Annotated in this window: 71 protein-coding genes, 1 tRNA gene, 2 rRNA genes and 3 pseudogenes (1 of these 77 cut by a window edge); 19 read left to right on the forward strand and 58 right to left on the reverse strand. The window is 62.8% G+C overall.

From position 1 onward, the window contains the following. Positions 1 to 53 precede the first annotated feature (53 nt). Together C2U37_RS05730 and C2U37_RS05735 are read left to right on the forward strand one after the other, a co-directional pair. Positions 54 to 776, forward strand: a complete 723-nt coding sequence (locus C2U37_RS05730) for a MarC family NAAT transporter (protein ID WP_104451997.1) — start codon at positions 54 to 56, stop codon at positions 774 to 776. 159 nt (positions 777 to 935) lie between these two features. Then, positions 936 to 1,139 carry a hypothetical protein gene (locus tag C2U37_RS05735; RefSeq protein ID WP_041212219.1) on the forward strand — a complete coding sequence of 68 codons (204 nt, stop codon included), beginning with the start codon at positions 936 to 938 and terminating at the stop codon, positions 1,137 to 1,139. 103 nt (positions 1,140 to 1,242) lie between these two features. Here the strand turns inward: C2U37_RS05735 and tldD are convergent, their stop codons facing one another. The 26 genes and pseudogenes from tldD to C2U37_RS05865 all read right to left on the reverse strand — a co-directional run bounded on the left by tldD (position 1,243) and on the right by C2U37_RS05865 (position 30,639). Further along, on the reverse strand, positions 1,243 to 2,691 hold the full coding sequence (tldD, locus tag C2U37_RS05740) for a metalloprotease TldD (RefSeq protein ID WP_199770513.1): 1,449 nt from the start codon (positions 2,689 to 2,691) through the stop codon (positions 1,243 to 1,245). A 57-nt stretch (positions 2,692 to 2,748) separates the two neighbouring features. Beyond that, positions 2,749 to 3,555, reverse strand: a complete 807-nt coding sequence (locus C2U37_RS05745) for a carbon-nitrogen hydrolase family protein (protein WP_104451999.1) — start codon at positions 3,553 to 3,555, stop codon at positions 2,749 to 2,751. Positions 3,556 to 3,807: 252 nt separating this feature from the next. Then, positions 3,808 to 7,707, reverse strand: coding sequence for a YhdP family protein (locus tag C2U37_RS05750; protein ID WP_199770514.1), 3,900 nt, complete (start codon positions 7,705 to 7,707; stop codon positions 3,808 to 3,810). Next, entirely contained in the window at positions 7,708 to 9,177 is a 1,470-nt protein-coding gene (gene rng, locus C2U37_RS05755; RefSeq protein WP_010672637.1) for a ribonuclease G, read from the reverse strand. Between the two features lie 79 nt (positions 9,178 to 9,256). After that, on the reverse strand, positions 9,257 to 9,844 hold the full coding sequence (locus tag C2U37_RS05760) for a Maf family protein (RefSeq protein WP_104452000.1): 588 nt from the start codon (positions 9,842 to 9,844) through the stop codon (positions 9,257 to 9,259). A 52-nt stretch (positions 9,845 to 9,896) separates the two neighbouring features. Further along, positions 9,897 to 10,382: a rod shape-determining protein MreD gene (mreD, locus tag C2U37_RS05765; RefSeq protein ID WP_010672635.1), complete on the reverse strand. Its 486-nt coding sequence runs from the start codon at positions 10,380 to 10,382 to the stop codon at positions 9,897 to 9,899. Then, a complete protein-coding gene (mreC, locus tag C2U37_RS05770; protein ID WP_029313545.1) occupies positions 10,382 to 11,290 on the reverse strand; it encodes a rod shape-determining protein MreC in 909 nt (302 codons plus the stop codon). Before mreC ends, mreD begins: the two co-directional genes overlap by 1 nt. A 41-nt stretch (positions 11,291 to 11,331) precedes the next feature. Next, positions 11,332 to 12,372: a rod shape-determining protein gene (locus tag C2U37_RS05775; protein ID WP_005308111.1), complete on the reverse strand. Its 1,041-nt coding sequence runs from the start codon at positions 12,370 to 12,372 to the stop codon at positions 11,332 to 11,334. Positions 12,373 to 12,588: 216 nt separating this feature from the next. Beyond that, positions 12,589 to 16,926, reverse strand: a complete 4,338-nt coding sequence (locus C2U37_RS05780; protein WP_104452001.1) for a DUF6701 domain-containing protein — start codon at positions 16,924 to 16,926, stop codon at positions 12,589 to 12,591. Between the two features lie 25 nt (positions 16,927 to 16,951). Beyond that, a complete protein-coding gene (locus tag C2U37_RS05785) occupies positions 16,952 to 17,419 on the reverse strand; it encodes an MSHA biogenesis protein MshP (protein WP_233768457.1) in 468 nt (155 codons plus the stop codon). Continuing rightward, positions 17,409 to 18,266, reverse strand: coding sequence for a PilW family protein (locus tag C2U37_RS05790; RefSeq protein WP_158656232.1), 858 nt, complete (start codon positions 18,264 to 18,266; stop codon positions 17,409 to 17,411). The genes C2U37_RS05785 and C2U37_RS05790 overlap by 11 nt, the downstream gene beginning before the upstream one ends. Continuing rightward, positions 18,266 to 18,838 carry a prepilin-type N-terminal cleavage/methylation domain-containing protein gene (locus C2U37_RS05795; RefSeq protein WP_104452002.1) on the reverse strand — a complete coding sequence of 191 codons (573 nt, stop codon included), beginning with the start codon at positions 18,836 to 18,838 and terminating at the stop codon, positions 18,266 to 18,268. The genes C2U37_RS05790 and C2U37_RS05795 overlap by 1 nt, the downstream gene beginning before the upstream one ends. Then, the gene (locus C2U37_RS05800; RefSeq protein ID WP_104452003.1) at positions 18,825 to 19,295 is read right to left on the reverse strand and encodes a pilus assembly FimT family protein; all 471 of its coding nucleotides are present in this window, start codon (positions 19,293 to 19,295) and stop codon (positions 18,825 to 18,827) included. The genes C2U37_RS05795 and C2U37_RS05800 overlap by 14 nt, the downstream gene beginning before the upstream one ends. 60 nt (positions 19,296 to 19,355) lie before the next feature. Further along, positions 19,356 to 19,823 (reverse strand): prepilin-type N-terminal cleavage/methylation domain-containing protein, encoded by a 468-nt coding sequence (locus tag C2U37_RS25235; RefSeq protein WP_104452004.1) that lies wholly within the window; start codon positions 19,821 to 19,823, stop codon positions 19,356 to 19,358. A gap of 18 nt (positions 19,824 to 19,841) precedes the next feature. Then, positions 19,842 to 20,501: a type II secretion system protein gene (locus C2U37_RS05810; protein WP_104452005.1), complete on the reverse strand. Its 660-nt coding sequence runs from the start codon at positions 20,499 to 20,501 to the stop codon at positions 19,842 to 19,844. Between the two features lie 76 nt (positions 20,502 to 20,577). Further along, positions 20,578 to 21,036, reverse strand: a complete 459-nt coding sequence (locus tag C2U37_RS05815) for a hypothetical protein (protein WP_104452006.1) — start codon at positions 21,034 to 21,036, stop codon at positions 20,578 to 20,580. A gap of 65 nt (positions 21,037 to 21,101) precedes the next feature. Continuing rightward, positions 21,102 to 22,322 carry a type II secretion system F family protein gene (locus C2U37_RS05820; RefSeq protein ID WP_104452007.1) on the reverse strand — a complete coding sequence of 407 codons (1,221 nt, stop codon included), beginning with the start codon at positions 22,320 to 22,322 and terminating at the stop codon, positions 21,102 to 21,104. Positions 22,323 to 22,369: 47 nt separating this feature from the next. After that, a complete protein-coding gene (gene mshE / locus C2U37_RS05825; RefSeq protein WP_104452008.1) occupies positions 22,370 to 24,082 on the reverse strand; it encodes an MSHA fimbrial ATPase MshE in 1,713 nt (570 codons plus the stop codon). A gap of 74 nt (positions 24,083 to 24,156) precedes the next feature. After that, positions 24,157 to 25,293: a tetratricopeptide repeat protein gene (locus C2U37_RS05830; protein ID WP_103858945.1), complete on the reverse strand. Its 1,137-nt coding sequence runs from the start codon at positions 25,291 to 25,293 to the stop codon at positions 24,157 to 24,159. Next, a pseudogene (locus C2U37_RS05835) lies at positions 25,290 to 26,179 on the reverse strand (ExeA family protein). The gene C2U37_RS05830 and the pseudogene C2U37_RS05835 overlap by 4 nt, the downstream one beginning before the upstream one ends. Further along, the gene (locus C2U37_RS24550; protein ID WP_158656104.1) at positions 26,170 to 26,352 is read right to left on the reverse strand and encodes a hypothetical protein; all 183 of its coding nucleotides are present in this window, start codon (positions 26,350 to 26,352) and stop codon (positions 26,170 to 26,172) included. Before C2U37_RS24550 ends, C2U37_RS05835 begins: the two are co-directional and overlap by 10 nt. Continuing rightward, positions 26,331 to 28,007 (reverse strand): pilus (MSHA type) biogenesis protein MshL, encoded by a 1,677-nt coding sequence (gene mshL, locus C2U37_RS05840; protein WP_042880373.1) that lies wholly within the window; start codon positions 28,005 to 28,007, stop codon positions 26,331 to 26,333. Before mshL ends, C2U37_RS24550 begins: the two co-directional genes overlap by 22 nt. 69 nt (positions 28,008 to 28,076) lie before the next feature. Next, positions 28,077 to 28,406, reverse strand: coding sequence for a SctD/MshK family protein (locus C2U37_RS05845; RefSeq protein ID WP_183149941.1), 330 nt, complete (start codon positions 28,404 to 28,406; stop codon positions 28,077 to 28,079). Between the two features lie 28 nt (positions 28,407 to 28,434). Next, complete coding sequence (locus C2U37_RS05850; RefSeq protein WP_104452009.1) at positions 28,435 to 29,082, reverse strand: MSHA biogenesis protein MshJ; 648 nt, start codon at positions 29,080 to 29,082, stop codon at positions 28,435 to 28,437. Further along, positions 29,082 to 29,675 (reverse strand): PilN domain-containing protein, encoded by a 594-nt coding sequence (locus C2U37_RS05855; protein WP_104452010.1) that lies wholly within the window; start codon positions 29,673 to 29,675, stop codon positions 29,082 to 29,084. Before C2U37_RS05855 ends, C2U37_RS05850 begins: the two co-directional genes overlap by 1 nt. Positions 29,676 to 29,775: 100 nt before the next feature. Continuing rightward, on the reverse strand, positions 29,776 to 30,639 hold the full coding sequence (locus C2U37_RS05865) for an MSHA biogenesis protein MshI (RefSeq protein ID WP_104452011.1): 864 nt from the start codon (positions 30,637 to 30,639) through the stop codon (positions 29,776 to 29,778). A gap of 120 nt (positions 30,640 to 30,759) precedes the next feature. Between C2U37_RS05865 and C2U37_RS05870 the strand changes: the two genes are divergently transcribed. After that, positions 30,760 to 31,674: a 1-aminocyclopropane-1-carboxylate deaminase/D-cysteine desulfhydrase gene (locus C2U37_RS05870; protein WP_050498262.1), complete on the forward strand. Its 915-nt coding sequence runs from the start codon at positions 30,760 to 30,762 to the stop codon at positions 31,672 to 31,674. Here the strand turns inward: C2U37_RS05870 and C2U37_RS05875 are convergent. Beyond that, complete coding sequence (locus C2U37_RS05875; RefSeq protein ID WP_104452013.1) at positions 31,671 to 33,590, reverse strand: EAL domain-containing protein; 1,920 nt, start codon at positions 33,588 to 33,590, stop codon at positions 31,671 to 31,673. The two genes, C2U37_RS05870 and C2U37_RS05875, sit on opposite strands and share 4 nt — an antisense overlap. Before the next feature lie 517 nt (positions 33,591 to 34,107). Between C2U37_RS05875 and C2U37_RS05880 the strand changes: the two are divergent. Both C2U37_RS05880 and C2U37_RS05885 read left to right on the forward strand, forming a co-directional pair. Further along, positions 34,108 to 35,643: pseudogene (locus tag C2U37_RS05880) on the forward strand (EAL domain-containing protein). A gap of 151 nt (positions 35,644 to 35,794) precedes the next feature. After that, positions 35,795 to 36,892, forward strand: a complete 1,098-nt coding sequence (locus C2U37_RS05885) for a calcium:proton antiporter (RefSeq protein ID WP_010672612.1) — start codon at positions 35,795 to 35,797, stop codon at positions 36,890 to 36,892. 193 nt (positions 36,893 to 37,085) lie between these two features. Here the strand turns inward: C2U37_RS05885 and hutH are convergent, their stop codons facing one another. The 10 genes from hutH to ftsY form a co-directional block, all read right to left on the reverse strand. Beyond that, positions 37,086 to 38,618: a histidine ammonia-lyase gene (gene hutH, locus C2U37_RS05890; protein ID WP_104452014.1), complete on the reverse strand. Its 1,533-nt coding sequence runs from the start codon at positions 38,616 to 38,618 to the stop codon at positions 37,086 to 37,088. Between the two features lies 1 nt (position 38,619). Continuing rightward, on the reverse strand, positions 38,620 to 40,323 hold the full coding sequence (gene hutU / locus C2U37_RS05895; RefSeq protein WP_049637316.1) for a urocanate hydratase: 1,704 nt from the start codon (positions 40,321 to 40,323) through the stop codon (positions 38,620 to 38,622). Between the two features lie 45 nt (positions 40,324 to 40,368). Next, positions 40,369 to 41,307, reverse strand: coding sequence for a formimidoylglutamase (hutG, locus tag C2U37_RS05900; RefSeq protein ID WP_104452015.1), 939 nt, complete (start codon positions 41,305 to 41,307; stop codon positions 40,369 to 40,371). Further along, complete coding sequence (gene hutI, locus C2U37_RS05905; RefSeq protein ID WP_164882615.1) at positions 41,300 to 42,535, reverse strand: imidazolonepropionase; 1,236 nt, start codon at positions 42,533 to 42,535, stop codon at positions 41,300 to 41,302. The genes hutG and hutI overlap by 8 nt, the downstream gene beginning before the upstream one ends. A gap of 156 nt (positions 42,536 to 42,691) precedes the next feature. Beyond that, positions 42,692 to 43,396, reverse strand: a complete 705-nt coding sequence (gene hutC, locus C2U37_RS05910; protein ID WP_041212197.1) for a histidine utilization repressor — start codon at positions 43,394 to 43,396, stop codon at positions 42,692 to 42,694. Positions 43,397 to 43,406: 10 nt separating this feature from the next. Next, positions 43,407 to 44,066, reverse strand: coding sequence for a carbonate dehydratase (gene can / locus C2U37_RS05915; RefSeq protein WP_010672606.1), 660 nt, complete (start codon positions 44,064 to 44,066; stop codon positions 43,407 to 43,409). 127 nt (positions 44,067 to 44,193) lie between these two features. Further along, positions 44,194 to 45,048 carry an RNA polymerase sigma factor RpoH gene (gene rpoH / locus C2U37_RS05920; RefSeq protein ID WP_029313526.1) on the reverse strand — a complete coding sequence of 285 codons (855 nt, stop codon included), beginning with the start codon at positions 45,046 to 45,048 and terminating at the stop codon, positions 44,194 to 44,196. 452 nt (positions 45,049 to 45,500) lie between these two features. After that, on the reverse strand, positions 45,501 to 46,454 hold the full coding sequence (ftsX, locus tag C2U37_RS05925; protein WP_029313524.1) for a permease-like cell division protein FtsX: 954 nt from the start codon (positions 46,452 to 46,454) through the stop codon (positions 45,501 to 45,503). Next, complete coding sequence (gene ftsE, locus C2U37_RS05930; RefSeq protein WP_010672603.1) at positions 46,454 to 47,122, reverse strand: cell division ATP-binding protein FtsE; 669 nt, start codon at positions 47,120 to 47,122, stop codon at positions 46,454 to 46,456. Before ftsE ends, ftsX begins: the two co-directional genes overlap by 1 nt. 222 nt (positions 47,123 to 47,344) lie before the next feature. Next, on the reverse strand, positions 47,345 to 49,159 hold the full coding sequence (gene ftsY, locus C2U37_RS05935; protein WP_104452016.1) for a signal recognition particle-docking protein FtsY: 1,815 nt from the start codon (positions 49,157 to 49,159) through the stop codon (positions 47,345 to 47,347). Between the two features lie 110 nt (positions 49,160 to 49,269). Here ftsY and rsmD point away from each other — a divergent pair, with 110 nt between their 5' ends. Beyond that, a complete protein-coding gene (gene rsmD / locus C2U37_RS05940; protein WP_104452017.1) occupies positions 49,270 to 49,899 on the forward strand; it encodes a 16S rRNA (guanine(966)-N(2))-methyltransferase RsmD in 630 nt (209 codons plus the stop codon). Between the two features lie 108 nt (positions 49,900 to 50,007). Then, on the forward strand, positions 50,008 to 50,322 hold the full coding sequence (locus tag C2U37_RS05945; RefSeq protein WP_010672600.1) for a DUF1145 domain-containing protein: 315 nt from the start codon (positions 50,008 to 50,010) through the stop codon (positions 50,320 to 50,322). A gap of 33 nt (positions 50,323 to 50,355) precedes the next feature. Here C2U37_RS05945 and C2U37_RS05950 read toward each other — a convergent pair whose 3' ends face one another. Together C2U37_RS05950 and fabR are read right to left on the reverse strand one after the other, a co-directional pair. Further along, positions 50,356 to 50,721 (reverse strand): YijD family membrane protein, encoded by a 366-nt coding sequence (locus C2U37_RS05950; protein WP_010672599.1) that lies wholly within the window; start codon positions 50,719 to 50,721, stop codon positions 50,356 to 50,358. Positions 50,722 to 50,740: 19 nt separating this feature from the next. Beyond that, complete coding sequence (gene fabR / locus C2U37_RS05955) at positions 50,741 to 51,361, reverse strand: HTH-type transcriptional repressor FabR (protein WP_010672598.1); 621 nt, start codon at positions 51,359 to 51,361, stop codon at positions 50,741 to 50,743. Positions 51,362 to 51,510: 149 nt separating this feature from the next. Between fabR and C2U37_RS05960 the strand changes: the two genes are divergently transcribed. Next, positions 51,511 to 52,629: a fatty acid desaturase gene (locus C2U37_RS05960; protein WP_043154420.1), complete on the forward strand. Its 1,119-nt coding sequence runs from the start codon at positions 51,511 to 51,513 to the stop codon at positions 52,627 to 52,629. A gap of 469 nt (positions 52,630 to 53,098) precedes the next feature. Here the strand turns inward: C2U37_RS05960 and C2U37_RS05965 are convergent, their stop codons facing one another. Then, on the reverse strand, positions 53,099 to 54,352 hold the full coding sequence (locus C2U37_RS05965) for a phospholipase D-like domain-containing protein (RefSeq protein ID WP_104452018.1): 1,254 nt from the start codon (positions 54,350 to 54,352) through the stop codon (positions 53,099 to 53,101). Positions 54,353 to 54,424: 72 nt separating this feature from the next. Here C2U37_RS05965 and C2U37_RS24555 point away from each other — a divergent pair, with 72 nt between their 5' ends. Continuing rightward, on the forward strand, positions 54,425 to 54,589 hold the full coding sequence (locus C2U37_RS24555) for a hypothetical protein (RefSeq protein ID WP_158656233.1): 165 nt from the start codon (positions 54,425 to 54,427) through the stop codon (positions 54,587 to 54,589). 5 nt (positions 54,590 to 54,594) lie between these two features. Here the strand turns inward: C2U37_RS24555 and C2U37_RS05970 are convergent, their stop codons facing one another. From C2U37_RS05970 to tatA, 3 genes are all read right to left on the reverse strand, one after another. Continuing rightward, entirely contained in the window at positions 54,595 to 56,016 is a 1,422-nt protein-coding gene (locus C2U37_RS05970; protein ID WP_104452019.1) for a lytic transglycosylase F, read from the reverse strand. Between the two features lie 216 nt (positions 56,017 to 56,232). After that, positions 56,233 to 56,535, reverse strand: coding sequence for a YfcZ/YiiS family protein (locus C2U37_RS05975; protein ID WP_010672593.1), 303 nt, complete (start codon positions 56,533 to 56,535; stop codon positions 56,233 to 56,235). 10 nt (positions 56,536 to 56,545) lie between these two features. Next, on the reverse strand, positions 56,546 to 56,710 hold the full coding sequence (gene tatA, locus C2U37_RS05980) for a twin-arginine translocase TatA/TatE family subunit (protein ID WP_010672592.1): 165 nt from the start codon (positions 56,708 to 56,710) through the stop codon (positions 56,546 to 56,548). A gap of 292 nt (positions 56,711 to 57,002) precedes the next feature. Here tatA and C2U37_RS05985 point away from each other — a divergent pair, with 292 nt between their 5' ends. Next, positions 57,003 to 57,980, forward strand: a complete 978-nt coding sequence (locus C2U37_RS05985; RefSeq protein WP_103244096.1) for a LysR substrate-binding domain-containing protein — start codon at positions 57,003 to 57,005, stop codon at positions 57,978 to 57,980. 60 nt (positions 57,981 to 58,040) lie between these two features. Here C2U37_RS05985 and C2U37_RS05990 read toward each other — a convergent pair whose 3' ends face one another. Then, positions 58,041 to 58,640 (reverse strand): YhgN family NAAT transporter, encoded by a 600-nt coding sequence (locus C2U37_RS05990; protein WP_010672590.1) that lies wholly within the window; start codon positions 58,638 to 58,640, stop codon positions 58,041 to 58,043. A 101-nt stretch (positions 58,641 to 58,741) separates the two neighbouring features. Continuing rightward, positions 58,742 to 58,987 (reverse strand): YecH family metal-binding protein, encoded by a 246-nt coding sequence (locus C2U37_RS05995; protein ID WP_039040405.1) that lies wholly within the window; start codon positions 58,985 to 58,987, stop codon positions 58,742 to 58,744. A gap of 208 nt (positions 58,988 to 59,195) precedes the next feature. Between C2U37_RS05995 and C2U37_RS06000 the strand changes: the two genes are divergently transcribed. Beyond that, positions 59,196 to 60,479: a dicarboxylate/amino acid:cation symporter gene (locus C2U37_RS06000; RefSeq protein WP_039040404.1), complete on the forward strand. Its 1,284-nt coding sequence runs from the start codon at positions 59,196 to 59,198 to the stop codon at positions 60,477 to 60,479. Between the two features lie 15 nt (positions 60,480 to 60,494). On the opposite strand, the gene C2U37_RS06005 is transcribed toward C2U37_RS06000, so the two are convergent. From C2U37_RS06005 to C2U37_RS06010, 3 genes are read right to left on the reverse strand one after another with little or no spacing between them, the layout of a single operon-like run. Further along, positions 60,495 to 60,809, reverse strand: a complete 315-nt coding sequence (locus tag C2U37_RS06005) for a putative signal transducing protein (protein ID WP_010672587.1) — start codon at positions 60,807 to 60,809, stop codon at positions 60,495 to 60,497. Further along, positions 60,793 to 61,359, reverse strand: coding sequence for a hypothetical protein (locus C2U37_RS24560; RefSeq protein ID WP_158656234.1), 567 nt, complete (start codon positions 61,357 to 61,359; stop codon positions 60,793 to 60,795). Before C2U37_RS24560 ends, C2U37_RS06005 begins: the two co-directional genes overlap by 17 nt. A gap of 26 nt (positions 61,360 to 61,385) precedes the next feature. Continuing rightward, the gene (locus C2U37_RS06010; protein ID WP_010672586.1) at positions 61,386 to 62,288 is read right to left on the reverse strand and encodes a LysR family transcriptional regulator; all 903 of its coding nucleotides are present in this window, start codon (positions 62,286 to 62,288) and stop codon (positions 61,386 to 61,388) included. Between the two features lie 97 nt (positions 62,289 to 62,385). Here C2U37_RS06010 and C2U37_RS06015 point away from each other — a divergent pair, with 97 nt between their 5' ends. Together C2U37_RS06015 and C2U37_RS06020 are read left to right on the forward strand one after the other, a co-directional pair. Continuing rightward, entirely contained in the window at positions 62,386 to 63,438 is a 1,053-nt protein-coding gene (locus tag C2U37_RS06015) for an HlyD family secretion protein (protein WP_010672585.1), read from the forward strand. Further along, the gene (locus C2U37_RS06020; protein WP_010672584.1) at positions 63,438 to 64,991 is read left to right on the forward strand and encodes a DHA2 family efflux MFS transporter permease subunit; all 1,554 of its coding nucleotides are present in this window, start codon (positions 63,438 to 63,440) and stop codon (positions 64,989 to 64,991) included. The genes C2U37_RS06015 and C2U37_RS06020 overlap by 1 nt, the downstream gene beginning before the upstream one ends. A 60-nt stretch (positions 64,992 to 65,051) precedes the next feature. On the opposite strand, the gene C2U37_RS06025 is transcribed toward C2U37_RS06020, so the two are convergent. Continuing rightward, positions 65,052 to 65,678, reverse strand: a complete 627-nt coding sequence (locus C2U37_RS06025; protein ID WP_039040401.1) for a lysoplasmalogenase — start codon at positions 65,676 to 65,678, stop codon at positions 65,052 to 65,054. Positions 65,679 to 65,850: 172 nt separating this feature from the next. Between C2U37_RS06025 and C2U37_RS06030 the strand changes: the two genes are divergently transcribed. Further along, on the forward strand, positions 65,851 to 66,009 hold the full coding sequence (locus C2U37_RS06030) for a hypothetical protein (RefSeq protein WP_005332188.1): 159 nt from the start codon (positions 65,851 to 65,853) through the stop codon (positions 66,007 to 66,009). Positions 66,010 to 66,097: 88 nt separating this feature from the next. Here the strand turns inward: C2U37_RS06030 and C2U37_RS06035 are convergent, their stop codons facing one another. The 6 genes from C2U37_RS06035 to C2U37_RS06060 form a co-directional block, all read right to left on the reverse strand. After that, the gene (locus C2U37_RS06035) at positions 66,098 to 68,662 is read right to left on the reverse strand and encodes a TRAP transporter permease (protein WP_103244095.1); all 2,565 of its coding nucleotides are present in this window, start codon (positions 68,660 to 68,662) and stop codon (positions 66,098 to 66,100) included. Positions 68,663 to 68,749: 87 nt separating this feature from the next. Continuing rightward, positions 68,750 to 69,721: a TAXI family TRAP transporter solute-binding subunit gene (locus C2U37_RS06040; protein ID WP_029313514.1), complete on the reverse strand. Its 972-nt coding sequence runs from the start codon at positions 69,719 to 69,721 to the stop codon at positions 68,750 to 68,752. Between the two features lie 547 nt (positions 69,722 to 70,268). Further along, a complete protein-coding gene (locus C2U37_RS06045; protein ID WP_104452020.1) occupies positions 70,269 to 72,434 on the reverse strand; it encodes a S9 family peptidase in 2,166 nt (721 codons plus the stop codon). A 288-nt stretch (positions 72,435 to 72,722) separates the two neighbouring features. Continuing rightward, entirely contained in the window at positions 72,723 to 73,154 is a 432-nt protein-coding gene (locus C2U37_RS06050) for a DUF411 domain-containing protein (protein ID WP_010672577.1), read from the reverse strand. A 45-nt stretch (positions 73,155 to 73,199) separates the two neighbouring features. Then, entirely contained in the window at positions 73,200 to 73,523 is a 324-nt protein-coding gene (locus C2U37_RS06055; protein WP_010672576.1) for a hypothetical protein, read from the reverse strand. 76 nt (positions 73,524 to 73,599) lie between these two features. Next, positions 73,600 to 74,322 carry an SDR family oxidoreductase gene (locus C2U37_RS06060; RefSeq protein ID WP_104452021.1) on the reverse strand — a complete coding sequence of 241 codons (723 nt, stop codon included), beginning with the start codon at positions 74,320 to 74,322 and terminating at the stop codon, positions 73,600 to 73,602. A 140-nt stretch (positions 74,323 to 74,462) separates the two neighbouring features. Between C2U37_RS06060 and C2U37_RS25290 the strand changes: the two are divergent. From C2U37_RS25290 to C2U37_RS06085, 5 genes and pseudogenes are all read left to right on the forward strand, one after another. Further along, a pseudogene (locus C2U37_RS25290) lies at positions 74,463 to 75,315 on the forward strand (LysR family transcriptional regulator). A gap of 59 nt (positions 75,316 to 75,374) precedes the next feature. After that, a complete protein-coding gene (locus C2U37_RS06070) occupies positions 75,375 to 75,974 on the forward strand; it encodes an NAD(P)H-dependent oxidoreductase (protein WP_042015286.1) in 600 nt (199 codons plus the stop codon). 70 nt (positions 75,975 to 76,044) lie between these two features. Beyond that, complete coding sequence (locus C2U37_RS06075; protein WP_043154446.1) at positions 76,045 to 77,901, forward strand: monovalent cation:proton antiporter-2 (CPA2) family protein; 1,857 nt, start codon at positions 76,045 to 76,047, stop codon at positions 77,899 to 77,901. Next, the gene (locus C2U37_RS06080; protein WP_104452022.1) at positions 77,898 to 78,284 is read left to right on the forward strand and encodes a SirB2 family protein; all 387 of its coding nucleotides are present in this window, start codon (positions 77,898 to 77,900) and stop codon (positions 78,282 to 78,284) included. Before C2U37_RS06075 ends, C2U37_RS06080 begins: the two co-directional genes overlap by 4 nt. Before the next feature lie 286 nt (positions 78,285 to 78,570). Further along, positions 78,571 to 79,557, forward strand: coding sequence for a helix-turn-helix transcriptional regulator (locus C2U37_RS06085; RefSeq protein ID WP_199770515.1), 987 nt, complete (start codon positions 78,571 to 78,573; stop codon positions 79,555 to 79,557). A 1,303-nt stretch (positions 79,558 to 80,860) separates the two neighbouring features. On the opposite strand, the gene C2U37_RS06095 is transcribed toward C2U37_RS06085, so the two are convergent. From C2U37_RS06095 to C2U37_RS06105, 3 genes are all read right to left on the reverse strand, one after another. Beyond that, a tRNA-Asp gene (locus C2U37_RS06095) sits at positions 80,861 to 80,937 on the reverse strand. A gap of 97 nt (positions 80,938 to 81,034) precedes the next feature. After that, a 5S ribosomal RNA gene (gene rrf, locus C2U37_RS06100) occupies positions 81,035 to 81,149 on the reverse strand. A gap of 83 nt (positions 81,150 to 81,232) precedes the next feature. Further along, a 23S ribosomal RNA gene (locus C2U37_RS06105) occupies positions 81,233 to 81,772 on the reverse strand; it runs 2,349 nt beyond the window's last position.

The following is an 81,772-nucleotide window of genomic DNA, read 5'->3' on the forward strand; positions in this document are numbered from 1 at the left end:
CCGCTGCGGACCTGCCAGCTCACCCCAATCCGTCCATCTGCCCGAGGTCCACTATGTTCTTCCAGGTCGTCTTTCTCGCCTTGCTGGCCCTGCTGCCCATGGTCAACCCGCCCACCACGGCCACCCTGCTGCTGGGATTGAGCAAGGGCATGTCCCGCGAGCACATTCGCCGCCAGATCAACATGGCCGCCCTCTATCTGTTCGCCACCCTGTGCGTCAGCTTCTTCATCGGATCCTCCATCCTGGATCTGTTCGGGATCTCCATTCCCGGCCTGCGCCTGGCCGGTGGCCTCATCATCGCCTTCATCGGCTTTCGCATGCTGTTCCCCTCGCCAAACCAGTCTGCCGGGGTCGAGGCCAACCAGAATATCGCCTTCGTGCCCCTGACCATGCCCAGCATGTGCGGACCCGGCACCATGGCGCTGGTGATCAGCGGCGCGGCCCAGATCGCCGAGCTGCCGGCCGAGGCCGATCGCGTCGTCATCTATGCCGCCATGGTCACCGCCTTCGCCCTGATGAGCCTGATCAGCTGGGGTGTGCTCAAGCTGGCAGATCCCGTGTGCAAGATCCTGGGAGCCACCGGCATCGACGCCATGACCCGCATCATGGGTTTCCTGCTGGTGTGCATGGGTATGCAGTTCTGCATCAACGGCGTCAAGGAGGTGGCGCAGGATCCCGTCTTCCATGGTCAGGTGATGGAACAACCCGCTGCCGCCTTGCCGTCCCATGCCGGACCTACCACCCTCGATCATCTCGCCGTGCCGCGCCAGCCCTGATTGAAAACGGTATCATTTTTCGTGCAAATCCCTCCTGATCTTGCGCCTGATCATATTGCCTTCATCTTGATGGGGTAGTCTGGTTTTTGTACAGGCAGGGTTCAGAAGGTTGCCGCTAGCGTGGCATGTGCTGACCCCATCACTTGAGGAGATATGCAAATGGAAAAGATGCTGACCGAGATTGGAAGCTACAGCCTGTTTCATGAGTATCTGAACGTGGTCGGTGCCGCCAGCCCCGCGCTGACCCGGATCAAGACAGGATGGGAGTTCAAGCGAAAGGATCGCCTGCTCGCCCAGATAAGGGTGGATGACCACGGCCACGCCCGCTTCTTCATCGACGCCCGCGCCATTTCGGTCAACTGACCCGACCCCTTTCCCAGCCCCGGCGCCTGCCGGGGCTTTTTATTGCTTGCGCGTTCCAATAAAAACCCCGGCGCCGGGCCGGGGTTTACAAAGGTGTGTGACCTTACTGGGTGCCGCCCACGGTGAGCTGATCCAGCTTGAGGGTGGGCTGGCCGACGCCGACCGGCACGCTCTGCCCCTCCTTGCCGCAGACCCCGACCCCGCGATCCAGCGCGAGGTCACGGCCCACCATGGAAACCTGGCTCATCGCCTCGGGGCCGTTGCCGATCAGGGTCGCCCCCTTGATGGGCGCGGTGATCCTGCCATCCTCGATGAGGTAGGCCTCGGAGGCGGAGAAGACGAACTTGCCGGAGGTGATGTCCACCTGGCCGCCACCGAAGTTGGGGGCATAAATGCCCTTCTTCACCGAGGCGATGATCTCCGCTGGATCGTACTGACCCGCCAGCATGTAGGTGTTGGTCATGCGCGGCATCGGCAGGGCGGCGTAGGATTCGCGGCGGCCGTTGCCGGTGAGCGACACCCCCATCAGACGGGCGTTCTGCTTGTCCTGCAGGTAACCCTTGAGAATGCCGTTCTCGATCAGCACGTTGTAGCCCCCCGGCGTCCCCTCGTCGTCGATGGAGACGGAGCCGCGCCGACCCGGCAGGGTGCCGTCATCGACGATGGTGCAGTGTTTGGAAGCCACCTGCTCGCCGATGCGCCCGGCAAAGGCGGAGGAGCCCTTGCGGTTGAAGTCCCCCTCCAGACCGTGACCCACCGCCTCGTGCAGCAGCACGCCGGGCCAGCCGGCACCGAGCACCACCGGCATGGTGCCGGCCGGGGCGTCGATGGCCTCCAGGTTGACCAGGGCCTGGCGCACCGCTTCACGCACATAGCCAAACGCCCGGCTCTCGAGCCCGTCCAGCTCGAGGAAATGGTCGTAACCGAAGCGGCCACCGCCACCGGCGCTGCCGCGTTCACGGCGATCCCCCTTCTCGGCGATGACGGTCACCGAGAGGCGCACCAGCGGACGCACGTCGGCGGCCAGGGTGCCATCGGTGGCGGCCACCAGGATCTCTTCATAGACCCCGCTGATGGAGGCCATCACCTGATTGATGGCGGGATCCAGACTTCTGGCGAACTTGTCCATCTGCTCCAGCAGGGCAATTTTCTGCTGCTTGTCGAGGGTCTGCAGGGGATCCAGCGCCGGGTAGAGCAGGTTTGCTTCGGTGCGAGCCCATGCTTTTACCTTGCCCTGCGCACCGGCGGCGGCGATGCCGCGAGCGGCAGTCACCGACTGTTGCAGCGCCAGCAGGCTCAGCTCGTCCGAGTAGGCGAAACCGGTCTTCTCGCCGCTGACGGCGCGCACCCCCACCCCCTGATCGATGTTGTAGCTGCCATCCTTGACGATGCCGTCCTCCAGCATCCAGGACTCGTGCCAGCTGCGCTGGAAATAGAGGTCGCCGAACTCCACCTGATGGCTCATCAGGCTGCCGAGCAGCTGTTGCAGCCGCCCTTCGTCGAGATCGTTCGGGGCCAACAGGGAGGCACTAACCTGGCTCAATAGACTCAAATCTTTCTCTCCACTCTCATGCGAGATGTCGTAACGGTTAAATCCACGGCCGCGGGCTCACAGCAGGCGGGCGTGTTGCAGCACCGGCATGGTGCGTTTCAATTCATCGATCAAGGCCCCATCCAGCGGCGCCAGCACAGTGCCCTGCCCCGACGCCCGACAGGCCAGCACCCGGCCCCAGGGGTCGATCACCATGCTGTGGCCCCAGGTCTTGCGCCCCGTCTCGTGGGTGCCCCCCTGGTTGGCGGCCACCACGTAGCACTGGTTCTCGATGGCACGGGCCCGCAACAGGGGCTCCCAGTGCGCCTCGCCGGTGACGGCGGTGAAGGCGGCAGGCACCAGCAGCACCCGGGCACCGGCCCGGGCCAACTGGCGGTACAGCTCGGGAAAGCGCAGATCATAACAGATAGAAAGGCCGAGGGGACCAAAGGGGGAGTCCACCAGCACAGGCTGATCACCCGGGCTGAAGGTCTCCGACTCCCGGTAGCGGCCGTGATTGTCCGCCACGTCCACGTCAAACAGGTGGATCTTGTGGTAGTGCCCCTTGAGCTCGCCGTCGGGATCGAACACCAGGGTGCTGGTGTGGATGTGGTCGGCACCGGCGATGGCGGTGGGCATGGCCCCGGCCACCAGCCAGATGCCGTGGGATTTGGCCCAATCAGAGAGTTGCTGCTGGATTGGGCCATTTCCCAATGGCTCTGCCCCGTCCAGATACCCCTGCCGCTCGCCAAAGAGGGCGAAGTTTTCCGGCAGCAGCACCAGCAAGGGGCGCTCCCTGGGCAGACTCGCCAGCTCGGCGGCGATCCGCTCCCGGTTATCCTGCCAGGTACGACCCGATATCAACTGCATGGCGGCTAGCCACATGACGCGCTCCTTCTGTTGGGCGAGCCGATGGCACAAGGCCTCCTCGGCTCGCAGGGCAATATCCGCACTCTTCTGTTGGGCGAGCCGGTGACCGGTGACAGAAGGCCTTCTCGGCTCGCAGGGCAATATCCGCACTCTTCTGTTGGGCGAGCCGGTGACCGGTGACAGGAGGCCTCCTCGGCTCGCGGGGCAATATCTGCACTATGAGGGGTTTGGCGGCCGGGGGAAAGTCCCCCAGCCCGGTGCATGCCCTCAGCTCTGACCCGAGCCCTGGTGCTTGGGATTGAGCAGGAAGGGGGTGACCTCCTTGGCGGGCAAGCCGGGCGCCACCGCATCCACCGCCTCCTTCTGCTGCTGGTTGAGCTTGATGCGGGCGCGATCCCGCCCCGCCTCCACCAGCCTGGGGGCGTCCAGCGGGCCGGAGACCCGAAAATCGATGCGGGTCACCACGTCCACCACGGGCTCCAACAGCTTGGAGAGGGCCAGCACATAGAGCCCGGTGATGGGGGTCAGAGAGAAGGCCGCCACCACGGGCAGGGTGCCCCCCAGGTTCGGGGAGAAGCTCAGATCAAAGTCGAGCCGCCAGCGCACCAGATCCGCGATGCCCTTGCCCCGCAGGTTGCCCGCCGCCCCCTTCATGTAGAAGTCGTTGTTCTCCACCACCCCCTGATTGACCTTGGCGGAGGCGGACATGGACTCAAAATAGAAGCCCTTGTCGAAGACGTCGCGAAAATCGAGGCGCAGCTTGCGCATCAGGGAGTCGAGGCTCAGCAGGGAGAGCAGTCGGGCCCCCTTGTCGTTGACCTCCCGCAGGGTGCCTCCCTCCAGTTGGTAGTCGGCGCTGCCCGCCAGAGTCGGCAGGCTCAGGCGGTAGGGCACGTCACGCCAGTTCAGATCCAGAGCCAGCTTGCCCGGGGCATCCCCGATGGGCGAGGTGTAGCCAAGCCGCTTGAGCAGCAGCTCGCTGTTGCGGGTCTCGAGGTTCACCCTGGCACGGGTCTGCATCTGGCTGCCACGGGCCAGCCACTCGGCGCTGCCGCGCAGGGTGCTGCCCGCCAGGCGCATCTCCAGTCCCTTGAGATCCAGCCGGTTGGCCCCGGGCAGCAGCTCCCCCTTCACCTCCCCCAGGGGCAGCTCGCCGAAGCGGCAATCCACGCAACTGAAGGTGAGCCAGGGAATGGCGTCCATGATGGCCCTGTCCTGGTGCTCATCGGGATCCGGGCTGAGATCGGTCCCCTTGCCGGACCAGTAGATGCGGGCAAACTTGGCATCGATGGGGCGCCCATCGGCCACCGGCACCCGCACCACCCCCATCACGTCGGGGCTGTCGATCATCACCTCGGTGGCCTGGTTCACCGGCCCCAGGGTGAAGTGCACCGCCTTGAGGCTGGCACTGCCGATGTCGGCACGGGCCAGCTGGCCATCTACCCACCACTCCTGGGGCAAGAAAGAGGGGCCCACCACCGCATTGTCACTCGGCGCCGAACCGGCCGGCAGCCACTGCTTGAGACGAGCCAGCCAGCCGGCCACGTCCGCCTGCTGCTGGTTGATGGCGAGCAGCATGGGCTTGTCCTGCATCACCCGCGCCCCGGGCTGGCCGATGTTGACCCGCACCCGGCTGAGGTAGGGGACGCCGTCGCCGTACACCAGGCGGCTCTGCATGTCGATGTCCGCCCCCAGCACGGCGCGGATGTCGGCGCTGCCATCCCGCCCACGGGCCGTCACCTTGAGGGGCAGCCGGGTACCCGCCGCCTTGGTCAGGGGCACAGGCAGATCCAGCCCCATGCCCTGCAGGTTGGAGTCCAGCGCCAGCTGGAAGCTGAACGCCTTGTTCTCGGGCAGGGTCAGCCCCAGGGTACCCGACCAGTTGCTGCGCCCCTGGAGCATCTCGAGGGCCGGTATGTCCCGGCGCTGGCGGCGGCTGTCCCACTGCCCCTGGAACTTGAGATCGGCCTGATAGCCGTGGGGCAGTTGCCGCCCCTGATAATCCAGGGTCAGCGGCTGGTTCCACAGGCTGGCCTTGAGGTTGTGAATGCGCGTCTGCTCGTTGTCATACTCGAGCGTCCCTGCGACCCCGTCGAGGGGCAGATCCAGGGAGGCGATCCTCACCTTGTTGTCCTTGAAGCTGGCTTCCCCGCTGGCCTTGACCTCCCCCTCGCCATCCAGCGGTATGTCGAGCTTCACCGTACCCTTCATGGGGCCGCGGATCTCCACCTCCCGCAGCGCCTGACCGACGGATCCCCCCAGCGGCGAGTCCTGCAAATAGTCGCTGATGGCCTTGCCCTCACCCTCAACCTTGGCATCCACGTAGAGGTGAGCCCCCGGATAGAGGTCCGGGATCCAGGCGTGCACCGAGTCGGAGCTGGCCTTGCCGAGCTGGGTGGCGCGGCTGTTCATGTCGAGGCTGGCGTTCTGGAACAGCAGATCGATCTGCAGGTCGGTCAGCGGCTGCCAGCCCGGGAAAAACTCGTAGGTGGCCTGTTGCAGCGGCACCGCCACCTGGAAGACGCCCTTGCCGTTGTCGTAGGGGAAGTCACGGAATTCGCCGTACCAGAGCAGGTCGGCCCCCTTGGCCTTACCCCCCTTGATGGCGCCGCTCAGGTAGCTCACCAGCCCCTCATCCATCACCGCCAGGGGGTAGTAGCGATCCGCATGGGCCGCGTTCTTGACGTCGATCCGCCCGGTCAGGGCGAGGAAGGGGTGCTCGAACAGCTCGAGGCGAAACCGGCTGGCGAGGCGCAGATCCGGGTTGTCCAGGGCAATGTCCTGACCATAGAGCACCCAGCCTTGCGGCGCCCGCCACCAGTCGAGGGCCGCACTCAGGCTGTCCACCGAGATGGGTTCCTTGAAGTGGCGGGCCGGATCCACCTTGCCCTTGCCCAGGGTCAGGCGGGCACGCCCCCCGTTCGGGGTCAGCCAGAAGTCGCCGTCCAGCTTTTGCAGACCGGGCACATCGTGCCAGGCCCGGGTCCCGAAGCCGCGCAGTTGCCCCTGCAAAGAGAGCCCCTGCCAGTCCCCGTCGGCCTGCAGGACCAGCTCCTGCAACTGGCCCCTTGGCCGGGTGCGCTTGAGGGTCTCGGTCAGCTCGGGATAGAGGCCGGAGACCAGCTGGCTCAAGTTGGCAATCTGGTCGAGATCGATGGCGGGCACATAGCCCTGGATGCGCGAGCCGATGCGCTCGAGCTGCAGGCGGCTGTGCAGCCAGGTGGCGCCATCGAGCTTGAAGATGACGTCGTGGCTGGCGAGCTGCCACGCCTCGCCGTCCCGGCGCAGCTGGATCTTGCCCCCCTGCAAGTCGAGGCGGTGCGGCTCTCCCTTGATCTCGTCCTTCCAGATCAGGTGGTTGTTGCCAAAGGCCAGCAGGGAGTTGCCGAGCCTGCCCTTCTCGAACTCGCTCCAGAGCTGGAAGTCGAGCTGGCCGCTCACCGGCGGCGCGCCGGCGTGGATCCGGGCCAGCATGGGGCTGATGTCCAGCTCGCTGGCCCCCAGATAGAGCTGGCCCTTGAGGCGGTCGAGCCGCACCTCGGGGGCATCCACATCGATGATGAGGTCCAGGGTGCTCTCCCCCACCCCGTTGATGAGATAGGCCTTGCCGACCCCCTGATGCCGCTTGCCGCGGTTCTGCCAGCGCAGCTGGGCGATGTCGAGGGCGCGCACCTCCCCCAGTGCCGTGGTGAGGCTCAGGCGAGTGTCGTGAATGTCGAAGGTGGAGAGCTGGGTCAGCAGGAAGCGCAGCAGGGCCTCCTGCTGGTTCGCGCTCTTCCCGCTGACAGGGGTGGCGGGCTGGGTCATGTCCAGCGCGATGTTGCCGTCGCTCAGGATCAACTGGCCAAACACCGGTCTGAGTTCGTTGAGGGAGCGCCAGAAGTCGAGGTGGGCCCACACCTTGCCAAGGCACAGGGAGAAACGCCCCGAATCGGGGGCGATGGCCAGTCCTTCCAGCCCGATGGCCGGGCCGCGGGGAGTCCACTCCAGCCCGACGTGATCCACGCTCACCTCGAGCTGACTCTCCCCGAGCAGGGTCCCTATCACGGCCGCCCGGTGCTGGTTGAGCAAAGGGCCGCCCAGTCGTACCACGCTGACCAGAACGGCCAGCAGCACGAAGAAGACTCCGAGGGCCAACCAGCCCCGACTCAGCCAGCGATAGACCAATTACATCATCACCACATCGAACTGTTCCTGCCCACAGAGCGGCTCGGAGACCACCCTGACCTGCTTGCCGATGAAGACTTCCAGCTCCGCCAGACTGTGGGACTCCTCCCCCCGCAGGTAATCGGCCACCGAGGGGGCCGCATAGACGGTGAACTGATCCGCGTCGTAGGCGCGGTTGACCCGGATGATCTCCCGCAGGATCTCGAAGCAGACCGACTCCACCGTCTTGACCCGGCCGCGCCCCTTGCACTCGGGGCACTCGGCGCAGAGCACGTGCTCAAGGCTCTCCCGGGTGCGCTTGCGGGTCATCTCCACCAGCCCGAGCTGGGAGAAACCGTTGACGTTGGTCTTGGCCCTGTCCTTGGCCAGCGCCAGCTCCAGGCTGTGCAGCACCCGGCGACGGTGATCCTCGGACTGCATGTCGATGAAGTCGATGATGATGATGCCGCCGAGGTTGCGCAGGCGCAGGTGACGGGCGATAGCGGCGGTGGCCTCGACGTTGGTGTTGAAGATGGTCTCTTCCAGATTGCGATGGCCGACGAAGGCCCCGGTGTTGATGTCCACCGTGGTCATGGCTTCGGTCTGGTCGATGATGAGGTAGCCGCCGGATTTGAGCTCCACCTTGCGCTCCAGGGCCCGCTGGATCTCGTTCTCCACGTCGTAGAGATCGAAGATCGGCGACTCGCCGGTGTAGTACTCCAGCTTGTTGGCAAGCTCGGGCACGTACTCCTCGGTGAAGCGCTTGAGCTGATCGAAGCTCTGGCGCGAGTCGACCCGGATCTTGTCGAGCTCGGCACCGACGAAGTCACGCACCACCCTAAACGCCAGGCTGGGATCCTCATAGAGGATCTTGCAGGGGGGGTACTTCTGCTTGCGCTCGAGGATCTTGCGCCACAGGCGCTTCAAGAAGGCGGCGTCCTGTTCCAGCTCCTGCTCCCCCACCCCTTCGGCGGCGGTGCGGATGATGTAGCCGCCCAGTTCGTCCACATAACCGGCCACGGTGCGCTTGAGGCGCTCGCGCTCCGCCTCGGATTCGATGCGCTGGGAGACCCCCACGTGGGCACTGCCCGGCATGAAGACCAGATAACGGGATGGCAGGGTGATGTCGGTGGTGAGGCGGGCTCCCTTGGTACCGAGCGGGTCTTTGACCACCTGTACCATGATGTCCTGCCCCTGGCGCACCAGTTCGGCGATGTTGCCGGCCTGGAACTGCTCCTTCTCCTTGATCGCCACGCACTCGGTATGGGGGACGATGTCGGAGGCGTGCAGAAAGGCGGCCTTGTCCATGCCGATGTCGACGAAGGCGGCCTGCATGCCGGGCAGCACGCGGCTGATCTTGCCCTTGTAGATGTTGCCCACGATGCCGCGCTTGGCCTGACGCTCCACATGCACTTCCTGCAGCAGACCGTTCTCGACCAGGGCGACCCGGGTTTCGGAGGGGGTGACGTTTACCAGCAGTTCTACCGACATAAGTTACCTTGCCTTTCTAGTTTTGAATTCTGGCACGACGAACAACGGGTAACTCAGCAGCGCACTGCTGACGAGAGGATTACCGGGTCTGCTCGAGGTGCTGCTTGATCAACAGGTCCGTCTCCAGCAGGGGCAGGCCGACCACGGCACTGTAGCTCCCCTCGAGGCGACTGACGAATTTGCCGGCAATGCCCTGGATAGCATAGGCGCCCGCCTTGTCGCACGGCTCGCCGGTGCGCCAGTAGGCTTCGATCTCGGCCTCGTCCAGTTTGCGAAACGCCACGTTGGTGGTGACCAGCCGCACATCGCACCGCTCCGGGGTGGCCAGGGCCACCGCCGTCATCACCTGGTGTACCCGCCCGGAGAGGGCTTCCAGCATGTCCTTGGCGTCCAGCAGGTCGGAGGGTTTCTCCAGCACCCGCTCCCCCAGCACCACTATGGTGTCGGCCCCCAGCACAGGCAGCGCCGTGGGCGCCGCGGCCACACCGGCCATGGCCTTGTCGCGGGCCAGCCGGCAGACGTAATCCTGGGGCTTCTCACCGTCGTAGCGCAGCTCCGGCACATCCAGCTTGAGGACCTCGAAACGGTAGCCCAGGCGGGTCAGAAGCTCGTGCCGGCGGGGGGAGCCCGAGGCGAGATAGAGTTGCAGTTCGTTGTGCTTGTTCATACTTCACTCAATGAGACGATGCGCAGTTACAATGCGTTGTTTTTATTCACATTCACTTGATATTGAAGCGACGCCGCACCTTGCGCAAGACCATAAAAATCCAGGGCCATATTAACATCGTCGTCAACGTCGACCAAAAGTAGGCGAAGTTGAGGCTGGCCCGGCTGAACAGATGCTCCGCCCAGAACACGGTGATCTTCCCCACCAGGGAGAGCAGACCGATGATCAGCGCCTGCTGCCAGAGGGAGAAGTTGCGGATCTTCTGGAACTGGAATGCCGCCAGGTAGGTGGTGATGGCCATGGCCATGGCCCGCACGCCGAGGGTGCTGCCGAGCAGCACGTCCAGCAGCAGGCCCGCCACCCAGGCGGTGCCGACGTTGGTCCGGTGCGGCAGCGCCAGCGCCCAGTAGATGAGCACCATGGCGAGCCAGTCCGGACGGAAGGGTTCGAATTGAAAGGGAAGCGGCAGGATGGAGAGGCACAGGGCCAGCAGGATCGAACACCAGATCCAGATCCTGCCGCTGGCGGGTTGCAGCATCAGCGCGTCGCCCCCGCCGCCGAGGTTGCCGTGGCCGCCGAGGCGCTCGCCGCAGGCTCAAGGGCATCCTTGTCGTGTACTTCCGGTTTCTTGTCGGTCCACAGCAGCAGCAGGTAGCGCAGACGATCCAGCGCCACCAGCGGCTTGGCCTCGATCTGGGCGAAGGGCTTGCCCTCCACGTAGTCGGAGCGGGTCACGGTCGCCACCGGATAACCTTCCGGGAAGCGGCCGCCCAGGCCCGAGGTGACCAGCAGATCGCCGACCTGGACGTCGGTGTTGCGGGGCAGGTTGCGCAGCTCCAGCTTGTCCAGCTCGCCGCTGCCGGAGGCGATGGCGCGCAAGTCGTTGCGCAGCACCCGCACCGGGATGCCGTGGCTGGAGTCGGTGATGAGCAGGACGCGACTGGTGGTGGAGCCCACGTGGAGCACCTGACCGACCACCCCCTGATCGTTGATCACCGGCTGGCCGTTGTAGACGCCATCCAGCGCCCCCTTGTTGATCAGCACCTGATGGCTGAAGGGGTCGGAATCCACCGACAGCAGCTCGGCCACCATCTTGCGGGACTCCTTGTGTACCGGCGACCCCAGCAGCTCGCGCAGACGCTGGTTCTCGTGCTCCAGCTGATCCATCTTGAGCAGGCGCGAGCGCAGGGTGAACAGTTGCTGCTCCTGCTGCTTGGTCTGCTCGATGAGATCGGCGCGGGTCTGCACCTGGGTCGACATGGTGTCGAGCAGGGTGCCGGGGGCGTTGGCGATGTATTGCAGCGGGCTCACCAGGGAGCTCAGATAAACGCGGACATGGCTGAACACACCGAAGCGGGAATCCGCGACGATGGCAGCGACGGAGATGATGACGGCGAGAAACAACCGTAACTGAAGCGAAGGGCCTCTACCGAAGATGGGTTTCATGAGTCGTCAAAAAAGAGCCGGCGCTCGGCCGGCTTTGGGTCTTATTCGTAGTGGAACAGATCGCCACCGTGCATATCGATCAGCTCCAGCGCCTTGCCACCGCCACGGGCGACACAGGTGAGGGGATCTTCAGCCACGACGACCGGGATGCCGGTCTCTTCCATCAGCAGACGGTCGATGTCCTTGAGCAGGGCACCACCACCGGTCAGCACCATGCCGCGCTCGGAGATGTCGGACGCCAGCTCGGGCGGGGATTGCTCCAGGGCCACCATGACGGCGGAGACGATGCCGGAGAGCGGCTCTTGCAGCGCTTCCAGGATCTCGTTGGAGTTCAGGGTGAAGCTGCGGGGCACACCCTCGGCCAGGTTGCGACCGCGCACTTCGATCTCGCGCACCTCTTCGCCCGGATAGGCGGAGCCGATCTCGTGCTTGATGCGCTCGGCGGTGGCTTCCCCGATCAGACTGCCGTAGTTGCGACGGACGTAGCTGATGATGGCTTCGTCGAACTTGTCGCCACCGATACGGACGGACTGGGAGTAGACCACGCCGTTCAGGGAGATGATGGCCACTTCGGTGGTACCGCCACCGATGTCCACCACCATGGAACCGGTCGCTTCGGAGACCGGCAGGCCGGCACCGATGGCGGCAGCCATGGGTTCATCTATCAGGTAAACCTCGCGGGCGCCGGCGCCCAGAGCGGATTCCTTGATGGCGCGACGTTCCACCTGGGTGGAGCCGCAGGGCACGCACACCAGCACGCGCGGGCTGGGGCGGAAATAGTTGTTGTCGTGAACCTGTTTGATGAAGTGCTGCAGCATCTTCTCGGTCACGTAGAAATCGGCTATCACGCCGTCTTTCATCGGGCGAATGGCGGAGATGTTACCCGGGGTACGACCCAGCATCTGCTTGGCGGCATGACCGACAGCAGCGACCGATTTGGCGTTCCCGCGCTCTTGGCGAATGGCGACAACTGAGGGTTCGTTAAGGACGATCCCTTGATCTTTTACATAGATCAGGGTGTTGGCAGTTCCCAAGTCGATCGACAGATCGTTGGAAAAGACGCCTCTGAGCTTTTTGAACATGGCTACGGGAAATCCTAAGAATTTTGAGGTGCAGAAAACCGGCTAACTTTACCAATGCCCACCCCAATGGGCAAGCGCTCAAACTGTCGCCAATCAATCAGGCGCGACAAAAATGCGAGTCATCACTCACCCGCTCAGGCCGACAAACACTACGAAACAAGGAGATAAGACGCCACTGTACAGCAATGCGTCTATCTCCCCGTGTCGGCCCGGGTGTCAGGGCATCACTTCGCGGCGATAAATAATTCTGTCATTACCCCGATCCCGGCCAAAAATGGCCTCTCCCAACAGGTGATCCGCCGTGGCGGGATCCGCCAACCAGACGGGTTGGGATGGCTGTTGCTCCAGCACGATCCGATAGGGAATGCGCACCGCCTGATTGGGTGGCGCGAAGTGGAACCAGGTCTCGCCTGCATCGAAACCGACCTGAGTACCGCCCGGAGCCACATTGCCGAGACCAAGGCGAATGCGGGTACCGTCTTTGAGGATCAGATCCCCCGTCGCGGAGTCATAGCGTTGCTCCGCATCGGTAAAGACGATACCACCTCCCGCCAGGGAGATCTGGGTACAGATATCTTGCGAATTGGCTCGCCACAGGCCCCCTTCGAAATATTGCACCTGCAGGGGCAGCGCCAGCGGGGCGCTATCGACCCCCTGACGGGTGCTGGCGAGCAGCCGGCCGTAGTAGGCGATCATGGTATCGTCCGATCCCTTCGGAATGGAGAGCTGTTTGGCGGTGCAGTTCACCCCGCTCTGGCAAGTGCCGCTGACGGACGGATTCATGTTCCGTCCGCTGAGGAAGCTGGTCTCAGGAGTCTCACCGTCCGTTACTCTGAGCCCTAGTCGCAGGAGCGGCAAGGGCTCTTCCGGTGCGGTCAGGCTAGGGGTCAGTTCGCGCAGCCGCATAAAGCGGGTTTGACCTGACTGCTTGCCTGTTCCTTCGGTCCAGCTGGCGGCCAGCGGCGCCAGCCGATTGGATCTGTCCACCCCGTCCTGATTGTTGGCGGCCACCAGGGTGAGGGCCCCCCTGGCAAAGGCATCACGGTAGTTCCTCGTGACACTCCCTTCCTTGTTGCGCGCCTCCACCACCGTCTGTACCCCGAATGGCTGGCTCATATAGCTGAAACCGCCGCAGGCCGGGGTGACGATGCCGCTCGTCATGTTGAAGTCCCAGGGTACGAAGCGCCCCAGCGGCACGCTGGTGGCGGGAGGGATGGTGTAACCGAAATAGCCCGTTGATACTGTGCTTCCCTCTGGCGACGTTGCCACCGGTGGCGTCGCCTTGATCCTGAAGACCCCGACCTCGTTGAGACTGAGGGCGGGGGTATTGAGGCCGGCACTGGCTGCAACGTGGCTGTACTTGGTCGGAGTGACCTGGGCGGCCACGCCCCCCTGAGGGGCCACCAGCTCGCTGGTCAGGGCGATGTCGGACAACACGAAGTTGGGGGTGGTGCCATTGCCGGTGCAGATATCCCTATCGCTGTCGCTCTGCCACGCCATGGCCTGGATATTGAGCGAGAAGCTGTCTCCCGTCCTCTTGAACACAGGGCAGGTGATATCACCTGCCGCGCAGGCCCCCTGGGTGGGCGTGATGCAGAGCCCCACCGGGCGGCTGACGAAGAGATCCGACCCTGTCATCACCAGTCCTGCGGTATCACCGCTGCCATCGTGGCGGGCATTAAGCCGCATCTGACCCGCATCCGGATAGCGAACACTCTTCAACGTCGCCTTGCCTTGACCATCGAAGGTCAAATTGAGGGTTGTCGCCGCTGGCGAGACTACATTGGCGGCATAAGTCGAAATCGTCTTGCCATCTATCGCCATCTGACTCCCGGCCGAATTGTCATTCGGGGTGACATACGTTCCCCAGAAGCCGACCGAACGCTCACCGGTAAAACCGGGGACACACTGCTGGGTCGCATTGTCCTTTTTGACGGCACTGATCACTACATCTTGGGGCCTGTTGGCCAGGGTATCCAGCACATCGAACACGAAGCCGCTGTCGGCGAAGCTCAAGGTACAGGCGGCGGCGCTCAGGGCACCACTGCCGGCGCGGCACAGGGTGGTGCTCAGGGGTTTGGTGGACGGCGTCGAGCCGCTCACTCCCACTGTGATGGCCGTCGCCAGATTGTTGCGTATCTGCAAGGTGGTCGTGCCGCCGCTGAAATTGACGGTGGCGGTGTTGCCGTTGTAGCTCACCTGGCTGCCGGCTATCCAGCCGTTGCTGCCATTCTTCAGGGGGGTCAGGATGGCGCTCACCGGGTCCGTGAACAGCTGGCTGCAACTGGCGTTGGCGCAGGCCCGAATGGTCAGAGTCTCGGGGTTGCAGGTCAGGGCCTGACCGGAGTGATCGAACTCGAAGTGATCGATCTGGGTCCCCACCGGATTGGATTTGAGGGCGCAGATCCGGACGTTGTCGAGCTCGTGGTAGTTCGTCACAGAACCGGTGGAGCCGGTGAGCGACAGCAGGAAGTTGGCGGGCACCGCCGCCTGCCCCGTCTGGTTCACCATATTGATGGGCCCCACCAGCATGGTGTAACCCGAACCCGTGTTCCGCTCAACCGACGCAAGTGAACTGCCGGCAGTGCGCGAGTCAATGGTGATGCGGTAACGATGGGGGCGGTTGCCATTGGTTCCGCTGTCCACTGCCGGGCTCAGGTTGCTCGCCGTTCCCGCCAGATAGCGATAGCCCGAGGTCCCCGAACTGGCACCGGAGCCACGAATGGAAACGGCCTGAGGACGAGACCCGGGATTATAGGAGCCCCCCTCGTTGGCATAGTTGCCGTATTCGTCGATACCGACCCCCATCCAGCCACCGGCAAAACCGCTGATCCCGGTCTTGAAGCCATAACCCAGCGGGCCACCGAAGGCGCCGGGCTGGGGCGTGATCGTCGCATCGGAGAGCACCACCGCCATCCCGTCCGCCCCGCTCGAGCCGGAGGTCTTGTAGGCATACTGATCGAACTCGATAGTCACCAGATTGCTGGCCCCCGGGAAGAGGCGCTGGAAGGTCGCAGAGGTGGCCTGGTTGGTCGTATTCTGGGTCAGCCGCAGGCGACCGTTTTGCAAAGAGGGCAAGGTGCTGCCATTGCGTTGAGCCACCACCCAGTCGCTGCCAAGGGTGCTGGCGGAGAAGTCGTCGCTGAAACAGGTCAGTGGGTCTTCACACATGCCCGGCCAGTCGCCGTTGAAGGGCTCGTGGATCACCTTGCTGTTGTTGGTCATGGAGACGTTCACCGCCGACACGGCGCCGGTCAGCACGGCCTGGCCACTCATGGCCAGATCCCCGGCGTTCACATAGATAATGGCGTTGAGCTTGGTATTGCCGCTCATGGTGACCTTGCCGAAGTGATACATCATCAGGTCGTTGGCCTTGCCCCCGGCATTGACCTCCATCTGGTCGCTCAGGGCCAGATCGCTCTTGATGTACAACCTCGCGGCACTGCCGCTGTCAAAGATCAGCTTGTCGTTCTGGCCGAGCTCCATCTTGTCTATCCAGTGGTTGCCGCCACGGAAGTAGAAATTGATGTTGGAGGTGCTCTGGTGTTTGAACGTCTTGAGGTAGCTGGCCTGCAGATACCCGTTGAGGGTGCCGTTGCCACTCACCTCCAGGGTCTGGTGAAGCAGGAGCGTCAGGTCGCTGCGACTCCCTGCGGCGGAGATCCGGCTCTCGTTTTCCATCTTGAGCCCATAGACGGCCAGAGAGCTCTGCCCCTGGAAGGTCATGGCACTGTTGCTCTTCATCCCCAGGCTTTTGATGAACCAGTCCCCTGCCCCCATGAGCACGCTCTGGCCACTGGCTGAGACCTCCATGGTGACCTTGTCCAGGTAGTGCGGCTGGAAGACGGCAGTCCCGGTATTGCCATTGCCCGAGACCTCAAGGGTGCTGTAGACGGTGACCCTGGCGTCATTGAGCTTGCCCTGACCAGTCACCGTCAGATCGTTCACATGAAGGTCTCCCGACCCGGTGACGCCACTGTTGTAACCATTCTTGATGGTCATCTTCTGGGCATAGACGGTCGCACCGTTGAGGTTGATCATCGCCCCTTCGCTGATAGACAAGGTATCGAAGCGATAGGTCTGGCCCGATTTCAGGGTCGCCACGCAGCTGTTGCCCCCCCACGAGGCGTTCTTGTAGTCACCGGCAGCAGGAGAGATGGCCCCGTCGCAAGCGAGATCATTTTTCCCGCTGTAGGAGGGGAAGCCCCCCGGGTTGGCCGGAAACGCGTCGGGGTCGCTGATGAAGGTCACATCCTTGAGCGGGCTGGCAAGGGCGCCGCTGACGTTGCAATTGGAGACCCAGGTGCCGTTGTTCCAGAAACCACCGTTGTTGCAGTTGGCGTTGGGCTGGATGTTTTTGGTCAGGAAGGGGTAACTGGCCCCCACAGTGGTGCTGATGATCTTGCTTTCATTGTTCATGCTCAGCACGCCGGGGGAGGCGTGGCTCTGCACCGGGAAGAGGAAGGCTTCGGTACACTGGCTGGCGGCCTGCACCGAGGTGGATCCCAGCAAGATCCACAACAGGGCGCCGCGAAGAGGCTGGCTGGACTTCATGGGGTCTGGCTCCTTGGCAGGGGGCTCATGGCGTCGCTCCATCAAAGGCTTCCGCCACCAGGGTGCGGCTGACGGCAAAATCGGGGTTCGGGCCACTGCCGGCATCGGGCTGGCCACAGCGCCCTTCACTGCTGAATCGGTATCCAGTTTGGGTCCCGCCGGCCGCACTCACCGTCACCCTGTTGCAGGTGATGCTGGCCTGACACCCGGCAAGCCCGGGCTCGGTGAAGTCGAGCGCCACGGGGACGCACCGGCTGGCCTGCCCCTGCCACTCCCCATTGGGATAGAGTCGGTACAGTGCAACTTCCAGACCGCTCTGGGCCGCCATCAGGGCACGCACGCCGCGCACCTCCACCGTATGCTTCTCGCTGCTGTCCACCAGGAAACGCCCCATGGCCGCCGCCAGCAGGGCCATGATGACGATGACAAAGAGCGCGATCAGGATGGCGCTGCCCCGCTGGGACCTCACCATGGTGGGAGTGTCAGGGCGCATTGAGGGTTTCCAGCTTGTGGTGGAAGACGACGCGCTCGTCGCGCTGCTCGAACTCCAGCCGCAGCCCCACCTCGCTCTGGTTGAAGGCGGCTGGTTCCCGATAGAAGTAATAGCGCGCGGGGCGGATATGCTCGGCCATCAACCGGGTGGTCTCGCTGCTGCTCAGGGTGTCGTCGAGGGACTTGGCCATGCGCCAGAGGTTGCCCCCTCTCACGCAATAGAGCACCTGCTGATTCGCAAAATAGATGCGCTGGCCCGGCGAGTCCTTGGCGAGCGCACCAGCCAGGGTCAGCGGCACGGCCCCGGAGACGGGAGTTCCTACCTCGGTCACTCTGGCAGTGCAACTCCCCTGCACACACCCCTTGTCCAGCGTGATGGTACTGCCAGAGGTCGTGTCAGGCAGCGGATAGATGATGGCCGTATCTTCCTTTGCCGGCATGGTGACAGGCTCGACGATGCGAAGCACGGTGCTGCTCGCCGTCTCCAGGTAGCGGCCAGCGGTAGCGATGGGCCAGAACCGCAGACAGGCCCCCTGCTCCTGGGCACCGCCCCCTTCGTCCTCGACCCGCACCGAACCGGGGACGGCGTCACGCACCTCGCGATTGAGCCGCTCCAGGGCGAAACGGGCATCGCTCATCAGCTGCTCGCGGCGGCTGGCATCTCCGTAGATCTGGGTGCCGATGCCGATAAACTGGCTGGAAAATGTCGCCATCACCCCGAGCAGCAGGATCACCATCACCAGCTCCACCAGGGTGAAGCCCCCCTCACGCCCGGGTCGGACGCGGTAACAGGCGAGTCTGGCACATGGGTGTTCCCACGCGGCATCACGGGAATGTGGCTTGCCCATCAGTAGTTCCCCCGATAGAGGCCGAAGACCAGCTCGCTCCCGTCCGGCAGGCGCACGGTCAAGGTGATGCGCTTGCCGATGGACTCGGCCCCCTCCCCCGCGCTGCCAAAGAGGGTATCCGGCACCACCACGATCTTCACCTGGTAGCGCCGATACTCCTCCTCGCTGCTCGCGGCCGAGGCCTGGGTAAAGTAGCTGGCGTCCACCCAGCGGCCTGCCGTGTCGAAATCGTCCACGTCGTTGAACGTGTAGGGGCGGGTCTCGCCACCATCGGGGCCATAGTCGGCGCTCGCCGTGCAGGGGGGATAGGTAAAGGCGGGCACACCGGCCGTCTCGCCACAGCGAAAACGGCCGCCGTTGTGATCGGAATGCTCGTCGAAAGACTTTTCCAGCATCTCGCCGAGGATGCGCTGGGCGAGCTGGGCGGCGCGTACCTGCTGCACCGGATCCACCGCCTGGGGAGCCTGATTGATAAGCAGCCCCAGGATGCCGGTGAGCGCCACGGCCAGCAGCACGATGCCGACCACGAACTCGACCAGGGTGAAGCCGCGACGCGCCTTAGGGGAGCGCATGGATATAGCCTTCCGGCTCGATGCGCAGCCGGGCACTCTCCTGGCCGCTGCTGACAGCCAGTTCGCAGCCGTTGATGCAGCCTGGCCACAGGGGCCTGCCGCTGCGCTTGTCGAAATGGAATGTCCCCTGAGGAGAGAATTGCAGGTTGCCGGACGCCTGAACCAGGCGCCCGCGACTCTGCTCATTCCCACGCCAGCCTGAAATGGGGGCAGGCGCACAGCTCGCCCCGGTCAGATGGCCAAAGCGCCCCGCCTCCAGCACCAGCTGGGTGCAGCGCGCGTCCCCTTCCTGCATGTTCATGGTCTGCACCAGCCGCAGCCGGGCCACCAGCTCGTCACGCAGGGTATGGGTTTCAAAGCCGCCTTTGCCCAGCCATTTCGGCACGGCAAAGGCGGCCAGAATCCCGAGCAACAGGATCACGATCACCAGTTCAATCAGGGTGAAACCCTTCTGCATAAAGACCCTATTAAATGAAAAATGAACGGGGCAACTTAAGATGCCCCGTTCATTTAGACGTTATTTACAGGTTGCCAAAGAACCTGACACAGCGGCAGTCGCTGTAGAGGTGGAGGTGGCTGCGGTATAGACAACATAGCAACCATCACCCTTGGTATTTGTCGGATAGAACTTTGCGATACCACCAGCGTCGGTAGAACCCGCGCCACTGATCGCCCAACCGTCCAGGCTGACCGCTTTCACAATACCGTCAGCATTTGCAGTCGGGTAACCAAACAGAGTGGTGACAGTACCGCCAGCAACAGAGACATTCTTAACGGTAGAGGATGCCTCAACACCTTCCAAGGCAGCCTTGCTGTACACCAGACCAGAAGCACTTTGCAGTGCAGCTTGTACACCCTGTGCCGCAGCCGCCTTGGCATCATCCTGCAGATTCAGGAACTTGGGCGCGGCGGTGACCGCCAGAATGCCCAGGATGATGATCACGATCACCAGTTCGATCAGGGTAAAACCCGCTTGCTTCTTCATTACGTTTTCCTCTGTTTATCAATTGATATTGGTAGTCACCTGGCCGGAGGCCGGGCGGTAACTGAAACTCATGAACTCATCCGTGCTCCCTTGCGGGTCCTGATAGCGCCCATCACTTCCCTTGCTCAGGCTGTTGACCAGATAGTAACGGCAGACCGAATCCAGTCCATTGTTGCTCACCGTGGCATAGAACTTCAGGTCATTGCCGCTACCGCGTACCTCGTCAAAGTTGGCGGTCGCCTTGGGAGGATTCTGCAACAAGCCCTCCCAAATATTGAGACAGCGGGCCGCCGTCAGATTGGCCGGGTCCACATCGGGAGCGCCGCTCGCCGCCGTGTCCATGGGATACCCGGGAGAGAGCTCGCCATTGCTGACCTGGCTGTCGGTCGGCGTGGTCAGATAGAAACGCGAGCCGTCATAGAGCACGGTGTTGAGCCCATCCTGCCTGGCACGCCCTTCGGCCTCCCACTGGGCCCGCACCAGGGACACCCCGGTGGCAAAACCGCCGGACACCCCTTCCACGCTCGCCTTCTTCGCCTCGTCGGTCACATCGAGAAAACGGGGCAAGGCGGTGACGGCCAGGATCCCCAGGATCACGATGACGATCACCAGCTCAATCAGGGAAAAACCGGCCATCCGGCCAAGCGCCCGAACGGGTCTCACTCTCTTTGCTGCCATGCTGCCTCCGTAATGGTCCGCATTATTTCATGCGGATAGAAAAAAATCATGTCAATGAAATACTTGAAGCACCCAATCAGGGGAGGGCCACCACCCGGCCATTGGTGAAGCTGTAGTGCAGCCAGTGCCCTTCCTGGCCGAATTCACACCCGCCGCCCCCTTCGCTGGCAAGGGCCTGCCAGGACGAAAGCCCCTCATCGTGCCCCAGCAGGGCGAGCCAGAGCTGACGGCAATCGGCCGATGGCGACTGGCGCGGCAACACCGCCAGAGGCCAGCCCCGCTCATCGAACTGCCAGGCTGTGCCCTCGGCATGGAGCACCGACGGACGCCGCTCGTCGAGCCAGCGTCCGTGCAGGCGCTGGGCCCGCTGTGCAAACTGCTCACCGAGCAGGCTGGCGCTGATGGCCAGCGCCTCTTCCCTGTGATTGCGATAGCTCAGGGCCAGGGTGGCAAGGATTACCAGCAGCAGGATGCAGGCGATCAACCGCCTGTAGCCTCCCAGCCAGCGCTCATCCTGCTCGGACTGTCTGCTCATGCTCTTTCATACCTTGTTCTCTGTGCCCGGCACGGGCGGCATCCGGATGACCGTGAAGATACTGCCTACTGGCCGCGCACCGCTCTCATCATGTCCCACATGGGAGTGAAGATACCCAGCGCCAGCACCAGTACCATGACCGCCACTATGCCGATGAGGATGGGTTCGATGCGGGCGGTGAGGCTCTTGAGGTCATAATCCACTTCACGCTCGTAATACTCGGCCGCTTCGTGCAGCAGCTCGTCCACTTGACCGGTCTCCTCCCCCACCGCGATCATCTGCATCACCAGAGGGGTGAAGAGGCCGCTGGTGCCGGCGGTGCGCAGCAGGCTCTCCCCCCGCTCGATGCCGCCCCGCATGTCGCGGATCTGCCCCGCCATCCAGGCATTGTCGACCGCATCGGCCACCAGGGTCAGCGCCGTGTTGAGCGGCACGCCGGCCTTGAGCATCATGGAGAAGCTGCGGGCAAAACGGGCAAGCAGGGAGCGCTCTATGATGGAGCCGACGATGGGCAGCCGCAGCTGCCATCTGTGCCAGGTCAGCCTGCCTTTGGTGGTGGCGACCCAGCGTCGCCAGCCGACGACGGCGCCCACCAGGATGGCGAGCAGCAGCCACCAGTAGTGAACGAAGAAGTGGGAGGTGGCCAGCAGGATCCGGGTCGCCAGCGGCAGCTCCACCCCGAACTTGGCAAACATCCCGGCAAAGACGGGGATCACCATGATATTAAGGATCACCATGGCGACGGCGATGGCAATCAGCACGAAGGTGGGGTAGCGCATGGCGGTCTTGATCCGCTTGCGGGTCTCCAGCTCCAGATCGAAATAGTTGGCGAGCTGCAGGAAGGCCTCCTCCAGCTGACCCGTGTTCTCCCCTACGTGGATGATGGCCACGAAGAGGCTGCTGAATACCTTCGGGTGCGACTGCATCGCGCTCGACAGCGGCCGGCCGTTGGCCAGATCCTCCCCCAGGGCGTGAAGCGCCCGCTTGAGGGGCTTGCTGTGGGCGCTCTCCTCCAGCCCCGCGATGGCGCGCAGGATGGGAATGCCTGCCCGGGTCAGGGCATACATCTGGCGGCTGAAGACCACCAGCTCTTCCAGCTTGACGCTCCCTTCCAGCAGCAGCGACCAGTCGATGCTGGCAGACCTGGCCTTGCCGGCCTTCAGCTCGGTGGGCATCACCCCGCGGCGCATCAGCTGCTCGGCGGCGGCCAGCTCGCTCACCGCTTCCACCACACCGCTGACGGCCTGGCCCTGGCTGTCACGCCCCTTGTAGGCAAAACGGTTCATGGGCGACCCCGGCAGAGTGATTCAGTACGATCCAGATGCCTCATGCGTTACCCCAGGTCCTCGGCCAGCCGAAGCACCTCGTCCACCGAGGTGATCCCCTCGCGGGCATAGTCGAGCGCCGTCAGGGCCAGGGGGCGGTAGTGCTCGTGCGCCCGTGCCGCCCGGGCAAACCCCTCGGCATCGTTGCGGCGCAGGGCATCCATCATGGATTGATCCAGCTCCAGCAGCTCGTAGACCCCGATCCGGCCCGCATAGCCGGTGAAGTTGCAGCTCTGGCAGCCCCGCCCCTTGTGATAGCGATGCTGGCCCGGCGCTTCACCGGAGAGCACCGAGAGCCAGGTGGCCTGCCCCTCGTCCGGCGCCGTCTCGCAGGCGCAGTGTTCACACACCCGCCGCACCAGGCGCTGGGCCACCACGGCCCGCAGGGCGCTCGCCACCAGATAGCCGGGCGCCCCCATGTCGATGAGACGCAGAGCACTGGTCACGGCGTCGTTGGTGTGCAAGGTGGTCAGCACCAGGTGACCCGTGATGGCGCCGCGCAGGCCGATCTCCACCGTCTCGTTGTCCCGCATCTCCCCCACCAGCAGGATGTCCGGATCCTGGCGTAGGGTGGAGCGCAGCACCTGGGAGAAGGTGAGCCCTATCTTGGGATTGACCTGCACCTGGCTGATGCGGGGCAGACGGTACTCCACCGGGTCTTCCACCGTGATGATCTTGTGGCTGGCCTGGTTGAGCTCGGAGAGGGCGCCGTAGAGCGTCGTGGTCTTGCCGCTGCCGGTCGGGCCCGTCACCAGGATCATGCCGTGAGGGCGTTTGAGCTGACGGCGGAAGCGGGTCAGGATGGCGGGTGGCATCCCGGTCTCGGCGAGCGACAAGATGCCGGAGGATTGATCCAGCAGCCGCATCACCACGGACTCGCCATACTGCACCGGCATGGTGGACATCCGCACATCCACATCGCGGCCGCGCACCTTCATGTTGAAGCGGCCATCCTGGGGCAGACGCTTCTCGGAGATGTCGAGCCCGGCCACCAGCTTGAGGCGCAGCACCAGCGCCTGGGCGATGCGCACCTCGTTGAGGATGTTCTCGTGCAGCACGCCGTCGATACGCTGGCGAATGCGCAGCACCTTCTCGTCCGGTTCGATATGGATGTCGGAGGCCCCCACCTGTACCGCGTCCTCGAACAGGGAGCGCAGCAGCTTGGCCACCGTCGCCTCCCCCTCGTCGGCTGCGGCATTGAGGCTGCCGGCCCCCAGCTCGAAGCCGGTCTCCTGGTGCTCTTCGTGCAGTTGCACCGCGAAGTTCTCTATCTCCCGGGTGCGGCGATAGAGGCGGTCGAAATACTCCAGCAGCTGGCCTTCACGGGCCACGGCCAGCACCAGCTCCCGCGGGCTGAGCAGGGCAGCGATGGCGTCGAGGGCGCTCAGATCCGCCGGATCCGACATCACCACGGTGACCTTGTCGTCGCTCAGGTTGACGGCCAGCGCCCGGTAGCGGCGCGCCTGTACCTCGGGCAACAGCGCCACGGCCGAGACGTCGATGGTGAGGTTGTTGAGATCGAAGAAGGGCACATCCAGCTGACGGGCGAGGAAGGTCAGCAGTTGCACCTCGCTGATGAAGCCGAGATCGATGAGGGTGGTCCCCAGCTTGCGGCCGGTCTGGCGCTGCTGCTGCAGGGCGAGCTGCAGCTGATCATCCGAGATGATCTGTTCCTGTACCAGCAGGTCGCCTAGGCGCATTTTCAGTCTGGGTTGTGCCATTGTTGCTCCGATCTCTGTTGCTTCACGCCCGCTGCCTGGTCCGATGGCATGGGCTCATCGAACTGCCGCTTTAATCAATGGGTCAGTTGGCCAATTCGTTGTTCGAGCCATTGGGTGGAGGCCTCCCCCAGATTGCCGTGCAACTGGGCATTGCGATAGGCATCCAGTGCCCGCTGACGGTGTCCCTGACCATCCTCCGCCACCCCCAGTCCCAGCCACCAGCGCCCCTGATCTGGCTGCTGGCGCAACAGCCTGACGTACATCTCGGACGCCTGGACAGGCTGCCCCAGCTCCTGGGCAAGGCCGGCCCAGGTGGCGTAATAATCCAGATTGCTGGCAATATCGGGCTGATAGCCGGTGAGCCAATCCAGCGCCTTCTGCCGATCCCCTACGCTGATGGCCACACGGGCCAGCAGCAGACGCAGGTCCGCCTGCGCGGGATCCAGCCTCAGCCCCTCTTCCAGCACCTGGGCGGCCTCGGTCAGCCGTCCGGCGCCATAGAGCAGGCCCGCCAGCTGTTCCCGCGCCCCCTGGTTGTGGGGATCGTGGGCCAGCACCTCGTAGTAGCCATCCTGCGCCTCCTGCATCCGTCCCTTGGCCATGGCCGTGGTCGCCTTGCGCTCGGCCAGGGTGGCCAGCTCGGCGTCGGAGAGTTCCACCGTCTCGATCTTCAGGATCCCGGGTTTGCGCGGCGCGGCGGGTGCAGGCGCCTCTTCGGCGCTCTGCTCCGCGGCCAGCTCGGCATAGAGGTCCGGCTGCAGCTCCTCGTCGCTCGGGATCGTCTCGTCCCCCAGCGCTTCCTCCGGATTGCCCTCATCGGCGAGCACGGCCTCATCGGCCGGAGCCTGCTCGGCTGCGGAGGGGGCCACTCTCGCGGCGGTCGACTCGGCACTGGCGGCGGGCACCTTTGCCACTGGCGCAGCAGAGGAGACCGCCTGCGTGGTGGCCACCACCGCCAGGGGCGCGGATGGCGCCACCGCAGGGGCGGTGCGGGGGGCCTCGACCTGCGCCGCTGGCAGGGAGGCTCGCAGGCTCTGCTGCCAGAAGATCCAGGTGCGCCAGCCGAGGATCCCCAGGGCCAGGGTACACAGCAGGGTCAGCACCAGCATCCACCAGCCTTGCTGGCGCACCGGCGCCACATAGACGGCGGCTCCCTCGGCCTCTTGCTGACGCCTATCCAGATCTTTCAGCATCTGATTGATCACGCTCATGACCAGACTCCATACGCCAGGGCGGTGCCCAACAACAACAACAGGGGCCACCAGAGGGTGAGACGGCCACGGCGGACATCATCGGTATCCCGGATGGCGAGCCGGACCAGGGCGCTGTCGATCCGCCGCACACCGCGACCATAGGCCAGCATCAGGCACTTCTGCGCCAGTATGTTGATGAGGCGGGGAATGCCGCGGGATGCGCGCCACAGCCTGCGCAGGGCGCGGCCATCGAACAGGGCGGCCCCGCGATAGCCGGACACCTGCAGCCGGTACTCCAGATAGGCCCGGGTCTCGTCGAGCCGCAGCGGCCGCAAACGGTAGGAGAAGCCGATGCGCTGGCGCAGCTGGCGCAGACGGGTTTGCCGAGTCGGTTATCCAGCTCCGGCTGGCCGAACAGCACGATCTGCAGCAGCTTGCTGGATTCGGTCTCCAGGTTGCCAAACAGCCGGATCGCCTCCAGAGTCTCGTCGGGCAGGGCCTGCGCCTCGTCGATCAGCACCACCACCCGACTCCCCTGCCGATGCAGGGAGATCAGATGGCGGTGAATACGATCCGTGAGATCCAGCTCGCTCTCCCCCGCCAGCGTCAACCCCAGCTCCAGGGCCAGGGCCGTGCGCAGCTCCCCCGGAGTGAGATGGGGGTTGGGCAGCCAGGCCAGGCGCACCGGGCAGGCCTCGGAGCCGAGCTCGCTCAGCAGTTTGCGACAGAGCAGGGTCTTGCCGGTGCCGACCTCGCCGGTCACCTTGATGAACCCCTCCCCCTGGGAGAGCGCCCAGTTGAGCACCTGCATGGCCTCCTCGTGGGGGGGCAGGCCGTAATAGAAACCGGTGTTCGGGGTCAGGCCGAAGGGGGCCTCCCGCAGTCCGAAGTGACTCAGATACATGCATCCTCCCGGCCAGAGTCCCGGGTGCGCAGCCGCAGACAGCCCCGGATCAGCGACATGGCGCCACCGCCGTCGGGCAGGGCAGAGTGGCGGCAGCCGGGAGGCGCCGCCACATGGGAGAAGGAGTGCTCAACAGGCGCGTCATCCCGGATCAGCCCTTGGGGGGATACCATTTGTCGAGCAGCTCGGAGGAGCGTTGCAGCTCTTTCTGCCAGGTGTCCTTTTCCACCACGGTGGGCTTGAGCAGGATCACCAGCTCCACCTTGCGGTTGCTCTCCCGGCGGTTGGTGAAGGCCTCGCCGACCCAGGGGATGTCACCCAGCAGGGGCACCTTGCTGACAATCTCCTGCCTGTCGGTCTTCATCAGACCACCGATGACGATGATGTCCCCATTGTTGGCCTGCACCACGGTATCGGACTCGCGGATGGAGCTCTTGGCCAGCGGCAACACCAGGGGATCGGCGGTGCCGACGTTGATGGTCTTGCTCTGCTCCTCGGTATCGATGACGGAGGGGTGGATATGCAGCAATACCTTGCCCTGCTCGTCGATCTGGGGCGTCACGTCCAGGGCTATCCCCGAGAAGAAGGGGGTCAGCTCCACGTTCGGGGTGACGATGGGGGCCGAAGTCCCCGAGGTGGTGGTGGTGGTCGAGGCGTTGGTGACGAAGTATTCGTCCGTCCCCACCTTGATCACCGCTTTCTGGTTGTTGGTGGCCGTCACGCGCGGGCTGGAGAGGGTGTTCACATCCCCCTGGGTCTTGAGCAGGCTGACCGCGACGTTGAAGTTGCCATCAGAGATGGTGAAGCCGGCGCCGCCCCCCAGAGCCCGGAAGATCTGGTTGGGGGTCGAAGCGATGGGGCTGTCCAGCAGGGAGCCGCCCCCCGTGATGCCCTTGCCGCCGTCCCAGCTTGCGGAGAGGCCGCTCCAGTCCACCCCCTGCTCGTAACCCTCGTTGAGGGACACTTCCAGGATCCGCGCTTCCAGCACCACCTGGCGCTTGAGGTGTTCGCCGGACTGGTCCAGGAACTCGCGCACCGCCTTGAGCTCCTTGGGATAGGCACGCACCGTGACCAGGCCCGCCTGGGGACTGGTGATGACGGCCCGCCCTTCCCCTGTGCCGATCAGGGTCTGCAGGGCATCCCGCAGATCGGTCCAGTAGTCGTTGTTGCTGTCCGTCTCGATGCGGGTGCCGTTGCTGTTGGTGTTGTTGTCACCGCTGGCGGTGTTGCCCTGGCTGTTGTTGTTGCCGCTGTTGTTCAGGCCGTTGTCGAAGTTGTTGTTATTGCCATTGTTGTTGTCGTTGGCCGTCACCCCGCCTGTGCTCACCGAGGTACGGGAGAGACCGCGCCGGGCCATCATCAGGTAGTTGACCGGAATGGTCTCGGTGCGCAGACCGGCGGGATAGACGTGGAACACGTTGCCCTTGCGCTGTACGTCGAAGCCGTACATGTCGCCGACGGTCGCCAGCGCCTCCTGCAAGGTCACGTCCTTGAGCTCTACCGAAATGACGCCCGCCACACCGGGATGGACCGCCACGCTGTAGCGGGAGCCCTTGAACAGGGAGCCGAAGAACTCCACCGCGTCCACGTCATGGGCCGCGATGCGCATCCGCTTCTCGGGAATGGTCATCGGCTGCTGGGGACGATTGAGCTGCAACAGCTCGCTCTGCACCGAGGGCGGCAGGGAAGTCAGGGGGGCGGTCGGGCTCTGCTCGCTCATCGCCTGCTTGAGTGCATCTTTGGCCTGTACCGGCTCGGGGTGACGATAGGTAGTGCAACCCGCCACCGCCAGCGCGAGGGGAAGCAGACAAAAAGGGTGTTTTTTCATGTTATTCGTGCACCTGACTCGCTAAGAAACTCGACAAACCTGGCCCGCACCATCCGTGCGACACCCACTTCACATCCGGATCTTGCTGCCAAACAGGGTCAGTGTCTGGCGTTCGCCCGCTTTTTCCAGCACCACGCTGTCGGCGCTGATCCCCACCAGCCGGAATCCGTTGACCTGCTGGCCGACCCGGTAGCTTTGACCGTCGAGCACCGCCAGGGCGGGCCCGCTCCCCAGGATGACGCTCTGCAACCTGGGCAGACCGGCCTCCTTGGCGACACTCGCCGCCGAGCCGGATCCCGCCAGGGGCAAGGTGGGATCCTGCAGCACCTCGGCCTGGGCCTGCAGCGCGAGCAGGCTCCCCCACAGGGCCAGCCAGCGCCAGGATGGGAAGGCAAAAATGCGGGATCCCGTCCCGCCGACATGCCGCTTAACCACGGATGAACTCCTTGCTGGTGCTGAGGGTGTAGATCTCCATCGCTACCGCCGCCTTGGGATGCTCGACCACCCGGTAGTCAAAGCCCTTCCAGTAGAAGTGGCGAGGCAGGGCTTCGAGCGCTTTCAGGTACTGGTAAACATCGAAATAGCCGCCCTCCAGCTGAAGCCGGATGCCGTGCCTGAACAGGTTCACCTTCTGCTCCCCGGCCATCAGCGGCTCGGGCGCCAGCGAAGTGAGCGCCACCATGTGCAGATTGGCGGAGCGCGACAGCAGCGCCTCCAGCACCTCAGGCATCTCGTGGGCCTGGATCAGATCCACCGTCTGGGCCTTGAGCGCCGCATCCAGCTTGCCGATCTCCTCATCCACGCCAGCCAGCTGGGTGCGCACGTTTTGATCCGGATCCCGCGCCAGCCTGGCCTGCTTGCCCTGGTTCTCGAGATCCATGATCTCCAGATCCCGCTGGGCAGAACTCAGCGCCAGCCGATCCTGCTCCAACCGCACGACGGCGGCATCCAGCCAGCCATAGGTGGCGATAGAGCCGACCAGCACCACGCCGGTCAGCATGATCAGCACCCGCTCACGCTGGCTGAGGGCGGCCAGCTTGTCCGCCCAGACCTGCCACTGCGCTTTCAGGCTCATCAGGGCTTCTCCCGTTCGATGCCGCTGAGCTGGAAGGCCAGCCGGCCCTCCTTGTCGCGGCTCAAGGTCAATTCACCAAACTGCTTGCCCGCCAGACTGGGGGTCTGCTTGAAACGGTTGACCCAGGCCGGCACGTCCTGGCTGCGGCCGGCGAAACCGGACAGGTTGACACGCCCGTCGGCGATCTCGATCCGCTGCAAGGAGAGCTGCGGATCCCGGATGCGGGAGAGATCGGCCATCAGCCCGGCATAGCCCCTGGATTTTTGCAGCGCCAGGCTGCCCAGCTGCCTGATCAGTCCCTGCTTGGCGGTCAGCTCCTCCTGCCTGGTGACAAGCTGTTGCTGCAGCAGGCCATCGGCCTGGTGGCGGGCCAGCTCGGCATCCAGCCGCTGCGCCTCGCCGCGTTTGACCTCCAGTTCAGCCCGCAGCTGGGCCAGCTCGCGCTCGACCCCGTGCTGCTGCCAGCCGATGACGGCGGCGGCGCACAGCAGCACCAGCACGCAAACGCCCCACACCAGCGCCATCTGGTTGAGACTGGCCCACTGCCGTCTGGGCCGAAACTCGGCGCCATAGAGGTTGATCTGACGCTTCATCAGGCATCCTCCCCCAGAGCCGCTGCATAGGCCGAGAGATATTCCACGCCAGACAGTAATTCGGACTTGTTGGCCATGGCAGCCGACATGGCAAGCGCGCTCATTGCTCACCTCCCAGGGCGGCAGCATAGGCCGAGAGATATTCGACTCCTGCCAGTACCGCCTTGTTTGCCATGGCTGACACCGGGAAACCGAATGTCTGCTCCAGGTGACGCACCAGTACCCCCATGGCGGAGGAGGCGATGGCCAGTTGCAACTGGCCGGGCTCGGGCAGCTTGAGATGGCCAGCCAGATAATCGATGGATCGCTGGATCTCCAGCGCCAGCGCGTCGAGCTGGTCGGCATCTGGCTCATGGCTGCCGGTGAGGCTCGCAAATCCGCGCAACTGGCGGGAGAAGCAGAGTCCGCCCCGATGGAAGACCAGCAGTTGCAGCTCCTGCCCCCGGGGTTGCCAGAGCAGCATGCGCACCATCTGGTCCGCCTCGTAGAGGGCCGTCATGGCCAGCTCGTCACTGACGATGGCCTCCAGGGTCGCCGCGCCGTTGACCGCATCCGCCACCTGCTGCACCCGGCTCTTGGGCATGCAGACAACGTTGATGCGCGGACGCCCGGCAGGGGGCGTCGGCAGGTCCACATAATCCATGGCGAGCTGCAACACCGGCTCGTTGACGAAATCCTTGATGGCCCAGGGCAGGGCCCCCGCCATCTCGGCATCGGGGACGGCGGGCTTGTCGATCTGGATCTGCTGATAAAGGCTGGCCGCGAGGGCCACCCGCACCTTAGACTTGGCCAGACCGTACCGGGAAAACAGCTCGGCCAGGGCCTTGGGCCAGTCGTGGGGGCCGTTGACAGGCTGGCTGGCAAACACGGGAACCGGGTCCACGCAGGCCAGCAGAATGCCATCGCTGGCCAGCAGGATCCCGACCTGATGGCTGGAGGGAGAACGCCTGAACAGTGACTTCATCTGGATCTTCACCTGGCCGCGTAAAACGGACTAAACCTTAACATAAACAGGCTATTAGCCTCCAACTTTATGACAAACGACGCATCGACGGCCACGCTGGCACCCACGGGAGACGATCCCATGGCCCCCCTTCAGCTCCCCTCCCCCCTGCACCGGATCCGACATCCTCTGCTGGCAGCCCATGACGTCACGCTCTGGTGCAAGCGGGACGATCTGATCCACCCGACCCTCTCCGGCAACAAGTGGCGAAAGCTCAAATACCATCTGCAACAGGCACAGATGCTGGGCAAGGGCCACATCCTCTCCTTTGGCGGCGCCTACTCCAATCACATTCACGCCCTGGCCGCAGCAGGACTCAGACTAGGACTGCGCACCACGGGCATCATACGCGGTGAAGGGGATACCGTCAGCAATCCCACCCTGAAAGCGGCGAAAGGCTGGGGCATGGATCTCGTTTTTGTCGACCGGCAGGACTATCGCCGGCGCCAGGATCCCGAATGGCTTGCCCGGTTCGAGGATGACGACACCCTGCTGGTACCGGAAGGAGGCAGCAGCCCGCTGGCCATCCCCGGAGTGGCCGAGCTTGTCGACGAGGTGCCCTTCTCGCCGGATCTCTGGGTGCTGCCCTGCGCCAGCGGCGGCACCCTGGCGGGGCTCATCGCGGGCAAGCGGGCGCAGGAGCAGATCCTGGCCATCGCGGTGCTCAAGGGGGCCGACTTCATCACCGGCGAGGTATGCCGGTTGCATCCGGCAGCGGCCACTACTCCGGGCTGGCGCATTGCGCTGGATCACCACGACGGCGGCTATGCCAGGTTCAGTCCGGCACTCTGGCAATGGGTGCAGGCATTCAGTGCCGAAACCGGCTTGCCGCTGGAACCCATCTACAGTGGCAAGGCGATGTGGGGGCTGTTTCGCGAACTGGCGGCAGGCCGCATTGCGCGCGGCAGCAAGATCATCTTCATCCACACCGGTGGCTTGCAGGGGCTGGCGGGCCTGCAGGAGCAGGGCCGCCTGTCACCCCGGCCGGGGCGCTAGTCAGGCAGGTTGAGGGGCTCGGGGTCGGCAAACCAGGGACCTTGACCGGCATGCACGCCCAGGTGTCGCAACATCTTCCACTCGTCGCCACTCTCCACCCCCACCGCGATGACCCGGGTCTGGGTATTGGCACAGCCCCCCACCAGACTGCGTACCGCCATCTGGTTGACCTGGCGCAGGTGGATCTCCCGCACCAGGCTGGGGTGCAGCTTGAGGAAGTGGATCTCGAACTCCTTGATGTACTGGGTGCTCACCACGTCCTGGCCCGCATGATCGATGGCAAGCCTGCACCCCAGCATGCGCATCGCCCGAAGCGGCCGCTTGAGGGCCTCGTAGTGGCGGGTCACCTGGGACTCCGACAACTGCAGGATCAACCCCTCGTTGGTACTGCGCGGCAACTGGAACAGCTCGAAGAAGAGCTCGCGCTGGAACTCGCGGGTGAGCAGGTTCTGGGCGCACAGAGAGAGGCTGATAGGGCAGCTCGATGCCGGTCGCTGGCGCAGCAGTCGCAAGGCTCGGGCCACCACCAGTCTGTCCAGCGGCAGCAGCAGACCGGCCTTCTCCGCCATGGGCATGAAGACCCCCGCCTGCAGCTCCCGGCCCTGCTCGTCGTGAAGGCGGATGAGCAGCTCCTGCTGCAACACCACCTGATCCCGCTCCTGCTGCACAGGCTGGACGTAGAAGTCGATGCCCTGCTCCTCGATGCGACGGCTGATCAGGGTGCGCCAGCGCACCGTTCCCTTGCTGCTCGCCTCCTCGTTGAGGGATTTCTCGAACAGGAACCAGCCGCTGTGTCCTTGCAGGCGTGCGCTCTTGAGCGCCAGCTCTGCCTCTTCCTGCACCTTGAGCAGGGAATCCTGTGCCTGGTAGCAGACCGCACCGAGATAGACGGCGGTGTCGGCATTGACCGCTTCGGGCCATTGCAGCCGCTGCAGACTCTTGAGCAACTGGCTGGCACCGTCCACCATCTCGCTCTCTGACATGTTAGGCAGCAGCACGGCAAAGACCTGACCGGCATAGCGCGCCTGCAGGGCTCCGCTGTGCTTTCGCACGAAGGCGGCGATGGTGGCGCTCGCCTCCATCAGGAGTTCCTGGCTCGGGCGCCCGCTCAGCTCGGGATCCAGCTCCTCCAGACCGGCCAGCTCGATCAGCAGCACACCGCCGCTGATCACGCTTGCTTCCATGATGGCGCTCTCCAGCCGGTTGTCGAAGAAGAGGCGGTTGCCGATGCCCGTTGTCTTGTCAACGAAGGCGTTGCTGCGGATGAAGTTGTCGAAGCGGCTGCGCTCCTTGCGGGCGTCGGCCAGCTCGGTCAGCAGATGGGTGAGGGCCTGACTGGCCGAAACAGGCCACTCTTCGGCAGGGTCATGGGCCAGCTTGGTCAGCTTGCCATCCAGGATCAGCTGGGCACGCTCCGCCAGCAGCTCGGCACCGCGCAACTGCAGACGCAGCCAGCGGATGGAGTACCAGAGCCCGAACACCACGATGAAGATACCCAGAGAGATGCCGAACATCGCCTTCATGGAGTACTCGAACTCCTTGAACGGCCTGTCCAGCTTGAAGTCGGCCCGCATCCCGGCCTGATTGGGGATCGCCTCGCTGTAGGCGATCAGCAGGCTCTCGTCCGTCTGCTGCTGCACATCGCGAAACCAGTAGACCCGCTGCTTGTCCTGACGGATCTCCAGCTCCACCACATGGGAGGCCCGCAACAGGGAGGGCAGCCACCGGGCAAGGGCTTGCTGGTCATCGGTCACCCCCAGTTGCTTGTCGATGATCTCCACCAGGGAGTCGACCCGGTTCTGCTGCAGCTCCATTCCCATCTGGCGAAAACTGAAGACCCCGCCGAGCATCACCATGGCCATGGCCGAGATCACGCACAGCGTAATAAAAGAGACGAGTTGAGTGGTCAGTTTCATGTACCTTTCCGTAGCCGACAGCATCCATAGGGCATCATGGTATCAGCCCAGACCAAACGCCGCCTATGGATGAAGATCCCGCTTCTGCAAATAAGCGGGCGGCTGCGTCATGCGGCGCCGTAGTGCAGGTCGCAAAAGAGAGAGGCATCAAGGGAGAGAGCGAGGGGACACAGGCTGAGGAGCGGACAGAAAAATGGTCCCACAACGGGGACCAAAAGAAACACTCATATCAAAACTAACACTCTGTGCTACTGACAAAAATAGATACAGGAGTATTGAACACACGGTGAGTCAAACCGCACCGCTACTTTAGCCACTTCAGATAAGCTGGACAATTGTCATTTATGACAGGTCAGCGATTGAATCTTGTTCAGGTGTGTAGCCATATCCTTTATTTATCAATTAATTATCGTTTTTGTTCCAAGTGTGACCAACTTGGCTCAAATCGATGCAGCTAATGCTATGATGCTTGAGTCTCAATCGGGTTGTTTCATTTCAGGGAAGAAGGATGCTCACCATGTCAGCACGATCTCCGCTATGGATTCCTCTGGCCCTCTTCTGTGTGCCCCCGCTGCTGATGCTGTTGCTCACCCCCCTGTTGAGCGACAAGCTGGCTCACCACCTGTTGCAGACAAAGGAAAGGGCTCTGCTCGACTACCAGCAGGAGCGCAACCAGCTCCTGGATCACGATGTCCCCGCTCAACTCGCCCACTTTGCCTTCGATTGCGGCCCCAAAGACATGGCGCTGCTGCGCTCACCCCAGTATTACAACCGCCATATTCGCCTGGCCGGCCTGCAGCTTGCCAACGGGAGCGGCTGCTCCACCCTGGGCCCCGCCCTGCCCCAGCTTGCCGACGCCGGCATACCGGTCTCCCCCGACTTTCATATATCCAGCACGGCCCCCATGTTCGATACCGAACGCGAAACCCTGGTCTATGCGAGACGCAACGGCAATCTGGCCTATTGGGTGCTCGACAGCAGCTGGAGCCATGAGCTGCTGCGCACCCCCTGCAACGACTGTTTCTATCTGGAGTTCAACCACAAGCACCCGACCCAGTCCGGGCTCTTTTTCCCCCGTGGCAACAAGCACATTCGAGAAGAGGCAAACCCGATGCGGCTGCTCAGTTTCGACCCCTAGCATCAGGTGGAGCAGACCCTCTGGGCTGGCGAGGCACTGAAACGCTACGTCCGCTCACAGATACACCGCGATGGCCTCTGGTCGGCCGGGGCGCTGGGGGCGCTGCTGGCTGCCCTCTACTGGAGCCTTAGAAACTACCGGCGATCCCTCAAAGGATTGCTGCAAAGAGGGCTGGCTCGGCGGGAGTTTATCCCCTTCTATCAGCCCATAGTGGACAGCAGAAACCGAAGGGTGGTGGGATTCGAGGCCTTGCTGCGCTGGCAGCGAGGACGGGATCTGGTGTCGCCAGGCACCTTCATCGCCTATGCGGAGGAGCAGGGGCTGATCCTGCCGATGACGGATCAACTGCTGGAGCGCATCCTGGCGGATCTCCCCGTCCTGGCCCCGCACCAGTGGGTCAGCGTCAATCTGGTGGCGGGCCATATCGAGCAGCCTCGTCTGCGCACCCAGTTGCAGCGCCATGGCTGGCCCTCGCCGGCCCGCCTCACCTTCGAACTCACCGAGCGGGATCCCATCAAGCACATCCAGGGGGCCATGGCGGAGATCGCAGCCCTGCAGGAGAGGGGCTATCACTTCAAGCTGGATGACTTCGGCACCGGCTATGGCGGCTTTGCCTACCTGCAACGGCTCGGCATTCGCCAGATCAAGATCGACAAGATGTTCGTGGATACCATAGGCACGGACGACCTCAAGCGCAGCGTGCTGGACGCCACCATCGCCTTCGGCCTCAAATCGGACATGGAGATGATCGCCGAAGGGGTCGAAACCCAGGAGCAGGTGGATTATCTGTATCGCCACGGAGTCCATCTGATCCAGGGCTACGTCTATGCCAAGCCCATGCCCCTGAGCAAACTGAAGATCTGGCTGATGGCATGGCAAGAGGGCGAGACAACCAGCCCCTCCAACCCGCACTGAGGCGGTATCTGCCCCGCCTCTCACCCTTTGCAACAAAATGATGCTCCGCATGAGGAGCATCTCCCCTTATCATGGGTCTGTGCACCTTGGGTGCACCAAGTCGCTCCATACCCCGTCGGCCGAGGCCGCCCCGAGATGAGAACCACTGCCTATGAAGTCTTTTATCCGACAAGAGATTGCTCTGCCTGCCGGTCTGCTGACCCTGCTCTTCTTCAAAACCCTGGGGAGCGACCTGCTGGCAGAGACAACCCCCCTTGCGGTCTACCTGCCGGTGTCGCTGGCCCTGCTTGCCATCGTGACCTGGGCCATCTTCTCCGTCGTGCGTCACTCTGACGCCCTCGCCATCAAGCTCGGGGAACCCTTCGGTACCCTGATCCTGACCCTCTCGGTCATCTCCCTGGAAGTGGTGATGATCTCCTCCGTCATGCTGACCGGCGATCCCAATCCCACCATGGCCCGCGACACCATGTTCGCGGTGGTGATGCTGGTCACCAACGGTCTGGTGGGCTTCACCCTGCTGTTTGGCGGCTGGCGCTATCACACCCAGAACTTCAATCTGGACGGGGTCAAATCCTATCTGGTGGCCATCATTCCCCTGGCACTGCTCTGTCTGGTCCTGCCGAACTTCACCCAGGGCGGCACTCTGGGCAGCCTCTCCAAGGCCATGTCATGGATGCTGATCATCATCTCCATCCTGCTCTATGGTGTCTTCCTGCTGATCCAGACCCGCAGCCACAGCCACTTCTTCGTCGACAGCGATCACGAGGATCTCGAGGATCACCACGGCCCGCTGCAGAGCAACGTCTATCACACCCTCTTGCTGCTCGCCTACCTGGTGGTGGTGATCCTGCTGGCCAAGACCCTGGCCATCCCCATCAACTACGGGGTACACGTGATGGAAGCCCCGATGGCACTGGGTGGCTTCATCGTCGCTTGTATCGTGCTGGCTCCCGAAGCGGTCGGTGCCATCAAGGCGGCCTTCAACAACCAGTTGCAGCGGGCCATGAATCTCTACTTCGGCTCCGTGCTGGCCACCATCGCCCTCACGGTACCCTCCGTGCTTTTCATCGGCTCCCTGATGGGGCAGGAAGTGCGCCTGGGCCTCTCCCCTGCCGACATGGTGCTGCTCATCACCACCCTCATGGTCTGTAAAGTGACCTTCAGCAGCGGCCGCACCCACGCCCTGCACGGCGCCACCCATCTTGTGCTGTTTGTCGTTTACCTGTTCCTGATGTTTGAACACGGATAAGGCTGCCGGCACTCACCCCAGTGCTGTTCGTGGTTTATCTGTTCCGGATGTTTGAACACGGATAAGGCAGCCACCACCTGCCTGCTGCCACTCTGCGCAGCGCGCTTCCGATAGCCCCGACGCGAGGCGCGGGAGACGGAAATGAAAAGACCGCCCCATGGGCGGTCTTTTTTATGGTTGCTCAGGCTCCAATTCAGAGGCTGGGCAGGGTCCCGGCCGGGATCAGGTCGTTGTAGCTGGCACGGCCCAGCAGGGCGGCGGCCGCCTCGATGTCCGGTGCAAAGTACCTGTCCTTGTCATAGAAGCTGACCTCTTCCCGCAGACGGCCCTTGGCCAGCTCGATGAGCTCGGTGGAGCGCAGGGGAGCGCGGAAGTCGAGCCCCTGGGCCGCTGCCAGCAATTCCACCGCCAGGATACCACGGGTGTTCTCGGCCATGTCCGCCAGCCGGCGACCGGCGAAGGTGGCCATGGAGACGTGGTCCTCCTGGTTGGCCGAGGTGGGCAGGCTGTCCACCGAGGCCGGATGGGCCAGGGTCTTGTTCTCTGAGGCGAGCGCCGCCGAGGTGACCTGGGCGATCATGAAACCGGAGTTCACCCCGCCGTTGTTCACCAGGAAGGCCGGCAGGCCGGACATGCGTGAGTCGATCAGCAGCGCCATACGCCGCTCGGACAGCGACCCGATCTCGGCGATGGCCAGGGCCAGGTTGTCGGCTGCAAAGGCCACGGGTTCTGCGTGGAAGTTGCCGCCGGAGATGATCTCCTCATCCTCGGCAAACACCAGGGGGTTGTCGGAGACCGCATTCGCCTCGCACACCAGCACCTCGGCGGCCTGGCGGATCTGGGTCAGGCAGGCACCCATCACCTGGGGCTGACAGCGCAGGGAGTAAGGATCCTGCACCTTCTCGCAGTTGTGGTGGGACATGCCGATCTCGCTGCCGTCCACCAGCAGGTGGCGGTAGCAGGCGGCCGCATCGATCTGGCCGCGCTGGCCGCGCACCTCGTGGATGCGGGCATCGAACGGCCGGCGGCTGCCCAGCGCCGCTTCAACGCTCATGGCACCGATGGTGATGGCGCCGGCGTAGAGATCCTCGGCATGGAACAGCCCTTCCAGCGCGAAGGCGGTGCTCGCCTGGGTGCCGTTGAGCAGGGCCAGCCCCTCTTTCGGCGCCAGGGCAATGGGCTCCAGCCCGGCAATCTCCAGGGCAGTGGCGGCGTCGATCAACTCGCCCTTGTGACGGGCCTTGCCTTCACCGATCAGCAGGCAGCTCATGTGGGCCAGGGGCGCCAGATCGCCGGAGGCGCCGACGGAGCCCTTCTTCGGCACCACCGGATAGACTTCGGCGTTGATGAGCCGCATCAGGGCCTCCAGCACCGTCAGCCGGATGCCGGAGAAGCCGCGCGCCAGCGAGTTGAGCTTGAGCACCATCATCAGCCGCACGGTGGCATCATCCATGTACTCGCCAATCCCCGCCGCATGAGAGAGCACGATGGAGCGCTGCAGCTCGTCCAGCTGCTCCACCGGAATGCGGGTGTTGGCCAGCAGGCCAAAGCCGGTGTTGATGCCGTACACCACCCGGTTTTGCTCGATCACCTTGGTGACCACGGCGGCGGAGGCGTGGATCCCCGCCAGGGCAGCCGGATCCAGGCTGACGTGTACCGGCTCACGGCTGACACGACGCAGGGTGGCGAGGCAGAGTTTGCCCGGTTGCAGATTGAGTTCGAACATCTTATTTCACCCCTTTGCCGGTGGCGTCTATCATCGGCAGATCCAGTTTCGCATCAACGGCACAGTTGATGGCAATCTCGTAGCCGGCGTCGGCGTGACGCATCACCCCGGTGGCCGGGTCATTGCGCAGCACGCGGCCGACCCGCTTGGCGGCATCGTCGGTGCCGTCACAGACGATCACCACGCCGGAGTGCTGGGAGAAGCCCATGCCGACCCCGCCACCGTGGTGCAGGGAGACCCAGGTCGCGCCGCCGGCGGTGTTGAGCAGGGCGTTGAGCAGCGGCCAGTCGGAAACGGCGTCGGAGCCATCCATCATCGACTCGGTCTCGCGGTTCGGGCTCGCCACCGAGCCGGAGTCCAGGTGGTCACGGCCGATGACGACCGGTGCCTTCAGCTCGCCATTCTTCACCATCTCGTTGAAGGCCAGGCCCAGGCGCACCCGATCCTTGACACCGACCCAGCAGATCCGCGCCGGCAGGCCCTGGAAGGCGATGCGCTCGCGGGCCATGTCGAGCCAGTTGTGCAGGTGGGGATCGTCCGGGATCAGCTCTTTCACTTTCTGATCTGTCTTGTAGATGTCTTCCGGGTCGCCGGAGAGCGCCACCCAGCGGAACGGGCCAATGCCCTCGCAGAACAGCGGGCGGATGTAGGCCGGCACGAAGCCCGGGAAGTCGAAGGCATTCTTGACCCCCTCTTCCAGCGCCATCTGGCGGATGTTGTTGCCGTAATCGAGCGTGGCGGCGCCGCGGGATTGCAGGGTCAGCATGGCTTCGACCTGACGGGCCATGGAGCGGCGAGCCGCCACGTTGACCTCGTCCGGTGCGCTCTTTTGCAGATCGCGCCATTGGGCCACGCTCCAGCCCTGGGGCAGGTAGCCGTGTACCGGGTCATGGGCGGAGGTCTGGTCGGTCACCACGTCCGGCGTGATGCCGCGAGCCACCAGCTCGGCGAAGACGTCGGCGGCGTTGCCGAGCAGGCCGACGGAGACGGCGGTACCGCTGCGTTTGGCCTCCTCGACCATGGCCAGCGCCTCATCCAGGCTGTGGGCCTTCTTGTCGACGTAGCGGGTACGCAGACGAAAATCGATACGGGTCTCGTCGCACTCCACGGCGATCATGGAGAAACCGGCCATGGTGGCGGCCAGAGGCTGGGCGCCGCCCATGCCGCCGAGCCCGCCGGTCAGGATCCATCGCCCTTTGGGCTCGCCATTGAAGTGCTGGTTGGCCACCGCGAAGAAGGTCTCGTAGGTGCCCTGCACTATCCCCTGGGTGCCGATGTAGATCCAGGAGCCGGCGGTCATCTGGCCGTACATCATCAAACCCTTCTTGTCGAGCTCGTTGAAGTGCTCCCAGTTGGCCCAGTGGGGCACCAGGTTGGAGTTGGCGATGAGCACCCGCGGCGCATCCTTGTGGGTCTGGAACACCCCGACCGGCTTGCCGGATTGCACCAGCAGGGTCTGATCGTCCTCGAGCCGGGTCAGCACCTCGACGATCTTGTCATAGCAGGCCCAGTTGCGGGCGGCGCGGCCGATGCCGCCGTACACCACCAGGGACTGGGGATGCTCGGCAACATCCGGATCCAGGTTGTTCATCAGCATCCGCAGTGGCGCTTCGGTGAGCCAGCTCTTGGCGGTCAGCTGGGTGCCGTGGGGAGCACGGATCACGCGGCTCGGATCGTGGCGGGGATCCTGGTGTTGTACAGACATAGACACTCCTTGTTTAGCGATGCAGTCAGGCGGCGCGGTGCGCCACTACTTGGTCAACTGGTGAACCAGGCGCGCGGTCACGCGGGCACTGCGGTTGTCCTGATCCAGGTTCGGGTTGTACTCGGCCAGATCGGCGAGCCTGAGCTTGCCGCTGGCCCGGATATGGGCGATGAGCGGTTCGATGACCGCCAGCTCCACGCCGCGAGCGGCGGGAGCGCTCACTCCCGGCATCACTGCCGCCGGCAGCACGTCGAGATCGATGGTGAGATAGAGGTGGTCGCAACGGGCGATGAAGGCATCCAGCCCGCAGAGCAAGGCTGGCAGCTCGGTCGGCGTCATCGCCTCGTCCAGCACGTGCCAGACTCCCAGCGCCTCGGCGCGGGCAAAGAGCGCCGCGGTATTGGCGGTTTCGGCCACCCCGAGACAGGCATAGTGAAAGGGGGTGCCCTGGGCAGCGCACTGCTCGGCAATCTGGAAGAAGGGGGTGCCCGAGCTCGCCTGCTCCTGTTTCATGCGCAGATCGAAGTGGGCGTCGAAATTGATGATCCCGACCCGCCCTTCGCCGCCAAGATGACGATTCAGGCCGCTCCAGCTGCCGAACGCCACCTCGTGGCCGCCTCCCAGCACCAGGGGGAAGTGCCCCTGATCCAGCGCACTCGCCACCCGATCGGCCAAGCGCCCGTGGGCGGCATCGAGATCGCCGTCCTCACAGGCCAGATCCCCGCCGTCATACACGGGGGCGCCCAGATGCCAGGCCGTGTTGGCCAGCAGCTTGCGCACCGCCAGCGGTGCACCGGCCGCACCGACCCGCCCCTTGTTGCGGCGCACCCCTTCGTCACAGGCAAAGCCGAGCAGCACCACGCCGGGTTCGCGATTCCCCTGCCAGGGTTGCACCCTATCGTGCCAGCGCAGGGCCAGCTCGCCGTCTTCGGGATCCTGACGCCCCTGCCAGACCGACATGTCGATCCCGTTGAACTTATCCATGAAGGGTTTCCTCCCCATTGACCACACGGCTCACCAGCTGATCGACACCGATGAGGTAGCTGAGCTCGGCCGGATGGCCGCAGTTCCAGACAAGGAAATCCGCCAGCATGCCGACCTTGAGCTGCCCCAGCCGTTCCTGCTCGCCAAGCGCCCTGGCGGCGTGGCGGGTCACCCCGGCCATGGCCTCCACCGGGGTCAGGCCAAACAGGGTGCAGGCCATGTTCATGGCCATGCGCAGGGAGACGATGGGGGCCGTGCCTGGGTTGATGTCGGAAGAGACAGCCATGGGTACCCCCGCCTTGCGCAAGGCGGCGATCGGGGGCAGCTTGGTCTCCTTGAGGAAATAGAAAGCAGTGGGCAGCAGGGTGGCGACCACGCCACGGTGGGCCAGCGCCTGGATCCCGTCCTGATCCAGATATTCCAGATGATCCACCGAGAGGGCGCCGAAGTGGGCGGCGAGCGTGCTGCCCCCCAGGTTGGAGAGCTGATCCATGTGCCCTTTCACCGCGAGGTTGTACTGATCCGCCGCCAGATAGACCTGCTCGGTCTGGGCAAGGGAGAAGCCGATGTGCTCGCAGAAGACATCCACCGCATCCGCGAGACCTGCCTCGGCCGCCGCCGGGATGATCTCCTGGCAGATGGTCTCGACCCAGGAGTCGGGATCGTCGCGATACTCCGGCGGCACCGCATGGGCTGCCAGCAGCGTGGTCTTGACCCGGATGGGTTGCGCCTCTCCCAGACGACGGGCCACCCGCAACATCTTGAGCTCGTCTTCCAGGGTGAGGCCGTAGCCGGACTTGATTTCGACTGTGGTGACCCCTTCCCGGATCAGGGACTTGATCCGCGGCAACGCCAGCTCATAGAGTCGCTCCTCGCTGGCTGCCCGGGTGGCGCGCACCGTGCTGATGATACCGCCCCCCTTGCGGGCGATCTCCGCATAGGGGACTCCCTTCTGGCGCAGCTCGAACTCTTCGGCGCGGCTGCCGGCGAAGATGAGGTGGGTGTGGCAATCGATGAGACCGGGGGTGACCAGCTTCCCCTTCATGTCCTGCCAGGAGGCGGCATAGGGGCCCTTGAGATCCTGCATGGGGACCAGAGCGTGGATCTTGCCATCCCGCACGCCAAGGGCATGGGGCTCCAGCAGGCCGTAGTCCGCCAGATCGGGGCGCAGGGTGGCGGGTGTCACGTTGAGCCAGACCCGCTCGCAGTTCAACAGTTCCTTGTTCATACCGACCTCTAAATGTATATACAATAATTTATAGCCGATCTCTGAAAAGAAAGGAAGGATCAAGTTCACATCTTGATAACAGCGGCTTTATTAGAGTGTAAGCACAAAAAAGCCCACCGAGAGGTGGGCTTTTAAATGTTTAATTTGTATATACAATTATGCGAGACGCGTCTTGGAGCTCAGCTTGTAGCGGGAACCCGGCGACAACAATCTGGCATAGGAGACCAGACAGCCGTCTGACCAGGTGCGCCGGTGCAGCAGCAGGCAGGGGGTGTCGACCCTCACTTGCAGCAGTCCGGCTTCACCAGCACTCGGCAACACGGCTTCTACCACGTGCTCCATCTCGGAGAGGGGGCAGATCTCCATCAGATAGCTGTTTGGCGTCTGCTGGGTGAAATCCTGCTCGCCATAACCGGGCAGTCGCTCGGCATCGACGAAGCGCTCCTCCAGTTGCAGCGGCTCCCCATCGGCCTGATGGACGATGAGGCTGTGAAAGGTGGGCGCCCCGACCCGCAGGCCCAGACGTACCGCTACTTTCTCGTCGGCGGCCTGACGTTGCAGCCGGATCACCCGCGCGCTGTACTCGCTGCCCCGCTCGGCGATCTCGTCTGCAATATTGCGAATCGCCAGGAGCGGCGACTCGGTACGCCTGTCGGCCACGAAACTGCCGGATCCGGCGGTGCGCACCAGCCAGCCTTCGGCCACCAGCTCACGCAGCGCCTTGTTCACCGTCATGCGGCTCACGGCAAACTGCTCGCACAGGGCGGCCTCGGTCGGGATCCGGTCGCCCGCCTGATAGTGGCGTTCGCGGATCCCGTCCAGGATGTGCTGCTTTATCTGAAGGTAGAGCGCAGGAGCCACCGGATGGTCCTCAGCGGCGACGGTGGGGTGGACGCATGTCCGGCCAGGCGCGATAGACGTCCGGGATCTGGTCAGGGCCGCTGATGCAGAGATCGAGATCATGCAGCAGGCCATCCTTGATGCCGTAGATCCAGCCGTGCACCGCCAGCTCCTGCCCCTTGCGCCAGGCATTCTGGATGATGGTGGTGTGGCAGACGTTGGCGACCTGCTCGGCCACGTTCAGCTCGCACAGGTAGTCGAAGCGCTCGTGCTCATCCTCGATGGCTTCGAGCTGTTCGCCGTATTTGAAGTAGACGTCCTTGATGTTGCGCAGCCAGTTGTCGATGAGACCCAGCTCCTGGTTCTGCATCGCAGCCTTGACGCCACCGCAGCCATAGTGGCCGCAGACGATGATGTGCTTCACCTTGAGCACCTCCACCGCGTATTGCAGCACCGAGAGGCAGTTGAAATCGGTGTGCACCACCAGGTTGGCGACGTTGCGGTGGACAAAGACGTCCCCCGGCAAGAGCCCCATCAGCTGGTTGGCTGGAACCCGGCTGTCGGAACAGCCGATCCAGAGGTACTCGGGTGCCTGCTGGGCGGACAGGGTAGCGAAGAAATTGGGATCCTCGGCCTTGATCCGTTCCGCCCACTCGCGGTTGTTGGTAAACAAGTCGTTCAACAGTTTCACTTCTGCTCTCCCTACTGTGGCAGTGGCGGCAACATACCATACACAAGGGTAACCAAGGCAAGGCCGACCAGATCCCCGCAAAACAAAAACAGGGCCATCAGGCCCTGCTTCTTACCGGAGGAGGCCGTCAGGCATCCATGGCATCTTTCAGCTTCTTCAGCGCGTTTTTCTCAAGCTGGCGCACCCGCTCGGCCGAGACGCCGTAAGTATCGGCCAGCTCCTGCAGGGTGGTCTTGCTCTCGTCATCGAGCCAGCGGGCACGGATGATGTGCTGGCTGCGCTCGTCCAGGGTCGCCATGGCCGCACTCAGGCGACGGGTGGCATGGCTGTCCCAGTTGTCGTTCTCGATGTTCGCGGCGAGATCGGAAGACTTGTCTTCCAGATAGTGCACCGGCGCGAAGCCACCCTCGTCTTCATCGTCACCGACCAGGTCGAAGGCCTGATCGTAATTGCTCATGCGCGCTTCCATCTCGGTGACGTCGGCAGCGGATACCCCGAGGTCGGCAGCCACGGCCTGCACCTCTTCGTGGTTCAGCCAGCCCAGACGCTTCTTGGACTTGCGCAGGTTGAAGAACAGCTTGCGCTGGGCCTTGGTGGTCGCCACCTTGACCATGCGCCAGTTGCGCAACACATATTCGTGGATTTCGGCCTTGATCCAGTGTACGGCGAAGGAGACCAGACGCACGCCCACGCTCGGGTCGAAGCGTTTGACGGCTTTCATCAGGCCGATGTTGCCTTCCTGCACCAGATCGGCCTGAGGCAGGCCATAGCCGGAGTAGCTCTTGGCCACGTGAACGACAAAACGCAGGTGCGACATAACGAGCTGGCGTGCAGCTTCGAGATCACCATCCTGCTGCAGACGCATCGCCAGTTCGCGCTCTTCCTCTGCGCTCAGCACAGGGATCGAGTTGACGGCCTGGATATAGCCTTCCAGACTACCTTGCGGAATCAGAGCCATAGTGCGTTGCAATGAAGTTCCCATGTTCTACCTCTTACTTTTCAATCGAATCAGTCTAACACCCTGAGAAGACGTGTCTACCGACCAGGTATCATTCTGCGTGCTGCATCATACATCACCCCAGCATGAACCCGGCCTATCTTAGGCTGACGGCATGAATCATAAATGAACAGTCAAAAAAAAGGGGTCACAGTAAAGGACCCCTGAAAAGTAGCATGCTAAGTCCATTGTTGCGGAGCTCGCAACCTTCACATGCTTGCCAAGTCAGACGAGCAAGGCATAGGGGCCATACCCGTATTCATTCTGCTGCAGTCAATAGACCATTGATAAATCAAAAGGTTCAGAGGATCCACATATGATCCTCGGCGCAGACACCATTCAGATTACTCTGAGAAAGTGGCCCGTGCCAGAAACGGGCCACTCTTTTACTTGATCCAGTTCGCAAAATCCAGCGCTTTAAAATGCTGACAAATTAATCAGGACGGTTCTATGTCGCGAATGTGCCTGTGCACCGAGAACCAGGAGGCGATCAACCCCAGCAGGGCGCCCAGCAGTATGAGATTGAAGCCGTCGAACGCCCCCATCCCCACCAGACGGAAGTTGCTGTTGTAGAGCCCCGCCAGCTCCTTCACCACCCCCTCGCTCCAGATCACCATCACCTCGGTCAGCCACCAGGCCAGCATGCCGCCAATGACCCCGAACCAGATGCCCGTATAGAGGAAGGGACGGTGGATGAAGGCATCGGTCGCTCCCACCAGCTTGAGCACTTCAATCTCGGAACGCTGGTTCAGGATATTCAGGCGCAGGGTGTTGCCCACGATCAGCAACACGGCGGAGAGCAGCAACACCGCGATACCTGTAATGGTGTGGCGCAGCAGGTTCATGATCCCCTGCAACCGGGTCAACCACTGCAGATCCAGCTTGCCCTGCTCGATACCGGGCTCGTTCTCCAGCTTGGCGAGCAGCTCGGCGGCCCCTTCCGGATTCTGCCAGCGCGGATCCGGGATCACGCTCAGCACCGGCGGCAGCGGGTTGCTGTCCAGATAATCCAGGGCATCACCGAAACCGGAGATCTCCCGAAATTCCCTGAGCGCCTCGTCACGGTTCATATAAGTGACAGACTCCACTTCCGGATAGAGCAGGATCCGCTGCTTCATATCGAGGATGCTCTGCTCCGGCAGATCCTTGCGCAGATAGAGGGAGATCTGGGAGCTGGTCTGCCAGCTCCCCTCTACCACTTCGGCATTCTTCAGCAATACGTGGAAACAGGAAGGCAGCGCCAGACTCACGCCAAGCACTGCCAGGGTCATCAGGGAGGCGAGCGGGTTGCGCCACAGCTCACCCAGGCTGGCAAAGGCCTGACGCACATGATCCACCCCATACATCATCAAACGACGTAACGGCGGCTGTTTATGACGAACAATAGCCATCAGCGATCCTCCCCGGACGAATACATGCGACCCGCCTTGAGGGTCAGGGTGCGGTAGCGCATCCGGGCGATCAGCCCCAGATCGTGAGTGGCAATCAGCACGGAGACGCCGAAGCGGTTGAACTCCTCGAACAGGCGCATGATGTCCATGGAAAGCTGGGGATCCAGGTTGCCGGTCGGCTCGTCCGCCAGCAGCAGGGGCGGCTTGTTGACGATGGCGCGGGCGATGCCGACCCGTTGCTGCTCACCACCGGAGAGCATGCGCGGCTGGTAGCGCTCCTTGCCGAGCAGCCCGACCTTGTCCAGCGCCGCCGCCACCCGCTTGTTGATGTCCCCATGGCTGTAGCCATCGATCACCAGGGGCAGTGCGACGTTGTCGAACACGGTACGATCCATCAACAGGCGGTGATCCTGGAAGATCATGCCGATCTGGCGGCGCACGTAGGGGATCTGACTGCGCTGGATGTGGCTGACGTCATCGCCGTGGAAGAAGACGCGGCCGTCGGTCGGCCGTTCCATCACGCTGATGAGCTTGAGGAGGGTACTCTTGCCCGCCCCCGAATGGCCGGTCAGGAAGGCCATCTCCCCCTTGCGCAGGTGAAAACTGACCTTTTGCAGCGCTTGATGACCGCCACTGTAGACCTTGCTGACCTTGTCAAAACGAATCATAACGGTTCCCTGAGATTGACAAACCCCGACCGGGATAAAGCATGGGGCGCTCACTCCCCCGTACCGGCACAACACCTGGATGACAACACCGGTCACAAGCATGCCACATGTCATCCTTGTCCGGATGAGCCATGCCTGCGCCCTCATAGTGACATACCCCGACCGGAGTCGGGGTATGGAACACATGCTTGTCACGGCCGGGGCGGCTCATGTCAGCCGGATTTATTCTTCGCGGCTGAAGAGCGCCTCGATAAAGTCGTTGGCGACGAACGGGCGCAGATCGTCGATCCCCTCGCCCACCCCGATGTAACGGATCGGGATCTGGAACTTGTCGGCCACCGCGAAGATGACGCCACCCTTGGCGGTACCGTCCAGCTTGGTGAGGGTGATGCCGGTCAGGCCCACCGCCTCGCTGAACAGCTTGGCCTGGCTCAATGCGTTCTGGCCGGTGCCTGCGTCCAGAGTCAGCATGATCTCGTGGGGTGCCGCATCGTCCAGCTTCTTCATCACCCGCACCACCTTCTTGAGCTCCTCCATCAGGTTGCTCTTGTTCTGCAGGCGGCCGGCGGTATCAGCGATCAGCACGTCAGCCCCGCGGGAGCGGGCTGCCTCGATGGCGTCATAGATGACGGAGGCGGAGTCGGCACCAGTGTGCTGGGCAATCACCGGAATGTTGTTGCGCTGACCCCACACCTGCAGCTGCTCGACCGCCGCAGCACGGAAGGTATCGCCAGCGGCCAGCATCACGCTCTTGCCCTCGGCCTGGAACTGTTTGGCCAGTTTGCCGATGGTGGTGGTTTTGCCGACGCCGTTCACGCCGACCATCAGGATGACGTAAGGCTTCTTGCTGGTGTCGATCACCAGGGGCTGCTCGACCTTGGCCAGCATCTCGCCCATGTCCTGTTTGAGCAGACCGTAGAGCGCCTCGGCGTCCTTGAGCTGCTTGCGGTCCGCGTGCTGTACCAGCCCCTCGATGATGCGGGTGGTGGTGTCGACGCCAAGATCGGCGGTCAGCAGCTGGGTCTCCAGCTCTTCGAACAGATCGTCATCGATCTTCTTGCCGCTGAACAGGCCGAAGAAACCGGAACCGATATTCTCCCTGGTACGCACCAGGCTGCGCTTGAGGCGGGCAAAGAAGCCCTCCCGCTGCGGCTTCTCCTGAGTGTCGTCGTCCACCTTGGCGGCAAGTGGCAGAGCGGCCAGAGCGGCGGCCTCAGCCTCCATCGCGGCGACCAGACGCAAATCTTCCGCTCGCTGGGCCTCTTTGGCGACACGAGCTTCCTCGGCAGCCTGAGCTTCGGCGGCAATACGAGCCTCTTCCGCAGCGCGAGCTTCGGCGGCAATACGAGCTTCTTCTGCTGCACGGGCTTCGGCGGCAAGACGAGCCTCTTCTGCGGCGCGGGCTTCGGCGGCAACACGGACCTCTTCTGCGGCGCGAGTCTCGGCGGCGATGCGAGCCTCTTCTACAGCGCGAGCCTCGGCGGCAACACGAGCCTCTTCCGCGGCACGGGCTTCGGCGGCAACACGGACCTCTTCTGCGGCTCGGGCTTCGGCGGCAATACGGGCTTCTTCTGCGGCGCGATCCTCGGCGGCAACACGGGCTTCTTCTGCGGCGCGGGCTTCGGCGGCGATGCGATCCTCTTCCGCAGCGCGGGCCTCGGCGGCAATACGGGCTTCTTCTGCGGCACGAGCCTCGGCGGCAATACGGGCTTCTTCTGTGGCGCGAGCTTCGGCGGCAATACGGGCTTCTTCTGCGACCTGAGCTTCGGTTGAGATCAAGGCCTCATTGACGATGACGGGCTCAAGCTCGCCCTCCGGCTCTTCCACAACCAGGGGGCCTTCGTCAGGGCCGCTCAGCGGCGCTTCGGGCTTGGCGGTAGGGGCATCAGCCGGGGCAACATCGGCGACAGGCGCGGGAACAGCGGCGGCCTCCGACTCGACGACCGCCGGGGTAGCGTCGGGCGCCTGCGATGGAACGGCCTCAGCCTCTTCTTTCTTGCGGCCGAAACCCAGCCAGGAAAACAAACCTTTTGCCATCTAAAAATACTCACATCAAAGGCTGACTGCTAAGATAGCCGTCCCTCGGCGGGTCGGCATAAAAATGAACCGCCTTATACTATCACTTTATTTTCTGACGACGAAACGCGATGCCCAGAGTGAAATCCAGCCGTAACAGCCCGAGCAAGAGCCCGGCCCCCCAGGGGCGAGCGGGCGTGGTACGAATCATCAGCGGCCAATGGAAGGGGCGCAAACTCCCCGTCAGGGATGTGGAAGGGCTCAGGCCCACCACGGATCGCGTCAAGGAGACCATCTTCAACTGGCTGGCTCCCCACGTGCGCGGTACCCGCTGCCTGGATCTGTTCGCCGGCAGCGGCGGGCTGGGGCTGGAAGCCTTGTCCCGCTATGCCGAACAGGTCACCCTGATCGAGATGGACAGAGGCGCCGCCGACCAGCTCAAGAAGAACCTGACGACCCTGGGCAGCAGCCAGGGGCAGGTGATCCAGGCCGATGCCGTGAGCTGGCTGCAAGGCCCGGCCACCCCCTTCGATCTGGTCTTTCTGGACCCACCGTTTCGTCGCGAGCTGCTGCCCCAGGTGTGCGAGCTGCTGGAGCAACGCGGCTGGCTGGCATCCGATGCCCTCATCTATCTGGAGCGGGAAAAAGAGATGGCCGATCTGACGCTGCCCGCCAGCTGGACACTACTCAAGGACAAGCAGGCTGGTCAGGTCTGCTATCAGCTCTATCTGCGGGACACCAAGCATGACGCTGCTGTTTAAAGGGGAGATGGGCACAGTCCCCTTCTCCGTCAATTTGGACAACGGCTCAAGGACAAGCAGGTCGATCACATCAGGCCTGCTATCAACTCTATGTACGGGAGGTAAACGATGAAGCGGGTGTTTAATCTGTTGGCGATGGGGGTGCTGCTGTTCTTCTGGTTCGGTGTGGCACTCGCCCTGCTGGGCACCCTGCCGGGCAAACTGAACGGCTTTCTGCCGGTGTGCGGCGTCATCGTGATATTGATGCACTGGGTACAGGCCAGCATGATCAAGGCGGCCTGCAAACCCTACTTCGCGGTCACTCGTCTCGAATTCACCCAGGTGCTGATCTTCGGGGTGTTCGGCATGATGGATATCCGCACCAAGCTGCAGGCCATCATAGACGCCAGGAAGAAGGGAGAGACTCCCCCCAGGGCCGACTAGGCCACCCCCGGCCCGACCAGAAGGAGTGATTCGTCACTCCTTTTGCGTTTTTCCGAGGCTGATTCCCAGCTTGATGGAGAGAGCGGCGAGCAGCAGCAGCATGGCAATGAGGGAGAAGAAGTTGCTGCCAAGCTCGGGGTACTGCACCTTGACCAGGGCAGAATGGCCGAACACGCCGATAAAGAAGCAGAGCAGAATGCAGCTGGGTGTGTTGCCCACCATGGGCTCATGGCGATAGTGCTGATAGAGCTGGCTGGCCGCCAGCAACAGGGCGATGAGGGGGTAGAAGGAGAAGGGGACGACCGACTCCGTCAAGGCCGACAGGAAGGCATCGCCACAGATACCGATCAGCAGGGCCAGCACCAGGGGCTTCTTCGGAATCGCGTTCGGTTCATGCATGAGGCTGTCCATCCTTGCGTTATGTGAGAGATTCGTGGCGCTTGCGGTTCTGCACCTCGGCGCCCATGGCGATCATCCGCAACTGGCTGATGGTGCGCTCCGACAGTGCCTTGCACTCTTCCGGAGTCATGTCGAGGGCGTCTGCACCGGCGCTGAAGACGATGGTCACCATGGCCTCGGCCTGGATATAGGCCTCTTCCCGTGGCGCCTGCGTGGTGGCTTCCAGATAATCGGTCAGCTCGGCGATGAAGTGCTGGATCTCCCGGGCCACCGCCTGACGGAATGCAGCCGAGGTGCCGGAGCGCTCGCGCAGCAGCAGCCGGAAGATGTTCGGGTTGTTTTCGACGAATTCCATGAAGGTCTGCACCGAGGTGCTGATGACGCTGCCACCACCGGCAATGCGCTGGCGCGCCTGGCGCATCAGTTGGCGCAGGGTCAGCCCTCCCTCGTCCACCAGCGTCAGCCCCAGCTCTTCCATGTCCCGAAAGTGGCGATAGAAGGAGGTCGGCGCTATGCCCGCCTCTCTGGCCACTTCCCGCAGGCTGAGGTTGGAGAAACTGCGGTTGGCGCAGAGTTGACTGAACGCCGCCTCGATCAGCGTACGCCGGGTTTTTTCTTTTTGTTGCGCGCGAATACCCACGAAAACAGTCACCTTGAGATTAGCGAGGCCAGATGATAACCCGAAGGCGGGGCCGGGATCAGGTTTGTCTCCGACTTTTTTACCATTGACCCGCATTCCGGCTCAATGGAGAATAGTGAACAGCTGTTCGCTGAAAGGAGCCGAGTGAAATGGACCGCCCCCCGATCATCATGACCAACACCCTGCTGTTCGCCCTCTCCGGGCTCACGGCACTGATAGCGGTCCCCTGGTATGGACTGAGCCAGGGCTACGACCTCTGGCAGTGGCTCTGCTTCCTGCTGCTGTTCTGCTATTGCGGCATCTCCATCACCGCCGGCTACCACAGGCTCTGGTCCCACAAGTCCTACAAGGCGCACCCGGCCCTGCAATGGATCTTCGCCATCGGAGGCGCGCTCGCCCTGCAAAACTCGGCGCTGCACTGGTCCTCGGATCATCGCCGCCACCACCGCCACGTGGATGACAACCAGAAGGATCCCTACAGTGCGGGTCGCGGCTTCTGGTACTCCCACATCGGCTGGATGCTGCGGGAATACCAGCGCGATACCTACCACGACTACAGCAATGTGCGCGACCTGCAAAACAACCCCGTGGTCGCCTTCCAGCACAGGCACTATCTCGCCCTGGCTCTGGTCACCAACATCGGCATTCCGCTGCTGCTCGGCCTCCTGCACGGGGATTTGCTCGGCATGATGCTGTTGGCCGGGGTGCTGCGCATGGTGATGACCCATCACACCACCTTCTTCATCAACTCCCTGGCCCACATCTGGGGCAGCCAGCCGTTCACGGATCGCAACAGCGCCCGGGACAACGGCATCCTGGCCTTCTTCACCTTTGGCGAGGGCTATCACAACTTCCATCACCTGTTCGAGAACGACTACCGCAACGGCATTCAGTGGTGGCAGTTCGATCCCACCAAGTGGCTGATCCGCACCGCCGCCTGGTGCGGGCTCGCCAAAGACCTGAGATCCTGCCCGGAGGAACGCATCGAGCAGGCCAGGCTGGAGATGCAACTCAAGCGCGCCCAGGCCAGAGTGCACAAGCAGGATGACAGGGAACGCTGGCAGGCACTGCTGCAGGAGGAGTACGACAAGCTGAGCCTGCAGATCCAGCACTACTATGCCAGCCGCAAGTCACTGCTGGAGCAGCGCAAGCGCACAGCCCTCGCACGCTACGACAGGCTCAGGCTGCAACTGGAGTACCGCACGTTGCGAGACGGTTTCCTCGTTGCCAAACGCAACTGGAGTCGTCTGCTGGCGGGCCTCGCCTGATCGCCGAGACATCACGCAAAAGACCGCCAGCAGGCGGTCTTTTTGATTGGACAAGCAGACGGCGGGCATAAAAAAATGGGGCAACATTCGCATGTCACCCCCTCGCAAATAGCATGTTCCATATTGGGCTCCCGCAACCACGGGGGTCTGTCTGGCATCACGGGTTTCCGCTCCCGATCCGCCTCGCCTGCCGGAGCAATCCGGTTGGCCCATTTCCCCTGTTGCCGTCACCCACACGGCAGACCAGCCGCCGTGTTTGTCCTTGCACTCGAGATACTACGCAGTTAAATAAAATAAAAAACCGTTCTACACGCACCTCTATGCAGTCGAGGCCCCTGGATTGTTACTGCGCTATCAATATAAATCGATTAAAAACAATACGATGCAATCCAGTCCCGTTTTTGGATGGCAAACGTTATCCTCGAAGGCGCACAAGGCTTTGCGAGATCTCGCACAAGGCGGATCCCACTCACAACCAACGATGCAAAGGTAACCAATCGCTCAATTGCGCCAGCAGGCGCCGCCATGCAGAGGGGGACGCCGCCACCGGGTGCACGGCCTGCTGCAACCAGCCATCGATGAGTTGCTGCAACTCGTCGCACAACCTCGGGCTATGGAGGTGCAGCATCAACTCGGTGTTGAGCATCAGGGAGCGGGGATCCAGGTTGAAACTGCCGAGCAGCGCCTCCTCCTTCCCCATCAGGATCAGCTTGGCATGCAGACTGAACGCCTCCGTCGTCAGCTCGAACAGGGTGACCCCCTGACGCTCGAGCCAGGGGCGGTGACGTCGATAGGCGCCATAGACCAGGGGCACGTCCGTGCTGGCTAGGGAGTTGGTCAGGATCTCGATGTCGACCCCCTGCCGTCGCTGCCCCTTGAGCCGGCGACGCAGCCCCCGTGTCAGGATCAGGTAAGGGCTTACCAACCTCAGGGCCCCCTGATTGCTCGCCAGCATGCGTCCCAGCAGGGGCGCCGTGGTCGGCCGGGCGACCAGCCCCTTGCCGGGGCGATCGAACCAGCACTGCCCTCGCCCGGGATGCCAGCAAAGGGGAACGGGGCACTCATCAAACAGAGTGGCCGGCAGATCATAGGCGGCCGCCATGGCGGGGTCGGTCAGGGTCAGCAGGAAATCGTTCAGGGCCCGGGTTTCGGCTGGCAGCAAGGGGCGTCTCAACAGGCGACGGACCGGGTGGCTCCAGCGACTGTGCCAGAACAGCGCGAACCCCTGCTCGGCCTGCTGACAGAGGGGGCCGCGGCAGACCAGATCCAGGTCGATGAAGTGAGGCGGCATCCCCAGCCCGAAGTAACGATCACCAATATTGCGCCCGCCGATCACCGCCTGGCTGCCATCCACCAGCAGCAGCTTGTTGTGCATCCGGTGATTGATGCGGCGAAAGCTCAGCACCCCTTCCAGCAGCAAGGTAAGGGGACGCCAGCCCCGCAACCAGAAGGGGTTGAACAGGCGTACCTCGATGCCCGGTTCCGCCGCCACCGCCTCCAGAAAGCGGTTCTCCCCGCCGTAGAGATCGTCGATGAGCAGTTGCACCACCACTCCGCGCCGGGCCGCCCGCACCAGCTCCGCCAGCAGCAGCTTGCCGCTGCCGTCCTCTTCCCAGCTGTAATACTGGGCGAGGATCCGGTGGCGAGCCTGGCGGATCAACTGGCATCGGGCTTTCAGGGCGGCGCCGGGATCGGCGAGCAAGGCAAACTCGGCGGGGATCAAGGGTCATCTCCCTGTCATCTGGTGGTGGCATAACCCAGACAACCGCCCCGATAGCCCAGTGTCAAGGAGCCGATGATGGAACTGCGCGACCACCCCTCCCTCAGTCAGAGACCTCATGCCAGCCAACCGGATCCCACCCCGGCCAGGCTGTTGATGCCCTGGTACCAGCAGCACCGGGATCTGGGCTGGGAACCCCTTGCGCAGCATCACGAGGATCCCCTCCCCGGCCAGCATTGACAGGCTCAGGGCTGCACCGCCTCGATGGCCTCTGACTTGCCCTCCAGCTGGGGCAGGCTGAAACGGTAGGCCACGTAGTATTTGTAGATGGTGCCAACGTAGTTGATGGGCCCCTGGCCCACGTCGTTGGCCACCAGCTGCTCCACATTGCCGAACCAGACGTTCGGATCCAGCCCCTTGTCGGCCGCCTTGGCCTGCAATGCATGGACCCGGTTCGGACCCGCATTGTAGGCGGCCAGGGCGAACAGATGGCGATTGAGCCTGTCCATCCCGGGATCATTGAAGTAGGTGTCCAGGATGAGCCGCATGTAGCGACAGGCAGCTTCCACATTGCCCTCCAGACTGGTGAGTCTGGCGCCTCGGATCCCCACCTCCTTGCCGGTGCTCGGCAGCAATTGCATGATGCCGACGGCCCCCCGGTGAGAGCCGACATTGGGATTGAGCCCCGACTCCTTGTAAGCCAGCGCGGCCAGCATCAGCCAGTCCAGCTGATACTTGTCCGCCTGGGCCTCCAGTACCTTGCGAATGGTCGACAGGCGCCCCAGCGGGTCCGGCGCCAGTATGTTGCTCATGCGATCGCTCTGCGCCAGCAGGCGGCGCAATGTCATGTCACTGTAGAGGGTCCGCTTGCTCGACTCCGAGATGTAGGCGTTCACCGCCTTGAGCAGCTCCGGGCTGTTGTTGCGCAGGGCCCAGGCGCTGCGCCCCTTGTCCCGCAGCGGTATCAGCCTGTGGGCCTTGAGGCCGCCAATCATGTCGAGCCAGATCCGCCCCTTGAAGCTGTCGGTGACCGTCAGCGGAATGATCCCAGCTGACACCATCTCCAACAGGTCCCCGTCCTGCAGGTATTCGGGAACCGTCTCGATGTAGACCGGGGGCAACCCCAGCTCCCGAAACAGCCAGTTGAGCTGGTGCAGGCTCTCGAAATAACTGGAGCTGGCTCGCACCCAGATCCGCCGGCCGGACAGCTGGGTGATGCGATTGAAGGCAGGGAGCTCCCGCTGGCTCACCACCCACTCCTCAATGGGGGCGATCAGCGGCTGGGAGAAGGTCACCTGCTCGCGCCGGGTGGGGGTGACCGTCAGGTTGGCGGCCACCAGATCCCCGCGCCCCTCGGCCAGATAGTCCAGCAGCTTGTCCTGGCGCACCGGGATATAAATGATCTTGAGCTTGAGCTTCTCCTTGGCCAGGTAGGTCTGGTTCAACCAGCGCTCGAATCCCTGAAGCTGATTGACCAGGATGCCGTACTGGGCTCCCTTGTCGAAAAAGAAAAACCCCCGCTCATAGACCACCAGGGCCCTGAGCTCTTTTTTTTGCAGGATGTGTTCGAGATCACCGGCCTGGGGCAGCAACTGCGGCTTGAGATCCGCCGCCAGCAGAGGGAGAGAGCAGAGAGCCAGCAGGGCCCAGATCCATCGCCGCATCATGATTTAACCACCTCGCTGTGGGCCGGTGCGCACCGTCGGGTCTGTCAGAGAAGGCGCCTGCGCCAAGTCATGGGGCGTCGCGGGATCTTCTGCCGATCGGCACATGCCGGACGGAAAACGGATCGTCCGTGGGATAACTCACTATACAACGCAAAGGGAGGGAAAAAGCGAGGGGCAGAGCAAGACGGCAGGCAAGCCTGCCGTGTCATCACGATCTCAGAGGGAGCGGGCGCGCATCTCGAAGATCAGCTTCTCGGCGGTGCAGGTGAATTGCAGGCGGGCCTTCAGGATCACGCCATCCGGGCCCCGGCTCAGCTCGCTGCTGCTTTTGGCTTCGGCAGTGACCTGCTTGGCCAGCGCCTCGTAAGCTGCAAATTTCTCGCGGGCGTCGGCTTCTGCAGCGGCCTCGATCACCAGCTCCATAACGTCGTCACCTTCGCCGATGATGGTGCCAATTTCGGCGAAACAGCCGCAACTGTCACAGGTCTCGTTCAGTTCCACTTTCTCGTCTACAGACATACGTTCACTCCTACTTATTCCGGATATTGTCATCGTCGCGCAAGGCGTTGCGAAAATCCCTGATGGCAGTGCCCAGATCCTCACCGGCGCCAGCCAGGCGTTTGCTGCCAAACACCACGACGACGACCACGAGCAGGATCAGCAGATGCCAGATATGAATGCCACCCAGTCCCATAGGGAGACTCCTGACTGTTAGATACCTGGAGGTTGTATCAAAAGAAAGCGTATCGATTGTTGGGCAAAATCAAGGCAGGTGCAAGTTGGCGAAAAAATCGCGCAAAAACGGCGACGAGGCGCAAAAAAATACGGCGACCATGGGCCGCCGTATGAGTCGGTGCTACTTGTCCCCTCAACCGCTACATCCTGTACCAGCCGCCACCAGGGCGAGAGACCCGTCGAGCATAGGATCGCCAAGATATGAAAACAAATGGTATATATTCATCTAGGAATTGAAGAGGATTCATATCATGTTGCTGGAACAGCTTGCACGCATAGACCTTAATTTGTTGATAATCCTGCAAGTCTTGCTGGAAGAGCGCAACGGCAGCCGGGCTGCACGCCGTTTGCACCTGAGCCAGTCCGCCGTCAGCAAGGCCCTCGGGCGGTTGCGGGAGACCTTTGACGATCCCCTGTTCGTGCGCTCGGCCTACGGGATGGATCCCACTCCCCGCGCCCTGGATCTCCAGCAGCAACTGCAGCCCATACTGCTCTCCCTGGACAACCTGATCCAGCCGCCGGACTTCGATCCCGCCAGCACGGAGCGGGAGTTCGTCATCGCCAGCATGGACAGCGCCTTCACCCTGTTTGCCCCCCTCTACCTGAGCGAACTGAAGCGTCAGGCCCCCGGCATCCGCCTGCGCTACGAGGAGTGGACCGAGCACAGCCTGACCGAGATGAGCCAGGGCCAGGTGGATATCGCCTTCACGGTGCGGGAGAACTGCATCAATTCGGATTTTCGCCTCGACACCCTGCCCAACGCCATCTGCCAGCGGTTGCTCACCATCGACGATCTCACCTGCCTGGTGCAACGGGATCACCCTGCCTTGCAGGAGCCCGAGTGGGATCTCGCCCGCTACCTCGCCTACCCCCATGTGCAGACCTACTGCGAGGGGCGGGATCGCTGGATGCTGGATCACAAGCTGGCGGAGCAGGATCTCTATCGCCGGATCGAGGCGACCGTGCCCTCCTTCGAGGCGGCCCTGCGCATGGGCATGCACTCGGACATGATAGTGACCCTCTCCAGGCTCTATGCCCGCCACGCCACCCAGGTCTATCCCCTGGTGCCGCTGCCGCTGCCCATCGCCCTGGACAGCATCTCCCACCTGCTCATCTGGCATCAGCGCCACGAGGAGGATCCGGGCCATCGCTGGCTGCGGGAGACCCTGCTCACCCTCATCATGGGCAAGCTGGAAACCTCGGCGGATGGCCCGGCCGCTGCCGCCTGACGCGCAAAAAAAGCGGGGCTCAAGAAGCCCCGTTTCACATTGACGTCAGCATTCGCCCCGTCAGTTCTGACCCGTCACCGCCAGATAGTGGTGTACCCCGTCCAGCAGCATCTGCACCGAGATCATCACCAGCAGCATGCCCATCAGCCGCTCCACCGCGGTGAGTCCTCGCTCACCCAGCAGCTTGTTGAACAGCTCGTAGAACATCAGTATCACGGCGCTGGCCCCCCAGGCCATCAGCAGGGCCAATGACCAGTCCACCATCCGGGTCGGCTCCTGGTTGGCCAGAAGCAGCAGGGAAGCCAGGATGGAGGGGCCCGCAATCATGGGGATGGCCATGGGCACCAGGAAGGGCTCCTCCCCCGCCGCCAGCCCGGTCACGCCACCGGGGCTCGGGAAGATCATCTTGATGGCGATGAGGAAGAGGATGATGCCCCCCGCGATGCTGACCGCCTCCTGACGCAGGTTGAGGAAGCTCAGGATCTGCTGACCGGCGAACAGGAAGCCCATCATGATCACCAGTGAAAACAACAGCTCCCGCAGCATTACCTTGCGTCGACGCTTGGGGTCGACATGGCGCAGGATGGAGAGGAAGACCGGCAGGTTGCCCAGCGGATCCATGATCAGAAACAGCATGACGGCAGCGGAGAATGTGTCCATAGAGCGCCCGGGCAGAACCTTTCAACAAGAGGGGAAGGAGGGCGAAATATAACAAAGGTGGCGGGATTCGGCGAGCGCCCCACCGCGCTCGCCGCTGGCGATCATCCGTGGTTGCAGATCTTGTCGGCGCGGGTCTGGAACCCTGACTCCGAGTCGATGAACTTGCCGCGCCTGGCCAGGAAGTCGATCAGGGCGTCAGCATCCATCTCGCTGGCGCTGCAGGTGTGGAACCGGGCCTCGGCACCGAAGCGCGAGGCGATCGCCGCCCTGAGGCTGGCCCGGGTAAACGGACTCTCCTGCTCCAGCATCATCTCCATCACTTCGTGACCGTGTATCGATTGGGACATCTCGAACCTCTTTAATCATCATGTCAGATGACAATTAAAGCCCGAAGCCCGGAGAGGGTTCTTGATATAGGCCAACAAAACGCCTTTTTTAACGCCAGCGGGCTGGTCGTGAGCGCCGCTTTGTCGATAATGTGGCAACCTGACGGGGGGATGGCTACACTGTCGCCCCTTTTTGCCACCGCAGACAGAAAATAAGGACATTGGCGTCATGCTGTTCCATGGATTGGTCTTCAAACCCTGGCGGATCTGGACCCGTCGCCCGCTCTGGTTGAAGACTCTGCTCGGCATGCTGACCGGGATAGGTCTGGGGCTCTGCTTCAGCGAGCAGGCCCTGCTGCTCAAGCCCATCGGCGTCCTGTTCGTCAACACCATCCAGATGCTGATGGTGCCCCTCATCTTCTGTTCCGTCCTGGCAGGCCTCACCGCCCTGCTCAAGGGCAAGCGGCTCGACCGCATCGCCGGCAAGGCCATCGGCTTCTATCTCTGCTCCACCGCCGTCGCCATCTGTATCGGCCTGATGATGGGCTGGCTGCTGGAACCGGGCATGGGCGCCAACATGGGTCCTTATGAACGGGGCGCCATGGCGCAGCAACCTACCCTGGCCAGCGTGCTGAGCCACCTGGTGCCGCGCAACCCGGTGCAGGCCATGGGCGATGGCAAGATATTGCAGGTGATCGTGTTCGCCGTGGCCCTCGCTCTCGCCCTCAACGCCACCGGACGACGTGGCCGCCCCGCCATCCTGTTCTTTACCTCCCTGGCGGAGGGAATGTTCAAGCTGACCCAGATGGTGATGGCCCTGGCCCCCTATGGCGTCTGCGCCCTGATGGCCTGGATGACCGGCAAGTACGGCGTCAGCCTGCTGTTGCCGCTGCTCAAGGTGATCGGCGCCGTCTACCTCGGCTGCCTGCTCCACGTGCTCGGCGTCTACAGCAGCCTGCTGCTCCTGATGGCGCGCCTCAACCCGTTGCACTACTTCAAGAGCATCGTCGATGCCCAGGCGGTGGCCTTCACCAGCAGTTCAAGCAGCAGCACCCTGCCCATTAGCCTGGCCTGCGCCGAACGCAGGCTCGGGGTCTCCCCCGCCATCACCGCCAAGGTGCTGCCCATCGGCGCCACCATCAACATGGATGGCACCGCCCTCTATCAGGGAGTCACCGCCCTGTTCGTGGCCCAGGCCTTCGGGGTGGATCTGCATCTGGTGGACTACCTGACCCTCATCAGCATCGTCACGCTGGCCAGCATCGGCACGGCGGGCACACCCGGTACCGGGCTGATGCTGCTGACCCTGACCCTCACTGCCGTGGGACTGCCGCTGGAAGGGGTGGCGCTCATCGCCGGCATAGACCGGATCCTCGACATGGCGCGCACCACGGTCAACGTCTCCGGCGACATCCTGGTCTCCGTGCTCATCGCCCGCAGCGAGAAGGAGCTGGATCTCGCCACCTACCACGATGCCCATGCGGGGGATGACATCGACTTCACCCTGCGCTGAGGGCGCGAGGGGCGCTCAATGATCCTGGGGATCGTGATGGCAGCGCCAGCAGATATCGAAGTTGGCGCCGTTCTCCTCCCCGCACTGGCCGCACAGCCAGCCGTTGCCCTGGCGCTGCTGGTAGCGCTCGATGATCCGGCCCGCCCGCTGACGATCCCGCTCGTTCACCATCAGGGTCACTTGCAGCAGATCCACCGGCAGCTCCCCGAGCGCGCCGGAGAGTCCTTCGCCGCTGAGGCGCACCCTGACTCCCTCTACCTCCAAGGCCCCTTTCAGGGCATGCGCCTCCAGGGAGTGAGAGGCGCGATACAAGTTAATCCACTGATCCATACGTTGTCCTCGAAACCCTTGCCAGTGCCGTCATCACCAGCACTACCATCATTCCAGGGCGAGCATCTTCCGGGAGTGAGATGCCCGATACAGATTCATCCACTGATCCATACGTTGTCCTCGAAACCCTTGCCAGTGCCGTCATCACCAGCACTACCATCATTCCAGGGCGAGCATCTTCCGGGAGTGAGATGCCCGATACAGATTCATCCACTGATCCATACGTTGTCCTCGAAACCCTTGCCAGTGCCGTCATCACCAGCACTACCATCATTCCAGGGCGAGCATCTTCCGGGAGTGAGATGCCCGATACAGATTCATCCACTGATCCATACGTTGTCCTCGAAACCCTTGCCAGTGCCGTCATCACCAGCACTACCATCATTCCAGGGCGAGCATCTTCCGGGAGCGAGATGCCCGATACAGATTCATCCACCGCTCCATACGTTGTCCTCGAAACCCTTGCCAGTGCCGTCATCACCAGCACTACCATCATTATTTCAGGGCGAGCATCTTCCGGGAGCGAGATGCCCGATACAGATTCATCCACCGCTCCATACGTTGTCCTCGAAACCCTTACAGCAGCTTGTCGATACCGTAAGCCGGGCCGTTGGCCACCAGAAAATCGATGAATGCCCTCAGCTTGCGCGGCATCAGGCGCCGCTCGGGAAACAGCAGGTAGATGGGTACCCTGGGTTGCTGCCACTCCGGCAGCAAGGAGACCAGCGTCCCGTTCGCCAGCTCATCATGGCACAGCATGGCGGGCAGGGAAGCCAGCCCCAGCCCCGCCTTCGCCGCCTCCCTGGCACAGGTGATGTTGTTGACCTGGAAGCGGGACGGGGGATCCACCAGCACTTCGCGATCATCCAGCTCGAAACACCAGTGCGAGGCGAGGAACCCCGTGCTGACCGCGATCCTCTCGTGATGCACCAGATCGGCGGGCCTCTGGATCACCGGGTGGCGCGCCAGATAGTCCGGGCTGGCGCACAGCAGCCGCTCGGTGCTCCAGAGACGCCGCGCCGCCAGGTTGGAGTCGCTCATGTCGCCGACCCGCACGATGGCATCCAGCCCCTCGCTGATGGGATCCACGATGCGGTTGGTCAGCTCCAGCTCCACCTTCATGCCTGGATAGGCTTGCAGGAAGTTCGCCACCAGCCTGCCCACCACCAGTTGTCCCGTCTCGATGGGCACCGCCAGCTTGAGGGTCCCTGTCACCTCCTGCTGGCTGGCACTGAGCATCAGCTCGGCCTGGGCCAGCTCCTCCACCGCCTTGCTGCAGCGTAGATAATATTGTTCACCGGCTTCCGTCAGGGTGAGCTGCCGGGTGGAGCGATAGAGCAGCCGCGCGCCGAGACGCTGCTCCAGCTCGGCGATGCGGCGGCTCACCGTCGCCTTGGTCATGCCCAGCTCCTGGGCAGCGGCGGTAAAGGAGCCCTTGTCGACGATACGAACGAGGATTAAGGCAGCATTCAGGTCCATTGTTTCACCAGTGAAACTGTATATCTCATGAATGGATACTAATCGAAACAGTTGCACGATGTTAGCCTGCCCGCCACAGTTCAGGAAAACCAATATCATGAGTCAACACAAGAAGATCCCCCTGCTGGCCGCCCTGGTGCTGGCCCTGCTCGGCCTGCTGTTTGCCGGTTACTGGTATCTGCATGGCCGCTACTTCGAGAGCACCGACAACGCCTACCTGCAAAGCGAGGTGACCGGCATCGGTTCCAAGCTCTCCGGCTACATCAGCGAAGTACTGGTGACCGACAACCAGGCGGTGAAGGCCGGCCAGCTCATCGCCCGGCTCGACGACCGCGAATACAGGACCAAGGTGGCGGAGGCCGAGGCCGATCTGCACCTCAACCAGGCGACGGCGGATAACCTCGCCGCCACCCGTATCCAGCAGTTGAGCCTCATCCGCCAGGCCGAGGCAAAAGTCAGCTCGGCCAATGCCGAGCAGGTCCGGGCCCAGCAGCAGGTGCGCCGGGTCAGCCAGCTCAATGAGCGCCACTACAGCTCCCAGGACAGCCTGGACGAGGTCCGCGCCGGCTTGCAGGTCAACCAGGCCCAGGCACTGGAGGCCAAGGCAGCCCTGCAGGCCGCCCGCGAGCGGCTGTTGGTGCTGGATGCCGAAGCCAAGCAGAACCAGGCCAGGCTGGCATTGAGCGAGGCCCAGCTTGAACAAGCCAGGCTGGAACTCGGCTACACCGAGCTGCGAGCCCCGGCTGACGGCATCATCGGCAAGCGCAGCCTGCGGGCGGGGCTCTACGTCCAGTCCGGTATGCAGGTGGCCAGCCTGGTGCCCCTGAGCCAGGTGTGGGTCGAGGCCAACTTCAAAGAGACCCAGTTGCAGCACATGCAGCCGGGCCAGAAGGTGGAGGTGATCCTGGATGCCTATCCGGATCAACCGGTCGAGGGGATCATCGACAGCCTCTCTCCGGCCACCGGCGCCAAGTTCGCCCTGCTGCCGCCGGAGAACGCCACCGGCAACTTCACCAAAATCGTGCAGCGGGTGCCGGTCAAGATCCGTATCCCGGATCCGGGCGCCCTGGCGGGCAAGCTGCTGCCCGGCCTCTCCACCGAGGTGATCGTCGACACCCGCACCCCTGATCCCGTGGTGGCCGCCCACTGATGGACGCCATACCACGCCGCAACTGGATCGCGGTCATGGGGGGCCTCATCGGCGCCTTCATGGCCATCCTCGACATCCAGATCACCAACGCCTCCCTGAAAGACATTCAGGGGGCACTCTCGGCCACCCTGAGCGAGAGCTCCTGGATCTCCACCTCCTATCTGGTGGCGGAGATGATCGCCATTCCGCTGAGCGGCTGGCTGAGCCGGGGACTGAGCGTGCGGCGCTACCTGCTGTGGACCACGGGCGCCTTCATCGTCGCCTCCGTGCTCTGCTCGTTCAGCTGGAACCTCACCAGCATGATCGTCTTTCGGGCGCTGCAGGGCTTTACCGGCGGGGCCCTGATCCCCATGGCCTTCTCCCTCATCGTCAGCCTGCTGCCGCTGCACAAGCGAGCCACCGGCATGGCGCTGTTCGGCCTGTGCGCCACCTTCGCCCCCGCCATCGGCCCGACCCTGGGGGGCTGGCTGACGGAGCAGATGTCCTGGCACTACATCTTCTATCTGAACGTGCCGCCCGGCCTGCTGGTGATGGCCATGCTGGCCCACGGGCTGGACAGGAAGCCGGTGGACTGGGAGGTGATCAAGCGGGTGGATCTCATCGGTATCCTCACCATGGCTGTGGGTCTCGGCCTCCTGGAGGTGGTGCTGGAGGAGGGCAACCGGGAGGACTGGTTCGGCTCGAGCTTCATCGTGCGGCTCACCGTCATCTCGGTGGTGGCCCTGGTGTTCTTCGTCATCAGCCAGTTGCTGCGCCGCCACCCCCTGGTCAACCTGCGGCTGCTGCACAACCCGCGCTTCGCCCTGGCCTGCTTCGCCTACCTGGTGCTCGGCATGGGGTTGATGGGCTCCATCTATGTGCTGCCCCTCTACATGACCCAGATCCACAATTACAACGCCCTGGAAATCGGTGAAGTGCTGATGTGGATGGGGTTGCCCCAGTTGCTGGTGCTCCCCCTGGTGCCCAAGCTGACCCACAAGATAGATCCGCGCTATCTGGTGAGCTTCGGTTTTCTGGTCTTCGCCATCAGTTGCTTCATGAACGTGAACATGAACGCCGACTACGCCGGGCCCCAGCTGATCCAGTCCCTCATCGTGCGGGCCCTGGGGCAGCCCTTCATCATGGTGCCCCTCTCCCTGGTGGCGACCGCCAGCCTGACGCCGGACGAGATCCCCTCCTCCTCGACCCTGCTCAACGTGCTGCGCAACCTGGGGGGCGCCTTCGGCATCGCCATCATCGCCACCCTGATCGACAACGACACCCGGACTCATGTCAGCCAGATCGGCAGCACCCTGGCCGCCACCAGCATCGAGGGGCAGGCCTATCTGATGCAGCTGGCCCAGAACATGATGGCCCAGGGAGCCGGGCCGGAGCAGGCCCAGTTGCAGGCCCGGGCCATGCTGTCGAACACCATCAGCCGCGAGGCGGCCATCATGGCCTACAACCAGGTGTTCTACGTGATGGGTATCTTCCTGCTGATCGCCAGCGCCCTGATGCTGCTGCTCAAGCAGCCGGCCCCGAGGGCCCCTGACGCAGAACCGGTCGAGGCGTGAAAGGTGGGGATCACATAGCAAAACGGGCCAGAAGGCCCGTTTTTCATGGCTGTCCGCCGGTCAGCCCGCCAGGGAGGCTGCGATCAGGAACTGTGCCGCGAAGTAGCTGCTCATGATCCAGGCCGTGGCATGGGGGAAGGGGCGGCGGAATCTGTCCAGTGCCAGCATGCTGTCGGAGAAGAGGAACATCAGCGCCCCCACCAGGGCGGCGGCGCTGCCGGCAGTGAGAGAGGCATGCCAGGCACCGGCAGCCACCCAGGCCATGGCGATGATCACCAGCATGTAGCAGAAGACGGGGATCCTCATCTCACCGAGCTGGCCCCACAGGAGCCCGAACACCATACCAGCCACCAGCAGCAGCAGCAGGCCGTCCACCAGCTTGAGCACCAGGGGCCCCTGGGCGAAACCGACGATGTAGCAGAGGTGAGCGACAAAAAATGCCGCCAGCCCCTGGATGAAGCGATCCCGTGGCAGCATCAGCAGCACGTCCCCCGCCAGCGACAGGCAGAGACCGAGCAGGATCCAGGCGTGGGAGCCGTTGTGATCGTCGCCCTGGTAGCCAAACGCCAGGGCGATGATGAACAGCATGGTCAGGGGCTTGCTGATGTAGAACTGACGGGAGTCTGAGCCGTAAGCCGCGCGGATGTGCCACCAGCCCGATGCGATGATCAAGAAACTCAATAACATGCCCTGCTCCTCACCGGCTGCTCACCCTGGGGCGGCAACCTCTTTAGTGCCCGCAAGAGTAGCAAATTCCCCCGGCCAGTGGCAGAGGCTGAAGCAGATGGCTCCCTACACCTAAAGTCTAATTGCCCCCATCTCCGCCCTCGGGCATAAGAGACAGCTCTGGAGGATCACCATGGAAGACGCTATGACCAACTACCTGCCCGCTATCGACATCATGATGTGCCATCTTGGCATCAGCTTTGAACAGGCCTGCGAGCAGCTTGGCCTCAGCCCGCAGGAGCAGCAGACCCTCGACCAACTGCAAAAACAGAAGCAGACCCAGTCCAACTGATGCCCTGGACTGATGGCCCGAAGCGGCCGGCATCACAGTCCAGCATAAAAAACGGCGCCCGAAGGCGCCGTTTTTTATTGGGTGATGATCAGGGTCGAGCGACCCGGCGGCGTTGCAGCCAGACCACGGCCCCGAACAGCAGGAAGCCCGGCAGCCACATCAGCTCCTTGGGCCAGCGCTCGGTGGGCGCCTTGACGCTCAGGATCTGCTGATCCATCTCCAGCCCCAGATCGGCCGCCTGGCTACCGAAGGTGACGGTGTCGATCAGGATCTTGCCGTCCTGCTCATAGGTCTGGATCCCCAGCTTGGTCAGACGATCCTCACCGCTCGCACCATCCGGCACCGGCAGCAACACGGTGAAGCGGCGCAACTTGCCCACCGCATCTTCCCCTTCCATCCGCAGGCGCAGGGTGCTCTCGGCCTCCACCTGACCCATGGTCTGGGCCAGCTCGGCCGGCGCGGTGTCGCGATACGGGTCGTGCAGCAGATCCATCCAGAAGCCAGGACGGAACAGGGTGAAGGCCACCAGCAGCAGCAGCACGCTCTCGTACCAGCGGCTCTTCACCAGGAAGAAGCCCTGGGTGGCGGCAGCGAAGATCAGCATGGCGATGGTGGCCACGAAGAAGATCAGTACGCCGTGGGCGAAGTCCACGTTGATGAGCAGCAGATCGGTGTTGAAGATGAACAGGAACGGCAGCGCCGCGGTACGCAGGCTGTAGTAGAACGCCGTGATCCCTGTCTTGATGGGGTCGCCCTTGGAGACGGCGGCCGCGGCGAACGAGGCCAGCCCCACCGGCGGGGTCACGTCCGCCATGATGCCGAAGTAGAAGACGAACAGGTGCACCGCGATGAGCGGCACGATGAGGCCGTTCTGCTGACCCAGGGTGACGATCACCGGCGCCAGCAGGCTCGATACCACGATGTAGTTGGCAGTGGTCGGCAGCCCCATGCCGAGGATGAGGCTCAGCAGCGCGGTGAGGATCAGCATGAGCAGCAGGTTGCCCATGGAGAGGAACTCCACCAGATCCGCCAGTACCAGACCGACGCCGGTCTGGGAGACAGCCCCGACGATGATGCCGGCAGTGGCGGTGGCAATGCCGATGCCGATCATGTTGCGGGCACCGGCAATCAGCCCCTCGCGCAGGTCCACCACGCCATCGGTGAAGGAGCCGTAGTCATGCTTGCCGTCGGTGCGCAGCCAGTTCAGCAGCGGTCGCTGGGTCAGCAGGATGATGATGAGCATCACCGAACCCCAGAAGGCCGACAGGCCGGGGGAGAGGCGCTCCACCATCAGACACCACACCAGCACCACCACGGGCAGCAGGAAGTGCAGGCCGGAGAGCAGCACGGCGCGGGTCTCGGGCAGCTCGTCCAGTGGCTTGTCCGGGTCTTCCGCCGGCAGCGGCGCGTTGCTCGCGGCGATCTTCAGCAGTCCCAGGTAGGCGACGGCCAGCAGCACGCTGATCCCCGGCAGGGCATAGTCACCCAGTACCGGCTTGAGCCAGCCCAGACCGTAGTAGACCGCCATGGAGAGGCCGCTGATGAGGGCGGCACCGAAGGCGAAGCCGGTCAGGCGACGCAGCCAGGGGCGCGGCTGACGGTTGCCGATGGGTTGCATCCCGAGCTTGAGCGCCTCGAGGTGCACGATGTAGAGCAGGGCGATGTAGGAGATGGCCGCCGGCAGGAAGGCGTGCTTGATGATCTCCACATAGGGGATGCCCACGTACTCCACCATCAGGAAGGCAGCAGCCCCCATGACCGGCGGCATGATCTGGCCGTTGACCGAAGAGGCCACTTCCACCGCGCCGGCCTTCTCCTTGGAGAAACCGACCCGTTTCATCATGGGGATGGTGAAGGTGCCCGTGGTCACCACGTTGGCGATGGAGGAGCCGGAGATGACGCCGGTCAGTGCCGAGGCGACCACGGCCGCCTTGGCCGGGCCGCCGCGCAGGTGACCCAGCAGGCTGAAGGCGAGCTGGATGAAGTAGTGGCCCGCACCGGCACGCTCGAGCAGGGCGCCAAACAGCACGAACAGGAAGACGAAGCTGGTGGAGACCCCAAGGGCGATGCCGAACACCCCTTCGGTGGTGATCCACTGGTGGTTGGCCAGCGCATGCAGGCTCACCCCGCGGTGGGCCAGCAGGGAAGGCATCCAGGGACCGGCCAGGCTGTAGGCCAGGAAGACGATGGCGATGACCGCCAGGGCCGGGCCCAGGGCGCGGCGGGCCGCTTCCAGCAGGAGCGGGATGCCGACGCAGGCCACCGCGAAGTCCATGGTGGTCAGGTTGCCGGGACGCTGGGCAAGCTCCTGGTACATCACGAACAGATAGCTGGCGACGGCGGCACCGACGAGGCCGAGGGCGATGTCGGCAAGGGGAACCCTATCTCGCGGTGAGCTGCGCATGGCGGGGAACACCAGGTAGGCGAGCAGGATGGCGAAGGCCAGGTGAATCGAGCGTGTTTCAGTGTCGTTGAGGACGCCGATGCCGAGGGAGAAGGGCAGCGGCGAGGCAATCCAGAGCTGGAACAGGGACCAGATCAGCGCAAGACCCGCGATGATCCAGCTCATGGGGCCGACGGGCAGCCTGGCGCCGACGTCCTGGGCGATCAGCTCCTCGGCCGAGAACGCCTCTTGTTGTTGTGTTTGCTGCATAGTGTGACTCTGTAGGTACTGCAATAAATGAGACTCGCTCCCCCGAAGGAGGAGCGAGTCCGGGGCACATCCGAAGACGCAGCCGGATTACATCCAGCCACGTTCCTTGTAGTAACGCACAGCGCCTTCATGCAGCGGAGCGGAGAGACCCACCTTGATCATGTCGGCTTCCTTCAGATCCGCGAAGGCCGGGTGCAGGCGCTTGAAGCGGTCCAGGTTGTCGAACACGGACTTGACCAGCTGGTAGACCACTTCCGGGTCAGCCTTGGCGCTGGTGGAGAGCACCGCCTTGCCACCGATGGACGGGGTCGGGTTCGGGCTGCCCTTGTAGAGACCACCCGGGATCTCGGCCTTGCTGTAGTAGCTCTTCTCGGCCAGCAGCTTGTCGATCTCGGGGCCGGTGACCGGTACCAGCACGGTGTCCGTGGTGGTGGAGGCTTCCTGGATGGCGCCATTCGGGTGGCCGACGAAGTAGCTCATGGCGTCGATGTTGTTGTCACCCAGGGCAGAGGCCTGCTCGGCGGGTTTCAGTTCGGAGACCAGGCTGAACGCGGATTTGTCCCAGCCCTTCACGGTCATGATCTCTTCAAAGGTGTCACGCTGACCGGAACCCGGGTTGCCGATGTTGACGCGCTTGCCCTTCAGGTCGTCGAAGCTGGCTACCTTGGCGTCCTTGCGGGCCAGGATGGTGAACACTTCGCTCTGCAGGGAGAAGACGGCGCGGATGTCATCCATCGGACCTTCGGCCTTGAACGGCTCGACGCCCTTCATCGCCTTGTACTGGTGGTCGGACTGCATGATGCCGAAGTTGAATTCGCCGGAGCGGATGCCGTTGACGTTGGCAACACCACCGCCACTGGCCGGGGCGTTGCACTTGATCTGGTGATCGGCGGCGCCGCGGTTGAGGAAGCGGCAGATGGACTGGCCCGCCACGTAGTAGACGCCGGTCTGACCGCCGGTGCCTATGGTCACGAAGCGCTCCTGCGCTTGCACCGGACCACCAAACGACACACCGACCAGAGCCGCCGACAAGGCGCACGCCAAGGATAATCCTTTCATGTTCTTCATCCTTTTCATTGATTTATTTCACCCGTTTCCCGGGAGAATATGAGACAGACCCGCACCAAGACTGGGTTCGCCTATACGACCTCGTACGAGGAAATGGTCGAGCGGCACGCGCCCTTCCAGAAGCCACCATCATCCTGCGGTGAGATAATCAGCGTCATGCCGATCGGAGGTGATCTGACCAGAAACGGGTCAGTTCAAAAGCATTAACGCTCCGATTAAGCACATAACACCAACATAAATCAAACAAAACAGCAAAATGGCGGATTTAAATAGCGAGAAGTTTGAAGCGGATCATTCATTTCTCAAGGGCAGATTAATTACATGAACTATCAAAGGGAAGCAATAAAAAGCACGCCCAGATTCTTTCGCAACCCTTGACTGGCAAGGATTAGAAACCTGGTCCGTTATATTGCGAAATGCATACTGAACAGCATAAAGACGACGTTAATGACGCTTTTGTCGCCAAGATGCAAAAACCCCGATCCGGGGCTGCCGGAACGGGGTTTGGTAACAAGCTGATTTCATTTGGGCCCGGCCATCACGCCTTGCTGCCAGCCAGCTCCAGAATGAAGGCGAACTCCAAGGCGATGTCCTCATAGGCCTTGAAACGGCCCGACTTGCCGCCGTGACCGGCCTCCATGTCGGTACTGAGCAGCAACTGGTTGTCGTCAGTTTTCAACTCACGCAGCTTGGCCACCCACTTGGCTGGCTCCCAGTATTGCACCTGGGAGTCGTGCAACCCCGTGGTCACCAGCAGATTCGGGTAGGCCTGGGCCTTGACCTGATCGTAGGGGCTGTAGGCCTTCATGTAGTCGTAGTAGCGCTTCTGGTTCGGGTTGCCCCACTCGTCATACTCCCCTGTGGTGAGGGGAATGGACTCGTCCAGCATGGTGGTGACCACATCGACGAAGGGCACCTGGGCCACCACGCCGCGATAGAGCTGAGGCGCCTGGTTGATGACGGCCCCCATCAGCAGGCCGCCGGCGCTGCCTCCCATGGCATAGACCTGATCCCTGGCGCCGTAGCCTTGCGCCACCAACGCCTCGGTCACGTCGATGAAGTCGTTGAAGGTGTTCTGCTTCTTGAGCAGCTTGCCCTCTTCATACCAGGTGCGGCCCAGCTCCTCGCCACCCCGGATATGGGCGATGGCGTAGACGAAGCCCCGGTCCAGCAGGCTCAGGCGTGAGCTGCTGAAGTCCGGGTCCATGCTGGCGCCGTAGGAGCCATAGCCGTAGACCAGCAGGGGATTGGTGCCTGCACCACCCCCTGCCTTCTTGAACTTGTCCTTGCGATAGACCAGCGACACCGGCACGGCCACGCCGTCACGGGCGGTGATCCAGAGCCGCTCGCTGGCATATTGCGCAGGCACGAAGCCCGCCACCGGCTGCTGCTTGAGCAGAGTTCGCTTGCCGCTGTCCATGTCGAGCTCATAGGTGGAGGACGGCGTGGTCATGGAGGAGTAGCCATAGCGCAGGGCGCTGGTGTCCGGCTCCGGGTTGTAGGCAAGCCAGGTGACATAGGCGGGATCGTCGAAGGCGATCTCCTTCTGCTCACCGCTCTGCCAGTTGACCTGACGCAACCGGGTCAACCCCTGGCTGCGCTCCTCCAGCACCAGCCAGTCCCTGAACAGGGCATAGCTCTCCAGCAGCACGTCCGGATTGGGGGCGATCACCGCCTTCCAGCGATCCACCGGGCTCTCCTTGGTCTCATAGAGGCCGAAGTTCTTGCCGTCCTTGTTGGAGCGCACATAGAAGCGGCCGCGGTAGTGATCCAGGCTGTATTCGTGATCCACCTGGCGGGGCAGGAACAGGCGTGGCGTCTGACTCGGCACATTGGCATCGATGAAGCGCGCCTCGCTGGTGGTGGTGCTGGAGAGGGAGATGACGATGAAATCTTCCGAGGTGGTGGCGTAGAGGCTCACATAGAAGGAGTCGTCCTTCTCCTCGTAGACCAGGGTGTCCTTCGCGGGATCCGTGCCCAGCTCGTGGCGATAGACCTGGTAGGGCAGCAGGGTCTTGGGGTGCTTGCGCACGTAGAAGACCGTCTTGCTGTCGTTGGCCCACACCAGGTTGCCGGAGGTGTTCTCGAGGGTGTCGGCAGCCCAGGCGCCGCTCTCCAGATCGAGGAACTGGATCCTGTATTGACGGCGGGAGAGATAATCTTCCGCCACCGCCAGCCAGCGGTTGTTGCGGCTCACCTCGAGCGCCCCCAGGGCATAGAACTCGTGGCCTTCGGCGCGCTGGTTGCCATCCAGCAGCAGGGCGGAGGCCCCGTCCCCTTCCACCTTGCTGCGGGAGTAGATGGCGTACTCCTTGCCCGGCTCGTAACGGGTCTGATAACGGTAGCCGTTCTTCACGTAGGGGACAGACTCGTCCTGCTGGGGAATGCGGGCCACCATCTCCTTGTAGAGCTGCTCGCGCAGCGGCTTGATCGGTGCGAGCATGGCCTCGGTGTAGGCATTCTCGGCCTTGAGATAGTCCAGCACCTCGGGCTTCTGCCGCTCGTCGTCACGCAGCCAGTAGTAGTTGTCGACGCGCGTGTCCCCGTGTTTTTTCAGGGTATGGGGGTGCTTGGCAGCCACCGGGGGGACAATGACAGGCTGGGTGGAAGTATCGCTTGTAGGCATGGCGGACTCTTCGTTGGCATGGGAACAGGGCGCAGCAAGCAGGCAAGCCAGCAGCAACCCCCGGGAAAAGGTGAACATGTCGCATCCTTTGCGCTGTCACAGGGCCGCCCCTCCCGCTGGTGCTGCACGCATCCAGACGGCACACCGGCAGGCAGCGGGAAAAGCGTCCCTGAGAAAATAAAAATTGGCGATCAATCTGCCCCTTGTCGCCCGGGGTTGCAAGGGCTCCCCGGACATTCCCCCCCAAATCGACGAAAAAGGGCCGCCATCTCGCGATGGCGGCCCTCCTCCCTGACCGTGGGCGACACGGGTTCGCTCAGGTGTGCCTCACATGATGGAAGTGTGTCTGCTCACGGTCAGCATCCATCAGCCGGGGTAGCTCGACCAGACTTTGGTCGCGCCCTCGTCACTGATGCTCAGCACCTGATAGGGCTGACCCGGAATATCCATGCCCGGCGCACTCTGGGGCATCCCCGGAATGGTCAGACCGCGGATCGCCGGTTTTTCCTTGAGCAGCTTCTGCACGTCGGCAGCAGGCACATGCCCCTCCACCACATAGCCATTCACCACCCCGGTGTGGCAGGAGGCCAGCTGCGGAGTGATGCCATGCTGCTGCTTGATCGGGTCAAGCTGCTCGGTTTCCACGACCTTGACCTCAAAGCCGTTCTCTTCCATGTGCTTGATCCAGGTCTTGCAGCAACCGCAATACTGGGACTTGTAGACGGTCATCTGCCCGGTTGCCAGAGCAGAAAAACTGACGGTACCGGCCAGCACGGCCAGTAAAAGGGACTTGTACATATCTCACCTCGGTTAAGAAGAAATGCCCGGAAAGGGAAACTCGACTCAGCCGTGGTGACGGGGCGGACGCTCGAGACGCTTCAGGGGCGCCTCCGGCATGAACAGAGAGGGAGAGAGGTATGTCGGCCTGTCGGGCTCAAGCCGGGCAACCGTCAGGCTGTCGCTGGTGAGCACCGTCATGGCGAGCGCCGAGGTGAAGCTGCCGCAGGGCATGGCTTTTTCCAGGGTACGCTCGCTCTGGCTGCAATGGGGCGTCAGGGTACAGAGATCGGTGGCCGCACGGCTGCCAAACGACATCAGCACCAGCACCAGACTCCACAGTGGGAGCCAGCGGCGGGCGCGAGCGAGTTGGCGACGGGTCAGGACCATGAGACGACTCAATGACGAAAGAGGGCCTATGGTAACCCTTGGCCCAGGGGGAGGGTCAACCCCTCCCCCGTCTGCATCAGGGTTGCTGGCGGGTGGCTGCCAGCACGATCTCCCGCACGCAGACGTTGGCCGGCTGGTGCCAGGCGTAGAGCACGGCGTCGGCGATCACCTCCGGTGCAATGACGCCTCCCATCCGATCCTTCCAGTCGTGATAGCCCGCCTTGATGCGCTCGTCCGTGGTGTGGCTGAGCAGCTCGGTCTCCACCGCGCCCGGAGTGATGGTCACCATCCGCACGCCCACATCGGCCACCTCTTCCCGGATATTCTCGGTCAGGGCGTGAACGGCGAACTTGGTGGCGCAGTAAGCGGCATGGTTCGGGAAGGTCTTGCGACCGGCGATGGAGCTGATGTTGATGATGGTTCCGCTGCGGCGGGCCTTCATGCCGGCCAGTACCGCATGCACGCCATTCAGAACCCCCATCACGTTGATGTTGAGCATCTGCTGCCACTCGGCGGGATCCTGCACGTCGGCCTGTCCCAGCAGCATGACGCCGGCATTGTTGACCAGACATCCCACCGGGCCGAATTGCGCCTCCGCCTGCGCCACGGCGGCCTTCATGGCGGCGGTGTCGGTGACATCGACCCCGATGCAGAGGGTATCGGGCAGGTTCAGCGCCTGCATGGGCTCGACCCGGCGGGCCAGCAACAGCAGCGGATGGCCGGCGGCGGAGAAGGCGCGGGCAATGGCGGCACCGATCCCGGCGGACGCGCCGGTGATCACCACGAGGGACTTGGACATGGAGTTTTCCTTCTGATGCGTTGAAATGGGCGTCAAACAAGGGCTGGCCAGCACGGGACCCAGTCACTATAGTCGCTACATCCATCGGCGATAAATATAGTTTTCCGCTGGTTATCATCTGAATTAACTATGGTATCCCCATGCTGGACCTGAGATTGCTGCGCTTCTTCATCGCCATCTATGAAGAGAAGAACATCACGGCGGCGGCAGCCCGCTGCCACGTGAGCCAACCCTCCCTCTCCGCCGGCCTTCGCCAGCTCGAAGAGAGCCTGGGGGACAGCCTCTTCATCCGGGGCAAGAAGGGGGTGGAAGCGAAGGATCCGGCCCACTATCTCTATCCCCACGCCGTCAAGCTGGTGGAAGAGGCGCGTCGCCTGCCGACCCTGTTTCGCCAGAAGGCGACGCGTGCGAGACTCAACATGGCCATCATGCCCGACCTCAGCCGACCTCAGCCGACGTCGGCTGGCGGGATTGCTTCGGCGGGTGCAGGGGGTGCTGCCCGAGTTGGATCTCACCCTCTCCGATTACGGCACTCCGGCCGACTGCCGACTGACCCTGGATGCCCTGCGCCGGGAGGACGAGATCTTCCTGCCGCTCTGGGAAGAGGAGTACGTGCTGTGCGTTCCCAGGGGACACCCTTTTACGGGCAGGGCGCGTATCGAGCTGGCTGAGTTGCAACATTATGATTTTATTGAGTGCCCACCCTGCGAAGCCCATCAGCAAACCATAGGCCTGCTGGCCTGTGACCGGCTCACCCTCAATCTGGTGGCCAAGGCCGAGAGCAAGGGGCTGGTGATGGCGCTGGTGCTGGCCGGGGTGGGCATCAGCTTCCTGCCCGACGGGCTGGTGGAGGACGAAGCGGGCCTGTGCACCCTGCCCGTGAGCGGCCCCCGGATGTTCCGCCGAATCGGCCTCTGCTACCCCGCCCACCAGACCCTGAATCCGGCGCTGCGCGCACTGATCCCGGAACTGGCGGGCCAGGGAGCTTCTTGATAACGTTTCAGCTCACAATCTGTCGCATGTGCCGGCAGCAGACCCTCTTCAGGAACCCCATGAAACGCATTCTGGTCATCTTTTCACACCCGGCGCTGCAGAGTTCCCGGGCCAACAAGCAACTGCTGCACGCCATCGAGGGGCTGGAGGGGATCACCCTGCACGATCTCTGCCAACGCTATCCGGACATGTTCATCAACGTGAAACGGGAACAGGCCCTGCTGGCGGAGCACGACATCATCGTCTTCCAGCACCCCTTCTACTGGTACTCCTGCCCGGCCATCATGAAAGAGTGGATGGACCTGGTGCTGGAGTACGGCTATGCCTACGGCCCCGAGGCCCACGCCCTCAACGGCAAGCAGTGGCTCAGCGCCATCACCACGGGGGGCGGCCCGGAGTCCTACTGCCGCGCCGGCTACAACCAGCGCCCGCTGCTCGACTTCCTGCTCCCCTTCCAGCAGACCGCACAGCTGTGCGGCATGCGCTGGCTGCCCCCTTTCGTGCTGCACTCTTTCCACAAGATCGAGGATCCCGAGGCGCTGCGCCGCTGCGGCCAGGACTATCGCCAACTGCTGTGCGCCCTGCGGGACGAGCAGCTGACCCCGGCCCAGCTGGCCGAGAGCCCCTATCTGCGCGATCTGCTGGGAGTACTCCCATGACACACACTCGATCCGGGCGCAGGCCCGGCCAGCCCTCACCGGCATTCATCATGTTAAGGAGGAGCCGCTGATGGGACATGGATTGCTGTTTGATGCCCTGATCTACCTCTCGGCGGCGGTGATCGCCGTCCCGCTGGCCAAGCGGTGGGGGCTGGGCTCCGTCCTTGGCTACCTGCTGGCGGGGATCATCATAGGTCCCTTCCTGCTTGGTCTGGTGGGCGAGCAGAAAGACGTGATGCACTTCGCCGAGTTCGGGGTGGTGCTGATGCTGTTTCTGGTCGGTCTGGAGCTGCGCCCGGCCCTGTTGTGGCAACTGAAAGGGCCCATCCTCGGCACCGGTGGTCTGCAGGTGCTGCTCACCAGTGTCGCCCTGACCGGGGTGGGTTATCTTTTGGGTCTGCCCTGGCAGCAGGGGCTCGCCATCGGTCTCATTCTTGCGCTCTCCTCCACCGCCATCGTGCTGCAGAGCCTGCAGGAGCGCAAACTGATGCAGAGCGAGAGCGGCCGCTCCGCTTTCGCCGTGCTGCTGTTCCAGGACATCGCCGTCATCCCCATCCTGGCGATCCTGCCGCTGCTGGCCATCGCGCCGGTCGCCAGCAGCGGCAGTTCGGAGCTGGCAGGCTGGCAGCACGGCCTGCTGGTGGTGGCCGCCATCGCCGGCATCGTGCTGGGTGGCCATTACCTGATGCGGCCGGTGTTTCGCGCCATCGCCCAGTCCCACATGCGGGAGATCTTCGTCGCTGCCGCCCTGCTGCTGGTGATCGCCATCGCCGTGCTCATGGAATCCGTCGGCCTCTCCCCCGCCCTCGGCTCCTTCCTCGCCGGCGTGGTACTGGCGGACAGCGAATACCGCCACGAGCTGGAAGCGGACATTGAGCCGTTCAAGGGGCTGCTGCTCGGCCTCTTCTTCATGTCGGTGGGTGCCGGCATCGACTTCAGCCTCTTTGCCGCCCATCCCCTGTTGATCCCGTCACTGGTGATCGGTCTGATGGTGCTCAAGTGGCTGGTGCTGATGGGGCTCGGCTTTGTCATTCGCCTCTCCCCGAACCAGCGCTGGACCTTCGCCCTGGCCCTTGCCCAGGGCGGGGAGTTCGCCTTCGTGCTGTTCTCGTTCGCCGCCCAGAACAAGGTACTGCCGGGCAGCACCATCTCACTGCTGACTCTGGTCGTCGCCCTCTCCATGGCGCTGACACCGCTGCTGCTTATCCTCAACGATCGGGTGATCCAGCCCTGGTTCGACTACCGCAACCAGAGTGACACCCCCGAACATGAACAGCCCGAGCTGGTGGAACACCCGGTCATCATCGCCGGCTTCGGTCGCTTCGGTCAGATAGTGGGGCGCCTGCTCCACGGCCATGGTATTGGCACCACCATCCTAGAGCAGGATGCCAGCCAGATAGAGATGCTGAGAAAGTACGGCTACCAGGTGTTTTATGGGGATGCCAGCCGACTCGACCTGCTGCACGCGGCCGGCGCCCACAAGGCCAAACTGCTGGTGCTCTCCCTCAATGACCCGGCCACCTCCCTCGAAGTGATCGAGATGGTGAAAAAGCACTTCCCGCACCTCAGAATACTGGCCCGTGCCCAGGACAGACCCCATGCCCACGAGATCCTGCGCCACGGGATAGACAGCGTGCACCGCGAAACCCTGGGGTCGGCCGTGGATCTTGGGGTAGAAGCACTCACCCTCTTGGGATTCAGGGCCAATCAGGCCTGGCGTGCGGGGCAGATGTTCAAGCAGTATGACAACCGGCTGCTGCGGGAACAGGTCAACTACCTGGACGACGAGCACACCTATATCAACAAGAGCCTGCAATACCGCGACATCCTCTCCGACCTGCTGCAAGACGATCAGGAAGGACAGGAGCGTACCCACGCCCATCAATGGAACAGCGGTCTGCCCGACAACGACAAGGAAGCAACATGATTGCCTATTACCCCATGCTCAAACACCTTCACATGACCCTGGCCCTGGTCAGCCTGCTGCTCTTCCTCTACCGCTGGAGCCTGGCGCTGGCGGGCAGCGGGCGGCTGCAACAGAAATGGTTGAAGGTGCTGCCCCACATCAACGACACCTTCCTGCTGCTGTTTGGCGTGCTGCTGGCGGTGGCCCTGCAGATGAGCCCTGGCCAGCAGCCCTGGTTGATGGCCAAGCTGATTGCCCTGGTGATCTACATCGGCCTGGGCGTCATGGCGCTCAAGCGCCCTACCCGCGGTCAGAAGCTGGTGGCCGGAGTGGCCGCTCTCGCAGTATTCGGCTACATGGTGGGCGCAGCCATCACCAAATCAGCCTGGTCCTGGCTGGCATAACGACGTGTCGAGGTGGGGGCCCGTCCCTCACCTCCTTCCCACCTCCCCCTCCATATTGCTTCCATTTCCTTCCAGTCACCCTGGTCGCAAGCATTCTCGCAAGGCTTGTTTTCAATAAAAAAAGGGCTCAAACAACCCCTTTTGCTTGTTGTTTTGTTTTATTTATCAATGGCTTGATTCTTCATGTATGAAAATGGCGACAGTTGTCGCAGCAAAACTTGCGACATAGACTGTCGCAGTCCATGGCTAGGATACACTCAACGCTAAACCAGTGAAGGCATGCACCATGAGTAAGAAGCTGTTACGACAACTGACCTTGGCGCGTTGCATCCCGCACCGCCCTTACAAGCTGACCGCCAGCCAACTCCAGGTAAAACTGGAAGAGGAAGGCATTCACGTCAGTCTCCGTACCGTGCAACGGGACCTGGAAGAGATGTCCGGCATGGGACTGTTCGACCTCACCTCCGATGAGCGCAGCAAGCCTCATGGCTGGTGCTTCGAGCGCCATGGTCTCAATGACTTTGCCAACATCATGCCGCTCTCGCTGGCAGTGGCCCTGAAAACCTGGAGCGACCAGGCAAGCCAACTGTTGCCGGCAAGCGTGCTGACCGAATTGAACCCGCTGATCGACAAGGCTGGTCAGGTGATCCGCGACAGCCAGAGCGAACTGGCCGAGCGCTGGCTGGAGAGCGTGCACCAGTCAACTCGCCCCTTCGCCGGCAATCCGGAGATCCGCCGCAGCACCCTGATCCGCGACGCCCTCTGGCGTGGTCGCAAATTCAGCGCCGAGATCCAGCGTGTCATCAAGGAGCGTACTGTCTGGCTCTGCTATGACCGCATCAATCCCCTCGGCATCCTGAACCAACCCGATGGCCCCATCCTGCTCTGTACCCTCTCCGAGCTGGATCCCAAGGTCTACGGCATCCCGTTCGATCACATCAAGAACGTGGAGTTGACCAACTTCAGCGCGACCCAGCCGAAGGACTTCAATATCCAGAAGCTGATCCGCGACCAGGGTTATCAGGACGTCAGCGGTCCGATCCGCTTCGTCGGGCGCATCGATGCCAACTGCCCGACCCTGATCGATGGACAAATCCCGGGGCATAACCCGCGCATGACCCGTTACGACAAGCGCAGCGTGGTGGTGGAGACCGAAGTGCAGGATACGCCCGAGTTCCGCTCCTGGCTGAACAACATGAGCGGCAACCTGGAGGTACTTGCACCCGAATCACTGCGCAAGGCCTACCCGACTCCTGGGACAAGGGTCAGCTAAAGAAACCAGCAGACAATACAAAGCCGAGATTTATCTCGGCTTTTGTCTACTTTTAAAGCATAAGTATTCAATTAATTTTGAACTCTTACACCCCTGATTGAAGCGGCTGTACCATCGTTTTCCTACCGATTTCTGCTTGTAAGAGATCTGCCATTCCCCCTGTAAGACCCCTCAGTGTTGAACCGTACGTGAAGCCATCCCGCACTGGGTATGCTTTCCATGGAAACTATCTAAGTAACTGATAAACGTAGATAATATTCCACACAAGCCCATTTCTGCACCGCATGTCACGGAACCCAAGCCGAATGCACACCTTGTTCGAGCCCGTAATTGCCTTAGTATGGGTCTCACAAGGACGAGCTGATTCGGCAGGATGCGGAAACAGCGCATAAACAAGGAATAGCCTGCAGGATGTGGGCAAGGAACACCTCGGGATGGGGTTGATAGCTAGGATGGTTATCACAAGGATCGACAGGACAACCGCAGGATGCGGTAGTTGGATACCTCGGGATGAGGTTGAGTGGCACGGATTGTCGCTCATCAAGGATGAAAGGACACCGCAAGACGCGGTCAGGAACAGCTTCAAGATGACGCGTGATAGCCAGGATGGTTATCAGTCAGGATGACGCAGGAACACCACGGGATGTGGTAATGGACTCCTCCAGGAAGGAGAGGGTGAAGCAATCAGGACAGATTGCCAGGCTAGGAAGGCCATAGGACACCCCAACGGATTGGGAAGGGGAATTTCCAAAGGAAAGGATAGCGTCAAGGATTGCAGGGAGCATGGCAGTTCAGGGAATGGACGAAATGACTTGAGGGGACAGCAGATGCTGTCCCCTTTTCTTTTGTGCGGCCACACATCAGAGAATGGAATCAGCCTGAGCGATCCTGCCCACATCACGCCATCTGCATCACGGATAACCTGTTTGTATACCCACCAGAGGCAGCCACAGTAGCGTTCCTTGCCTTTCCTCCGCCCTCCCTCATCTATACTCAGCGATATCCACTAGGCCCCCAGAGCGCAGCAGATCAGCCGCGGCCAACCAGCCAGAGTAATCCTGGCGACTGATTCCAGGTAACAATGGCCACTGGCTTCTGCTCCGCCAGGCAGATTGTTGAGTCATCCCTGAACTGTCTATATGTGTGACCACGAATGAAGCGTGGATGCCATTCGGCAAGGCGGAGATGGTCGTGTAGGGAAATGAGGATAACCCGGCCAAGCCACCTGGCACTGAGGATGAGGGATTGGGTAAATGTCAGAAAGCAAAAAGGCCTTCCCGTCAGGGAAGGCCTTTCAATTTAGTGGCGGAGCGGACGGGACTCGAACCCGCGACCCCCGGCGTGACAGGCCGGTATTCTAACCGACTGAACTACCGCTCCGCATTCGGTTAGCTTTCGCTAAATCTTTTGCTGCTTGTTGTGAGGTGTCATCCTCGCAGCCGGTCATGTGATTCTTCACATCACCGTTTAATTGGGTGCCTGGCAGTGTCCTACTCTCGCATGGCGAATGCCACACTACCATCGGCGCTACAGCGTTTCACTTCTGAGTTCGGCATGGGGTCAGGTGGTTCCACTGCGCTATTGCCGCCAGGCAAAATCTTCAATCTGAAAAAGCTGATTTAGTTATTCGTTCTCGGTATCTGCTACAAGTCTCTGAACACTTCTTGGGTGTTGTATGGTTAAGCCTCACGGGTAATTAGTATGGGTTAGCTCAACGTATCGCTACGCTTACACACCCCACCTATCAACGTTGTGGTCTCCAACGGCCCTTTAGGACCCTCAAGGGGTCAGGGATGACTCATCTCAGGGCTCGCTTCCCGCTTAGATGCTTTCAGCGGTTATCGATTCCGAACTTAGCTACCGGGCAGTGCCACTGGCGTGACAACCCGAACACCAGAGGTTCGTTCACTCCGGTCCTCTCGTACTAGGAGCAACTCCCTTCAATCATCCAACGCCCACGGCAGATAGGGACCGAACTGTCTCACGACGTTCTGAACCCAGCTCGCGTACCACTTTAAATGGCGAACAGCCATACCCTTGGGACCGACTTCAGCCCCAGGATGTGATGAGCCGACATCGAGGTGCCAAACACCGCCGTCGATATGAACTCTTGGGCGGTATCAGCCTGTTATCCCCGGAGTACCTTTTATCCGTTGAGCGATGGCCCTTCCATTCAGAACCACCGGATCACTATGACCTACTTTCGTACCTGCTC

The organism is Aeromonas sp. ASNIH1 (assembly GCF_002934285.1).
Classification (GTDB): domain Bacteria; phylum Pseudomonadota; class Gammaproteobacteria; order Enterobacterales; family Aeromonadaceae; genus Aeromonas; species Aeromonas caviae.

What these genes read in the sequence shown, in the direction of transcription:
- mreD (WP_010672635.1), bottom strand. Translation starts at nt 10,382, where the DNA reads ATGCTGCAACCCGCCAGCGGCAGGATCTGGATCTGGTGTTCGATCCTG.
- C2U37_RS05960 (WP_043154420.1), top strand. Translation starts at nt 51,511, where the DNA reads ATGGACCGCCCCCCGATCATCATGACCAACACCCTGCTGTTCGCCCTC.
- C2U37_RS05735 (WP_041212219.1), top strand. Translation starts at nt 936, where the DNA reads ATGGAAAAGATGCTGACCGAGATTGGAAGCTACAGCCTGTTTCATGAG.
- tatA (WP_010672592.1), bottom strand. Translation starts at nt 56,710, where the DNA reads ATGGGACTGGGTGGCATTCATATCTGGCATCTGCTGATCCTGCTCGTG.
- C2U37_RS06005 (WP_010672587.1), bottom strand. Translation starts at nt 60,809, where the DNA reads ATGGATCAGTGGATTAACTTGTATCGCGCCTCTCACTCCCTGGAGGCG.
- C2U37_RS05760 (WP_104452000.1), bottom strand. Translation starts at nt 9,844, where the DNA reads ATGAACAAGCACAACGAACTGCAACTCTATCTCGCCTCGGGCTCCCCC.
- C2U37_RS05830 (WP_103858945.1), bottom strand. Translation starts at nt 25,293, where the DNA reads ATGAGCGTGATCAATCAGATGCTGAAAGATCTGGATAGGCGTCAGCAA.
- C2U37_RS06085 (WP_199770515.1), top strand. Translation starts at nt 78,571, where the DNA reads ATGAGTAAGAAGCTGTTACGACAACTGACCTTGGCGCGTTGCATCCCG.
- C2U37_RS05820 (WP_104452007.1), bottom strand. Translation starts at nt 22,322, where the DNA reads ATGAACCGTTTTGCCTACAAGGGGCGTGACAGCCAGGGCCAGGCCGTC.
- C2U37_RS05745 (WP_104451999.1), bottom strand. Translation starts at nt 3,555, where the DNA reads ATGTGGCTAGCCGCCATGCAGTTGATATCGGGTCGTACCTGGCAGGAT.
- C2U37_RS25235 (WP_104452004.1), bottom strand. Translation starts at nt 19,823, where the DNA reads ATGAAGAAGCAAGCGGGTTTTACCCTGATCGAACTGGTGATCGTGATC.
- C2U37_RS05945 (WP_010672600.1), top strand. Translation starts at nt 50,008, where the DNA reads ATGAAGCGGGTGTTTAATCTGTTGGCGATGGGGGTGCTGCTGTTCTTC.
- C2U37_RS05975 (WP_010672593.1), bottom strand. Translation starts at nt 56,535, where the DNA reads ATGTCTGTAGACGAGAAAGTGGAACTGAACGAGACCTGTGACAGTTGC.
- rng (WP_010672637.1), bottom strand. Translation starts at nt 9,177, where the DNA reads ATGTCGGTAGAACTGCTGGTAAACGTCACCCCCTCCGAAACCCGGGTC.
- hutG (WP_104452015.1), bottom strand. Translation starts at nt 41,307, where the DNA reads ATGGATAAGTTCAACGGGATCGACATGTCGGTCTGGCAGGGGCGTCAG.
- C2U37_RS05950 (WP_010672599.1), bottom strand. Translation starts at nt 50,721, where the DNA reads ATGCATGAACCGAACGCGATTCCGAAGAAGCCCCTGGTGCTGGCCCTG.
- C2U37_RS05730 (WP_104451997.1), top strand. Translation starts at nt 54, where the DNA reads ATGTTCTTCCAGGTCGTCTTTCTCGCCTTGCTGGCCCTGCTGCCCATG.
- ftsY (WP_104452016.1), bottom strand. Translation starts at nt 49,159, where the DNA reads ATGGCAAAAGGTTTGTTTTCCTGGCTGGGTTTCGGCCGCAAGAAAGAA.
- C2U37_RS06040 (WP_029313514.1), bottom strand. Translation starts at nt 69,721, where the DNA reads ATGAAAGGATTATCCTTGGCGTGCGCCTTGTCGGCGGCTCTGGTCGGT.
- C2U37_RS06010 (WP_010672586.1), bottom strand. Translation starts at nt 62,288, where the DNA reads ATGGACCTGAATGCTGCCTTAATCCTCGTTCGTATCGTCGACAAGGGC.
- C2U37_RS05810 (WP_104452005.1), bottom strand. Translation starts at nt 20,501, where the DNA reads ATGGCAGCAAAGAGAGTGAGACCCGTTCGGGCGCTTGGCCGGATGGCC.
- hutH (WP_104452014.1), bottom strand. Translation starts at nt 38,618, where the DNA reads ATGTTCGAACTCAATCTGCAACCGGGCAAACTCTGCCTCGCCACCCTG.
- C2U37_RS05800 (WP_104452003.1), bottom strand. Translation starts at nt 19,295, where the DNA reads ATGCAGAAGGGTTTCACCCTGATTGAACTGGTGATCGTGATCCTGTTG.
- mshE (WP_104452008.1), bottom strand. Translation starts at nt 24,082, where the DNA reads ATGGCACAACCCAGACTGAAAATGCGCCTAGGCGACCTGCTGGTACAG.
- C2U37_RS05775 (WP_005308111.1), bottom strand. Translation starts at nt 12,372, where the DNA reads ATGTTCAAAAAGCTCAGAGGCGTCTTTTCCAACGATCTGTCGATCGAC.
- C2U37_RS05795 (WP_104452002.1), bottom strand. Translation starts at nt 18,838, where the DNA reads ATGCGCTCCCCTAAGGCGCGTCGCGGCTTCACCCTGGTCGAGTTCGTG.
- C2U37_RS05985 (WP_103244096.1), top strand. Translation starts at nt 57,003, where the DNA reads ATGTTGCTGGAACAGCTTGCACGCATAGACCTTAATTTGTTGATAATC.
- C2U37_RS24550 (WP_158656104.1), bottom strand. Translation starts at nt 26,352, where the DNA reads ATGGTATCCCCCCAAGGGCTGATCCGGGATGACGCGCCTGTTGAGCAC.
- C2U37_RS06025 (WP_039040401.1), bottom strand. Translation starts at nt 65,678, where the DNA reads ATGTTATTGAGTTTCTTGATCATCGCATCGGGCTGGTGGCACATCCGC.
- C2U37_RS06035 (WP_103244095.1), bottom strand. Translation starts at nt 68,662, where the DNA reads ATGCAGCAAACACAACAACAAGAGGCGTTCTCGGCCGAGGAGCTGATC.
- ftsX (WP_029313524.1), bottom strand. Translation starts at nt 46,454, where the DNA reads ATGGCTATTGTTCGTCATAAACAGCCGCCGTTACGTCGTTTGATGATG.
- C2U37_RS05995 (WP_039040405.1), bottom strand. Translation starts at nt 58,987, where the DNA reads ATGTCCCAATCGATACACGGTCACGAAGTGATGGAGATGATGCTGGAG.
- C2U37_RS24555 (WP_158656233.1), top strand. Translation starts at nt 54,425, where the DNA reads ATGATGGAACTGCGCGACCACCCCTCCCTCAGTCAGAGACCTCATGCC.
- C2U37_RS05885 (WP_010672612.1), top strand. Translation starts at nt 35,795, where the DNA reads ATGAAGTCTTTTATCCGACAAGAGATTGCTCTGCCTGCCGGTCTGCTG.
- hutI (WP_164882615.1), bottom strand. Translation starts at nt 42,535, where the DNA reads ATGAACAAGGAACTGTTGAACTGCGAGCGGGTCTGGCTCAACGTGACA.
- C2U37_RS05780 (WP_104452001.1), bottom strand. Translation starts at nt 16,926, where the DNA reads ATGAAGTCCAGCCAGCCTCTTCGCGGCGCCCTGTTGTGGATCTTGCTG.
- C2U37_RS06020 (WP_010672584.1), top strand. Translation starts at nt 63,438, where the DNA reads ATGGACGCCATACCACGCCGCAACTGGATCGCGGTCATGGGGGGCCTC.
- C2U37_RS05870 (WP_050498262.1), top strand. Translation starts at nt 30,760, where the DNA reads ATGGCCCCCCTTCAGCTCCCCTCCCCCCTGCACCGGATCCGACATCCT.
- C2U37_RS06070 (WP_042015286.1), top strand. Translation starts at nt 75,375, where the DNA reads ATGAAACGCATTCTGGTCATCTTTTCACACCCGGCGCTGCAGAGTTCC.
- mreC (WP_029313545.1), bottom strand. Translation starts at nt 11,290, where the DNA reads ATGAAACCCATCTTCGGTAGAGGCCCTTCGCTTCAGTTACGGTTGTTT.
- C2U37_RS05875 (WP_104452013.1), bottom strand. Translation starts at nt 33,590, where the DNA reads ATGAAACTGACCACTCAACTCGTCTCTTTTATTACGCTGTGCGTGATC.
- C2U37_RS05790 (WP_158656232.1), bottom strand. Translation starts at nt 18,266, where the DNA reads ATGGGCAAGCCACATTCCCGTGATGCCGCGTGGGAACACCCATGTGCC.
- rsmD (WP_104452017.1), top strand. Translation starts at nt 49,270, where the DNA reads ATGCCCAGAGTGAAATCCAGCCGTAACAGCCCGAGCAAGAGCCCGGCC.
- C2U37_RS06015 (WP_010672585.1), top strand. Translation starts at nt 62,386, where the DNA reads ATGAGTCAACACAAGAAGATCCCCCTGCTGGCCGCCCTGGTGCTGGCC.
- C2U37_RS06075 (WP_043154446.1), top strand. Translation starts at nt 76,045, where the DNA reads ATGGGACATGGATTGCTGTTTGATGCCCTGATCTACCTCTCGGCGGCG.
- C2U37_RS05815 (WP_104452006.1), bottom strand. Translation starts at nt 21,036, where the DNA reads ATGAGCAGACAGTCCGAGCAGGATGAGCGCTGGCTGGGAGGCTACAGG.
- mshL (WP_042880373.1), bottom strand. Translation starts at nt 28,007, where the DNA reads ATGAAAAAACACCCTTTTTGTCTGCTTCCCCTCGCGCTGGCGGTGGCG.
- hutU (WP_049637316.1), bottom strand. Translation starts at nt 40,323, where the DNA reads ATGTCTGTACAACACCAGGATCCCCGCCACGATCCGAGCCGCGTGATC.
- C2U37_RS06060 (WP_104452021.1), bottom strand. Translation starts at nt 74,322, where the DNA reads ATGTCCAAGTCCCTCGTGGTGATCACCGGCGCGTCCGCCGGGATCGGT.
- rpoH (WP_029313526.1), bottom strand. Translation starts at nt 45,048, where the DNA reads ATGGGAACTTCATTGCAACGCACTATGGCTCTGATTCCGCAAGGTAGT.
- C2U37_RS05865 (WP_104452011.1), bottom strand. Translation starts at nt 30,639, where the DNA reads ATGAAGTCACTGTTCAGGCGTTCTCCCTCCAGCCATCAGGTCGGGATC.
- C2U37_RS06045 (WP_104452020.1), bottom strand. Translation starts at nt 72,434, where the DNA reads ATGTTCACCTTTTCCCGGGGGTTGCTGCTGGCTTGCCTGCTTGCTGCG.
- C2U37_RS05850 (WP_104452009.1), bottom strand. Translation starts at nt 29,082, where the DNA reads ATGAGCCTGAAAGCGCAGTGGCAGGTCTGGGCGGACAAGCTGGCCGCC.
- C2U37_RS05855 (WP_104452010.1), bottom strand. Translation starts at nt 29,675, where the DNA reads ATGAAGCGTCAGATCAACCTCTATGGCGCCGAGTTTCGGCCCAGACGG.
- C2U37_RS05990 (WP_010672590.1), bottom strand. Translation starts at nt 58,640, where the DNA reads ATGGACACATTCTCCGCTGCCGTCATGCTGTTTCTGATCATGGATCCG.
- C2U37_RS05785 (WP_233768457.1), bottom strand. Translation starts at nt 17,419, where the DNA reads ATGCGCCCTGACACTCCCACCATGGTGAGGTCCCAGCGGGGCAGCGCC.
- C2U37_RS06055 (WP_010672576.1), bottom strand. Translation starts at nt 73,523, where the DNA reads ATGGTCCTGACCCGTCGCCAACTCGCTCGCGCCCGCCGCTGGCTCCCA.
- C2U37_RS06050 (WP_010672577.1), bottom strand. Translation starts at nt 73,154, where the DNA reads ATGTACAAGTCCCTTTTACTGGCCGTGCTGGCCGGTACCGTCAGTTTT.
- C2U37_RS06000 (WP_039040404.1), top strand. Translation starts at nt 59,196, where the DNA reads ATGCTGTTCCATGGATTGGTCTTCAAACCCTGGCGGATCTGGACCCGT.
- C2U37_RS06080 (WP_104452022.1), top strand. Translation starts at nt 77,898, where the DNA reads ATGATTGCCTATTACCCCATGCTCAAACACCTTCACATGACCCTGGCC.
- C2U37_RS05970 (WP_104452019.1), bottom strand. Translation starts at nt 56,016, where the DNA reads ATGATGCGGCGATGGATCTGGGCCCTGCTGGCTCTCTGCTCTCTCCCT.
- ftsE (WP_010672603.1), bottom strand. Translation starts at nt 47,122, where the DNA reads ATGATTCGTTTTGACAAGGTCAGCAAGGTCTACAGTGGCGGTCATCAA.
- C2U37_RS06030 (WP_005332188.1), top strand. Translation starts at nt 65,851, where the DNA reads ATGGAAGACGCTATGACCAACTACCTGCCCGCTATCGACATCATGATG.